The sequence below is a fragment of the Streptomyces sp. NPDC111520 genome, from assembly GCF_055635295.1.
This window is the reverse complement of record NZ_JBVKBW010000019.1, coordinates 54,751-150,582: the sequence shown is the minus strand read 5'-3', so window position 1 is coordinate 150,582 and position 95,832 is coordinate 54,751. Positions and strand designations below refer to the sequence as shown.

Annotated in this window: 92 protein-coding genes (1 of these 92 only partly in view); 25 read left to right on the top strand and 67 right to left on the bottom strand. The window is 72.6% G+C overall.

Annotated elements, in window-relative coordinates; all coding sequences use genetic code 11:
- Positions 1-115: 115 nt before the first annotated feature.
- On the bottom strand, positions 116-715 hold the full coding sequence (locus tag ACZ7MY_RS34630; RefSeq protein ID WP_499607977.1) for a sortase domain-containing protein: 600 nt from the start codon (positions 713-715) through the stop codon (positions 116-118).
- A gap of 13 nt (positions 716-728) precedes the next feature.
- Positions 729-956: a hypothetical protein gene (locus ACZ7MY_RS34625; RefSeq protein ID WP_499607976.1), complete on the bottom strand. Its 228-nt coding sequence runs from the start codon at positions 954-956 to the stop codon at positions 729-731.
- A 205-nt stretch (positions 957-1,161) separates the two neighbouring features.
- On the opposite strand from ACZ7MY_RS34625, the gene ACZ7MY_RS34620 reads away from it, so the two are divergent.
- From ACZ7MY_RS34620 to ACZ7MY_RS34610, 3 genes are all read left to right on the top strand, one after another.
- Complete coding sequence (locus ACZ7MY_RS34620) at positions 1,162-1,560, top strand: VOC family protein (RefSeq protein WP_499607975.1); 399 nt, start codon at positions 1,162-1,164, stop codon at positions 1,558-1,560.
- An 81-nt stretch (positions 1,561-1,641) separates the two neighbouring features.
- A complete protein-coding gene (locus ACZ7MY_RS34615) occupies positions 1,642-2,664 on the top strand; it encodes a class I SAM-dependent methyltransferase (protein ID WP_499607972.1) in 1,023 nt (340 codons plus the stop codon).
- Between the two features lie 33 nt (positions 2,665-2,697).
- On the top strand, positions 2,698-3,600 hold the full coding sequence (locus ACZ7MY_RS34610; protein WP_499607970.1) for a hypothetical protein: 903 nt from the start codon (positions 2,698-2,700) through the stop codon (positions 3,598-3,600).
- A 29-nt stretch (positions 3,601-3,629) separates the two neighbouring features.
- Here the strand turns inward: ACZ7MY_RS34610 and ACZ7MY_RS34605 are convergent, their stop codons facing one another.
- From ACZ7MY_RS34605 to ACZ7MY_RS34590, 4 genes are read right to left on the bottom strand one after another with little or no spacing between them, the layout of a single operon-like run.
- Complete coding sequence (locus ACZ7MY_RS34605) at positions 3,630-3,788, bottom strand: hypothetical protein (protein ID WP_499607968.1); 159 nt, start codon at positions 3,786-3,788, stop codon at positions 3,630-3,632.
- 55 nt (positions 3,789-3,843) lie between these two features.
- Complete coding sequence (locus tag ACZ7MY_RS34600) at positions 3,844-5,673, bottom strand: alkyl/aryl-sulfatase (protein ID WP_499607967.1); 1,830 nt, start codon at positions 5,671-5,673, stop codon at positions 3,844-3,846.
- Between the two features lie 38 nt (positions 5,674-5,711).
- Positions 5,712-6,776: a glycoside hydrolase family 113 gene (locus ACZ7MY_RS34595; RefSeq protein ID WP_499607965.1), complete on the bottom strand. Its 1,065-nt coding sequence runs from the start codon at positions 6,774-6,776 to the stop codon at positions 5,712-5,714.
- On the bottom strand, positions 6,773-8,644 hold the full coding sequence (locus ACZ7MY_RS34590; protein ID WP_499607963.1) for a DUF2334 domain-containing protein: 1,872 nt from the start codon (positions 8,642-8,644) through the stop codon (positions 6,773-6,775). The genes ACZ7MY_RS34595 and ACZ7MY_RS34590 overlap by 4 nt, the downstream gene beginning before the upstream one ends.
- Positions 8,645-9,171: 527 nt before the next feature.
- Between ACZ7MY_RS34590 and ACZ7MY_RS34585 the strand changes: the two genes are divergently transcribed.
- From ACZ7MY_RS34585 to ACZ7MY_RS34575, 3 genes are read left to right on the top strand one after another with little or no spacing between them, the layout of a single operon-like run.
- Positions 9,172-10,416: a glycosyltransferase family 2 protein gene (locus ACZ7MY_RS34585; RefSeq protein ID WP_499607961.1), complete on the top strand. Its 1,245-nt coding sequence runs from the start codon at positions 9,172-9,174 to the stop codon at positions 10,414-10,416.
- A gap of 55 nt (positions 10,417-10,471) precedes the next feature.
- Positions 10,472-11,674 (top strand): non-hydrolyzing UDP-N-acetylglucosamine 2-epimerase, encoded by a 1,203-nt coding sequence (wecB, locus tag ACZ7MY_RS34580; RefSeq protein WP_499607959.1) that lies wholly within the window; start codon positions 10,472-10,474, stop codon positions 11,672-11,674.
- Complete coding sequence (locus tag ACZ7MY_RS34575; RefSeq protein WP_499607956.1) at positions 11,671-12,381, top strand: calcium-binding protein; 711 nt, start codon at positions 11,671-11,673, stop codon at positions 12,379-12,381. Before wecB ends, ACZ7MY_RS34575 begins: the two co-directional genes overlap by 4 nt.
- 62 nt (positions 12,382-12,443) lie before the next feature.
- Here the strand turns inward: ACZ7MY_RS34575 and ACZ7MY_RS34570 are convergent, their stop codons facing one another.
- The 14 genes from ACZ7MY_RS34570 to hisI all read right to left on the bottom strand — a co-directional run bounded on the left by ACZ7MY_RS34570 (position 12,444) and on the right by hisI (position 28,644).
- Entirely contained in the window at positions 12,444-13,904 is a 1,461-nt protein-coding gene (locus ACZ7MY_RS34570) for a glutamate synthase subunit beta (protein ID WP_499607953.1), read from the bottom strand.
- Positions 13,897-18,489: a glutamate synthase large subunit gene (gene gltB / locus ACZ7MY_RS34565; RefSeq protein ID WP_499607999.1), complete on the bottom strand. Its 4,593-nt coding sequence runs from the start codon at positions 18,487-18,489 to the stop codon at positions 13,897-13,899. Before gltB ends, ACZ7MY_RS34570 begins: the two co-directional genes overlap by 8 nt.
- A 276-nt stretch (positions 18,490-18,765) precedes the next feature.
- Positions 18,766-19,539 (bottom strand): VIT1/CCC1 transporter family protein, encoded by a 774-nt coding sequence (locus tag ACZ7MY_RS34560; RefSeq protein WP_499607996.1) that lies wholly within the window; start codon positions 19,537-19,539, stop codon positions 18,766-18,768.
- Between the two features lie 179 nt (positions 19,540-19,718).
- Positions 19,719-20,738 (bottom strand): prolipoprotein diacylglyceryl transferase, encoded by a 1,020-nt coding sequence (gene lgt, locus ACZ7MY_RS34555; RefSeq protein ID WP_499607950.1) that lies wholly within the window; start codon positions 20,736-20,738, stop codon positions 19,719-19,721.
- Positions 20,739-20,814: 76 nt separating this feature from the next.
- Positions 20,815-21,717, bottom strand: coding sequence for a DsbA family protein (locus ACZ7MY_RS34550; RefSeq protein WP_499607947.1), 903 nt, complete (start codon positions 21,715-21,717; stop codon positions 20,815-20,817).
- A gap of 75 nt (positions 21,718-21,792) precedes the next feature.
- On the bottom strand, positions 21,793-22,602 hold the full coding sequence (gene trpA / locus ACZ7MY_RS34545) for a tryptophan synthase subunit alpha (RefSeq protein ID WP_499607945.1): 810 nt from the start codon (positions 22,600-22,602) through the stop codon (positions 21,793-21,795).
- Entirely contained in the window at positions 22,599-23,843 is a 1,245-nt protein-coding gene (gene trpB / locus ACZ7MY_RS34540; RefSeq protein ID WP_499607942.1) for a tryptophan synthase subunit beta, read from the bottom strand. Before trpB ends, trpA begins: the two co-directional genes overlap by 4 nt.
- 199 nt (positions 23,844-24,042) lie before the next feature.
- Positions 24,043-24,180: a tryptophan biosynthesis modulator TrpM gene (gene trpM, locus ACZ7MY_RS34535; protein ID WP_375818389.1), complete on the bottom strand. Its 138-nt coding sequence runs from the start codon at positions 24,178-24,180 to the stop codon at positions 24,043-24,045.
- An 8-nt stretch (positions 24,181-24,188) separates the two neighbouring features.
- Positions 24,189-24,998: an indole-3-glycerol phosphate synthase TrpC gene (gene trpC / locus ACZ7MY_RS34530; RefSeq protein ID WP_499607939.1), complete on the bottom strand. Its 810-nt coding sequence runs from the start codon at positions 24,996-24,998 to the stop codon at positions 24,189-24,191.
- Between the two features lie 148 nt (positions 24,999-25,146).
- A complete protein-coding gene (locus ACZ7MY_RS34525; RefSeq protein WP_499607937.1) occupies positions 25,147-25,563 on the bottom strand; it encodes a DUF2752 domain-containing protein in 417 nt (138 codons plus the stop codon).
- Positions 25,564-25,671: 108 nt separating this feature from the next.
- Positions 25,672-25,884 carry an HGxxPAAW family protein gene (locus ACZ7MY_RS34520; protein ID WP_499607934.1) on the bottom strand — a complete coding sequence of 71 codons (213 nt, stop codon included), beginning with the start codon at positions 25,882-25,884 and terminating at the stop codon, positions 25,672-25,674.
- Positions 25,885-26,007: 123 nt separating this feature from the next.
- The gene (locus ACZ7MY_RS34515; RefSeq protein ID WP_499607932.1) at positions 26,008-26,685 is read right to left on the bottom strand and encodes a TIGR02234 family membrane protein; all 678 of its coding nucleotides are present in this window, start codon (positions 26,683-26,685) and stop codon (positions 26,008-26,010) included.
- Positions 26,686-26,743: 58 nt separating this feature from the next.
- The gene (locus tag ACZ7MY_RS34510) at positions 26,744-28,264 is read right to left on the bottom strand and encodes an anthranilate synthase component I (RefSeq protein WP_499607930.1); all 1,521 of its coding nucleotides are present in this window, start codon (positions 28,262-28,264) and stop codon (positions 26,744-26,746) included.
- 32 nt (positions 28,265-28,296) lie between these two features.
- Positions 28,297-28,644 carry a phosphoribosyl-AMP cyclohydrolase gene (hisI, locus tag ACZ7MY_RS34505; RefSeq protein ID WP_499607927.1) on the bottom strand — a complete coding sequence of 116 codons (348 nt, stop codon included), beginning with the start codon at positions 28,642-28,644 and terminating at the stop codon, positions 28,297-28,299.
- 81 nt (positions 28,645-28,725) lie between these two features.
- Here hisI and ACZ7MY_RS34500 point away from each other — a divergent pair, with 81 nt between their 5' ends.
- Together ACZ7MY_RS34500 and ACZ7MY_RS34495 are read left to right on the top strand one after the other, a co-directional pair.
- Positions 28,726-29,490: a hypothetical protein gene (locus ACZ7MY_RS34500; RefSeq protein ID WP_499607924.1), complete on the top strand. Its 765-nt coding sequence runs from the start codon at positions 28,726-28,728 to the stop codon at positions 29,488-29,490.
- Positions 29,491-29,529: 39 nt separating this feature from the next.
- A complete protein-coding gene (locus tag ACZ7MY_RS34495) occupies positions 29,530-30,168 on the top strand; it encodes a TIGR03085 family metal-binding protein (protein ID WP_499607921.1) in 639 nt (212 codons plus the stop codon).
- Positions 30,169-30,174: 6 nt separating this feature from the next.
- Here ACZ7MY_RS34495 and ACZ7MY_RS34490 read toward each other — a convergent pair whose 3' ends face one another.
- Both ACZ7MY_RS34490 and ACZ7MY_RS34485 read right to left on the bottom strand, forming a co-directional pair.
- On the bottom strand, positions 30,175-31,440 hold the full coding sequence (locus ACZ7MY_RS34490) for an MFS transporter (protein WP_499607918.1): 1,266 nt from the start codon (positions 31,438-31,440) through the stop codon (positions 30,175-30,177).
- Between the two features lie 22 nt (positions 31,441-31,462).
- Positions 31,463-32,074: a helix-turn-helix domain-containing protein gene (locus ACZ7MY_RS34485; RefSeq protein WP_499607916.1), complete on the bottom strand. Its 612-nt coding sequence runs from the start codon at positions 32,072-32,074 to the stop codon at positions 31,463-31,465.
- 171 nt (positions 32,075-32,245) lie between these two features.
- On the opposite strand from ACZ7MY_RS34485, the gene ACZ7MY_RS34480 reads away from it, so the two are divergent.
- The gene (locus ACZ7MY_RS34480) at positions 32,246-32,413 is read left to right on the top strand and encodes a hypothetical protein (protein WP_499607913.1); all 168 of its coding nucleotides are present in this window, start codon (positions 32,246-32,248) and stop codon (positions 32,411-32,413) included.
- A 3-nt stretch (positions 32,414-32,416) separates the two neighbouring features.
- Positions 32,417-33,610, top strand: a complete 1,194-nt coding sequence (locus ACZ7MY_RS34475) for an MFS transporter (protein ID WP_499607911.1) — start codon at positions 32,417-32,419, stop codon at positions 33,608-33,610.
- An 84-nt stretch (positions 33,611-33,694) separates the two neighbouring features.
- On the opposite strand, the gene hisF is transcribed toward ACZ7MY_RS34475, so the two are convergent.
- Genes hisF through hisD form a run of 8 tightly spaced genes read right to left on the bottom strand, consistent with a single transcriptional unit; the run spans position 33,695 to position 39,429 of the window.
- Entirely contained in the window at positions 33,695-34,459 is a 765-nt protein-coding gene (gene hisF / locus ACZ7MY_RS34470; RefSeq protein WP_499607907.1) for an imidazole glycerol phosphate synthase subunit HisF, read from the bottom strand.
- 4 nt (positions 34,460-34,463) lie between these two features.
- Positions 34,464-34,862 (bottom strand): RidA family protein, encoded by a 399-nt coding sequence (locus ACZ7MY_RS34465; RefSeq protein WP_499607905.1) that lies wholly within the window; start codon positions 34,860-34,862, stop codon positions 34,464-34,466.
- Positions 34,859-35,593 (bottom strand): bifunctional 1-(5-phosphoribosyl)-5-((5-phosphoribosylamino)methylideneamino)imidazole-4-carboxamide isomerase/phosphoribosylanthranilate isomerase PriA, encoded by a 735-nt coding sequence (priA, locus tag ACZ7MY_RS34460; RefSeq protein WP_499607902.1) that lies wholly within the window; start codon positions 35,591-35,593, stop codon positions 34,859-34,861. The genes ACZ7MY_RS34465 and priA overlap by 4 nt, the downstream gene beginning before the upstream one ends.
- 13 nt (positions 35,594-35,606) lie before the next feature.
- The gene (gene hisH / locus ACZ7MY_RS34455; protein ID WP_499607899.1) at positions 35,607-36,251 is read right to left on the bottom strand and encodes an imidazole glycerol phosphate synthase subunit HisH; all 645 of its coding nucleotides are present in this window, start codon (positions 36,249-36,251) and stop codon (positions 35,607-35,609) included.
- A gap of 11 nt (positions 36,252-36,262) precedes the next feature.
- The gene (locus ACZ7MY_RS34450; RefSeq protein ID WP_406263956.1) at positions 36,263-36,415 is read right to left on the bottom strand and encodes a CG2302 family histidine operon protein; all 153 of its coding nucleotides are present in this window, start codon (positions 36,413-36,415) and stop codon (positions 36,263-36,265) included.
- The gene (hisB, locus tag ACZ7MY_RS34445) at positions 36,412-37,005 is read right to left on the bottom strand and encodes an imidazoleglycerol-phosphate dehydratase HisB (RefSeq protein ID WP_319661088.1); all 594 of its coding nucleotides are present in this window, start codon (positions 37,003-37,005) and stop codon (positions 36,412-36,414) included. Before hisB ends, ACZ7MY_RS34450 begins: the two co-directional genes overlap by 4 nt.
- A 4-nt stretch (positions 37,006-37,009) precedes the next feature.
- Positions 37,010-38,110: a histidinol-phosphate transaminase gene (locus tag ACZ7MY_RS34440; protein ID WP_499607895.1), complete on the bottom strand. Its 1,101-nt coding sequence runs from the start codon at positions 38,108-38,110 to the stop codon at positions 37,010-37,012.
- Positions 38,107-39,429: a histidinol dehydrogenase gene (hisD, locus tag ACZ7MY_RS34435; RefSeq protein ID WP_499607892.1), complete on the bottom strand. Its 1,323-nt coding sequence runs from the start codon at positions 39,427-39,429 to the stop codon at positions 38,107-38,109. The genes ACZ7MY_RS34440 and hisD overlap by 4 nt, the downstream gene beginning before the upstream one ends.
- Before the next feature lie 130 nt (positions 39,430-39,559).
- On the opposite strand from hisD, the gene ACZ7MY_RS34430 reads away from it, so the two are divergent.
- The 4 genes from ACZ7MY_RS34430 (at position 39,560) to ACZ7MY_RS34415 (ending at position 43,381) form a co-directional block, all read left to right on the top strand.
- Positions 39,560-41,131, top strand: a complete 1,572-nt coding sequence (locus tag ACZ7MY_RS34430; RefSeq protein ID WP_499607889.1) for an oxidoreductase — start codon at positions 39,560-39,562, stop codon at positions 41,129-41,131.
- Positions 41,132-42,014: 883 nt separating this feature from the next.
- On the top strand, positions 42,015-42,722 hold the full coding sequence (locus ACZ7MY_RS34425) for an LON peptidase substrate-binding domain-containing protein (protein ID WP_499607887.1): 708 nt from the start codon (positions 42,015-42,017) through the stop codon (positions 42,720-42,722).
- Positions 42,723-42,739: 17 nt separating this feature from the next.
- Positions 42,740-43,240 (top strand): Cys-tRNA(Pro) deacylase, encoded by a 501-nt coding sequence (gene ybaK, locus ACZ7MY_RS34420; protein WP_499607885.1) that lies wholly within the window; start codon positions 42,740-42,742, stop codon positions 43,238-43,240.
- A 66-nt stretch (positions 43,241-43,306) separates the two neighbouring features.
- Complete coding sequence (locus ACZ7MY_RS34415) at positions 43,307-43,381, top strand: 50S ribosomal protein bL37 (protein WP_488180945.1); 75 nt, start codon at positions 43,307-43,309, stop codon at positions 43,379-43,381.
- Between the two features lie 15 nt (positions 43,382-43,396).
- Here the strand turns inward: ACZ7MY_RS34415 and ACZ7MY_RS34410 are convergent, their stop codons facing one another.
- From ACZ7MY_RS34410 to ACZ7MY_RS34395, 4 genes are all read right to left on the bottom strand, one after another.
- Positions 43,397-44,005, bottom strand: a complete 609-nt coding sequence (locus tag ACZ7MY_RS34410; RefSeq protein ID WP_499607883.1) for an ABC transporter permease — start codon at positions 44,003-44,005, stop codon at positions 43,397-43,399.
- Positions 44,006-44,072: 67 nt separating this feature from the next.
- Entirely contained in the window at positions 44,073-44,903 is an 831-nt protein-coding gene (locus ACZ7MY_RS34405) for an ABC transporter permease (protein WP_499607880.1), read from the bottom strand.
- A gap of 91 nt (positions 44,904-44,994) precedes the next feature.
- Positions 44,995-45,966 carry an ABC transporter ATP-binding protein gene (locus tag ACZ7MY_RS34400; RefSeq protein WP_499607993.1) on the bottom strand — a complete coding sequence of 324 codons (972 nt, stop codon included), beginning with the start codon at positions 45,964-45,966 and terminating at the stop codon, positions 44,995-44,997.
- A gap of 103 nt (positions 45,967-46,069) precedes the next feature.
- Positions 46,070-47,314, bottom strand: coding sequence for an NYN domain-containing protein (locus ACZ7MY_RS34395; protein WP_499607878.1), 1,245 nt, complete (start codon positions 47,312-47,314; stop codon positions 46,070-46,072).
- Between the two features lie 204 nt (positions 47,315-47,518).
- Here ACZ7MY_RS34395 and ACZ7MY_RS34390 point away from each other — a divergent pair, with 204 nt between their 5' ends.
- On the top strand, positions 47,519-47,692 hold the full coding sequence (locus tag ACZ7MY_RS34390; protein ID WP_499607875.1) for a hypothetical protein: 174 nt from the start codon (positions 47,519-47,521) through the stop codon (positions 47,690-47,692).
- A gap of 92 nt (positions 47,693-47,784) precedes the next feature.
- Here the strand turns inward: ACZ7MY_RS34390 and dnaE are convergent, their stop codons facing one another.
- From dnaE to ACZ7MY_RS34360, 6 genes are all read right to left on the bottom strand, one after another.
- Entirely contained in the window at positions 47,785-51,363 is a 3,579-nt protein-coding gene (dnaE, locus tag ACZ7MY_RS34385) for a DNA polymerase III subunit alpha (RefSeq protein WP_499607872.1), read from the bottom strand.
- A 125-nt stretch (positions 51,364-51,488) separates the two neighbouring features.
- Positions 51,489-52,463: a zinc metalloprotease gene (locus ACZ7MY_RS34380; RefSeq protein ID WP_499607871.1), complete on the bottom strand. Its 975-nt coding sequence runs from the start codon at positions 52,461-52,463 to the stop codon at positions 51,489-51,491.
- 288 nt (positions 52,464-52,751) lie between these two features.
- On the bottom strand, positions 52,752-54,416 hold the full coding sequence (locus tag ACZ7MY_RS34375; protein ID WP_499607868.1) for an alkaline phosphatase D family protein: 1,665 nt from the start codon (positions 54,414-54,416) through the stop codon (positions 52,752-52,754).
- Positions 54,417-54,545: 129 nt separating this feature from the next.
- The gene (locus ACZ7MY_RS34370; protein WP_499607865.1) at positions 54,546-55,352 is read right to left on the bottom strand and encodes a DsbA family protein; all 807 of its coding nucleotides are present in this window, start codon (positions 55,350-55,352) and stop codon (positions 54,546-54,548) included.
- Between the two features lie 53 nt (positions 55,353-55,405).
- Entirely contained in the window at positions 55,406-56,050 is a 645-nt protein-coding gene (locus tag ACZ7MY_RS34365) for a hypothetical protein (RefSeq protein ID WP_499607862.1), read from the bottom strand.
- Positions 56,051-56,111: 61 nt separating this feature from the next.
- On the bottom strand, positions 56,112-57,428 hold the full coding sequence (locus ACZ7MY_RS34360) for a DUF2252 domain-containing protein (protein WP_499607859.1): 1,317 nt from the start codon (positions 57,426-57,428) through the stop codon (positions 56,112-56,114).
- Between the two features lie 158 nt (positions 57,429-57,586).
- On the opposite strand from ACZ7MY_RS34360, the gene ACZ7MY_RS34355 reads away from it, so the two are divergent.
- The 3 genes from ACZ7MY_RS34355 (at position 57,587) to ACZ7MY_RS34345 (ending at position 60,901) form a co-directional block, all read left to right on the top strand.
- Positions 57,587-58,123, top strand: coding sequence for a VldE C-terminal domain-containing protein (locus tag ACZ7MY_RS34355; RefSeq protein ID WP_499607856.1), 537 nt, complete (start codon positions 57,587-57,589; stop codon positions 58,121-58,123).
- 1,177 nt (positions 58,124-59,300) lie between these two features.
- A complete protein-coding gene (locus tag ACZ7MY_RS34350; RefSeq protein WP_499607853.1) occupies positions 59,301-59,969 on the top strand; it encodes a hypothetical protein in 669 nt (222 codons plus the stop codon).
- A 185-nt stretch (positions 59,970-60,154) separates the two neighbouring features.
- Positions 60,155-60,901 (top strand): hypothetical protein, encoded by a 747-nt coding sequence (locus tag ACZ7MY_RS34345; protein ID WP_499607850.1) that lies wholly within the window; start codon positions 60,155-60,157, stop codon positions 60,899-60,901.
- 367 nt (positions 60,902-61,268) lie between these two features.
- On the opposite strand, the gene ACZ7MY_RS34340 is transcribed toward ACZ7MY_RS34345, so the two are convergent.
- From ACZ7MY_RS34340 to ACZ7MY_RS34330, 3 genes are all read right to left on the bottom strand, one after another.
- Entirely contained in the window at positions 61,269-61,580 is a 312-nt protein-coding gene (locus ACZ7MY_RS34340; RefSeq protein WP_499607848.1) for a hypothetical protein, read from the bottom strand.
- 97 nt (positions 61,581-61,677) lie between these two features.
- Positions 61,678-62,124 (bottom strand): hypothetical protein, encoded by a 447-nt coding sequence (locus ACZ7MY_RS34335; RefSeq protein ID WP_499607845.1) that lies wholly within the window; start codon positions 62,122-62,124, stop codon positions 61,678-61,680.
- A 199-nt stretch (positions 62,125-62,323) separates the two neighbouring features.
- Positions 62,324-62,953: a helix-turn-helix domain-containing protein gene (locus ACZ7MY_RS34330; protein ID WP_499607843.1), complete on the bottom strand. Its 630-nt coding sequence runs from the start codon at positions 62,951-62,953 to the stop codon at positions 62,324-62,326.
- Positions 62,954-63,254: 301 nt separating this feature from the next.
- Between ACZ7MY_RS34330 and ACZ7MY_RS34325 the strand changes: the two genes are divergently transcribed.
- Together ACZ7MY_RS34325 and ACZ7MY_RS34320 are read left to right on the top strand one after the other, a co-directional pair.
- Positions 63,255-63,713, top strand: a complete 459-nt coding sequence (locus ACZ7MY_RS34325; RefSeq protein ID WP_499607840.1) for a hypothetical protein — start codon at positions 63,255-63,257, stop codon at positions 63,711-63,713.
- Between the two features lie 65 nt (positions 63,714-63,778).
- Positions 63,779-64,135 carry a hypothetical protein gene (locus ACZ7MY_RS34320; RefSeq protein ID WP_499607837.1) on the top strand — a complete coding sequence of 119 codons (357 nt, stop codon included), beginning with the start codon at positions 63,779-63,781 and terminating at the stop codon, positions 64,133-64,135.
- Here the strand turns inward: ACZ7MY_RS34320 and ACZ7MY_RS34315 are convergent.
- A complete protein-coding gene (locus ACZ7MY_RS34315) occupies positions 64,114-64,566 on the bottom strand; it encodes a hypothetical protein (RefSeq protein ID WP_499607834.1) in 453 nt (150 codons plus the stop codon). The two genes, ACZ7MY_RS34320 and ACZ7MY_RS34315, sit on opposite strands and share 22 nt — an antisense overlap.
- A 51-nt stretch (positions 64,567-64,617) precedes the next feature.
- Complete coding sequence (locus tag ACZ7MY_RS34310; protein ID WP_499607990.1) at positions 64,618-65,256, bottom strand: dienelactone hydrolase family protein; 639 nt, start codon at positions 65,254-65,256, stop codon at positions 64,618-64,620.
- An 80-nt stretch (positions 65,257-65,336) separates the two neighbouring features.
- On the opposite strand from ACZ7MY_RS34310, the gene ACZ7MY_RS34305 reads away from it, so the two are divergent.
- On the top strand, positions 65,337-66,440 hold the full coding sequence (locus ACZ7MY_RS34305) for a mechanosensitive ion channel family protein (protein WP_499607832.1): 1,104 nt from the start codon (positions 65,337-65,339) through the stop codon (positions 66,438-66,440).
- A 17-nt stretch (positions 66,441-66,457) separates the two neighbouring features.
- On the opposite strand, the gene ACZ7MY_RS34300 is transcribed toward ACZ7MY_RS34305, so the two are convergent.
- The 5 genes from ACZ7MY_RS34300 to ACZ7MY_RS34280 form a co-directional block, all read right to left on the bottom strand.
- Positions 66,458-68,053 carry a Na+/H+ antiporter gene (locus ACZ7MY_RS34300; RefSeq protein ID WP_499607829.1) on the bottom strand — a complete coding sequence of 532 codons (1,596 nt, stop codon included), beginning with the start codon at positions 68,051-68,053 and terminating at the stop codon, positions 66,458-66,460.
- Positions 68,054-68,089: 36 nt separating this feature from the next.
- Complete coding sequence (locus ACZ7MY_RS34295; protein WP_499607826.1) at positions 68,090-68,527, bottom strand: GNAT family N-acetyltransferase; 438 nt, start codon at positions 68,525-68,527, stop codon at positions 68,090-68,092.
- On the bottom strand, positions 68,520-69,455 hold the full coding sequence (locus ACZ7MY_RS34290; RefSeq protein ID WP_499607988.1) for an RluA family pseudouridine synthase: 936 nt from the start codon (positions 69,453-69,455) through the stop codon (positions 68,520-68,522). The genes ACZ7MY_RS34295 and ACZ7MY_RS34290 overlap by 8 nt, the downstream gene beginning before the upstream one ends.
- Before the next feature lie 58 nt (positions 69,456-69,513).
- Positions 69,514-70,074, bottom strand: a complete 561-nt coding sequence (lspA, locus tag ACZ7MY_RS34285; RefSeq protein WP_499607822.1) for a signal peptidase II — start codon at positions 70,072-70,074, stop codon at positions 69,514-69,516.
- A gap of 138 nt (positions 70,075-70,212) precedes the next feature.
- Positions 70,213-70,707 carry a TraR/DksA family transcriptional regulator gene (locus ACZ7MY_RS34280; protein ID WP_499607819.1) on the bottom strand — a complete coding sequence of 165 codons (495 nt, stop codon included), beginning with the start codon at positions 70,705-70,707 and terminating at the stop codon, positions 70,213-70,215.
- Positions 70,708-70,711: 4 nt separating this feature from the next.
- On the opposite strand from ACZ7MY_RS34280, the gene ACZ7MY_RS34275 reads away from it, so the two are divergent.
- The gene (locus ACZ7MY_RS34275) at positions 70,712-71,560 is read left to right on the top strand and encodes a hypothetical protein (protein WP_499607816.1); all 849 of its coding nucleotides are present in this window, start codon (positions 70,712-70,714) and stop codon (positions 71,558-71,560) included.
- A 377-nt stretch (positions 71,561-71,937) separates the two neighbouring features.
- Positions 71,938-75,066 carry an isoleucine--tRNA ligase gene (gene ileS, locus ACZ7MY_RS34270; RefSeq protein ID WP_499607814.1) on the top strand — a complete coding sequence of 1,043 codons (3,129 nt, stop codon included), beginning with the start codon at positions 71,938-71,940 and terminating at the stop codon, positions 75,064-75,066.
- A gap of 1,000 nt (positions 75,067-76,066) precedes the next feature.
- On the opposite strand, the gene ACZ7MY_RS34265 is transcribed toward ileS, so the two are convergent.
- The 17 genes from ACZ7MY_RS34265 to mraZ form a co-directional block, all read right to left on the bottom strand.
- Positions 76,067-77,293: a DivIVA domain-containing protein gene (locus tag ACZ7MY_RS34265; RefSeq protein ID WP_499607810.1), complete on the bottom strand. Its 1,227-nt coding sequence runs from the start codon at positions 77,291-77,293 to the stop codon at positions 76,067-76,069.
- 46 nt (positions 77,294-77,339) lie between these two features.
- Complete coding sequence (locus tag ACZ7MY_RS34260; RefSeq protein ID WP_018557120.1) at positions 77,340-77,630, bottom strand: YggT family protein; 291 nt, start codon at positions 77,628-77,630, stop codon at positions 77,340-77,342.
- Between the two features lie 63 nt (positions 77,631-77,693).
- Entirely contained in the window at positions 77,694-78,275 is a 582-nt protein-coding gene (locus ACZ7MY_RS34255; RefSeq protein WP_499607807.1) for a cell division protein SepF, read from the bottom strand.
- A gap of 63 nt (positions 78,276-78,338) precedes the next feature.
- Positions 78,339-79,079: a YggS family pyridoxal phosphate-dependent enzyme gene (locus tag ACZ7MY_RS34250; RefSeq protein ID WP_499607804.1), complete on the bottom strand. Its 741-nt coding sequence runs from the start codon at positions 79,077-79,079 to the stop codon at positions 78,339-78,341.
- On the bottom strand, positions 79,072-79,812 hold the full coding sequence (gene pgeF, locus ACZ7MY_RS34245) for a peptidoglycan editing factor PgeF (protein ID WP_499607985.1): 741 nt from the start codon (positions 79,810-79,812) through the stop codon (positions 79,072-79,074). Before pgeF ends, ACZ7MY_RS34250 begins: the two co-directional genes overlap by 8 nt.
- Positions 79,813-79,827: 15 nt before the next feature.
- Positions 79,828-81,054 (bottom strand): cell division protein FtsZ, encoded by a 1,227-nt coding sequence (ftsZ, locus tag ACZ7MY_RS34240; RefSeq protein WP_499607801.1) that lies wholly within the window; start codon positions 81,052-81,054, stop codon positions 79,828-79,830.
- A 246-nt stretch (positions 81,055-81,300) separates the two neighbouring features.
- Positions 81,301-82,074: a cell division protein FtsQ/DivIB gene (locus ACZ7MY_RS34235; RefSeq protein WP_499607798.1), complete on the bottom strand. Its 774-nt coding sequence runs from the start codon at positions 82,072-82,074 to the stop codon at positions 81,301-81,303.
- A 183-nt stretch (positions 82,075-82,257) separates the two neighbouring features.
- A complete protein-coding gene (gene murG, locus ACZ7MY_RS34230) occupies positions 82,258-83,349 on the bottom strand; it encodes an undecaprenyldiphospho-muramoylpentapeptide beta-N-acetylglucosaminyltransferase (protein ID WP_499607796.1) in 1,092 nt (363 codons plus the stop codon).
- 6 nt (positions 83,350-83,355) lie between these two features.
- Entirely contained in the window at positions 83,356-84,756 is a 1,401-nt protein-coding gene (gene ftsW / locus ACZ7MY_RS34225; protein WP_499607793.1) for a putative lipid II flippase FtsW, read from the bottom strand.
- Positions 84,757-84,796: 40 nt separating this feature from the next.
- The gene (gene murD / locus ACZ7MY_RS34220) at positions 84,797-86,206 is read right to left on the bottom strand and encodes a UDP-N-acetylmuramoyl-L-alanine--D-glutamate ligase (protein ID WP_499607984.1); all 1,410 of its coding nucleotides are present in this window, start codon (positions 86,204-86,206) and stop codon (positions 84,797-84,799) included.
- 80 nt (positions 86,207-86,286) lie between these two features.
- Positions 86,287-87,351 carry a phospho-N-acetylmuramoyl-pentapeptide-transferase gene (gene mraY, locus ACZ7MY_RS34215; RefSeq protein WP_018557111.1) on the bottom strand — a complete coding sequence of 355 codons (1,065 nt, stop codon included), beginning with the start codon at positions 87,349-87,351 and terminating at the stop codon, positions 86,287-86,289.
- Entirely contained in the window at positions 87,351-88,775 is a 1,425-nt protein-coding gene (locus ACZ7MY_RS34210; RefSeq protein WP_499607789.1) for a UDP-N-acetylmuramoyl-tripeptide--D-alanyl-D-alanine ligase, read from the bottom strand. The genes mraY and ACZ7MY_RS34210 overlap by 1 nt, the downstream gene beginning before the upstream one ends.
- A complete protein-coding gene (locus ACZ7MY_RS34205; protein WP_499607786.1) occupies positions 88,772-90,367 on the bottom strand; it encodes a UDP-N-acetylmuramoyl-L-alanyl-D-glutamate--2,6-diaminopimelate ligase in 1,596 nt (531 codons plus the stop codon). Before ACZ7MY_RS34205 ends, ACZ7MY_RS34210 begins: the two co-directional genes overlap by 4 nt.
- 169 nt (positions 90,368-90,536) lie before the next feature.
- Entirely contained in the window at positions 90,537-92,882 is a 2,346-nt protein-coding gene (locus tag ACZ7MY_RS34200; RefSeq protein WP_499607783.1) for a peptidoglycan D,D-transpeptidase FtsI family protein, read from the bottom strand.
- Positions 92,883-92,952: 70 nt separating this feature from the next.
- A complete protein-coding gene (ftsL, locus tag ACZ7MY_RS34195) occupies positions 92,953-93,384 on the bottom strand; it encodes a cell division protein FtsL (protein ID WP_499607780.1) in 432 nt (143 codons plus the stop codon).
- Positions 93,381-94,349, bottom strand: coding sequence for a 16S rRNA (cytosine(1402)-N(4))-methyltransferase RsmH (rsmH, locus tag ACZ7MY_RS34190; RefSeq protein WP_499607777.1), 969 nt, complete (start codon positions 94,347-94,349; stop codon positions 93,381-93,383). The genes ftsL and rsmH overlap by 4 nt, the downstream gene beginning before the upstream one ends.
- A gap of 156 nt (positions 94,350-94,505) precedes the next feature.
- Entirely contained in the window at positions 94,506-94,937 is a 432-nt protein-coding gene (gene mraZ / locus ACZ7MY_RS34185; RefSeq protein ID WP_499607774.1) for a division/cell wall cluster transcriptional repressor MraZ, read from the bottom strand.
- A 235-nt stretch (positions 94,938-95,172) separates the two neighbouring features.
- Here mraZ and ACZ7MY_RS34180 point away from each other — a divergent pair, with 235 nt between their 5' ends.
- Entirely contained in the window at positions 95,173-95,715 is a 543-nt protein-coding gene (locus ACZ7MY_RS34180; RefSeq protein WP_499607771.1) for a beta-class carbonic anhydrase, read from the top strand.
- Between the two features lie 108 nt (positions 95,716-95,823).
- Positions 95,824-95,832 carry the 5' portion of an AAA family ATPase gene (locus ACZ7MY_RS34175; protein ID WP_499607768.1) on the top strand. 969 nt of this gene lie beyond the right edge of the window, so the window shows 9 of its 978 coding nt (coding positions 1-9); its start codon is at positions 95,824-95,826; its stop codon lies beyond the right edge, outside the window.

The following is a 95,832-nucleotide window of genomic DNA, read 5'->3' as shown; positions in this document are numbered from 1 at the left end:
ACACCTACAACCACCACCGCTGCCACACCGCACTCGGAGGCAAGCCCCCGATCAGCCGCGTCAACAACGCTGCGGGTCAATACAGCTAGGGCGTGGGGTGCGGCGCGGGCGGGGTTCAGGAGGTGCGGACCGCGATCGCGTGGACGACGAGGGTTCCGGGGGGCCGGCCGCTGTCGTGCCCGTCGCTCGCGCAGGTGACCAGACGCAGCGCGGCCGTACCGTCGTCGCGGAGCAGGGCCTGCGCGGGAAGGGAGCGCCGGGGGACGTGCTCGACCCGGGTGACGGTGAAGCGGGCACGGCTGCCGTCCCCGCGGGTGACGACCACGGTGTCGGTGGGGCGCACGTCGTGGAGGTCGTGGAACACCGCGCGTCCGCGTCCGCCGTCGTCGTGGCCGACGATCACGGAGGTGCCGTGGTCGCCGGGGGCGGCGCTGCGGTCGTACCAGCCGGCGTAGCGGCCCTGCTCGGCGGCGGGGGTCTGGAGGGTGCCGTCGTCGGTCACCCCGAGGTCGACGACGCGGGCGTGCACGCCGGCGCTGGGGATGTCGATGCGTAGGGGCGTGTGCCCGCCGGGGTCGGAGGCGCGGACCGGCGTGCTGCCGTGGACCACGGCGACCGCGTCGCCCCGCCCCCCGTGGGCGACCGCCCAGCCGGTCGTGGCGGCGGCGACGGCGAGGAGGGCGAGGGCGAGGACGTTGATACGACGGTGCGTCATCCGCATCGGCCGCTCACCTGGGGCGGACGGCGTACAGGACGCCGCGGACGCCCACCGCCAGCAGCAGCACGCCGGCCAGCGCGGGTCCGGCCAGGTCCGGGACGCCGGGCACGCCCGCCGTCCTGGCCGCGCACACCGCGAGGACCGCGAGCACGGCGAACGCCGCGCGCCTGGCGACGGCGGCGGTCCGGGCCGGGACGGTCCGGACGGTGGTGGCGGAGGCGGCACAGGCGGCGGACATGGGTCGGGGTCCTTCGGTCCTTCGGGCGACGGCGGTACGGACGTCGTGGCCGGCCGCCGGGCGACGGACGGCCGGCCACGGTCCCCACCGTACGGAGTCCGGGGGTGCCGGGGCCTCCCCCGCCGGACCGGTTCCGTATCCGCCGGAAGTATGGTCCCGGGTTCGGGCCTTGCGCCCGTAGGAGGACGCCGGGCAGGCTCGGCGGATGATCGCCACCTTGCAGTGCACCGTGATCGACTGCCCGGACCCGGCCGCGCTGGGCAGCTTCTACCGGGGCGTCCTGGGCTGGTCCCTGGACACCGCGGACCCCTCGTGGGTGACCCTGACGTCCCCTGACGGTGCCCGGATCGCCTTCCAGGAGGTGCCCTTCCACCGGCCGCCGCGCTGGCCGGACCCGGAGCACCCGCAGCAGTTCCACCTGGACTTCGACGTCCCCACCCGCGCCGACGTGGAGCGCGCCCACGAGGAGGTCGTGGCGCTGGGCGCCACCTTCCTGCACGACAGCGGCGGCGAGCGCAGCGGCTTCCGGGTCTTCGCCGACCCCGCCGGGCACCCGTTCTGCCTCTGCTACGGGCAGGCCCCGGGGCCGGCCGTCACGGGATGAGCGGCGGCCGGGTGTCGGTGGCCGCTTGTACGGTGTCACCGTGACCGCCGCCAAGGGCGGACCCGGCCGAGGGGGGACGGCATGGACGCGGGGAACACGACGTACGAGCCGGTCGAGCGCGACCCGGACCCCGCGTCGGTGCGCCGGGTCACCTTCGTGCCGTTCCTGCCGGGCGGCCTGGTGGGCGCGGTACGCGGCGCGGACGGGGTGGTGCGCCTGCCGTCCGGCGAGGTGCTGCCCGGTGAGGACTGGATCCTCGACACCGCCGCACGGGTCCCGCTGGAGACCGCCGGGTACTACCGGCAGCGGGTGCACCCCTTCGCCTGGGACGCGGGGCAACAACGGCTCTACGCCTGGCTGGACGGGGACCGCTACCGGGGCCGGCGGCCGCACGCCGCCGACGCGGACCTCGTCGTGGCCGAGGCCGCCGCGATCGCGGACCTGCTGCCCGCCGGGGCCGAGCGGCATGCCGTGCTGGACGCGGCGCGTTCCTTCCGGGAGCAGGACGACATCTCGTACTTCGCCGACAACCTGCGCCTGTTGGAGCCCGCCTACCTGCGGGCGACCACGCCCGAGGGCGGATCCGGCTTCGGACGGGAGCCGGAGCAGTGGCGGGCGCGGCGCTCGATGGTGGTGGAGGCGCTCCACAAGGACGGCACGTTCCTCGACCTCGGCTGCGCCAACGGGCTGCTGATGGAGTCGGTGCGGCGGTGGGCGGCGGAGCGGGGCCGGGTGGTCGAGCCCTACGGCGTGGACCTCGCCCCGCGCCTGGTGGAGCTGGCCCGGCGCCGGCTGCCGCGGTGGGCCGGGCGGATATCGGTGGGCAACGCGCTGGACTGGCGGCCGCCCGACGGCGGGCGGTTCACCTTCGTGCACGCCCTCGCCGACTGCGTGCCCGAACGCCGGCTGGGCGACCTGGTGCGCCGGCTGACGGCGGAGCTCGTGGAACCCGGCGGGCGGCTGCTGCTCAGTGTCTACCAGGCGGAGGGCGGCACCGCACCGACCGCCGCCGAACGGCTGACCGCACTCGGCGTGCCGGTGGCCGGCTCCGCGACCGGCACGGGGCCGGAACGCACGGCGACAACGGCCTGGGTCGACGCGTAGGCTCGAAGGGTCGTACCCGCTTGGGGAGGCGCCGTGACCGAGCCGTCGTCCAGCCCTGTCGAGCACGGCTTCCCGCACCTGGAACAGGTGCGGGCCGCGCTGACCGCGCTCTACCGGCGGCTGTCGTACGACACGGTGAGCCGCTTCCCGGCTAGCGTGCGCCCGGAGGCGGTGGCGTTCCCCGCGGACGAGAACCTCCACCTCGGCGCGCAGCGGGTCGCGCGGGCCATCGTGCAGCACTTCCGGCTGCCGGAGGCCCGCATGGTGGTCGCCTTCCGGGACATGGTGCACGCGGGCAACGTGGAACTGGCCGCCGGGCCCGAGTACTTCGTGGAGCTGCACGACCGCTTCCGGGACGACCGGCGCGACGTGGGGGCGGTGCTGGCGCACGAGGTGATGCACGTCTACCTGCACCGGCTCGGACTGAGGTTCCCCGGGGCGTGGGAGAACGAGATCCTGACCGACACCGCCACGACCTACCTGGGCGCGGGCTGGCTGCTGCTGGACTCCTACCGCGAGGAGCCGGTGCTCTTCGGGGGCCGGGCGACCACGGCCGTGTCCAAACTGGGCTACCTCACCCCGGAGGAGTTCGGCTACGTCCTGGCCAAGCGGGCGCAGGCCTTCGGCGACGACGTCGAGCCGTGGCTCACCAGCCCGCGGGCCCGGGACGCCTACCGGGCCGGGCAGGAGGTCGCCGAGGCGGATCTGCGTCATCCGCCGATGGTCGCCTGCGGCTGGGTGGGCCGCCGCCGGTACGCCCGCGACCGGCGGCGCGGCGGCGCGTACCCGGCCGCCGGCTACGCCTTCGAGGGTGCCGGCCCCCAGCGGGTCTCCTTCCCCTGCCCCGTGTGCCACCAGCGGATCCGGGTGCCGGTGCGGGGCCGGGTGAAGGCGCGGTGCCGGCTGTGCCGCACCGTGCTGGAGTGCGACACCTGACGCCGCGGGCCGGCACGTGCTCACCCGGGTCAGCCGGTGGGCGGCGCGGCCTCCCGCAGGAAGGCGATGCGCAGCCGGATGCCGTTCGTTGCGACGGTGCGGTGTCGGACCATGGCGGCCGGGTCAGGGGTGCCGCGCGGTGCGAGGGGCGGGCTGCGCGGGGCCCACGCCGGACGGGGCGCGTTCACGCACGTCGGTCACGCACGTCGGTCACGCACGTCGGTCACGCACGTCCTTGGATCCTCACGGGGTGACGATCGGGAAGTCCTGGTCGGCGGCGTCCAGCAGTCCGACGAGGGTCGCGACCACCTTGAGGTCCCCCTCGTGGTCGACGCCCTCGAAGCGGCCGCCCGCGAGGAGCCGGTGCAGCTCGGGCCGGGTGAGGGTGAGCGTCAGGTCGGCGTGCCGGACGGCGGGACGCCCGTCCTGGGTGGAGAAGTAGGTGAGGGCGCCGTTGGAGAGGGTCAGGTGCCAGGTGCGGTGCTCGTCGGTGAGGCGCCAGTCGATGGTCAGGTGGACGTCCCACGCCTTGGGGCCGTTGACGCGGATGGCGAGGGAGTCGATGAGCTGGTCGACGGTGAGGGCGGCCATCACGTCCGGGTTGGCGATGACGACCGGGGTCGGGGAGATGCCCTCCCGCAGTTCCTGGGCGCCCATCAGGTAGAAGTTGCGCCAGGGGCCGTTCTCGCAGCCGTGCCCCAGGCGCTCGTAGAGCAGGGCCAGTTCCTCCGTCGCGACGGCGTGCCCGGGGTCGGCGAAGACGGCGTGGCCCAGCAGGGTGACGGCGAAGCGCAGGTCGCCCGCGTCGGCGTACTCCCTGGCCTTGGCGACGGTGGCGTCGGTTCCGCCGAGGCAGTCCACGTAGCGGCGCGCCTCCGCCGCCGGGGGATGCTGCCACAGGTGGGCCGGGTTCCCGTCGAACCAGCCCATGTAGCGCTGGTAGACGGCCTTCACGTTGTGGCTGAGGGAGCCGTAGTAGCCGCGGTTGGCGTCGAGCCGTTCCAGGGCGGGCGGCAGGGTCAGTTCCTCGGCGATCTCGCTGCCGGTCAGGCCCCGGTTGACCAGCCGCAGGGTCTGGTCGTGCAGGTAGGCGTACAGGTCGCGCTGGTGGGAGAGCAGCCGGTGGATGCCCTCGCGGCTCCAGGTCGGCCAGTGGTGGGAGGCGATGGCGACGTCGGAGGCGTTGCCGAAGAGGACGAGGGCCTCGTTCAGGTAGTGCGCCCACAGCCGTGCGTCGCGGACCTGCGCGCCGCGCAGGGTCAGGACGTTGTGCATGGTGTGGGTGGCGTTCTCCGCCATGCACAGCACCCGCTTGGCGGGGAAGTGGAAGTTCATCTCGGCGGGCGCCTCGGCCCCGGGGGTGAGCTGGAAGATGATCCGGACTCCGTCGATCGTCTCGTCCTGGCCGGTCCGGGTGACGTGCACGGTGGGCGGGATCAGGGTGACGGTGCCGGTGGAGGCGGTCTGGCCGAGGCCGCATCCGATCTGCCCGGCCGGGCCCTTGGGCAGTTCGGAGCCGTACATGTAGACGGCGCGGCGGGTCATGGCGACCCCGGCGTCGACGCTCTCGCCCGCCGCGTGCTCCAGGAAGCCGGCCGGGGCGAGGACGGGCACCGGGTCGTGGCCGTGCGGCAGGACACCGCGGGCGCCGCCGAAGTGGTCGACGTGCGAGTGGCTGTAGATGAGGGCGGTGACGGGCCGGTCGCCCCGGTGCTCGCGGTAGAGGGCGAGGGCGGCGGCCGCGCACTCGGTGGAGCGGAGGGGGTCGATGACGACGACCCCGCGGTCCCCCTCCACGAGGGTCATGTTCGACAGGTCGAGGCCGCGTACCTGGTAGATGCCCTCGACGACCTCGAACAGGCCCTGCTTGGAGGCGAGCCGGCTCTGCCGCCACAGGCCCGGGTGCGCCGTGTCGGGGCACGGGCCCTGCAGGAAGGAGTACGCGTCGCCGTCCCAGACCACCCGGCCGTCGCCGTCGGTGACGCGGCCGGGGGTCAGGGCACCGAGGAATCCCCGGTCGGCGTCGGCGAAGTCCGTCGAGTCCTCGGTTGCGCCGGGTGCGAGAGCCGTCATGACGACACAATGTCAGCGTTTCGCCCGGATTGTCACGCTCATGTGCGCCACCAGCGGCGCAGTACCTCCTCCGCGGCTTTTCCGTGCGGGCTGTACGCGAGCCGGGCCGGGGTCTCCCCGCTGTCCGGCCAGTCGTCCCACATCCACCAGCACACCCCCGCCCACCAGCGCTCGCCGTCCAGCGCCGAGAGCAGCGCCTGGTAGGCGGCGGCCTGTTCGGCCTCCCCCGGCCGCCGGCTGACGGTCCACGAGTACGGCGCCGCGGTCGTCCCGCGCTGGCTGACGTAGCCCGCCTCGGTGAACAGCACGCGGCGGTGGTGCCGGGCCGAGTAGGCGGACAGCTCGCCGATGACGGGCCGCCAGGCGGCGCGCAGCCGGCCGGCGTCGGTGGTGGGGCGGTCGGCCAGCGGCCAGTAGGCGTCGACGCCGATCAGGTCGAGGGCGCCCCAGAAGGGGACGTGTGCGTACTCGTCGTAGTTGGCGGCGTAGACCAGCGGGCCGTCGTAGCGTTCCCGTACGGCACGGATCACCGCCCGCCAGCGCGCGCCGTCCCGTGAGGTGCCGGCCAGTTCGGTGCCGACGGCGAACTGCTCGACGCCGAGTGCGCCCGCCAGTTCCGCGTAGTGGCCGATGAAGCGGGTGTAGGCGGCGAACCAGGCGTCGGGGTCGGCCGGGGTGATGCCCGCGCGGTCGCCGCCGCCGGTGAGGTCGACGTGCGGCTTGAGCAGCACCTTCAGCCCGGCGGCGTGGGCCTGCCGGACGATCCGCCGCAGGCTCGTGTCACTCGCGGTCTCCCCGGTGGTGCGCATCGCGGAGTCGTGGACCCCGGACTGGTACCAGGTGGGGGTGAAGGACACCCACCGCGCGCCGGTGTCGGCGATGCCGCGCAGGTAGCGCCCGGCGGCGGGGCTGTCGTAGTCCTCCGCCGCCCATGAGGGCAGCGCGATGCCGCGGACCCGGTCGCCCGCGCCGGTCCCGGGGCCTTGGTGCGACCGGTCGTCGGGGCGGTCCGCGGGCCGGGCGCCGACGGTGGTGCAGCCGGCGGTCAGGGCGAGGACCGCCGCCGCGACGGTCGCGGCGGCGGTCCTCCCGAGCAGGGTCATCCGGCGGTCGCGGGGCTGACGAAGGTGTAGCCCAGGGCGCGGATGCCCTCGACCGTCTCCTTGAGCGGCTGGACCGGGTAGTAGGGGTGGTAGAAGAAGCTGGCGAAGCCGTCGCGGACGGCGAGGTTCGCCTTGGCCGAGGCGATCAGGTCGGCCGGCAGGCGTGCCGGGTGGTTGTTGTAGGCCTCGGGCTCGTAGTTGCCGATGTTCTCGGGCAGCACCTTGGTGCCGTACACGTCCTTGACGACGTACGGGAAGAACTGCCCGATGAAGCGGTTGGGGTCGGCCGTGCCGCCGCCGAGGGTGCCGGCGAAGTACAGCGAACGCTCCAGGCGCGCGGTGTAGTTCTGGGCGAAGACCTTGTAGTCGGTGGCGGAGGCCGCGTAGTGCGGGGTGGTCCACAGTCTGGGCACCGGGAGGCCGGCGAGGGCGAACTGGGCCAGGCCCAGGGTGACCCGGGTCTGCGCCCACAGCGCGGAGTCGCCGGTGACGGGGCCGTCGTAGACCACGTTGTCGGAGGCGTCGACGTGGGCCCGGTAGAACTCGAAGTCGTCGCCGGTGACGCCGTTGTAGGGGTTGGCGGTGTTCCCGTGCTGGTGGGTGTAGCCGTGGTTCATCAGGACGGCGCCGTGCTGGAGCATGTACTTCAGGGTGGAGACCAGCTGCGGCCGCTGCGCCAGGGTGACGGTCTCCGGCTGCCCGTTGTTGTAGGTGCCGTTGGGGTCGGTGTAGACGGGGATGACGTTGATGCCGTACGGGATCTGCTCCGCGGCGAGGTAGTCGGCGATGGACCGCAGTTCGGCGGGGTCGGAGTTGGGGCTGATGTCCTCCAGCCGCATCATGGCCCGGTGCCGCTCGGCGGTGCCGGGGGCGAGGGAGTCGAAGAGCAGGTCCTCGAAGGCGATGACGCGGTCGCTCTCGGAGACGTAGGCGAAGGGGATCTCACCGACGTAGGTGAGGTTGCCCGACCGCACCGCCCACGGGAAGTCGGTGCCGGTGCTGGTGTCGCGGGCGGTGGCCAGCTGCGTCACCGCCGGGTAGCCGGGCCCCGACATGACGGCGGGCCGCAGCACGCCGCCGTCCTGGCCGGCCGGGATCTTCCGGGTGAGGGTCTGGTCCTTGTACGTCACCTGCGTGACGGTGCCGACGCTGCCGTTCGCCTCGAAGTACGACGCGGTGGGGTCCCAGCCGTACTTGTCCTGGAACTGGGTGACGCCCGTCGCGTTGGCCAGCGACCAGATGTTGTCGGCGAGCCAGGTCACCGGGCGCGTGGTGGTGACCACGTCCTGGTAGAAGGCGGCGGGGACGGCGTCGGGGACGCTCCCGCCGTAGTAGGTGGAGCCGATGTAGTAGGTGGCCGTGTACTGGTCGACCATGCCCGCGGTGTACTGCGCGACGGGCTTGGCGGTCACGGTCCCGAAGTGGCCGGCGAGGTTGGCGGTGGCCATGGCGTAGAGCTCGCCGAGGTGCCCGTAGGGGCCGGCGGTGTCGTACAGGACGAGCGCGGTGGTGCCCGCGTCGGCTGCCGCCGCGGTCCGCGCGGGCCTGGCGGCCAGCGGGGCGCGCGCGCCGGTCAGGTCGCGGTCGGCCCGTGGCGGCCGGATTCCGCCGCGGACCGGGCCCTTGGCGCGCCGGTCGCGGTCGGCGGCGCGCTGGGCCTTTGCCCAGCCGGTGAAGTCCACCTTCCCCAGGCCGGCGCGGCCGCCCGGGAGTCCGCCGTGGTGGCGGTGGTCCCCCTTGCCGGCCGGGCCGCGCCCCGCGGCGCCGCCCGCCGGGGCGGACAGGAATGCGGCCCCGAGCAGGGCCGCGATGAGCATGACGATGACGGAGACCCGGGACTTCCCGGACCTCCCGATGCGGGATTGCATGTTTCCCCCCATTGCACCTACGGAACAGGCCGCCGATTGTTCAGAGCGGCAATGCCCGCTGTCAACCCGATCATCGGATTCGCTTCTCGTTCGATTATCCATTCAGCCGCGGAAACCGAAGCCCCCGGAAGGGTGAATTTCTCTTTCGGCGCACGCCCGGGAGCTGGGGCGATGCACAACGCGCCCTGCCTGCCACCTCAGGCTTCACCTGGAGGCCGATGATCATCAAAAAGTATCTGCTAACTTCCTGCCCTGGAGTTCCGGGCCGCCTTTCGCACCGGAACACATTGGGGGGACTCACTCATGTACGGAAGGCCCGCACTGGGCACAATGCTGCCGCTGGCCGGTATGGCCACGGCTTCGAGGTCCGTTCCTGGCATTCCGTTCGCCAGGGGTTTACAAATAGCGGCAGGAATGGGCTTCCTGCTGTATTGCTTGATCGCATTCGGTCTGATAGCGGCGAGACTCTGGCTCCGCCGGCCCTCGGCCCGTGCGGCGGCGGCCGGCCGCCCCTCCGGGGGCGGGTCATGACCGGCCAGTTCGCGTTGTGGGCCGCGACCGCGCTGATCGTGCTGGCCGGGACCTACAACACCACGCTGTTCCTGCTCTCCCGGCGGCACATCCGCCGGGTCCGCCGGCCGGGGCGGCAGCGCTTCTACGTCTTCCTGCTCGCCTGCCTCAACGAGGAGAAGGTCCTCGCCGAGAGCCTGGCCCGGATCACCTCGCTGCCCGCGGACAGCTTCGTGGCGCTGGTCGTCGACGACGGCTCCGACGACCGTACGGCCGAGGTCGCCAGGGCCGCCGACAGCTCCCGGGTCTGGCTCTACCAGCGCCGCCTCCCCGACGCCCGGCGCGGCAAGGGCGCGGCGCTCAACGCGGGCGTGCGCCACCTGCGGGCCGCCGGGCTGCTCGGCCACCGCTCCCCCGAGGACGTCGTCATCTGCGTCGTCGACGCCGACGGCCGGCTCGACCCGCACACCCTCCAGGCCGTCGACCCGTACTTCGACGACCCGGCCACCGGCGCCGTCCAGATCGGCGTCCGCATGTACAACCGGCACCTGGGTCTGCTGGCCCGGCTGCAGGACATGGAGTTCGTCGTCTACGGCGACGTCTTCCAGAGCGCCCGGCGCTTCCTGGGCAGCGTCGGCATGGGCGGCAACGGGCAGTTCATGCGGCTGTCCGCGCTCGACACCCTCGGCGGCGAGGGTCCCTGGAGCGACAGCCTGACCGAGGACCTCGACCTCGGGGTCCGGCTGATCGCCCGCGGCTGGCGCAACCAGTACTGCACCACCGCCGCCGTCTCCCAGCAGGCCGTCCTCGACGTACGGCGGCTGGTGCGGCAGCGCTCCCGCTGGTTCCAGGGCCACCTCCAGTCCGCGAACCTGGTGCCGCTGATCCTGCGCGAGGTGGCCTCCCGCCCGGCCCTGGACCTGCTCTACCACCTGTCCAGCCCGGTGCTGATCCTGCTGACCTCGCTGCTGCCGCTCTCCTTCCTGATCGCCGTGGCCGGCACCGTCGCCGCCTCGTTCCAGGAGGGCCGGCCGCTGGTCTCGCCGATGTGGCTGCTCGGCCCGTACCTGCTCTCCTTCACCGCGGCCTACGTCTACGGCTTCGTCTACGCCAAGCGCGAGCGCACGCTCGGGCTGGTGCGCTCCGTCCTGGTGGCGCACGCCTTCATCCTCTACGGCTACATCTGGTTCGCCGCCGGCTGGTGGGGCCTGTGGCGGATGCTCACCGGCAAGCGCACCTGGCTGAAGACCGCGCGCACCTGACGGCCCGTACTCCTTCTCCAGCCGATCACCTGCACCACCGTCCCAGGGGGGAACCATGTCCGCTTACCCAGTCGAATTGCCCGAAGTGCCGGGAACCATCCGGGCGATGCTCGTCCTCGGCACCCGGCCCGAGGTGATCAAACTGGCCCCGGTGGCCCGCGCCATGGCGGCCTCGCGGCATTTCGAGCCGATCGTGGTCACCACCGGGCAGCACCGCGAGATGCTCCACCAGATGCTGGACCTGCTGCAGGTGCCGGCCAAGGCCGGCCTCGACGTGATGCGCGAGCGCCAGCAGCTCTCGGAGCTGACGGCCCGTCTGGTCGAGGGGCTCGGCGAGGTCATCAGGAACGACCGCCCGGACCTGGTGATCGTCCAGGGCGACACCACGACCGCGCTGGCCGGTGCGCTGGCCGCCTTCTACGAGCGGGTCCCGGTCGCCCACGTCGAGGCGGGGCTGCGCACCGGGGTCCTCGACAACCCCTTCCCCGAGGAGCTCAACCGCCGGCTGATCGGGCGGATGGCCCGCTGGCACTTCGCCCCTACCCCGCGGGCCGCCGCCCACCTGCTCGCCGAAGGCACCCCCGACACGCAGGTGTTCACCACCGGCAACACGGTCATCGACAACCTGCTGTGGGTACTCGGCGAGGGCGTCGGCCGCAGTGCCTTCCCCGGCACCGGCCGCCGCCGGGTGCTGCTCACCCTGCACCGCCGGGAGAACCAGGGCGAGCGGATGCGCGCCATGGGCCGCGCGCTGCGCCGGCTCGGCCAGCGCGGTGACGTGGAGATCCTGCTGCCGCTGCACAAGAGCCCGGCCGTACGGGACGCGCTGCTGCCCGAACTGACCGGCCACCACGCCGTCCACGTCGTCGAGCCGCTGGGCTACCCCGACTTCGCGGCCACCCTCGCCGACTGTGAGCTCGTCCTCACCGACTCCGGCGGCATCCAGGAGGAGGCCCCGAGCCTGGGCAAGCCCGCGTTGGTGCTGCGTACGACGACCGAGCGGCCGGAGGCCGTGGAGGCGGGCGCGGCCCGGCTGATCGGCACCGACCCCGAGGCGATCCTGACGGCCGCGGGCCGGCTGCTGGACGACCCCGCCGAGTACCACCGGATGGCGACCGCGGGCAATCCCTTCGGCGACGGACGGGCGGCCGAACGCGTCCTCGCCCAGCTGGCCGAGGACTTCGGGGAGGACGTGCCGACCGCGCTCTCCTCCGCGGTCCCGCCGCCCCGCGCCCCGGAGCCCTCCCCCGCGGCATGACCACCGCCCTGAGGTCCTCCGCCTCCGGGCCCCTCCGTCCCTCGCGACGGAGGGGCCCGCGGTCCGCCGGACTGGTGCTCGCGCTGCTGCTGGTGGTGGGTGTCGCGGTGTACGCCTGCCAGGGGCGCGGGAGCGCCGGGCCCGGCTGGACGGACGGCACGGTGCACGGGCCCTGGCGGTCGGTGTACGACGGCTACGGCGACAACCGCGGGGACGCCACGTCGCTGCTGCTCACCCCGGGCCTGGCGGACCGGCCGGACGTCACCCACGCGGGTCTGGTGGTCTCCACCGCGGAGTACGGGGACCTGGTGTACGCGGCGCGCACCCGGACGCTCCGTCAGCTGCGCACCCCGCGCCCCAACCCGTGGGAGGTGCCGTGGCTGGTCTGGGCGTACCGCGATCCGCAGCACTTCTACTACGTCGCCCTCAAGCCCAACGGCTGGGAGCTGGGCAAGCGCGACCCGGCGTACCCGGGCGGCCAGCGCTTCCTGGCCACCGGCCCGACGCCGTTCCCCACCGGGCACGGGTACCGGATCGAGGTGGAGCAGCGCGGCCCCGCGCTCACGATCACGGTCGACAAGCGCTTCCTGACCTCGTTCACGGACGCCGAACGCCCGTACACCCGCGGCGCCGTGGGCGCCTACACCGAGGACGCCCGGGTGGAGTTCCGCGACATGGCAGTGCGGCGCCTGCCCCCGGTCGGGTGAGGGCAGGCGCCGCGTTCCGTTCCGTACGCCCTTGTACGGGACGTCTCAGGGGTGACGGGGGGTCAGACCGTCAGCGGGCGATCCGTGGGACGGATCGGGGCCGGCAGGGTGCTCGCGCCGGTGAGGTAGTGGTCCACCGCGCGGGCCGCGGAACGGCCCTCGGCGATGGCCCACACGATCAGTGATTGGCCGCGGCCGCTGTCACCGGCGACGAAGACCCCGTCCACGTTGGTGGCGAAGTCCTTGTCGCGGGCGATGTTGCCGCGGGCGTCGAGCTCCAGACCGAGCTGCCCGACCAGGCCGTTGCCCTGGTCGGTACCGGTGAAGCCCATGGCGAGGGTGACCAGTTCGGCCGGGATGACCTTCTCGGTGCCGGGCTGCGGCACGAACTTCCCGTCCTGGAACTCGACCTCGACCAGGTGCAGCGCCTTGACGTTGCCGTCCTCGTCGCCCTCGAACCGCATGGTGTTGACGGCGTAGACCCGCTCGCCGCCCTCCTCGTGGGCGGAGGTGACCTTGTACGTCATCGGCATGGTCGGCCAGGGCTGGTGCGCCGGGCGGTCGTCCGTCGGCCGCGGCATGATCTCCAGCTGGGTGACCGAGCGGGCGCCCTGGCGGTGCGCGGTGCCGACGCAGTCGGCCCCGGTGTCGCCACCGCCGATGACGACGACGTGCTTGCCCTCGGCGGACACCGGCGGGGTGACGTAGTCGCCCTCCTGCACCTTGTTGGCGAGCGGCAGGTACTCCATGGCCTGGTGGACGCCGCCGAGTTCGCGTCCCTCGACGGGCAGGTCGCGCCACTGGGTGGCACCGGCGGCGATGACCACGGCGTCGTAGCGCTTGCGCAGCTTGGCGCCGTCCATGTCGCGGCCGATCTCCACACCGGTGCGGAACTTGGTGCCCTCCGCGCGCATCTGCTCGATGCGGCGGTTGATGTGCCGCTTCTCCATCTTGAACTCGGGGATGCCGTAGCGCAGCAGACCGCCGATGCGGTCGGCCCGCTCGTACACCGCGACCGTGTGGCCGGCCCGGGTCAGCTGCTGCGCGGCGGCGAGGCCCGCCGGGCCGGAGCCGATGACGGCGACGGTCTTGCCGGAGAGCCGGTCCGGGGGCTGCGGGGTGACGTCCCCGCTGTCCCAGGCCCTGTCGATGATGGTGACCTCGACGTTCTTGATGGTCACCGCCGGCTGGTTGATGCCGAGCACGCAGGCGGACTCGCAGGGGGCCGGGCAGAGGCGGCCGGTGAACTCCGGGAAGTTGTTGGTCGCGTGCAGGCGCTCGCTGGCGGCCTTCCAGTCCTCGCGGTAGGCGTAGTCGTTCCACTCGGGGATCAGGTTCCCCAGCGGACAGCCGTTGTGGCAGAAGGGGATGCCGCAGTCCATGCAGCGTCCGGCCTGCTTGGAGATGATCGGCAGCAGGCCGCCGGGAACGTAGACCTCGTTCCAGTCCTGCTTGCGCTGCTCGACCGGGCGGGTCGGAGCGGTCTCGCGGGGCGTGGTGAGGAAGCCCTTCGGGTCAGCCATTTGCCGCCTCCATCATCTTCGCGACGGTCTCGGACTCGGAGAGCCCGGCTTGCTCGGCGGCGTTCTTGGCGGCGAGCACTGCCTTGTAGTCCCGCGGCATGACCTTGCCGAAGCGGGTGAGGGTGCGGCCCCAGTCGCCGAGCAGCCGCTCGGCGACGGTGGAGCCGGTCTCCTCCTGGTGGCGGCGCACCACGTCGTGCAGCCACTTGATGTCGTCGGCGTCCAGTTCCTCGACGTCGACCATGCCGGTGTTGACGTTGTCCGGGTCGAGGTCGAGGACGTACGCGATGCCGCCGGACATGCCGGCCGCGAAGTTGCGGCCCGTCGGGCCGAGGACGAGCGCGCGGCCGCCGGTCATGTACTCGCAGCCGTGGTCGCCCACGCCCTCGGACACGACGGTGGCGCCGGAGTTGCGGACGCAGAAGCGCTCGCCGGTGGTGCCGCGCAGGAAGAGCTCGCCGCCGGTGGCGCCGTAGGCGATGGTGTTGCCGGCGATGGTCGAGTACTCGGCCAGGTGGTCGGCGCCCCGGTCCGGACGGATGATCACCCGGCCGCCGGACAGGCCCTTGCCGACGTAGTCGTTGGCGTCGCCCTCCAGGCGGAGCGTGATGCCCTTGGGGAGGAAGGCGCCGAAGGACTGGCCCGCGGAACCGGTGAGGGTGATGTCGACGGTGTCGTCGGGCAGGCCCGCGCCGCCGTACTTCTTCGTCACCTCGTGGCCGAGCATGGTGCCGACCGTGCGGTTGACGTTGCGGACGGCGATCTGGGCGCGGACCGGGTCGCCGTTGTCGAGGGCGTCCTTGGCGAGCGCGATCAGCTCGTTGTCGAGCGCCTTCGCCAGGCCGTGGTCCTGGTCGGTGGTGCGGTGCATGGCCGCGCCCTCGGGCAGCTCGGGCACGTGGAAGAGCGGGGCCAGGTCCAGGCCCTGCGCCTTCCAGTGGTCGACCGCCGCGGTGGTGTCGATCAGCTCGGCGTGCCCGACGGCCTCCTCGAGCGAGCGGAAGCCCAGCTCGGCCAGGAGCTCGCGAACCTCCTGCGCGATGAACTCGAAGAAGTTCACCACGTACTCGGCCTTGCCGGAGAAGCGGTCGCGCAGCACCGGGTTCTGGGTGGCGATGCCGACCGGACAGGTGTCCAGGTGGCACACCCGCATCATCACGCAGCCGGAGACCACCAGCGGCGCGGTGGCGAAACCGAACTCCTCGGCGCCCAGCAGGGCGGCGATGACGACGTCGCGGCCGGTCTTGAGCTGGCCGTCGGTCTGCACCACGATGCGGTCGCGCAGGCCGTTGAGCAGCAGCGTCTGCTGGGTCTCGGCCAGGCCCAGCTCCCAGGGGCCGCCCGCGTGCTTCAGCGAGGTCAGCGGGGAGGCGCCGGTGCCGCCGTCGTGGCCGGAGATCAGCACGACGTCGGCGTGGGCCTTGGAGACGCCCGCCGCGACCGTGCCGACGCCGACCTCGGAGACCAGCTTCACGTGGATGCGGGCGGCCGGGTTGGCGTTCTTCAGGTCGTGGATCAGCTGCGCCAGATCCTCGATCGAGTAGATGTCGTGGTGCGGCGGCGGGGAGATCAGGCCGACGCCGGGGGTGCTGTGCCGGGTGCCGGCGATCCACGGGTAGACCTTGTGGCCGGGCAGCTGACCGCCCTCGCCGGGCTTGGCGCCCTGGGCCATCTTGATCTGGATGTCGTCCGCGTTGACCAGGTACTCCGAGGTCACGCCGAAGCGGCCGGAGGCCACCTGCTTGATCGCGGAGCGGCGCGCCGGATCGTACAGGCGGTCCGGGTCCTCGCCGCCCTCGCCGGTGTTGGACTTGCCGCCCAGCTGGTTCATGGCGATGGCCAGCGTCTCGTGCGCCTCGCGCGAGATGGAGCCGTACGACATGGCGCCGGTGGAGAAGCGCTTGACGATCTCGGAGACCGGCTCGACCTCGTCGACCGCGATGGGCGCGCGCTCGCCGTCCCTGAGCCGGAACAGGCCGCGCAGCGTCATCAGGCGCTCGGACTGCTCGTTCACCCGGTCCGTGTACTGCTTGAAGATGTCGTAGCGGCGCGAGCGGGTGGCGTGCTGCAGCCGGAAGACCGTCTCCGGGTCGAACAGGTGCGGCTCGCCCTCGCGGCGCCACTGGTACTCGCCGCCGATCTCCAGGCGGCGGTGCGCCGGGGCGATGCCGGAGGCGGGGTAGGCCTTGGCGTGCCGGGCGGCGACCTCTTTGGCGACCACGTCGAGACCGGCGCCGCCGATCTTGGTGGTGGTGCCGTGGAAGTAGGTGTCGACGAAGTCGGTGTCCAGGCCGATCGCCTCGAAGACCTGGGCGCCGCGGTAGGAGGCGACGGTGGAGATGCCCATCTTGGACATCACCTTCAGCACGCCCTTGCCCAGCGCCTTGATCAGGTTCCTGATGGCCGCCTCGGGCTCGACGCCCGAGATGAAGGTGCCCGCGCGCAGCAGGTCCTCGACCGACTCCATCGCCAGGTACGGGTTGACCGCCGCGGCGCCGTAGCCGATGAGCAGCGCGACGTGGTGCACCTCGCGGACGTCGCCGGCCTCGACCAGCAGGCCCACCTGGGTGCGCTGCTTGGTGCGGATCAGGTGGTGGTGGACGGCCGAGGTGAGCAGCAGCGACGGGATCGGCGCGTGCTCGGCGTCCGAGTGCCGGTCGGAGAGCACGATCAGCCGGGCACCGTCCTCGATGGCGGCGTCCGCCTCGGCGCAGATCTCGGTGAGCCGCGCGGCCAGCGCCTCCCCGCCGCCGGAGACCCGGTACAGACCCGACAGGGTCGCGGCCTTGAGGCCCGGCAGGTCGCCGTCGGCGTTGATGTGGATGAGCTTGGCCAGCTCGTCGTTGTCGATCACCGGGAACGGCAGGGTGATGGTGCGGCAGGAGGCCGGGGAGGGCTCCAGCAGGTTGCCGGACGGGCCGACGGCGCTGATCAGCGAGGTGACGAGCTCCTCGCGGATGGCGTCCAGCGGCGGGTTGGTGACCTGCGCGAACAGCTGCGTGAAGTAGTCGAAGAGCAGCCGGGGCCGCTCGGAGAGCGCCGCGATCGGGGAGTCGGTGCCCATGGAGCCCAGCGGCTCGCCGCCGGTCTTGGCCATCGGCGCCAGGATGATCCGCAGCTCCTCCTCGGTGTAGCCGAAGGTCTGCTGGCGGCGGGTGACCGAGGCGTGGGTGTGCACGATGTGCTCGCGCTCGGGCAGGTCCTTGAGGTGGATCAGGCCGGCGTCCAGCCACTCCGCGTAGGGGTGCTCCGCGGCGAGCTGCGCCTTGATCTCGTCGTCCTCGATGATCCGGTGCCCGACCGTGTCGACCAGGAACATCTTCCCGGGCTGCAGCCGGCCCTTGCGGACCACCCGGTCCGGGGCGATGTCGTGCAGCACGCCGGACTCGGAGGCGAGCACGACCAGGCCGTCGTCGGTGACCCAGTAGCGGCCGGGCCGCAGGCCGTTGCGGTCCAGGACGGCGCCGACGACCGAACCGTCGGTGAAGGTGACGCAGGCCGGGCCGTCCCAGGGCTCCATCAGGGTGGAGTGGTACTGGTAGAAGGCCCGCCGGGCCGGGTCCATGGAGTCGTGGTTCTCCCACGCCTCGGGGATCATCATCAGCACGCTGTGCGGCAGCGAGCGGCCACCGAGGTGGAGCAGCTCCAGCACCTCGTCGAAGGTCGCCGTGTCGGAGGCGTCCGGGGTGCAGACCGGGAAGATCCGCTCCAGGTCCCCGTCGAAGAGGCCCGAGGCGAGCTGCGACTCGCGGGCGCGCATCCAGTTGCGGTTGCCCTTGACGGTGTTGATCTCACCGTTGTGGGCGACGAAGCGGTACGGGTGCGCCAGCGGCCAGCTGGGGAAGGTGTTGGTGGAGAAACGCGAGTGCACCAGGGCGATCGCGGTGGCGATGCGCTCGTCGGACAGGTCCGGGAAGAAGGGCTCCAGCTGGCCGGTGGTCAGCATCCCCTTGTAGACCAGCGTGCGGGCCGACAGCGACGGGAAGTAGACGTCCGCCTCGCGCTCGGCGCGCTTGCGGAGCACGAAGGCCGGGCGGTCGAGGGCGGTCCCGGCCCTCCCGGCGCCCTGGGCGTCCGCCACGAAGAGCTGGGCGAAGTGCGGCATCGTCGAGCGGGCGGTGGCGCCCAGGCTCGCGGGGTCGGTCGGCACCTCGCGCCAGCCGAGGACGGCGAGGCCCTCCTCGGCGGCCAGCCGCTCGATGGACTCGACGGCCTTGCGGCGGTCCTCGTCCTCGACGGGCAAAAAGGCCGTGCCGACCGCGTAGTGGCCGGCGGCGGGCAGCTCGAATCCGGCGACCGCCCTCAGGAACGCGTCCGGGACCTGCATCAGGATGCCGGCGCCGTCGCCGGAGTCCGGCTCGGAGCCGGTGGCCCCGCGGTGCTCCAGGTTGCGCAGCACGGTCAGGGCCTGCTCCACGAGCGCGTGGTCCGCCTCACCGGTGAGGGTGGCCACGAAGCCGACGCCACAGGCGTCGTGCTCGTTGCGGGGGTCGTACATCCCCTGGGCGGCGGGACGGCCGTCCATGTGGGACCGGCCGGAACCGGAGCCGCCGGCGGCCTGGGGGTGCGTGGACGCGGAACGCATCGGCTCTCCCGTCGTCGTCATCTGGCATATGACATGCGCACTAGGGACGACGTTGGCCCTCTGCGATTTCGTGCAGGTTACATGATGGCCGGATGGCCGAAAAGTGGATAGCCAGTTCCATCATGTGGACTGAGCAGCGCTACGAGCAGGCAGTTTTTGGGCCAGCATCGCTCACGTGAGACGCAGGCGACTCTGCCCACGGCGCCACAGACTGATGCCCTGTGTCGGTCGCGCTGAAACGAGCGGGTAACACGTGGCTTGTGGCCGTCACCCGGCTCAGCCGACGGCGGTGCCGAACAGCGCGCCCAGAACGAAGGTAACCCCGGCGGCGGCTCCGCCCAAGACGAGCTGCCGAAGTCCGCTGAACCACCAGCTGCGCGCCGTCACACGCGCCACAGCCGCCCCGCACAGGAAGAGACCGACCAGCGCGACGATCACGGCGGGCCAGACCACCGTTGCGCCGAACAGGTAGGGGAGCACCGGCAGCAGGGCGCCGATGCCGAAGGACAGGAACGAGGAACCGGCCGCGACCAGCGGCGACGGCAGGTCGGTGGGGTCGACGCCCAGCTCCTCACGGGCGTGGATCTCCAGGGCCTGCTCCGGGTCCCTGGACATCTGCCGGGCCACCTCCTCGGCCAGCTCCGGCTCGACGCCCCGGGCGACGTACAGCGCGGCCAGTTCGCGCATCTCGTCCTTGGGGTTGCGGCGCAGTTCCAGCCGCTCGACGTCCAGCTCCGCCTGGACCAGCTCCCGCTGGGAGGCGACCGAGGTGTACTCGCCCGCGGCCATCGAGAAGGCGCCCGCGGCGAGACCCGCCAATCCGGTGATCACGACGGTGGAGGGGGCCACGTTGCCGCCGGCGACACCCGTCATCAGCGCCAGGTTCGACACCAGGCCGTCCATCGCGCCGAACACGGCCGGGCGCAGCCAGCCGCCGCTCACGTCGCGGTGGGTGTGGTGCGCCACGTGGTAGGGCGTGGCCTGCTCGTCCTGCCCCGGTGCCCGCTCGGGGGCCGTGCCCGTTGCGCTGCGTTCCGCGGCTGACGGCATGGTGGTCACGGTGCTCCTTCCCCCGGGGCTCTGGTCCCCGCGTCCCTCCCTCGAACACCTCGACCGTACGCGCGAATTCCCTGCGTTTCCAGCAAGGAAAGCCTGCCCTACCTGCGAAAACGCGCCGCGGCCGCCGTCACCGGATGGTGGACGGCGGCCGCGGGCGCGCGACGTACGCGTCAGAGGTTCGTGGCGGGCTTGGCCTCGGCGTCCACGGGGACGGCGGCGCCGTCCTCCTCGTCCTCCCGGTCCGCGCCGGGCTCCGTGGCGCCGGCGTCCGCGTCCTCGGTCTCGGCCTCGGGGTCCTTGGTGTCGTCGGCCTCGGCGCCGGCGTCCTTGCCCTCGCCGGAGGTCTCGGCCACGGCGGCGGCAGCCGCCGGCTCGACGATCTCCTCACGGCCCGGCCGCAGCCTCGCCGAGACCACGAAGTAGGCCACCGCGGCGAGGAAGACCAGGATCGACGTCCAGTCGTTGAGCCGCAGGCCCAGGACGTGGTGGGCGTCGTCGACGCGCAGGTACTCGATCCAGAAGCGCCCGACGGTGTACGCCGCGACGTAGAGCGCGAAGGCGCGGCCGTGGCCGAGCTTGAAGCGCCGGTCGGCCCAGATGACCAGCAGCGCCACACCGACGCACCACAGCGACTCGTAGAGGAAGGTCGGGTGGTACGTCGCGACGTCCAGGGTGTCCGCCGGCCGGTGCGCGCTGTCGATCTTCAGCGCCCAGGGCACGTCGGTGGGCCGCCCGTACAGCTCCTGGTTGAACCAGTTGCCCCAGCGGCCGATGGCCTGGGCGAAGGCGATGCCGGGCGCCACGGCGTCGGCGTACGCGGGCAGCGAGATGCCCCGGCGCCGGCAGGCGATCCAGGCGCCGAGGGCACCCAGGGCGATCGCGCCCCAGATGCCGAGGCCGCCCTCCCAGATCTTGAACGCGTCGACCCAGTTCTTGCCCTCGCCGAAGTAGAGCTCGTAACTGGTGATCACGTGGTAGAGGCGACCGCCGACCAGGCCGAACGGCACCGCCCAGACGGCGATGTCCGCGACCGTGGTCTTCAGTCCGCCGCGGGCGGCCCATCGCCTGCCGCCGAGCCACACGGCCACGAAGACACCGATGATGATGCAGAAGGCATAGCCGCGCAGAGGAATGGGGCCGAGGTGGATGACCCCGCGCGACGGGCTGGGGATGAATGCGATGAGTTCCATGGCACTGCCGACGCTACCGTGCCGGGCGGGTGCGGCGGGCACCCGCCCGGCAACGGCTGGATAACGGGCGGCGGCCTCAGCCGCTCTGCGCGGCCGTGGGAGAGCCCTCCGCGGGCGTCGAAGCGCCCCGCGGACCTGACGCGCCCGGGGTCGCGGACGCGCCGGGCGGGGTGGCCCCCTGGGTCTCGGTGCCGGGCTTCTTGCCCTTGTTGGCCTCGGTGACCAGCTGCTTGAGCCGGTCCGCGGTCAGGTTGGGCTGCCCCTTCGCGAGCAGGTTCTCGCCGCCGTTGAGCAGGATGGTGGGCGTGGAGTTGAAGCCGGCGGTGCTGAAGGCCGCGTTGTTGGCGTTCACCCAGTCGTCGTAGGTGCCGTCCTTCACGCAGGTGGTGAAGGCGGAGTTCTTCAGCCCCGGCACCTTGCCCGCCAGCTCCAGCAGGTGGTTCTTGTCGGCGAAGCGGTCGTCGTTCTCCTGCGGCTGGTTCTGGTACAGGACGTCGTGGTAGGCGCGGAACTTGCCCTCGTCCTGGGCGCAGGCCGCGGCGTTGGCGGCGTTGAGCGAGCCGCTGCCGCCCAGGTTCCCGTCGATCAGCCGGACGAGGTGGTACTCGACCTTGAGCTGGCCCTGGTCCTGGAGGCCGTGGATGGTGTCGCGGAGCTCGTTCTCGTACGCCGCGCAGGCCGGACAGCGGAAGTCCTCGTACACGGTGAGGGTGGACGGCGCGTCGCTCGCGCCGTTGGGGAGGGCCAGCCTGTCCTTGCCCGTCGCCCCCACCGGGGTGACGGCCGGGGCGGCGGAACCACCGCCGCCGCCGCTGTTGGACACCACGACCCCGATGACCGCGCCGACGGCCAGGACCCCGATCACGGAGCCCGCGACGACCAGCGTCCTCTTGCGCTTCTGCCGGCGCTCGTCCTGTGCGCGCTGCTCCTGCATCCGGTCCCGGGCGCTGCGCTTTCCTTCACGGTTCTTCTCGCTCACACCCAGGCACAACGAACCGGGGGCACGCTCGCGCGTACCCCCGGCCCGTGTTTCGCCCTTACGAGTGAGCCGGCGTCACCTGCGGACGCCCCTGGCGAGGTCCGCCGCGAGCTCGCGGACGCCGGCGAGGCCCTGCTCCAGGTCCGGGGCGTCCAGCAGCCGCTTGACGAACGCCGAGCCGACGATCACCCCGTCCGCGAAGCCCGCCACCTCGGCCGCCTGCGTGGCGTTGGAGACGCCCAGCCCCACGCAGACCGGCAGTTCGGTGGTGGCCCGGGTGCGGCGCACCAGGTCCGCCGCCTCCGCGCCGACGCTCTCGCGGGTACCGGTGACGCCCATCAGGGAGGCCGCGTAGACGAAGCCGGAGCCCGCCGCCGTGATCTTCGCCAGCCGTTCGTCCCGGCTGCTGGGGGCGACCACGAACACGGTGGCCAGGCCGTGCTGCTCGGCGGCCTTCCGCCACACCTCGGACTCCTCCACCGGCAGGTCCGGCAGGATGCAGCCCGCGCCGCCGGCCTCGGCCAGCTCGGCCGCGAAGCGCTCGGCGCCGTAGCGGTCGACGGGGTTCCAGTAGGTCATGACCAGGATCGGCTTCCCGGTCGCGGCGTGCGCCTCGCGCACCGTGCGCAGCACGTCCTTGATGCGTACGCCGCCGCGCAGCGCGATGTCGTCCGCGGTCTGGATGACCGGGCCGTCCAGCACGGGGTCACTGTGCGGCAGGCCGATCTCGACGACGTCGGCGCCGCCCTCCAGGGCGGCCTTCGCCGCCTCGATGCCGCCCTCGACGGTGGGGAAGCCCGCCGGGAGGTAGGCGACCAGGGCCGCGCGCCCCTCGGCCCTGGCGTCGGCCAGGGTCCGGTCCAGCAGCTCGATCCGCCCGCTCACCGCTGTGCTCCTTCAGCCTCGTCGTACAGCCCGAAGTAGCGGGCGGCCGTGTCCATGTCCTTGTCGCCGCGGCCGGAGAGGTTGACCAGGACCAGGCCCTCCTCGCCGATCTCCCGGCCCACCCGCAGCGCTCCCGCGAGGGCGTGCGCGCTCTCGATGGCCGGGATGATGCCCTCGGTGCGGGACAGCAGGCGCAGCGCCTGCATCGCCTCGTCGTCGGTGACCGGACGGTACTCGGCGCGACCGGTCTCCTTGAGGTAGGCGTGCTCGGGGCCGATGCCGGGGTAGTCCAGGCCGGCCGAGATCGAGTACGGCTCGGTGATCTGGCCCTCGTCGTCCTGCAGGACGTAGCTGCGCGAGCCGTGCAGGATGCCGGGCTCGCCGACGGTCAGGGTCGCCGCGTGCTCGCCGGAGTCCACGCCGTGACCGGCCGCCTCCAGGCCCAGCAGGCGCACCCCCTCGTCCGGGATGAAGGCGTGGAACAGGCCGATCGCGTTGGACCCGCCGCCCACGCAGGCGGCGACCACGTCCGGCAGCCGGCCCGCGCGCTCCAGGACCTGGCGGCGCGCCTCGACGCCGATGACACGGTGGAAGTCGCGCACCATCGCCGGGAAGGGGTGCGGGCCCGCGACCGTGCCGAACAGGTAGTGGGTGCGGTCCACGTTGGCGACCCAGTCGCGGAACGCCTCGTTGATGGCGTCCTTCAGGGTCCGGCTGCCCGACTTCACGGGGATGACCTCGGCGCCGAGGATGCGCATGCGGGCCACGTTGAGCGCCTGGCGCTCGGTGTCGACCTCGCCCATGTAGACGGTGCACTCCAGGCCGAACATGGCGCAGGCGGTGGCCGTCGCCACGCCGTGCTGGCCGGCTCCGGTCTCGGCGATGACCCGGGTCTTGCCCATGCGCTTGGTGAGCAGCGCCTGGCCCAGCACGTTGTTGATCTTGTGCGAGCCGGTGTGGTTGAGGTCCTCCCGCTTGAGGAAGACCCGTGCCCCGCCGGCGTGTTCCGCGAAGCGCGGCACCTCGGTGAGCGGGCTGGGGCGGCCGGTGTAGTGCACCAGCAGGTCGTTCAGCTCCGCGGCGAAGGCGGGGTCGGACTTCGCCTTGTCGTACTCGACGGCGACCTCGTCCACGGCGGCGACCAGCGCCTCCGGGATGAACTTGCCGCCGAACCGGCCGAAGTAGCCCTCGGCGCTGGGCACCCGGCCCTCGGGGTCGGGGATGAAGAAGTCTTCGGACATGACGTTCTCGGCTCCTTCGGGGGCGCGTCGGCAGCCCCCAGGGGTTCGCGTACCAATGGTCACGTTACGGCGCCGGCGGCACGTGAGCCGCCCGCGGCATGGGCGCGCGTCCACGGCCGGGGAGCACGACGGGGCGCTCGCCGGCGGGACGCCGGTGGGCACACCCCGTGCCCCGGTCTTCAGGAGGACGGCGCCGCCGTCAGCGCCATCGGCGCCCGTTGATCTGACCCGGCTCGCAGCCGATGTGGTAGCGCACGCGGCGGCCGAGGACGCGCCGCGCGGGCGCGCGGCAGCCACGGGGACGGCAGCCCCGGGCCAGTCGCGCGTACGAGGTCATGGTGCCGGTCAGCCTCGTCCGTGGCGCAGCGCGGGGTGCGCGCCGGCGGCGACGAGGTCGGCGACGGCCGCCTTGGGGTCGCGGCCGGTGACCAGGGACTCGCCCACCAGGACGGCGTCGGCGCCGTCGTTGGCGTAGGCGATCAGGTCGTGCGGGCCGCGGACGCCGGACTCGGCGACCTTGACGATGTGGTCCGGGATCTCCGGGGCGACGCGGGCGAAGGTGCCGCGGTCGACCTCGAGGGTCTTGAGGTTGCGGGCGTTGACACCGATGACGCGCGCGCCCGCGTCGACGGCCCGCTCGACCTCCTCCTCGTCGTGCACCTCGACCAGCGGGGTCAGCCCGATGGACTCGGCCCGCTCGATGAGGGAGACGAGGGCGTCCTGCTCCAGCGCCGCGACGATCAGCAGCGCCAGGTCGGCGCCGTAGGCGCGGGCCTCCCAGAGCTGGTAGGCGGTGACGATGAAGTCCTTGCGGAGCACGGGGATGTCGACCTTGCCCCGGACGGCCTCGAGGTCGGCCAGCGAACCGCCGAAGCGGCGCTGCTCGGTGAGGACGGAGATGACGGCGGCGCCGCCCGCCTCGTAGTCCGCGGCGAGGCCCGCGGGGTCGGCGATGGCCGCGAGGGCCCCCTTGGAGGGGCTGGACCGCTTGACCTCGCAGATGACCTTGACGCTGTCCCCCCGCAGGGCCGCCACGCCGTCCTTGGCGTCGCGCGCCTTCGCGGCCCGCTCCTTGAGCTCGTCGAGGGAGACCCGGGCCTGCCGCTCGGCGAGGTCCTCGCGGACTCCGTCGATGATCTCGTCGAGCACACTCACGCGAGAGGACCCCTTCCGAAAGCGAAACGATCAAGCCAGTGAGATGTTCCACCGGCACTGCGATGGTAACCGCCGGGGGACGGTGGACCTGCATCCGGCGGATCGGGGGCCCGCGCCCGAGACCGGCCGGACACCCCGTCGACGCAGGTCAGGGCGCCAGGGCCGCCCCGAACGGAAGGTTCCTGACGACGGTGAAGAGCACCACCACGCCCGTGATCGCCCACCAGTGCACGGCCCGCGGCGCGAGCGTGAAGGGCCTGCCGCGCAGCGTCCGGGTGAACCAGACCGTCCAGATCACGGCGAAGGCCACGTAGCCCGCCACGGCCAGGGCGTTGAGACCCATCGCCGCGCCGAAGTCGCCGTGCACGACCGCGTACGCGCTGCGCAGACCGCCGCAGCCGGGGCAGTACTCGCCCGTGTACTGCAGCAGGGGGCAGACCGGGTAGTGGCCGGTCACGTTCGGGTCGAAGGTGCCGACGTACGCGAAGGCGGCGGCGACTCCGCCGAGGACGCCCAGCGGGGCGGCGATTGCACTCGGCTTCGGCCTGGCAGCAGTCTCGGTCACCCGGTGATTGTCCCGCGCCGGGCCCGCCCGGAACAGCCGGGGTGGCCGGAAAGCACGGAGCCGCCGCCGGCGGAGGTGCCGGCGGCGGCCCGGGGGCCGTTGCGCGCGTCAGCCGCGCTGCTTCTCCGGCATCGGCTTGCCGAGGCCCGCGGCGCGCATGCCGAGACCGACCACACCGCCCAGGGCGGCGACCGCCAGGCCGGCGAACATGCCGATCGGCTCCGCCAGGACGACGAAGGCAGCCGCGACGCAGAAGCCGATGAAGGCGATGGTCACGCCGGTCCAGGCGGCAGGGGTGTGTCCGTGGCTGTTGCCCGCCATGAGTGCTCCCAAGTCGTTCTTCGAGAAAGGGTCGTCAGTTCGTCCGCCCGCGCGACGGCGCGGGTCACGCGCCATTGTCCCCCGTTGCGCTCACGCTCCGCGCGCGGGGGGTGGCCCGGCGCGTCAGGACGCGTCGGTGGGGTCCTCGCCGCGGTCCAGCGCCTTCCACAGGTCCTCGGGGCGCTCCTCGCCGGCGGCCGGTGCGGCGGGGCGGGCGGGACGCGCCGCCTTCGGGGTGTCGCGGTCGTACCGGTTCGACATGCCGGGCCAGGTCCGCGCGCGGAGCAGGGCGACGGTGCCGGCGAGCAGCAGGAGCACGCCGCCCGCGGCGGAGACCCCGGGCCACGCGCTGGTGGAGGAGCCGGAGACGGCGGTGCGGGACAGGCCGCTGGCGGTCGCCGCGGCCGCGTCCAGGGCCGTGGTGTCGCCGAGCGCGAGCAGCGCCGCCGCGACGGCCCCGGCCCCGCACAGCGCCAGCAGCCCGGCGACGAGCAGCCGGGCCGCTCCCCGTACGGCGAAGACCGCCACGAGGGCGGCGAGGCCCACCAGCGCGAGCGCCCCCGGCACCCCGGTGACCTGGTGGCCGGAGACTCTGACCGGCACCCCGCCGTCGGCGAACGGGGCGTTGCCCTCCTGCCACGTCTTGCCCGAGGCCAGCAGCACGACGGCGGCGCCGAGCACACCGCTCGCGAGGGCCAGGACGAGGCTGCCGCGGCCCCTGGACCGGCGGGCGGCCGGTTCGGCGGCGCTCTCGGGGGCCGGTTCTGCGACGGTGCCGGGCTGCGGTACGGAGCTGCTCACCCGACCACTATCCCCCGTCGCCGCACCGCCCCGGCACGCGGGGCCCGACCGGCGGCGGTCACGCCCCGGAGCGCATCCGGTTGGCCGTGCCGACGGCGCGGAGCACCGCGGCGGCCTTGTTCCGGCACTCGGTGTCCTCGCCGACCGGGTCGGAGTCGGCGACGACGCCCGCGCCGGCCTGCACGTACGCGGTCCCGTCGCGCAGCACCGCGGTACGGATGGCGATGGCGGTGTCGGAGTCCCCGGCGAAGTCCAGGTAGCCCACGGCGCCCCCGTACAGGCCGCGCCGGGTGGGCTCCAGTTCGTCGATGATCTGCATCGCGCGCGGCTTGGGCGCCCCCGACAGGGTGCCTGCGGGGAAGCAGGCGGTGAGGACGTCGAAGGCCGTGCGGCCGGCGCCGAGGCTGCCGGTGACGGTGGAGACGATGTGCATGACGTGGCTGTACCGCTCGATCGACATGAAGTCGACGACCTCGACGCTGCCCGGCTCGCAGACCCTTCCGAGGTCGTTGCGGCCCAGGTCGACCAGCATCAGGTGCTCGGCGCGCTCCTTGGGGTCGGCGAGCAGTTCGTCGGCGAGCGCCTGGTCCTCCTGGGGCGTCGCGCCGCGCGGCCGGGTGCCGGCGATGGGGTGCACCATGGCGCGGCCGTCCTCGACCTTCACCAGCGCCTCGGGGCTGGAGCCGACGACGTCGAAGCCGTCGAAGCGCAGCAGGTACATGTAGGGCGAGGGGTTGGTCGCCCGCAGCACGCGGTAGACGTCGAGGGCGCTCGCCGGGCAGGGCGTCTCGAACCGCTGCGAGGGCACGACCTGGAAGGCGTCGCCGGCCCGGATGAACTCCTTGGCGGTCTCCACCGCGGCCTGGTAGGCGGCGCCGCCGAAGCGCGAGGTGACCTCCTCCGGGAGCCGGGAGGGCGGCAGTTCGGCGGGCGCGGAGTCCACCGGGCGGGCCAGGTCGGCGGTCATCGCGTCGATCCGCCGCACGGCCTCGGCGTACGCCTCGTCGACACCGGTGTCGAGGTCGTTGTGGTTGATCGCGTTGGCGATCAGCAGCACCGAGCCGTCCCAGTGGTCGAGCACCGCCAGGTCGGAGGTGAGCAGCATGGTGAGTTCGGGCAGCCCCAGGTCGTCGCGGGCGTGGTCGCCGATGCGCTCCAGGCGGCGTACCACGTCGTAGCCGAGGTAGCCGACCATGCCCCCGGTGAACGGCGGCAGACCGGCGTCGTCGTGCAGGTCGCGCGGGGTGTGCAGGGCCTCGATCGTGGCCCGCAGCGCCTCCAGCGGGTCGCCGCCGCCCGGCACGCCGACCGGCGGCGTGCCCACCCAGTGGGCCTGGCCGTCTCGCTCGGTCAGGGTGGCGGCGCTGCGGACGCCGACGAAGGAGTAACGGGACCACGAGCGGCCGTTCTCCGCGGACTCCAGCAGGAAGGTGCCGGGGCGCTCGGCGGCGAGCTTCCGGTACAGGCCGACCGGCGTGTCCCCGTCGGCCAGCAGCTTCCTGCTGACCGGGATGACACGGCGGTCCTGCGCCAGCTTGCGGAAGGTGTCGAGGTCGGGGGTGACGGTGCCCGTGGTCATGGTCCGCAGCCTAGTGCCCGGGCGCGGGCGGTTCAGGTCAGCGGCAGTTCACCGGCGTCGAAGCAGGTGCGGTCGCCGGTGTGGCAGGCCGCGCCGACCTGGTCGACCTTGACCAGGATCGTGTCGCCGTCGCAGTCCAGGGCCACGGACTTCACGTGCTGGACGTGCCCGGAGGTGTCGCCCTTGACCCAGTACTCCCGGCGGCTGCGGCTCCAGTAGGTGCAGCGGCCGGTGGTGAGGGTGCGGTGCAGCGCCTCGTCGTCCATCCATCCGAGCATGAGGACCTCGCCCGTGTCGTACTGCTGCGCGACGGCGGGCACGAGGCCGTCGGCGGTGCGCTTGAGACGGGCGGCGACGGCTGGGTCGAGCGGGGATTCCATACCCCCATTCTGCCCGCTCCGGGCGGTGCGACTTCGGCTCCTGGCCTCACCCCGCTCACCCGTATGGGGCATGCTTCGTCCATGAGTTTTCCTCCGCCGTCGCCGCCCGACGACCCGCGCTCAGGACAGGGCGGCGGTTTCGGGCCGCCCCCGGGGGGTTTCGGCCCGCCGCAGTACCAGCCGCAGCCGTTGCCGCCCTACCAGAACCAGCCGCAGTTCCCCGGCCCCGCGCAGCCGGGCGGCGGTTACGGCTACCCGCCCCCGCCGCAGCCCCCGCGCAGCGGTGGCGGCGCGAAGGTGGCGGCGATAGCCATCGGCGCGGTCGTCCTGGTGGCGGTCGTGATCGGCGGCCTGGCGATCGCGCTCAGCGGCGGCGAGGACGACGACAAGGGCGCCACCGGGTCCACCAGCAGCAGCCCCACGGCCTCGGCGCCCACCACCCAGGACACGGCGACCACGTCCACGGAGCCCGACCCGTCGGAGACCTTCCGCAAGTACGTCGTGCTCAGCCCCGGCCAGTGCTTCGACGACCCGGGCCTGGACAGCGGCGTCACCGAGGTCACCACGGTCTCCTGCAACGGCCCGCACGACGCCGAGGTCATCGCCAACGAGACCATCACGGGCACCTTCGCCACCGAGGCCGCGCTCAAGGCCAAGGTGCTGAAGCTGTGCGAGGCGGACGCCGCCAAGCGCCTGAAGGACGTCAAGGACAACCCCGGGTACTTCTACTACGCGCTGTACCCGAAGCTCACGGGCTACCAGTTGCAGGGCAAGGACACCATCTCCTGCTCACTGACCCTCAGCAACAAGCCGGACGGCAAGAAGCTGACCAAACCGCTGCCGTAGCTGCTGCCCACCGGCGGGGGCCGGACGTAGGCTGACGGCATGTCGACTCATGCCCAGCGTGAACGTCTGCTCCTCGCCGACCTGCTGGAGAGTGCCGGACCCGAGGCGCCAACCCTCTGCGAGGGCTGGACCACCCGCGACCTCGCCGCCCACGTCGTGGTGCGGGAGCGCCGCGGCGACGCCTCGGCCGGCCTGGTCATCCCCTTCCTCGCGGACCGGTCGAAGCGGGTGCGCAAGGAGTTCGCCGAACGGCCCTTCCAGGAACTGATCCGCCTGATCCGCACCGGGCCGCCGCGGCTGTCGCCGTTCGGCCTCAAGCAGATCGACGAGGCGGCCAACACCGTCGAGTTCTACGTCCACGCCGAGGACGTGCGCCGGGCCCAGCCGGACTGGTCGCCGCGCGAACTGGACGCCGTCTTCGCCGACCTGCTCTGGTCCCGGCTGGAGCGCTCCGCCCGTCTGCTGGGCCGCAAGTCCCCGGTCGGTGTGGTGCTGCGCCGCCCGGACGGCCAGACGGCGGTGGCGCACCGCGGCGCGCCGGTGGTCACCGTCACCGGCGAGCCCGGCGAGCTACTGCTGTTCGCCTTCGGCCGCCAGGACTCCGCCCGGGTGGAGACGGAGGGCGACAAGGACGCGGTGGCCCGGCTGTACGACGCCAGGCTCGGCATCACCGCCTGAGTCCGGCTACCCGGGGCGGCGGGCGAGTTCCGCCCGCCGCAGCGCCGGTGCGGCGAACCCCACGACGGCCCCCGCGGCCGCGACCGCCGCGCTCCCGGCGAACACCGGCTGCACGCCCCAGGCGCCGATGGCGGCACCGGTGAGCGGATAGCTCATCGGTGCGACGCCGAGCGAGAACAGGGCCGCCACCGAGCTGACCCGGCCGAGGTAGGCGGGGTCGGTCAGGGTCTGCAGCAGGGCTCCGCACAGTGCGCCGCTCAGCCCTGCCACGAGGCCGGCCACGACCGCCGCGGCCACCGCCGCCGGCAGCGCGGGGACGAAGGCGAAGGCCGCCACCGCGACCGCCGCGAGCCCCAGGCAGCAGGCCTGCGCAAGGCCGGCGCGCGGCAGCCGGCCGCGTACCGTCAGCAGCAGGGAGGCGGCGCCCGCTCCGGCGCCGAAGCCGCTGACGATCCAGCCGAGCCCGGCCGCTCCCCAGCCCCGGTCGGCGGCGACCAGCGCGAGGCCGATGTTGAACGGCCCGGCGAAGCCCAGCTCGCCCACCGCGATGACGGCCATGAGGGCGGTGAGCACGCGCCGTCCGCGTACGTAGCGCAGGCCTTCCACCAGGTCCCGCCACGCGGAGCCGTCGGCCGGGGCGGCCCGGTCGCCGGGTGGCAGCGGGTTGACGCGGACGGCCAGCAGCAGCACGAGCGAGACCGCGAACAGCACGCCCGCCGCGGCGAACGCGGCCGCGGCGCCGCCGGTCGCGACCACCGTGCCGCCCAGCGAGGCACCGGCCACGTTGCCGACGCGCATCGCGATCCCCTTCATGCCGTGCAGCCGCCCCAGTTGGTCCGTGCCGGTGATCCGGGGCGGCAGGGCGCCGACCGCGGGCAGGAACACCGCGTCCACCGCGCCGAAGAGCAGCGCGACCACGGCCAGCGCCCACAGCCCGGGGGTGGTGAGGACGAGCAGCGCGGCCGCCGCGAACATCACCGCGCACCGCGTCAGGTCGCTGCCGATGACGATGCGGCGCGGCCCGAACCGGTCGGCCAGCACTCCCCCGCCGAGCATCAGCACCGCGCGCGGCACGGCGCCGGCCGCGAGCACCAGGCCCGCCCGCCCGGGGTCCCCGGCGCGGGTGGCCGCCCAGGACAGGGCGAGGAACCACACGGCGTCACCGACGATCGAGGAGGTGAACGCGGCCAGCCAGCGCAGGACGTTGGCGTCCCGGTGGGCGGGGGCACGGGAGGGGGACAGGGGCGGTGCGGCGGTGGCGGGCGCCGTCATGGGGTCGCGCCTCCTTCGGTGTTCACGGCCGGTAGGGGAATCCGTACAGGTGCACCGCGACGTGCTCGCGGCCCTCGGTGTCGCCCGCCTCCTCGGCGGCGCGCCCGCGGTCGGTCCAGCGCTTCATCAGCTCGCCCAGCTCCTCGGCGAACCGCCGCGTCTCGTCGGCGGTGAGCCGGGGCAGGTACTCGGAGCTGAAGGAGGCGTCGGTCCACTCCTTGCCCCAGGCGAGCTGCTGGTCGAGGTAGGCGGCGTAGCGCGCGTACCGGGTGGCGAGGAGTTGCCGGGTCACCTCGCCCATGACGGCGGCGCCCTCGGGGCGGTCGGCGAAGTCCGAGGCACGGAAGGTGAATCCACGCTCGGAGCTGACCTTCCACCACCGCTCGCGGCCGTCGGAGCTCTGCCCGGGGGCCTCGGTGATGAAGCCGTGCGCGGCGAGCTTGCGCAGGTGGTAACTGACCAGCGAGACCGCCTCGTCGACCTGGTCGGCCAGCTGTGAGGCGGTCGCGGTGCGGGCGGTGAACAGGGCGCGGTAGAGCTCGATGCGCAGCGGGTGCGTGAAGACCTTGAGCGCGTCGAGGTCCGTGATCCTGCGGGGGTCCGCGCCGGTCTCTTCCGGCTCTTCCTCGGTCATACCCGGGAGGCTAGACAGGAAAGAGAATTTGCGCAATGGAAATTGCGCAACTGATCGTGCACATCGGGGCGGTGGTCCTCGACGTGGACGGCAGGGCCCTCGGCCGGCGCCGCTCCCGCCGGCCGGAGGTCGAGAGCCTGCCGGCGGCCTGCGCCTGCGAGACGGACATTCGTGGTCGACGTCGGCGGGGACCGCGTGCGTCCGCGCCTGGAGCCGGGCAAGCACACGGAGTACGGCTGGTCCGGCAGGGAAGATCTCGAACGGCTGGAGGAGAACCGGGCGTCCGGTGAGACCCTGGTGCCCGACGTGATCGCCGCAGCGCTCGACCTCCGTGGGTGACGTGTGCCGTACCTGAAGCTGCTCCGCCGGCCCCATGTGGGCCGTCTGCTGTCCGGTTCGCTCGTCGGACGGCTGCCGACCGCCATGGCGGCCCTGGCCATCGCCCTGGCGCTGCGCGCGGCCGGTGCCGACTACCGGCTGGTCGGCGCCGCCGGGGGCGTCTACGCGGTGTCCGGGGCGATCGGCGGGCCGCTCCTGGGACGGTGGGTGGACCGGCTGGGCCAGCCGCGTGTGCTCGTCGTCTCGTCGCTGGTCTCGGCCGCCGGCTTCGCCGCGCTGGCCGCCGCGCCGGGCAGCACGGCGGTGGCGGTGCTCGGCCCGGCCGTCGCCGGGGCCGCGTCGCCTCCGCTGGAGCCGTGCCTGCGGGCGCTGTGGCCCGACCTGGTGGAGCCGGACGAACTGGAGTCGGCGTACGCCGTGGACGCGGGCGCGCAGGAACTGGTCTTCATCGGCGGCCCGCTGCTGGTCGGCGGGCTCGCCGTGGCCGGACCGCCCCGGCTGGCGCTGCTGGCCGCGGCCGTCCTCGGGGTGGTGGGCGCGCTCTCCGTCGCGACCTCCGCGCCGTCCCGTGCGTGGGCCTCGGCCGCCCGTTCCGTCCACTGGCTGGGGCCGCTGCGCAGCCGGGCCCTGGTGGTGCTGCTGTGCGCGCTGACCGGCTGCGGCTGGGCGCTGGGCACGTTCAACGTCTTCGCCGTCGCCTACGCGGAACGGCACCCGCTGCCCGGCGGCGCGGGCACCCTGCTGGCGCTGAACTCCACCGGGGCCCTGCTCGGCGCCCTGCTGATCGCCGCGCTGCCCTGGCGGGCGGACGCGGCCACCAAGGCAGCCGTCACCGGCGCCGGGATGGCCCTCACGTTCTGGCCGTTCACGCTCGTCCCCGGCCCGCCGGCGATGGCGCTGGCCGCCCTGCTCAGCGGGGTGTTCTTCGCGCCCCTGCTCACCGTGGTGTTCCGGCTCACCGGCGAGCTGGCCCCGGCGGGCACCGTCACCGAGGCCTTCGCCTGGCTGGTCACCCTCGTCACCACGGGCATCGCGGGCGGCTCCGCCGTCAGCGGCCTCATCCTCGCCGACGGCTCCCTCCCCGCGGCGGCCGTCAGCGCCGCGAGCGGCGTCACCCTCTCCGCCCTCACCCTCACCGCCACGCGCCCCCTGCTCGCCCGCGACACCGCCGCCGTCCAGCCCGCGGGCGGCGCGTGAGACGGACCCACCGACAGGAAGCCCACACGGACGCGTCCCGGTACGGCGCAGCCCCGAGGACCTCGGGGGCGCGACGCCGTCGCGCTAGCGCACCGGGTGCCCGGCGTCGCGCAGGGTCTGCTTGACCTCGCCGATGCGCAGGTCGCCGAAGTGGAAGACCGAGGCCGCCAGGACGGCGTCGGCGCCGGCGGCGACGGCCGGGGGGAAGTCGGTCAGGCGGCCCGCGCCGCCGGAGGCGATGACGGGGACGGTGACGTGCTTGCGGACGGCGGCGATCATCTCGGTGTCGTAGCCGTCCTTGGTGCCGTCGGCGTCCATCGAGTTGAGCAGGATCTCACCGGCGCCCAGTTCGGCGGCGCGGTGCGCCCACTCCACCGCGTCGATGCCGGTGCCCTGGCGGCCGCCGTGCGTGGTCACCTCGTACCCCGACGGGGTCCCGGCGTCGGTACGGCGCGCGTCCACGGACAGCACGAGCACCTGCCGGCCGAACCGCTCGGCGATCTCGCGCAGCAGGTCGGGCCGGGCGATCGCGGCGGTGTTGACGCCGACCTTGTCGGCGCCGGCGCGCAGCAGCCTGTCGACGTCGTCGGCCGAGCGCACGCCGCCGCCGACGGTGAGCGGGATGAAGACCTGCTCGGCGGTGCGCCGCACCACGTCGTAGGTCGTCTCCCGGTTGCCCGATGACGCGGTGATGTCGAGGAAGGTCAGCTCGTCGGCGCCCTCGGCGTCGTAGAGCTTGGCCATCTCGACGGGGTCGCCCGCGTCCCGCAGGTTCCGGAAGTTGACGCCCTTGACGACCCGGCCGCCGTCCACGTCCAGGCAGGGGATGACTCGGACCGCCAGGGTCATGTGCTCAAGCTCCTCGGAATGCTTCCAGTTCGACTTCGACCAGGACCCGGGAGTCCACGAAGCCGGAGACGACGACCACCGTCGCGGCGGGACGCACGGCGTCGAAGAACTCCTTGTGGGCCCGGGCCACCGCGTCCACGTCGCGGGTGTGGGTGAGGTACATGCGGGTGCGGACCACCGATCCGGCACCGAGGCCGAACTCCTCCAGCACGGCCAGCGCGTTGGAGAAGGCGGTCTTCGCCTGCTCGTACGGGTCGCCCTCGCCGTACAGCGTGGTACCGACGAACGGCATCGTGCCGCCGACGAGGACCCGGTCCCCCGCCTCGACGCCACGTGCGAAACCGAACTGCTCCTCCCAGGGGCTGTCGCTCTGCACACGCCGTACGGCAGGGGTTTGGGTCATCGCGACACAGCCTCCAGAGCCTCTTCCAACGTGAACGCCTTGGCGTACAGGGCCTTACCCACGATGGCGCCTTCGACGCCCTCCGGCACCAGGCCCGCGAGGACGCGCAGGTCGTCGAGGGAGGAGACACCGCCCGAGGCGACCACCGGCCGGTCGGTGGCGGCGCAGACGTTCCTCAGGAGCTCGACGTTGGGGCCCTGGAGGGTGCCGTCCTTGTTGATGTCGGTGACGACGTAGCGGGCGCAGCCCTCGGAGTCGAGGCGGGCCAGCGTCTCGTAGAGGTCCCCGCCGTCGCGGGTCCAGCCGCGGCCGCGCAGCGTGGTGCCGCGGACGTCCAGGCCGACCGCGATCCTGTCGCCGTGCTCGGCGATGACCTTGGCGACCCACTCGGGGGTCTCCAGCGCGGCGGTGCCGAGGTTGACCCGGGTGCAGCCGGTGGCGAGGGCCGCGGCGAGGGTGTCGTCGTCGCGGATGCCGCCGGACAGCTCGACCTTGATGTCCATGGAGCGGGCGACCTCGGCGATCTGCGCGCGGTTGTCGCCGGTGCCGAAGGCGGCGTCCAGGTCGACCAGGTGCAGCCACTCGGCACCCGCCTGCTGCCAGGCCAGCGCGGCGGCCATCGGGTCGCCGTAGGACGTCTCGGAACCGGACTCGCCGTGGACGAGGCGGACGGCCTGGCCGTCGCGGACGTCGACGGCGGGGAGGAGTTCGAGGCGGTGCGTCGTGCTCATGGCGGCGTACGTCCTAGTCCTTGAAGGTGTCGAGCCAGTTGGACAGCAGCTGGGCGCCGGCGTCGCCGGACTTCTCGGGGTGGAACTGGGTGGCCCACAGCGGGCCGTTCTCCACCGCGGCGACGAAGGGCTCGCCGTGCGTGGCCCAGGTGACCTTCGGGGACCGCATCGTGGGGTTGGCGGTCTCCAGCTCCCAGGCGCGCACCGCGTACGAGTGCACGAAGTAGAACCGGGCGTCGGCGTCCAGGCCGGCGAAGAGCTGCGAGTCCTCGGGCGCCTCGACGGTGTTCCACCCCATGTGCGGCACGACCGGCGCACGCAGCGGCTCGACGGTGCCGGGCCACTCGTCGCAGCCCTCGGTGGTGACGCCGTGCTCGACGCCCTTCTCGAAGAGGATCTGCATGCCGACGCAGATGCCCATCACGGGCCTGCCGCCCGACAGCCGGCGCCCGATGATCCACTCACCGCGCACCGCCTTCAGCCCGGCCATGCACGCCGCGAAGGCGCCGACGCCGGGGACGAGCAGCCCGTCGGCGTTCATCGCCTTGTCGAAGTCCGCGGTGATCTCGACGTCCGCGCCGGCCCGCGCGAGCGCGCGCTCGGCGGAGCGGACGTTCCCGAAGCCGTAGTCCAGGACCACGACCTTCCTGTCGCTCATCTGCGGTCCCCCTACAGCCGCAGCAGACCGGCCGCCAGCGACATGGCGGAGCCGATGCCGAGCAGCACGACGACGCCCTTGGGCATCTTCTGCTTCCAGAACGAGTAGACGCCGCCGGCCAGGAAGAGGCCCAGCAGGATGAACAGGATGGCCGGCTTGCTCACAGCGCGCCCTTCGTCGACGGGAGGATGCCCGCGGCGCGCGGGTCGCGCTCGGAGGCGTAGCGCAGGGCCCGGGCCAGCGCCTTGAACTGGCACTCCACGATGTGGTGGGCGTTGCGCCCGTACGGGACGTGGACGTGCAGCGCGATCTGCGCCTGGGCGACGAAGGACTCCAGGATGTGCCGGGTCATCGTCGTGTCGTAGGAGCCGATCATCGGCGCCATGTTCTCGGGCTCGGTGTGCACCAGGTACGGGCGGCCCGAGAGGTCCACGGTGACCTGGGCGAGGGACTCGTCCAACGGCACGGTGCAGTTGCCGAAGCGGTAGATGCCCACCTTGTCGCCGAGCGCCTGCTTGAAGGCGGCGCCCAGCGCGAGGGCGGTGTCCTCGATGGTGTGGTGGGTGTCGATGTGCAGGTCGCCCTCGGTCTTGACCGTGAGGTCGAAGAGGCCGTGGCGGCCGAGCTGGTCGAGCATGTGGTCGTAGAAGCCGACTCCGGTGGAGATCTCGGTCCTGCCGGTGCCGTCGAGGTCGAGCTCGACGACGACGGACGTCTCCTTGGTCGTGCGCTCCACGCGGCCGACGCGGGTCATGTGGTTACTGCTCCTTCTTCAGCTCGCGTACCGCTTCGAGGAACGCGTCGTTCTCGGCCGGGGTGCCCGCGGTGACCCGCAGCCAGCCCGGTACGCCGTTGTCGCGGACGAGGACGCCGCGGTCGAGGATCGCCTGCCAGGCGCGGTGGCTGTCCTCGAAGCGGCCGAACTGGACGAAGTTGGCGTCGGAGTCCGTGACCTCGCAGCCGATCGCCCTCAGCTCGCCGACCAGGCGGTCCCGCTCGGCCTTCAGCTGCTCGACGTACCCCAGCAGCGTATCGGTGTGCTCCAGGGCGGCGAGCGCGGTGGCCTGGGTGACGGCCGACAGGTGGTACGGCAGGCGCACCAGCTGGACGGCGTCGACGACCGCCGGGTCGGCGGCGAGGTAGCCCAGCCGCAGGCCGGCGGCGCCGAAGGCCTTCGACATGGTGCGGCTGACCACCATGTTGGGGCGGCCCTCGATCAGCGGCAGCAGGGACGGGCCGTGGCTGAACTCGCCGTACGCCTCGTCGACCACGACCAGGGAGGGCCGGGCGGCCTGGGCCGCCTCGTACAGCGCCACGACGGTGTCGGCGGCGACGGCCGTGCCGGTGGGGTTGTTGGGCGAGGTCACGAAGACCACGTTCGGCCGGTGCTCGGCGATGGCCCGCCCTGCGGCGGCCACGTCGATGGTGAAGTCCTCGCGGCGCGGGCCGGTGATCCAGCCGGTGCCGGTGCCGCGCGCGATCAGGCTGTGCATCGAGTACGAGGGCTCGAAGCCGATCGCGGTGCGCCCGGGGCCCCCGAAGGTCTGCAGCAGCTGCTGGATGACCTCGTTGGAGCCGTTGGCGGCCCACACGTTGGCCGGGCCCACCTCGTGCCCGGCGGTCCGGGTCAGGTACCCGGCGAGTTCGGTGCGCAGCTCCACCGCGTCCCGGTCGGGGTAGCGGTTGAGGTCGCGGGCGACCTCGCGGACCCGCTCGGCGATCCGCTCGACCAGCGGCTCGGGCAGCGGGTACGGGTTCTCGTTGGTGTTCAGGCGTACGGGCACGTCGAGTTGCGGGGCGCCGTAAGGGGACTTGCCGCGCAGTTCGTCCCGGATGGGCAGGTCGTCGATGCCGGTCACGAACCCGGTACCGTCCAATCGAATCGGGCGCGGACCGCGGCGCCGTGCGCGGGCAGGTCCTCGGCGTCGGCCAGGGTCACCACGTGCGGCGCGACCTCCGCCAGCGCCTCGCGGGTGTAGTCCACGACGTGGATGCCGCGCAGGAAGGACTGCACCGACAGGCCCGAGGAGTGGCAGGCGCAGCCGCCGGTGGGCAGGACGTGGTTGGAGCCGGCGGCGTAGTCGCCGAGCGAGACCGGGGCGTACGCGCCGACGAAGACCGCGCCCGCGTTGCGCACCCGGGCGGCGACTGCGGCGGCGTCCGCGGTCTGGATCTCCAGGTGCTCCGCCGCGTAGGCGTCCACCACCTGCAGGCCCTGCTCGATCCCGTCGACCAGGACGATGCCGGACTGGCGGCCGGCCAGCGCGGGGGCGATCCGGTCCTCGACGTGCTTGGTGGCGGCGACCTGCCGCTCCAGCTCCTTCTCCACCGCCTCGGCGAGGTCCACGGAGTCGGTCACCAGGACGGCGGCGGCCAGCGGGTCGTGCTCGGCCTGGCTGATGAGGTCGGCGGCGACGTGCACCGGGTCGGCGGTGGCGTCGGCGAGGACGGCGATCTCGGTCGGGCCGGCCTCCGCGTCGATGCCGATGCGGCCCTTGAGCAGGCGCTTGGCGGCGGCGACCCAGATGTTGCCGGGGCCGGTGACCATGGTCGCCGGGCGGCACTCCTCTGTGCCATAGGCGAACATGGCGACGGCCTGGGCGCCGCCCGCCGCGTACACCTCGTCCACGCCGAGCAGCGCGCACGCGGCGAGGATCGTCGGGTGCGGGAGCCCGCCGAACTCCTTCTGCGGGGGCGAGGCGACGGCCATGGAGCCGACCTTGGCCTCCTGGGCGGGCACGACGTTCATCACCACGGAGGACGGGTAGACCGAGCGGCCGCCGGGCACGTACAGGCCCACCCGGTCGACCGGCACCCAGCGCTCGGTGACCGTGCCGCCGGGCACGACCTGCGTGGTGTGGTCGGTGCGGCGCTGCTCGCCGTGGACGAGCCGGGCGCGGCGGATCGACTCCTCCAGCGCGGCCCGCACCTTCGGGTCCAGTTCCGCCAGGGCCCGGGTCAGCGCCTCGGCGGGGACGCGCACCCGGTCGATGGTGACGCCGTCGAACCTCTGCGCGTAGTCGATCAGTGCCGCGGTGCCACGATGCTTGACGTCCTCGCAGATCGGGCGCACCTTCTCCAGTGCGGCCTCGACGTCGAGCTCGGCACGGGGCAGCAGGTCGCGGTCGATGCCGTCCGCCGGGAAGGCGTCGCCGCGCAGATCGATTCGGGAGATCACCCTCCCAAGTGTAGAGAACCGCCCTCGTCGCCTCCGTCGAGTATCAGTCCGTGATACGCGTACCGGCCCCGCCCGGTGATCTCCCCGGCTAGCGTTTCGGTCGTCGTCGCCAGCCACGGGAGGGAAACCGGTGACCGAGCCGTCGGACGTCGCGCCGCCGCACGACTGGACCGCTGTGGAGCAGGGCCTGTGGGAGGCCTTCCGCCGGGGGGAGCTGTACGACCTGCGCACCGGCATCCCGGAGCGGGACGACCCGGCCGCCGACCGCTTCTGGGGCCCGGACCGCACGGTACGGGCCGAGGTGATCGCCAAGCTGCTCCTGGACGGGCCGCAGGCCGCCTCGGGGCGCGTGTCGTGCGTGAAGCTGTCCGGGGCCCAGATCAGCGGGCAGCTCAACCTCTCGGGCGGCACGGTGGTGCCGTACGTGGAACTGCACGACTGCCGCTTCGAGCAGCAGGTGCTGCTCGCGGAGTGCAACTTCACGACCCTGCGCATGGTGCGCTGCGCCATACCCCGGCTGGAGGCGGCCCGGCTGCACACCTCCGGCGACCTGCACCTGCCGCAGTGCACGATCGAGGGCGGGATACGGCTCACCGACGCCCACATCGGCACGGACCTGCTGCTCAACCAGATCACCCTGCGCAAGGACCGGCACGGCCGGGCGCTGGCGGCCGACGGGCTCAGCGTCGCCCAGGACGTCGAGGCCGAGCTGATCGAGGCGACCGGCGAGGTCAGCCTGCGCAGCGCCCGCATCGGCGGCCGCCTCAGCCTGCGCGGCAGCCGGCTGCACAACCCGTACGGGCGCTACGCGCTCAACGCGGCCCGGGTCACCGTCGAGCACACCCTGTACCTCAGCGCGGGCTACGTCGGCACGGGCGGCTCCGGCGGCGGCACCCCTCCACTGGGCGTGCGCACCCGGCGCTTCAGCTCCGACGGCGGGGTGCGGCTGGACGACGGCCGCTTCGGCAACGCGGTGATCATCCACCAGGCGCGGTTCCGGCTCACCGGCGGGCAGCAGCTGTCGCTGCGCCGCGTCCAGACGCCCGAACTGCGGCTCACCCTCGACCAGCCGCCGACCGGGACGATCTCGCTGGCCGGGGCACGCGTGGGCAACCTCACGGACAGCCGCACCTGCTGGCCCGATGCCGGCGGCCTCGACCTGACCGGCTTCGCCTACGGCTCCCTCAGCCCCGAGGGCGCCTTCCCGCTGCGCGCCCGGATCGGCTGGCTGGCCGCGGCCACCCCGGAGTACAGCCCCGAGCCGTACGAGCACCTGGCGGCCGCCCTGCGCGCGAGCGGCGAGGACGCCGACGCCCGCGAGGTGCTGCTCGCCAAGCACCGGCGGCGCCGCGAGACCCTCCCGCTCGCGGGCAAGCTGTGGGGCTACCTCCAGGACGTGACCGTCGGCTACGGGTACCGGCCCGGTCGCGCGGCGATCTGGATGGCCCTGCTCTGGGCGTTCGGGGCCGTCTTCTTCGCCGTCCACGGCGAGCCCGAGCCGGTGGACGGCGGCGCCTTCCCGCACTGGAACGCGCCCCTCTTCGCCCTCGACCTCCTCCTCCCGGTCATCAACCTCGGCCAGGACAACGCCTGGCGCCTCAACGGCGACGCCCAGTGGGCCGCCGCGGTCCTCACCATGCTCGGCTGGATCCTCGCCACGACCGTCGCCGCCGGCGCCTCCCGCCTCCTCCGCCGCGGCTGACGCCGCACGTCCGCCCGGGCCACCCGCAACCCGGGAGGCCCGTGGCAAGCCCCGGCCGCCCCCGGCCGCGGACCACGGGGAGACGCCCGGGGGCGGTACGGGACGAGGCCGACGACGGTGCGCGACGCACCGGCGCCAAGCCGGCGGCGGCGGGCCCTCCGCGGGCCCGCCCCACCGACGCGCTCGCGGAAACGCCAACCGCGACGCCCATCCGGCATCGTCACGGCGGCCCCGCACCGGCGCCACGCCACGGGCGGCAGCCCTCACCGCCCCGAGTGCTCCAGCGATCACGACCTCGGCCCACACGCGCCCCGGCATCGTCACGACTACCCCCGCACCCCCGAATCCGGAACGCGGACCGCCTCAAGGCCGCGCCAAGCGAAGGCGAAAACGGAGCGGCACGGCACGAGCCGACGAGGGAACGCACCCGCAGCAGCCACCAAGCCAGCGGCGGCGAGCCCTCCCCGGCCCCCACCACCGACGCGCCCGCGGCAACGGCCACCGCGACGCGCACCCGGCGTCATCACGGCGGCCCCGCACGGGCGGCAGCCCTCACCGCCCCGAGCGCCGCAGCGAACACGGCCCCGGCCCACACGCGCCCCACATCGTCACGGCGGCCCCCGCACCCCGAATCCGGGACGCGGACAGCCGCAGGGCCACACCGAGCGGTGACGGGACCGGCCGGCACAGCACGAGGCCGGCGAGGAGACGCACCCGCACCGGCCGCCAAGCCACGGGCGGCGGGCCCTCCCGGGCCCCTACCGACGCGCCCGCGGCAACGCCCACCGCCACGCGCACCCGGCGTCGTCGCGGCGGCGAAAACGGGGCGGTACGGGACGAGGCCGACGAGGGGTGGGCGCCGCAGGCCCTAGGCTTGCTGACCGTGACCGCTCGTCTTCCGCTCTTCCCGCTCGGCTCCGTCCTCTTCCCGGGCCTCGTGTTGCCGCTCAACGTCTTCGAGGAGCGCTACCGCGCGCTCTTCCGCGATCTGCTGGCCCTGCCGGAGGAGGCACCGCGCCGCTTCGGTGTCGTGGCGATCCGCGACGGCCACGAGGTCGCCCCCGCGGGAGCTGAGGAGGCGGCGGCCGGGTACGCGCCGGACCTCTCCGGGGCGCTGTACGCGCTGGGCTGCACCGCGGACGCCGCGACGATCGGGGAGCGCGAGGACGGCGGCTTCGACGTCGTGGCGACCGGCACGACGCGCTTCCGGCTGCTGTCGGTGGACGCCTCGGGGCCGTACCTGGTCGGCGAGGTCGAGGAGGTCGCGGAGGTGCCCGGCACCGGCTCGGGGGCGCTGGCGGCCGGCGTGGCCCGGGCGTTCCGCACCTACCAGAAGCGGCTGGCCGGGGCCCGGGAGCGGAGCCTGGCGGGGAGCCAGGAGCTGCCGGACGACCCGACCGTGCTGTCGTACCTGGTGGCGGCCGCGACCGTCGCCGCGGTCCCGGCGAAGCAGGCGCTGCTGGAGGCCCCGGACACCGCGGCCCGGCTGGAGCAGGAGCTCGCGATGCTGCGCCGCGAGGCGGCGGTCATCGACAAACTGCGCACCCTGCCCGCCGTGGACCTGACCCGGCAGGTCCCGAGCCCCAACTGACGTATCCTCGCAGCGCCATGGCCAAGAAGAAGCAGTCATCCTCCGGCGGCACGCCCGCCACCGTCGCGCTGGAGAAGGCGGGCGCCGTCTTCACGGTGCACGCGTACGCCCACGACCCCGCCTCGGAGCTCGGCTACGGGGAGGAGGCCGCGCAGGCGCTGGGCACCTCCCCCGACCGGGTGTTCAAGACCCTCGTCGCCGACGTGGACGGGGCGCTGACCGTCGCCGTGGTCCCCGTCGCGGGGTCGCTGGACCTCAAGGCGCTGGCCTCCGCGGCCGGCGGCAAGCGCGCCGGCATGGCGGACCCGGCCGCCGCCGAGCGGACCACGGGGTACGTCCGGGGCGGGATCTCCCCGCTGGGGCAGCGCAAGCGGCTGCGCACCGTCGTGGACGCCTCCGCGCTGGAGCACCCCACCGTCTTCGTCTCGGCCGGCAAGCGCGGCCTGGAGGTCGAGTTGGCCCCGCAGGACCTGGTGCGGCTCACGGACGCGGTCGTCGCGCCGATCGGACGTGCCTGACCCCTGGACGGCGGGGCGGTACGGGCGCACGCTGCCCGGAAGCGCACCCGGCTCAGGGGAGGCCCGATGTCCAAGCGCACCCGCAAGCGCAAGTGGCGGATCAAGAAGCGCAACGCCAACCACGGCAGGCGCCCGGCGTGACCTCCGGGCCCCGGGTCAGACGCCCGGGGGCGGTTTCCAGTGCACGGCGGGGTGCTGCTGCTCGTCGCGCGGGCCGAAGCCCGTGGTGAGCACCAGATGGGTGAGGACGGCCCCTATGGGCCAGGCCAGGAACGCGCCCTTGGCCTGCAGTTCCAGGGGGCCGTCGAACACCTTCTTCGCGCCGACCGCCCGGGCGTGCGCGATCAGGTCGCTGGTGGGGCCGAGCCAGGTGCCCAGCCGCCAGGCCAGCACGGAGCCCAGGACGGCGCCCACGGCCATGCCGAGGACGACACCGACGCCACCGCGCCGGCTGCGCCAGAAGACGAGCGCCCCGGTCAGCACCCCGATGCCCAGCCCGAGCAGCACGAAGGTGCCGTCGGCGCCGATCGCCTGCTCCCCCTCGGTGTCCTTGAGGTAGACCGCCTTGCCGTCCGAGACCAGCGGGATCCGCGGCGCCAGCCACAGCCACAGCAGGCCGAGGACCACGCCGGCCACGGCCACGAGCACCGCGGTCAGCGCACCGCTCTTGAGCTCCCGGACGGGGTCCATGCGGCTCTCCTGCTCCGGGAACGGCGGCAGCGGCGCGGGCGGCCAGTGGTCGTGGGGGGTCAGGGGTGCGGTCACCCTGCCATCGTGCCAGGTCCGTCCGTGGCCCGCGTCACCGGCACCTCACCGGCACCACACCCGCGGGTCACCGGCAGGCCGCGCGGCGGTAGGCCCAGGTGGCCACCGCCAGCGACACCAGGCCCACGGCCGCGCACACCGACAGGTCGGTGGTGATCGCCACCCAGTCGGGGTGGTCGTCGAAGCCGCGGATGAGGGCCTCCACGCCGTAGGTGGAGGGCAGCAGGTCCCGTACGTAGCGGATCGGCTCGGGGAGGTTGCCGGCCGGCAGCACGCCCAGCAGCAGCGCCGCCGACATGCCGAGCTGGCCGGCCAGGGTGGCCAGCTCCTGGCGCGGCGCGAGCAGCCCGAGGGCCGCGCCCAGCCCGGACAGCGCCGCCCCCGCCAGCGGGATGACCGCGGCGAGGATCCACAGGTTGGCGAAGGGCAGCTGGAACAGCGCGCAGCCGATGCCCGCCGTCACCAGCGTCCCGGGAACGGTGAAGGAGGCGTACGCGCCCGCCGCGCCCAGCACCACGGCGGCCGGGGGCACCGGCAGGGTGGCGTAGTGGTCGAGGCCGCCGGAGGCGCGCAGCTGGCCGAAGTACTGGGCGAGCAGGTTGAGCGCCACGAAGGCGACGACCAGCACGCTCGACCCGGCGACCACCGCGCGCGCGGCCGGGCCGCCGTCGACGACGCCGCGCATCATGATCATGATGCCGACCGACTGGAAGGTCGCCACGAACAGCAGGGGGATCCGGGCGACCTTCGCCCGGGACAGCTGCGCCCGGTACACCGCGGCCATAGCGGGCAGCAGCCGGGCGCGCGGGGCGAGCGCCGCGGCCGCCACGCCGAGGGGGGCGGCGGGCGCCGCCGGTGCCGCCGTACGGGTGTCCGCTCCCGCGGAGATGATCGTCACTGCGCGCCGCCCCGCTGCGCGGTGCCGCGCGCCACGTCCAGGTTCACATTCCGGTCCACGTCCAGGCTCACGTCCCCACCGTTGCCGCCGTTCACGCCTTGACCAGTCCCTTCCGCCGGCCGCCGAGTGCCAGGTAGACATCCTCCAGGCTCGGCGCCGTCAGGGTGAAATCGTCGAGCGCGGTGAAGGCCGGTCCGCCGGTCAGCTCGGCGACCACGGCGCGGGCGCGCTGCTGCGGCAGCCGCAGGGTCCAGCGGCGTCCGGTGACGTGGGCGGTCTCCCGCAGGGCCGCGACCTCGGGCACGGCCAGCGGGGGCTGGTCCCGCCACACCAGGTCCAGCCGTACCTCGTCTGCGACGAGCGCCTTGAGCCCGGCCGGGGTGTCGCAGGCGATGACCCGGCCCTCGTCGATGACCGCGACCCGGTCGAGGACGGTCTCCGCCTCGATCACGTTGTGGGTGACCAGCAGCACCGTGGTGCCGTGCTCGGCGCGCCGGCGGTCGACCGCCGCCCACACCGCGCGCCGGGCGACCGGGTCCATGGCGGTGGTCGGCTCGTCCAGCACGAGCACCGGCCGCTCGCCCACGAGGGCGGCGGCGAAGCAGGCGAGCCGTCGCTCGCCGCCCGACAGCCGCTTCACCGGCCGCGAGGCGAGGGCGGTCAGCTCCAGTTCCTCCAGGACGGCGTCCCGCTCGGCGCGGGCGGCCCTGGCGTCGAGGCCGCGCAGCCGTCCGGTGGTCTCGGCGGCGAGGGCGACGGTCAGTTCGTCGAGCGCGCTCGACTCCTGGCCGAGGTAGCCGATCAGCCGCGCCGCGCGCTCCGGGTGCCGTACGAGGTCGTGCCCGAGCAGTTGGACGCTGCCCGCGTCGGGGCGCAGCAACCCCGTCAACTGGCGTACGAGGGTGGTCTTCCCGGCGCCGTTGGGGCCGAGCAGCCCGAAGATCTCACCGCCCCGGACGTCCAGGTCGATGCCGTCGTTGGCGCGTACCGGGGGGCTCGCGGCGCCGCGCCGACCGCGACCGGCCGGGTAGCTCTTCACCAGCCCGCGCACGGTCACCACCATCGCCGTCCGCGCGGTGGCGCCCTGTTCCGTGCCGGTACTCACGAGCACCGAGCCTACGCTGCGTCCCGGCCGCGACGTGCCGCAGGGTGGGGTCCGGGCGCGCTCACTCCCCCGCGGAGGCCCCCGCGACGACCGCGCGGGCGTCGACCTCGCGCCAGAAGCCCGCCCGGATGGCGTAGCGGTCGTGCTCGTCGATCTGGTCGTCCTTGTGGGCGAGCAGCCCGAAGCGGGCGGCGTAGCGCAGCAGCTCGCCGTCGATCCGGTGCGGGACGCGCGGGTACTCGGCGGAGAGCACCTGGAGGTGGGACGAGTCGGCGATCCGGCCGATCCAGCGGCGGGCGAAGACCTGGCCGACCTCGTACGGGTCGCCGCTGACGTCGGTGATGTCCTCCTCGCGGTCCGCCCAGCGCTGTTCGGCGCTGGTGAGCTGGGCCAGCGTGGGCAGGCCGGCGTCGGCGGCCTCGGCGCCGCCGACCAGCCCGCGGTCGGAGGACCAGCGCAGGGTGGCGCCGGCGGCGGCCGGGGAGGCCGGGTGCGGGGAGGAGTGGCCGCGGTGGACGATGCCGGCGACGTCCTTGGGGGTGGGCATCCCCTTGCCGGCCGCGGCGGCCGGCGCCCCGGTGCCGGGGCGGGTGCCGTTGCGGCCGGCGGTGACGACCTGGGGGGCGGCGGCGGCCGGCTCGGCGGGCTGCTCGGCCGCGGGCTGCGGTTCGGTCCTCCGGCCGGTCTCGGGCAGCGGCGCGGAGAGGATGGCGGCGATCTCGGGGCGCGGGGTGAGCGGTGCGCAGACCCCGGCGGGCTCGCGCACGTGGATGGCCCGGGTGATCCACTCCCGGTCCAGGACACGGCGTTCGTCGGCCTCGGCGACCAGGTCCTCGGACTGGTTGAAGTCGCCGTCCGCGGCCTGCACGGCCCACAGGTGGACGGCGACGCCGTGCTCCTTCGCCGACATCATGCCCGGCAGGAGGTCGCCGTCCCCGGTGACCAGCACGACGTCGGAGCAGGCGCGGTTGCGGGCCAGCTCGGACAGCTCGGCGTGCATGGCCGCGTCGACGCCCTTCTGCGCCCAGCGTCCGTCGGTGCGGGTCAATGCGCCGAGGCGGACCGTGACCCTGGGCATCACGCGCAGCCTCCGGTGCTCCGGCTGCGGGACGCGGTCGGGCGCGCCGTCGAACCAGTAGATCCGCAGCAGGGGCTGGCCGGTCTCCTTCTCGGCGCGCTCCCGCAGTCCCGCGACGATCTCGGAGTGGTCGACGGTGATCCGGGACCGGGAGGGCTCTCCGGCGAGGAGGCTCGCGGCGGCCCCGAGCAGGTACCCGGCATCCACGAGGACGACGCAGCGGTCCATCGGTCTCACCCTCTTCTCCGAAAGTCCTGCCGTCCGTCCCCCCGGTAACACTGTTGCCCCGAGTCTGCCCGAACACGGGGGCGTTGTGACCGGTTACGCGATCACCGGCGCGCCTCACCCTGCAACTGCCCGAAATGCGACCTTCGTACTCCCGTGCAAGCCTGAGTGCGGCCCATCATCCGAGATTTCCCCCGAGGAGGAATCGTGGGCAAGAACAAGAACCGGGGCGAACGTACCGGCCAGCAGCACGACCGCGGCGCCGCGACCACCGATGAGCACGCGAAGAGCGCAGGCGGACGCGAGCAGATGGCGATGACGGTCCCGGGCGCCGAACCGCACGTGTCGCAGAAGCGGCAGAAGAAGTTCGGCCACAACTAGCGCGCACACGCAGGACGCTCATGACCGAGGGTGGCACCCCGTCCGGAAGGGGTGCCGCCCTCGGCGCGTTCCGCCGCCCGCGCGGCGGGTGATCAGCCCGCCTGCTGCTGGGCGGTGGCGAGGCAGGAGGGGCCCAGGAGGGCCTTGAGGTCGCCGAAGAGCGCAGGGTCGGGAGTGACGCGGTGGCGGTCGAGCCTCAGCACCGTCGTCTTGCGGGCGCCCTGCAGCCGCACCCGTACCTCGGTGCTCCCCTTGTGGCTGGCGAGGACCTCGCCGAGGCGGGCGACCAACGGCGGGGTCACCTTCACCGTCGGGATGGAGATGGTCACCGGGGCGTTGGTCCCGGCGTCCGTGAGGTCGGGCACCATCAGCTCCATGGCCACCAGGCGCGGCACGTCCTCGCGCTTGTCGAGCCGGCCCTTGACGAAGACGACGGCGTCCTCGACGAGCTGGGTCGAGATCAACTGGTAGGTGGCCGGGAAGAACATGCAGTCGATGGAGCCGCCGAGGTCCTCGACGGTGGCGATGGCCCAGGCGTTGCCCTGCTTGGTCATCTTGCGCTGCAGACCGGAGATGATGCCGCCGATGGTGACGATGGAACCGTCGGCGTAGTCGCCGGCCAGCGCCGAGACGGAGGCGTCGGCCTTGTCGTTGAGCACGTGCTCGATGCCGAAGAGCGGGTGGTCGGAGACGTAGAGGCCGAGCATCTCGCGCTCCTGCGCGAGCAGGTACGTCTTGTCCCACTCGACGTCGGAGAAGGTGACGTCGAGGCCGAAGCCCGGCTCGTCGCCACCCGCGTCGTCACCCATGCCGCCGAAGAGGTCGAACTGGCCCTCGGCCTCCTTGCGCTTCACCGCGACCACGTTGTCGATCATCGGCTCGTAGTGCTCGGTGAGGCCCTTGCGGGTGTGGCCCATCTCGTCGTAGGCGCCGGCCTTGATCAGCGATTCCACCGTGCGCTTGTTGCAGACCACGGCCTCGACCTTGTCGAGGAAGTCGGGGAAGGAGGTGTACTTCCCCTTGGACTTGCGGCAGCGGATGATCGAGTCCACCACGTTCTGGCCGACGTTGCGGACGGCGGTGAGGCCGAACAGGATGACGTCGTCGCCCTGGGCGGTGAAGTTGGCGTCCGACTCGTTCACGTTCGGCGGGAGCACCTTGATGCCCATGCGGCGGCACTCGTTGAGGTAGACCGCCGACTTGTCCTTGTCGTCGCGCACCGAGGTGAGCAGCGCCGCCATGTACTCGGCCGGGTAGTTGGCCTTCAGGTAGGCCGTCCAGTAGGAGACCAGGCCGTACGCGGCGGAGTGCGCCTTGTTGAAGGCGTAGCCGGCGAACGGCACCAGGACGTCCCACAGCGCCTGGATCGACGCGTCGCTGTAGCCGTTCTTCCGGGCGCCCTCCTGGAAGATGGTGAAGTTCTTCGCCAGCTCCTCGGGCTTCTTCTTGCCCATGACGCGGCGGAGGATGTCGGCTTCGCCCAGCGAGTAGCCCGCGATGATCTGGGCGGCCTTCTGCACCTGCTCCTGGTAGACGATCAGGCCGTAGGTGACGTCGAGGACCTCCTTGAGGGGGGCCTCGAGTTCCGGGTGGATCGGGGTGATGTCCTGCTGCTTGTTCTTGCGCAGGGCGTAGTTGATGTGCGAGTTCATGCCCATCGGGCCCGGCCGGTAGAGGGCCGAGACGGCGGAGATGTCCTCGAAGTTGTCGGGCTTCATCATGCGCAGCAGGGAGCGCATGGGGCCGCCGTCGAACTGGAAGACGCCGAGGGTGTCGCCGCGGGCGAGCAGGTCGAAGGTCTTCGGGTCGTCGAAGGGCAGGGCCAGCAGCTCGATGTCGACGCCCTTGTTGCCCTTCACGAGCTTGACGGCGTCGTCCATGATCGTGAGGTTGCGCAGGCCGAGGAAGTCCATCTTCAGCAGGCCGAGCGACTCGCAGCTCGGGTAGTCCCACTGCGTGATGGTGACGCCGTCGGAGTGCCGCACCCAGACCGGGGCGTGGTCGACGATCGGCTCGCTGGACATGATCACGCCGGCGGCGTGCACGCCCATCTGCCGCACCAGGCCCTCCACGCCGCGCGCGAGGTCGATGACCTTCTTGGCGTCGGGCTCGTTCTCGTACATCGAGCGGATCTCGCCGGCCTCGCTGTAGCGCGGGTGCGAGGAGTCGGTGATGCCGGAGAGCGGGATGCCCTTGCCGAGGACGTCGGCGGGCATCGCCTTGGTGAGGCGGTCGCCGACGGCGTACGGGTAGCCCAGCACGCGGGCCGAGTCCTTGATCGCGTTCTTGGCCTTGATGGTGCCGTAGGTGCCGATCATGGCGACCTTGTCGGCGCCGTACTTCTCGGTGACGTACCGGATCACCTCGGCGCGCCTGCGCTCGTCGAAGTCGATGTCGACGTCGGGCATGGAGATGCGCTCGGGGTTGAGGAAGCGCTCGAAGATCAGGCCGTGGTCGATCGGGTCGAGGTCGGTGATGCCCATGGCGTACGCGACGATCGAGCCGGCCGCCGAGCCGCGGCCGGGGCCGACGGCGATGCCGTTGTTCTTGGCCCACATGATGAAGTCGGCGACGACGAGGAAGTAGCCCGGGAACCCCATCTGGATGATGGTGTCCATCTCGTACTCGACCTGCTTCATCCGGTCGTCCGGGATGCCTCCGGGGTAGCGGCGCTGCATGCCGCGCATGGTCTCCTCGCGGAACCAGGTGACCTCGCTGAAGCCCTCGGGGACGTCGAAGCGGGGCATCAGGTTCCGCGCCTGGAACATGCCCTCGGTGTCGACCTGCTGCGCCACGAGCAGCGTGGTGTTGCGGCAGCCCTCCTGCCAGGCGTCGGAGGAGTCGATGGCGAACATCTCGTCCGTCGTCTTCAGGTAGTAGCCCGTGCCGTCGAAGCGGAAGCGGTCCGGGTCGGAGACGTTCTTGCCGGTCTGGATGCACAGCAGGGCGTCGTGGGCGTCGGCCTCGCTGGCGTACGTGTAGTGCGAGTCGTTGGTGACGACCGGCGGGATGCCGAGCTTCTTGCCGATCTCCAGCAGCCCGTCGCGGACCCGGCGCTCGATCTCGATGCCGTGGTCCATCAGCTCCAGGAAGTACCGCTCCTTGCCGAAGATCTCCTGGTACTCGGCGGCGGCCTTCAGCGCCTCGTCGAACTGGCCGAGGCGGAGCCGGGTCTGCACCTCGCCCGAGGGGCAGCCGGTGGAGGCCATCAGGCCATCCGACCACTGGGCGATGGTCTCCTTGTCCATGCGCGGGTACTTGGTCAGCCAGCCCTCGGCGTAGGCGTCGGAGGAGAGCCGGAAGAGGTTGTGCAGTCCCGTGGCGTTCGCCGCCCAGATCGTCTTGTGCAGGTAGGAACCGGAAGCCGAGACGTCGTCGCGCTTCTGGTGCGGCTGGCCCCAGGTGACCTTGCGCTTGTTGCGCCGGGACTCCGGCGCCACGTACGCCTCGATGCCGATGATCGGCGTGATCCCGGCGCCCTTGGCCTGGTGGAAGAAGTCGTACGCCCCGTGCAGGTTGCCGTGGTCGGTCATGGCGATGTGCGTCATGCCCATCTCACCGCAGGCCTTGAACATGTCCTTGAGCCGTGCCGCTCCGTCCAGCAGCGAGTACTGGGTGTGGACATGAAGGTGGGTGAACGGCGTGGTCACGGGAAGCGACACCTCCGGCATCGGTCGTCATCTGGCGGCGTTGGAATCCTACGCCGGGGGTCCGACAGCCGGTGCCACTCCCGCCCTGCCCGCCCTCCCCGCCGCGGCCGGCCGGCCCCGTGTCCGGCCGGTCGCGGACGGTGGCGTCAGCTCGCCCGGTAGGCGGTCCACGAGCTCTTCATGCGGCTCACCTGGCCCGCGGTGAACTGGTACATGCAGGAGTCGTAGGTGTAGTCCATGAAGTTGTGGATCGGGTCGGTGCCGGCGGCCGTGCAGGTGTCGCGGCCGGTCGGGCAGGCGTTGGCGGCGGTCTTCTCGGCGGGCGTGTCGGAGACGTAGTCGCCGCTGGCGCCGCAGCCACCCTGGAAGGTGTGGTAGAGGCCCATCCAGTGGCCGACCTCGTGGGTGGCCGTGTCGCCCTGGTTGTAGTTCGTGGCGGAACCGCCCGGCACGGACGCGTCGAGGATGACGACGCCGTCGTCCTTGGGGTCGCCGGCGTACCAGCTCGGGAAGGTGGCCCAGCCGAGCAGGTCCTCCTGGAGGTTGGCCGAGTAGATGTTGAGCGCGCTCGCGCCGCCCTTGCGGAGGCTGGTCTTCATCGCCGTCTCCGCCGAGGAGCCCTCGGTCAGGTTGTACCAGGCGGCCCGGTCGGTGTAGTCCGTGGCGACCAGCGAGAACCGGAAGCCCGAGTCCACGTTGCCGGTGCCCTGGCCGGCGTAGGCGGCGTTGAGCACCGCCATCTGGCCGGCGATGGCCGAGGCGCTGAGCTTGCCGGTGCTGCCGCTGTGGACGACGTGCCAGTAGACCGGGATCGTCGTGGTCGCGGCGGCTGCGGCCCGGGAGCCCTTGGCCTCGGCCTTGACCATGGCGACGCGCTTCCTGAGGTCCGCGTCCATCGCCTGGGCGGCGGCGTCACTGAGGGCGTTGGGCTCGTGGGCAGTGGAGCCCTTCATCGTGCGGGCCGCGGCGTCGCCGCTGTCCGCGCACTGCTCGGCGGGGGTTCTCGTGTGCGCGGAGGCGCTGCTCACGGTCGCCGTGGCGCCGGTGAGGGGGAGCAAGGCCAGGGTTCCGACCACGGCGGCGAGACCGACGAGACGGCGGGAACGGGGGGTGCGTGACATGTGGGGGCACTCCTCGTGGGACGTACGGGAGGAATTTCCTCCTCGCCGCCCGGAGGTTATGTGTCCATGTCAGAACCGCGGCAGCCCTCTTCCGGCCCAATGGCGGACAGAGGGTAATCCCTAGACAACGAGCGCCCCTTGAGGGTCCGCGCCGGCCGGCGCGACGTCCCCGTGGCGCGGGGCGGGCGATGTGTCCGGATACGGACCCGGGGGGTCCCACCGCCCGCCCCGCGCCGGCCCTTTCCCGCGCGGCGCGCGGGCCTGGCCGGAAATCGACGTACGGGAGGCTCAGCGTACCGGTGAGTAGACCCGCTCGGCCTTCTGCGTGCCCGACAGGGTGCGGTACGAACGCTCCCAGGTGGAGGAGGCGTTCGGGTCGGTGCGGTCGGAGAGCGCGTAGTAGTCCATCTGCGCCCGCTCGCCGGTGATGTCCAGCACGCCGTAGCCGTGGGAGTCCATGTCCAGCCACTTCACGTGGCGGTTGGCGGCCTTCACCGCCGTCTCCGCGATCGTGGAGACGGTGTCCGGGGCGACCTTGAGGATGTCGTCCAGGTTGTCGGAGGTGACCGAGGTGACCACGAACTCGGTCGCGGCCGAGGCCGACAGCGGGTAGGTGGCCGCCTTCACGGGGACGTCGTTCGCCCACGCCATGTGGATGTCGCCGGTCAGGAAGACCGTGTTGCGGATGCCGTTGTCCCGCAGGTGGGCCAGGAGTTCGCGGCGGTCGTCGGTGTAGCCGTCCCACTGGTCGACGTTGACCGCCAGCCCCTCGGCGGGCAGGCCGAGCAGCTTCGCCAGCGGCGCCAGCAGGTAGTCGGGCAGCGCCCCGAAGGCGACCGGCGAGATCATCACCGAGTTGCCGATCAGCCGCCAGGTGGTGTCGGAGGCCTTGAGGCCGGCTTTCAGCCAGTCCAGCTGGGCCCGGCCGGTGATCGTCCGGTCCGGGTCGTCCACCGTGCCGCTGCCGATCGCGGCCTGCTGGGAGCGGAAGGAGCGCAGGTCGAGCAGGGACAGGTCGGCGAGCCTGCCGAAGCGCAGCCGCCGGTAGGTGGTGCCGGCGACCGAGGGGCGCACCGGCATCCACTCGAAGTAGGCCTGCTTCGCGGCCGCCACCCGGGCCGTCCAGGCGCCCTCGGCGCCCTCGGTGTGGTTCTCGGCGCCGCCGGACCAGGCGTCGTTGGCGAACTCGTGGTCGTCCCAGATCGCCACCACCGGGGCCGCGGCGTGCAGCGCCTGCAGGTCGGGGTCGGTCTTGTAGCGGCCGTGCCGGGTGCGGTAGTCGGCCAGGGTGACGATCTCGTGGGCGGGCGCGTGCGGACGGACGACGGTGCCGCGGGCGGCGTAGCCCCCGGTGCCGTACTCGTAGAGGTAGTCGCCCAGGTGCAGCCACGCGTCCAGGTCGCCGCGGGCGGCCAGGTGCCGGTACGCGGAGAAGTACCCGGCCTCCCAGTTGGCGCAGGAGACCACGCCGAAGCGCAGCCGGTCGGCGGTGGCGTTCTCGGCGGGCGCGGTACGAGCGCGGCCGGCCGCGGAGGTCACGCCGCCGGCGGTGAAGCGGTACCAGTAGTCCGTGCCGGGCTGCAGTCCGCGCACGTCCGCCTTGACGGTGTGGTCGGCGGCCGCGGTCGTGGTCGCCGTGCCGGTCGCCACGACGGAGGTGAACGCCTTGTCCCGGGCGACGGTCCAGGCCACGTCGGTCGCGGGGCCGAGCCCGGAGCCGGGGACGGCCTCGGGCACGGGCGTCACCCGCGTCCACAGCAGCACACCGTCGGGCAGGGGGTCACCGCAGGCCACGCCGTGCAGGAAGGCGGGCGACGCGGCGGCGGAGGCGGGGGCGGTGCCGGCCGTCAGCGGTATCAGCGCGGCACCGGTCACGACGGCGCCGGCCTTGACGACCGAACGGCGGGTGGGTGTTCTCGATGAAGTCCGTGAGGGTACAGAGGTCTCGGTCACGGCCGGTCAGATTACGCGTCAGTAACCCCTTTCCGGGACCCCGACGCACAAGAGTTCGGGAGGACTTCGCCCTCCGGTCCCCGGCACAACGCCGGGGACCGGAGGGCGGAAGCGGCCCTCGGGCCGGTGCTAGCCCTTGCCGATGATCTGGTCGACGGCGGCCGTGTACTGCTCCGGGGTCATCGCCTGCACGCTCTCAATGGGCTTGTCGTCGAGCTTGACGGTCGGCGTAGCGCTGATGCCGTCGGCGGTGAACTGCTTGTCCATGGTCAGCGCCCACTTGTCGTAGGTGCCGTTGCGGACCGCGTCCTCGAAGGTCTTGTTGCCCTTGAGCCCGTCGACCTTCTGCGCCAGCTCGATCAGCTTGTCGGCGCTGCCGAAGTCGTCCTTGGTCTCCTCGGGGTGGACGTCCTTGGAGTACAGCAGCGTGTGGTAGTCGACGAACGCCTCCTTGCTGACGTTCAGCGCGGCGCCCAGCGCGCTCAGGGCCTTCTTCGAGCCCTGGCCCTGGCCGAGGCTGTTGTCGAGGAACGCGCCCATGGTGTACGAGATCTTGTACTTGCCGTCCTTGGCGTCCTTCTGGACGGTCTCGCCCGAGGTCTGCTCGAACTGCGCGCAGACCGGGCAGCGCAGGTCCTCGTACACCTTCAGCGTGTGCTTGGCGCTCTCGTCGCCGATGACGATCGTCGTGCCGTCCTTGCCGGAGGAGTTGGCCGGCTTGACCAGCGGCTTCTCCGCGGCCTTCTCCCAGTAGTCCGGCGCGTTCATCTTGACGACGGCCACGGCTATGCCGGCGCCGAGCGCCAGCACGCCCAGCACGCCGCCGACGACGAAGAACTGCCGCCGCAGCTTCTCCCGCTTCGCCTGCCGCTCGCGCTCCACGCGCAGCCGCTCGCGGGCGGCACTCTTGGCGGCCTGGGTGTTCCGCTTGCTCATGATGGTGTGATCTCCGACTCGTACGTGGGGTGGGTGAGGGGTGTGGGCCGTGCTCAGCGGAAGCCGAGGCGGGCGGGCGGCCCTCGCCGTACGACGGAGTGCAGGAGCAGGGGCAGCGCCGGGGCGGCGGCCACGGGGCCGGCCGCGCCAAGGCGGGTGACGGCGCGCGGACCGGCCGTCCGGAAGACGGCCACCGCGACGAGCAACGGCCGGACGGCGGCGCGCAGCAGGCGGTGCAGGGCGTCCTCACCGCTGCGCAGCCACCCGGCGGCGACCAGGCCGACGCAGACGTGGGCCAGCAGCAGCAGCCACGGCGAGGTGGTGGGGCCGGACATCCCCGGCGCCGAGGCGAGCGAACCGCCGGCCTCGCCGTGGCAGACCAGCGCCTCGTTGATCGAGCGCCAGGAGCCGGTGACGGGACCGCCACCGGGGCCGTAGCAGGTGTTCTGGCCCGCCGTGAACAGGGTGTCGACGGCCAGTTCGAGCGGGACGAGCAGGCCGGCGATCGGCCAGTAGCCGCGCTCGCGGCCGCCGAGCGCGTACGCGACCGCGAAGACGGCCACGAAGGCCCCCGCCGTGGTCGTCATCGGCAGGGGCTCCCGCGAGAGCATGATGTGGGCGGTCGCGGACAGCGTCACGCACAGCGCGGCGAAGCATCCCGCGCGCAGTGCCCTCAGCCGGGGTCCGGTCCCTTCCATGGCGCCGAGTGTGCCATGCCGCTGTGTAAGCAATGCCTAAACCCCGGAACAAGGCCCCGGCTCAGAGACCCGGGATGCGGCCGTTGCGGAACAGGTCCACGAAGATCTGGTGGTCGGCACGGGCCCGGGCGCCGTAGGAGTGGGCGAACTCCACCAGCGACTCGACGAAGCCCTCCTCGTCCCGCGCTATGGCCGCGTCGATGGCGTCCTCCGTGGAGAACGGCACCAGGGAGTGCCCGCTCTCGTCGTCCGCCGCCGCGTGCATGCCGGCGGTGGCCCGGCCGAGGTCCGCGACGACGGCCTCGATCTGCTCCGGGTCGTCGATGTCCGACCAGTCCAGGTCCACCGCGTACGGCGACACCTCGGCGACCAGCTGCCCGACGCCGTCCAGCTCCGTCCAGCCCAGGTACGGATCGGCGTGCGCCTGCAGCGCGCGCTGCGAGATCACGGTGCGGTGGCCCTCGTGCCGGAAGTACTCGCGCACCGCGGCGTCGGTGATGTGCCGCGAGACCGCCGGGGTCTGCCCCTGCTTCATGTAGATGACGACGTCGTTCTCCAGGGCGTCGGTGTGGCCCTCGAGCAGGATGTTGTACGAGGGCAGGCCCGCGCTGCCGATGCCCACCCCGCGACGGCCCACGACGTCCTTGACCCGGTGGCTCTCCGGGTTGATCCGGCTGGTCTCCGGCAGCGTGTCCAGGTACGCCTCGAAGGCCCGCAGCACCTTCTCGCGGGTACCGCTGTCCAGTTCCACCGCGCCGCCGCCCGCGGTGAAGCGGCGGTCCCAGGCGCGGATCTCGGTCATGGAGTCCAGCAGCCCGAACCGGGTCTGCGAGCGGGCGTGGCGCAGCGCGTCCAGCAGCGGGCCCTCGGCGGAGTCCAGCGTCAGCGCGGGCACCCCCTCGCCATGGGCGAGGGCGCGGACGCGCTCGCGGTAGGCGGTGGCGTAGCTGCGCACCAGGCCGGAGATCACGTCGTCGGCCAGGGCCTTGCTGTAGCCGATCAGCGCTATGGAGGCGGCGAAGCGCTGCACGTCCCAGGTGAAGGGGCCGACGTAGGCCTCGTCGAAGTCGTTGACGTTGAAGATCAGCCGGCCGTTGGCGTCCAGGTACGTGCCGAAGTTCTCGGCGTGCAGGTCGCCGTGGATCCACACCCGGGAGGTGCGCTCGTCCAGGAACGGGCTGCCGTCCCCGGCGTCGGCCAGGTCGGCGTAGTAGAGGCAGGCGGTACCCCGGTAGAAGGCGAACGCGGACGCCGCCATCTTGCGGAACTTGACCCGGAACGCCGCGGGGTCGGCCGCCAGCAGCTCCCCGAACGCGGTGCCGAAGACCTCGAGGATCCGCTCGCCGCGCTCTTCGTCCGTCGTCATGCCTGTGGCCATCGGTGCGGTGCCTCCTGGGCTGGTCCGTGTCTGCCGGGTCAACGCAGCAGCGTACGCCCGCGTGCCCGGCGACGGCCCCGGGCGGGGCGTTGTTCGCGTCACGGCCGCCGGGCGTTCAACCGGGCACTTCCGGCCACGGTCGCGCGTTCTGGCTTGCGATGAACACCACCAGGGGGCGGGACACCGCGCGCCGCGGCCGGCGGCGCACCATGTTCGGGCTGCTGCTGATCGGCGGCCTCGTACTGGCCGCAGTGGCGTGGCCCACACTCTCCGCGCAGGTCCGCGCGGCCAACTGGCCGAAGGAGCAACCCCGCGGGCCCCAGCACATCACCGCCCGCATGGAGACGGTCCGCGACGCCGTCGTCAAGGAGTTCGGCTCCCGCGGCCTCGAGGGCGCCCCCGGCTGCTACCGCGAGGAGGGCGGCATCGCCGGCGGCGGCGAACACCCCCTCGGCCGCGCCTGCGACTTCATGCTCATGCCCGCCGGCGAGAAGGCCACCGGCAAACCCGACGCCCTGGGCGAGGACATCGTGGCCTGGGTCCGGGAGCACGCGGACGAGTACGGCATCTGGTACGTCATCTACGAGCAGCACATCTGGTCCAGCCGCCTCCCGCAGCAGGGCTGGAAACTGATGGAGGACCGCGGGTCCATCACCCAGAACCACTTCGACCACGTGCACATATCGGTCTACTGAGGCCGCCGCCGCCCGGCTGGGCCGGGCCTCCACAGGGAACAGCCCGGGGACGACCCCGCGGCGGTGCTCAACGAGTCGGGCGCCACCCCCGCTTGGGCGGGTCGACCGGGTCACTGATCATGGCGTGCCGGGATCGGTGTGGCACCATGCTCGCGTGAAGCGACTCAGAGAGGACGATGCCGCGTAGGCGGCCGTCTCAAGTCCGGGCTGCCGGTCGCGCTCCGCGTCGGCGGCCGGGAGAACCACCAGGGCGGGGTTTCCCCCGTGGTTCACGCAGCCTGTTCGCTGCCGCTGCCCGGCTTGAGCGCGAGCGGTTGTGGCCGGGGGCACTGACCCAAGCCCTGCTCCAGTGGTCACGTACAGCTCGCGGACTGTCCGGCGGCAGCGACTGCCCGCTGTGCGATCCCTTCTACAAAACCGATGAACGCACGGTCCTCGAGCTCGCGCTCCATGCCCTGCCTTCACGGCCGGCGCGCGAACTCCGGTCCATGGTCGAACCACTCGACGCGCTCTACCTGACGCGGACCTGGCCTGACCCCTACGCCTCCCCGGACGCGGGTTGGTGGGCCCGCCGGTGCCGGGACTGACTGCCGATCGGGGCTCGGTCGAGCAGCGAGAAGCGCACCGAGGAAGCCGTGGACCGGTCTTCGGCGGCCCGCGGGCCGATGACGGCCCCACCACGGCTCCGGACCGGGAGTGATGGGGCTCGCACCACAGGTCACAGACGTGCGGGTCTCTCCTCGGTCCACTGATCACCGGTCCGGAGAAGGCCCGCGCCCAGGGGTCGCGCGGGAAACCGCAGTGCGGCGGCACTCAGTCCTGATCTACAGTCGCCCCTGCCTGCCTCGCCGCCGATCGAAGTGGGGAGCGCTGTTCGGGGACGACCCACACCCCGGCCGATGTCCGCCGCACCATCAACCGTCGGCGACAGGCCGGTGAATGCCACGGTGGCGGGGGCTACTACGTCTGAGGCGTCCCCCGGGACGGTCGACGTCGTCGACGACCTTGTCCGGAGCGGTGACGACAGAAGTGTCCCTGCTTCGGGGCCGCTGACCCGAACGTCCGACTCCGGGAGCGTCCGTTTCCGTCCGAGGCGGCCTTGCCCCCGGCAGCCACCGCCCACCGGCGCGAGCCGACGTCCGCCCATGTCCCTCTGTGAGAGGAAGCACTTTTGTCGATGTCGATTCTCTACCGGGTTCGCGAGCCGTTTCCCGACGCGTCAAGCGCGCTGTCGCGGGCGCGCGCGATCATGCGCGAACTGGCCGACTGGACCAGCGACCCCTGGCCCCAACTGGAGCTGATCACCACAGGCGAGCAGTACGTGCACGCAGTCCACACGTTCGGCGCCGCGTTGGCCGCCTGGGACCCGGACCTGCCTGGATTCGAACCCGTCCGGGATGAACTGCGACGCCGAGGCGCCGCGTTCGACTGGGAGGATCGGAGGCTCTTGTTCCTTGCGGACATGCAGCTCCGCCCGGACCTGGCCGACCTGTGGCCGCTGCCCGAAGGCCTGTCGCTCTCCCTGGCCAAGACTCCGCCCTTCGGCGGTCCGGACAGCGAGCCCGAAGATGACTGCACCGAGGAGGAACTGGACCGGATGGTCTCCGTACTCGGGCCATTGACCATGGACGTCAGCTGGGGCTGCGGCTGGCGGGGCCTGGCCGATTCCAAAGGCTGCGGTGTCCGGCTCTGCCTGAACAGCGTCCAGGCCCAGCAGCACACCGAGGCGTCCCCCGGCAAGTTCGAGGTCTGGGTCTCCCTCGGCTCCCGCGTCGCCTGGAGCCCGGCCGCCCAGGCATGGCTGCGCGACTCGGAACTGCCATTGGGCGAGACCCAGATGGGCTAGACCCGTACCTGAGCGGCACCGCGTGCCCCGGCTTGCCGTCGGTCCGAGCTTCCGTACCCGCGTATCGCGGAGCCGGCGAAAGAAGCAATGGTCACTGCGACGCGGCCCCGGGCGGAACGGCCCGCCGAGCGGCGTTGACGCCGTCCGGCGAAAGCACGCTTGCGCAGTCTGCTTGGATACCGCGGATGACGACGAGTTCTCCCGCTCCCCGCGTAGACGACGCCGGTTCCGCCCGTCTGAGGGCCCTGCTGGAACGTGCCGCCACGGGGCGGGACGACCAGGCTTGGGGCGACCTCTGGACGGAGCTCTACCACAACGGCTCCCTGGACGTCGCCGATCCGCTGGTGCTGCACACGCTGGCCGGCTTGGCGGAAGTCGACCACGCCGACACCGCAGCTTCGGCCCTCCACCTGTCCGGCGCCCTTCTCGTCCAGGCCGACCAGCGGTACGAGACCCGAGACCTGCGGCATCGATACGCACCGGAAGTCGCACGCCTACTGCGCGCCGCAAACCGGTGGCGACAGGTCACGACCGACCGGAACGACTACTGCCACCTGGTTGAGGCGGTCCTGAACCTGGAAGGCGACATCCACTGGGCGGAGAACCTGATCGGTGGCGTCGTCGGCGAGGAATACGAGCTCGAGTGCCCCGACCCTGACGGATGCGCGTCGCTGTGGGTGGTGTTCGGAGAGTACGGCTTCTTCAGTGCGGCGGAGGACCACGCGCTCTCCGACGACATCGAGACCTTCCCTCTCCATCCGGCCGACCCCCGCACTCTGGGCGGTTTGGGCCGGCGCCTCCACGACCTCGCCCAGGCCGACGGCCATGAGGACGTCGCGCGTGCGCTGACCTATGCCTTCGGTGAGGCGACTTGCCCGGAGTGCGGGCAACGCTTCTCCGTCGTCGAACAGGTCATCGCCGGTTCTGGCTGAGAACCGCGGCGGGCAGCGGGGGTACGAAGCCACGGCCTCTTCGTCCCCCAGGCAATGGGGCGCCTGTGTGACCGACGAGCCGCCTGGTCATAACCCTCGATGAAGGCCAACACCGAGTGCACGGACTTCGGTGAAACGAACATGCCTGGCCGCTTGGCGAGATGGCCGAAGTACTCGCGCTCGCTCAGGTCTGTCAGCTTCGTCATAGGCGGATTACGGTCCGCGGATCGAAGGACCGAGGCTGCAGACGTACGCCGACCTGAGCGGCGCCGAACTGCGTCAAAGCGACCCCGTCACCACTGTTACGAGTCCCTTTTGCTGTACACGCCGAGTACGGCGTCATGGGAGACATCGGCCCACGCCCCCGTCAGGCGTCGTTGGCGTCGGTTGTGAATGCCGGTGCCCCCGATTTGGAGCCGCGGGCCGTCGGTGGGGTGGGGCGACGCGCTTCCCGCCACTGACGTCTCTTGTCCGCCGCGGCCCCTCCTCCGGCGGCACCCCTCCGCCACGCGGCCCGCTTCGCCCACTCTTGCCCGCCAAGGAAGCCCAACAGCACGAGACTCGACGCCCCGAGGAAACGGCTGATGGCGTCGTCCTCGGTCATCACGTTCATGAGCTGCGGCACAATCAACAGCAGGTACCAGGCCGGGTGGTTCTGCCATTTCGGTTTGTCCGCCACTCCTACCCCTCACAGGTCGCACACGAGTCCGCACCCCGGGCGATTGTGCCCTACGGCGGATTGCGCGCTGTACGGTCAGTGAGGTTGGTGAGGCAGATCAGTCCCAGCAGCCGTGACCGACAGCTCGACGTTCGGCTGAGGCCGGCGTCAAGGCGCCCACGGCCCCGTGGTCGGCGGTGGCGACCGCGTACGCCCGCTCGACCTCGCTCAGGTACTGCTCGAGGCGGAACCGCACCTCCTCGACGGGTCCGCCGTCGTCGCCGGGATACGTCAGGCCGGACCAGATGACCGTCCCGCCCCGCTGACGGATGCGGATGCGCAGCATGTCCGGCCCCGGGCCGGGCTGTTCCGCCGCCACCTCCACCGCGAGCGGCGTGTCCGCCGGATACAGGGGCCCGCCCGGCCGGAGCAGCCGCCTCGGGTCGAGGCCGGCCATTCTGCTGTCGCTCCGGGTGACCACGTCGAGACCGTCGACGAAGAGGTACGTGTGACCGCCGGCGCACACGGGCTCCCCGGGACACGTGCCGATCAGCAGTGAACTCACCGCGCCATCGCCTCGCCCCCGGGACGTGGCGGCCCTCACCGCGCGCGGCGACCTACGCGGCATCTCCCTGATGTGACGTCATGGGGCGATCGCAGCGTCGGCGTCTGACAGGCGGCCGCTCGCAATGGCTGACCCCCACGCTCAGGCCAGCGGCCCCCCTCCCACCCGTCCCTCCCCCGTTCCGGACGGGAAGGTGCGATCAACGCGTCCTCGCGCCGCCGTCACCGTCACCGCCACCGTCAACGCTCCTCCGGCCGGGCCTCGTGCGGAGGTGCATGCGCTCGCCCTGGCGCCCGAAGAGGCTGAGGATCTCGACGGGCCGGCCGTCGGCGCTGCCGAACCAGTGGGGCAGCCGGGTGTCGAACTCGGCCGCCTCCCCCACGCCGAGGACGGCCTCGCCGTCGCCCAGCAGGAGGCGGAGCCGTCCGGAGAGCACGTACAGCCACTCGTGGCCCTCGTGGACGCGGAGGTCGGGCTCGCACTGGGCGACGGGGATGACGACCTTCCAGGCCTGGGGGGAGCCGGGCCGGCGGGTGAGCGGCACGACGGTACGGCCGTTCACGCGGCGGGGTCTGAGGCGTACCCGGGGGTCGCCCACCTCGGGGGCGCCGACCAGTTCGTCCAGCGGCACGCGGTGCGCCTGGGCGATCGGGAGGAGGAGTTCGAGGCTGGGGCGGCGCCGGCCGGTCTCCAGGCGGGACAGGGTGCTCGTGGAGATGCCCGTGGCCTGCGAGAGCGCGGCCAGGGTGACGCCCCGCCGCGTGCGCAGGCGTTTGAGGCGGGGGCCGACCTCCGCCAGGGCGGCGGCGATCGAGGACAGGTCTTCCATCCGCCCATTCCACCCCGGCCGCCCCGGGGACGGCAACGCGCGCCGCACGCGGGACCTCACGGCGGTCGACCGAGGCAGAGCCCCCGCCGCTCCCCTCCGCACCCAGGGGATACGGTCGGGGTCGAGCCGGGAGGTGGGGGCCGTGGGTGTGACGGGCGTCTGGGTGGTGGGAGCCGTCCCCGATGACGTGGTGCGGGCACACGCGCGTACGCCCCGGCCCGCGGCCCGGGACGAGGAGCTGCCGCCGGAGCTCGCGCGGGCGCTCGCCTGGTGGGCCGAAAACGCTGACACAACGCGGCCCTTGAAAGACGATCCGGCCGCGCTGCGGTTCGCCGAACTCGTCGACTCCGCGAGCGCCGCCGAGGACGACGAGCCTACGCTGACGCTGCAGGACGAACTCATGCACCTCATGCCGCAGATCGACGGCGAGGGCCCGTTCGCCGCCGCCGCCCGCAAGGCCGGCCCCGTCGCGGCACTCGTCTACGCCCTCGGCCCCGCGGCCTCGGCCCAGTTGCCCGGCAGGTTCGGCGAGTTCCTGCTCACCCACGACGGGCTGGCGGCGGCGCTCCCCGGGGCGGAACGGGCCCTGGACCTCTCCGGGGCCCGCCGGGAGCACGTCCTCGCCCGCGCGGCCGACTGGATGTGCGCCCTGGGCGATCCGGAGTTCGACGCGGCGGAATTGCTCGACGCCCCCCTGCGCGTGCTGCGTCACGCCACCCGGTCCGGCCATGGCGCCGCCGCGTTCAGCCGCTGGTACTGAGCCGGACCGCGATCCGCTAGGTTGAACGCGTTCAAAGCGGTGTACGCCAGGGGGAAGGGGCGGCCATGGGGGCTGGGACGGGGCGGCCGGAGGTACGGACGGGGATCGGGCGCCGGCAGTGGGTGCTCGCGGTGGGGGCGGCGGCGGTGGCGGTGCCCGGGCTGCTCCACGGGCTGGACAGCTTCTACGGCGGCTTCTTCGTGTTGTCCGTGGTGCCGCTGGCGCTGCCGCCGCTCCTGGCGCGGTTCCCCAGGGTCTTCGCCCAGGCCTGCGTCGTCATCGCGCTCGCGCTGATCGTCTGGTCCGTCATCGGCGCGGCGATCGCGATATACGTGTTCCTGCCCTCGGCCGCGTTCCTCCTGCTGGCGGCGGCCGCCGGACCGCGCGGGGCCGGCGTCGCTCAGGGGCGTATCCAGCAGTAGAGGCGCCGTCCGTCCGCCGTGGCGCGGCCGGCCAGCCCGGCGAGCTCCTTGAGGAACAGCCCGAGGACGTCCGGACCGTGGACGCCGTGGAGACCCTCGGAGGTACGGGACCACCCCATGGCGACGTCGTCGAGCAGGTCCGCGTCGAAGGCGGCGAGTGCGTCGCGGAAGCTGTCGGTGAGGGAGACGGCGACCACCCTGCCCTCACCGGCCACCCCCACCAGGGCGCCGCGGCGCGGGTCGGAGCGCACGTCCTCGGGGGCGCGGCCGGTGATGAGGACCTCCGCGGGGAGCAACTCCACGACCGGGTCGATGCCCTGGGTCACGTGCTGGTCGCGGCTGCCGGCCTCGGCCCGGCGGAACTCGCGGACCACGGCGCGGGCGGCGTCCTTGTCGTCGGCGGCGGAGTAGTACCCGTAGAGAACACCCATGTATCGGATGATCTCAGCGGGCACTGACAACGGCCCCCGCCCACCGGGCCGTTACCCGTCCTCGCCCGCCTCCGTGGCGTCCGTGGCGTCCGTGCCCCCCGCCTGCGCCTCCCCCGCCTCCGCCGCGAGGTCCGCCAGGAAGTCCAGCGCCACCGCCCACGTCTGCTCGGCCGCCTCCGCGTCGTAGTCGTCGAGGTCCGGGTCGGTGAAGAGGTGGCCCGCCCCGTGGTAGCGGTGGATCTCCACGTCGGCGCCCGCCTTGCGGATGCGCAGGTACCAGGCGTTCAGCCAGTCGTCGGGCTCGAAGGGGTCGGGATCGGCGACGTGCAGTTGGACGGGGAGGTCGGTGGTGGCGTCGTCGGCGATGTCGGAGGTGCCGTGCAGCAGCAGGAGGCCGCGGGCCTTCTCGTCGGCGAGGGCGAGGTTCTGCGCGATGGAACCGCCCAGCGAGAACCCGGCGTAGACCAGGCCCCGGTCGGAGAGCGGGCCGGAGACGGTGACGGCGCGCATGAGCAGTTCGTCGCGGCCGATCTCGTCCTTGACGGCCATCCCCTCCTCGACGGTGTCCGCGGTGCGGCCCTCGTAGAGGTCGGGCACGTGCACCTCGTGCCCGGCCGCCCGCAGCCGGTCGGCGGCGGCGTGCACGGCGGGACGGAGTCCGTAGGCCGAGTGGAACAGCACGATGGTCATGCCGGAGGTCACAATCTCACGTCCCATGGGTGGTGCACGATCGGGGTACGGGCTCCATCATGCCCGTTACCGTCGAAACCATGGACTCCGTCGTACGGCCGCTGGGCGTGGTGGGCGGCTCCCTCATCGTGACTCTCGCCGTGGGCTGGGCCGTCGACCACGCGCTGCGCCGCGCGGACGCCCGGCACCCGGAGACCCCGCTGTGGAACCTGCTGCGGCGCGCACGGCTGGCGCTCCAGCTGGTGATCTGCAGCTCGCTGCTGCGCGGTTCGTACGAACAGGCGCACCTGGCCCGCGGCCACACCCGCGGGATCGGGCAGGTGCTGACGCTGGTGCTGATCGGTGCCTGCGCCTGGCTGGTGGTCAGGGTCGCGGCGGCCGTGGTGGAGGCCTCGTACTCCCGGTACGCCTCCGCCGCCCAGGACGCGGCGCGGGTGCGGCGGGTGCGGACGCAGGTGACGCTGATCCAGCGGGTGGTCACCGCGGTCGTCGGAGTGGTCGCGGTGGCGGCCATGCTGCTGACCTTCCCCGCGATGCGCGGCTTCGGCGCCTCGATGCTGGCCTCCGCGGGGCTGATCGGCATCGTCGCGGGCATCGCCGCCCAGTCGACGCTGGGCAACCTCTTCGCGGGGCTGCAGATCGCGTTCGGGGACATGGTCCGGATCGGCGACGCGGTGGTCGTGGAGGGCGAGTGGGGGACGGTGGAGGAGATCACCCTCACCTACCTGGTGGTGCGCACCTGGGACGAGCGGCGGATCACCATGCCGGTCTCGTACTTCACCAGCAAGCCCTTCGAGAACTGGTCCCGCGGCAACGCCCGGATGACCGGCACCGTCTACTTCCACCTGGACCACGCCACACCCGTCGACCTGATGCGCGAGCACCTCCACGACGTCCTCAAGGAGTGCGAGCAGTGGGACGGCCGGGCCTGGGGCCTGGTGGTGACGGACACCACCCCGTCCACCATCGAGGTGCGGGCGCTGGCCACGGCCAAGGACGCGGACGACATCTGGACGGTGCGCTGCGTGGTGCGGGAGCACATGATCGACTGGCTGCGCCGCGAGCACCCGTACGCGCTGCCGCGCATCAACACCGCCACCGCCCCCGGTCTGGCCGAGGCCCCGGACCGCGAGCAGGCCACGCCCGGGGCGGGCGACATCGGTCCCGGCCCCGGGGCCCGGTAGGGGCCGGGCGGCGGCGCCTACCGGGACACGCGCAGGCTGCGGACGTCGAGCTGGCGCAGCACCCGGTCGACGATCTCGGGGTCGTATCCGGGCTCGCTGCGGGCGGCGAGGACCTCGTGCCGGGCGGCGGAGAACATGTCGCGCTGGACGCGCTCGACGGTCCTGAGACGGCGGACACGGGCGGTGTGCCGGTCGCGCTTCTCGTCGTCGACGATGTCGGGGCAGATCCGGGCCCCGACGTCGAAGGCGCGGCGGTGCAGGAGTTCGGAGACCTCCTCGGAGAAGTCCTCGGTCGCCTCGACCTCCTTCAGCCGCTGCTTGGCGGCGGCCATGGCGCGCAGCGCGAGCAGCATCTCCATGTCGTGCTCCACCTGGGTGTCGCTGCTCACCCCGAGGCGTTTGACGACCTTCGGAAGGGTGAGCCCCTGCAGCACGAGGGTGGTGAGGACGACCGAGAAGGCGATGAAGAGGATCTCGTCGCGCGCCGGGAAGGGCGCGCCGGACTCCGTGGTGTGCGGGATGGCCAGCGCCAGGGCGATGGACGCCACTCCGCGCATCCCGGCCCACCACATGACGACGGTCTCGCGCCACGACAGGGGGATGTCCTCGTCGAGGTCGCGCCGTTTGTGCAGTTTCCTGGTGACCGCCGCGGCCGGCATCAGGTAGGCCAGCCGTACGAGGACGACCGCGCCGACGACGATCGCCGCGTGGCTCAGCATGGTGCCCCAGCGGCCGGCGCCGACGCCGAAGACGTTGTGCAGCTCCAGGCCGATCAGGCCGAAGGCGACACCTGTGACGAGCGTGTCGACGACCTCCCAGAAGGTGGCGCCGACCAGCCGCCCGGTCACGTCGTCGGCGTCGCGGGCGTGTTCGGCCAGGAACAGCGCGGTGGTGAGCACGGCGAGGACTCCGGAGCCGTGCGCTTCGTCGGCGATCGCGTAGGAGGCGAACGGGACGAGCAGCGAGAGCCCGATCTGCAGGGTCGGGTCGCCCACGACCCCCATCAGCTTGGAGGCGGTCCAGCCGAGCACGACGCCGACGGCGACCGCGACCACCGCCGACAGCAGCAGTTCGCCGAGCGCCTCCGGCCAGGAGAAGGAGCCCGTCACGGCCGCGGCGACGGCCACGTTGTAGACGACGATCGCGGTGACGTCGTTGAAGAGCCCCTCGCCCTCCAGGGTCGACACCATGCGGCGCGGCAGTCCCAGCCGCCCGGCGACGGCGGTCGCGGCCACCGGGTCGGGCGGGGCGACCAGCGCGCCGAGCGCGAGGGCGGCGGCGATGGAGATGCCGGGGACGACGGCGCTGGCGATGGCGCCCACCGCCGCGGTGGTGATCAGCACCAGCGCGACGGCCAGCAGGAAGATGGCCTTCTTGTTGGCGGCGAACTGCCGCCAGGACGTGCGCTGTACGGAGGCGTAGAGCAGCGGCGGCAGCACGAGCGGAAGGATGAGCTCGGGGTTGATCTGCACGTTCGGCACGAACGGCAGGAGGGCCAGGACGACCCCGAGCAACGTCATCAGAACGGGCGACGGCAGCCCCATCCGGTCGCCCAGCGGCACCATGACGATGGCCGCGAGCATCAGGGCGAAGAACAGCGCGAGTTGATCCACACCCCTAGCGTGGCATGCCCGCCGCCTCCGACCCGGTCAGAGCACGCGCCTCATCGACAGGTGCGGGATGCCCGCCTCCTCGTACTCGGCGCCGAAGGAGGTGTAGCCGAGGCGCTCGTAGAAGCCGACGGCGTGGGCCTGGGCGTGCAGTTCGACGGCGGCCAGGCCGTGCCGCCGGGCCTCGTCCTCGATGGCGCGCACCAGGGCGACGCCGATGCCCAGCCCCCGGGAGGCGCCGGTCACGGCGAGCCGCCCGAGGATGCCGGTGCCGTCCTCGCCGAGGAGCAGCCGGCCCGCGCCGAGCGCACCGCCGGGCCCGGTGGCCAGGACGTGCACGGCGTCGGCGTCGTGGGCGTCGTACTCCAGCTCGGCGGGGACCTTCTGCTCGACGACGAAGACCTCGTGCCGGACCGCGTAGTACGCCTTCAGGTCGTCCGGGTCGGCCGCGACGCGGACCTCGTAGGGCTCAGGCACTGTCGGCCCGCACGGTGTCGAGGGCGTGCTGCAGGTCGTCCGGGTAGGTGCTCTCGAACTCCACCCAGCGGCCGTCCTCGGGGTGGGAGAAGCCCAGGCGGACGGCGTGCAGCCACTGGCGGCCGATCCCCAGCCGCTTGGCGAGGGTGGGGTCGGCCCCGTAGGTCAGGTCGCCGACGCAGGGGTGGCGGTGGGCGGCCATGTGGACCCGGATCTGGTGGGTGCGGCCGGTCTCCAGCTTGATGTCGAGCAGGGAGGCCGCGCGGAACGCCTCGACGAGGTCGTAGTGCGTGACGCTGGGCTTGCCGTCGGCGGTCACGGCCCACTTGTAGTCGTGCTGCGGGTGGCGGCCGATCGGGGCGTCGATGGTGCCGCTCAGCGGGTCGGGGTGGCCCTGGACCAGCGCGTGGTAGCGCTTGTCGACGGTGCGCTCGCGGAACTGCTGCTTGAGGTCGCTGTAGGCGATCTCCGACTTGGCGACGACCATCAGCCCCGAGGTGCCGACGTCGAGCCGGTGGACGATGCCCTGGCGCTCGGAGGCCCCGGAGGTGGAGATCCGGTAGCCGGCGGCGGCCAGGCCGCCGATGACCGTGGTGCCGGTCCAGCCGGGGCTGGGGTGGGCGGCCACGCCGACGGGCTTGTCGATCACGACCACGTGGTCGTCGTCGTGCACGATGCGCATGCCCGGCACCGGCTCGGCGACGACCTCCACGGGGCGCGGCGGCGCGGGCATCTCGACCTCGAGCCAGGCACCGCCCGAGACGCGGTCGGACTTGCCGGCCTCGCTGCCGTCGATCGTCACCTTCCCGGCGGCGGCCAGCTCGGCCGCCTTGGTCCGCGAGAAACCGAACATACGGGCGATGGCGGCGTCGACACGCTCGCCCTCGAGACCTTCGGGGACGGGGAGGGATCGAACTTCGGCAGGCATACTCACCTGATCGAGTATGCCGGATCCCCGGGGCCTCCCCCGCCGCCCCGCTCCCCGGTCAGTCCTTGTGGACGGTTCCGTCCGGGTCCAGACCGCGGAAGGACAGCAGGACGATCAGGATGCCGCCGCAGACGATCGCCGAATCGGCGAGGTTGAACACGGCGAAGTGGATCGGCGCGATGAAGTCGACGACGTGCCCCTGCAGGAAGCCCGGCGCGCGGAACACCCGGTCGGTCAGGTTGCCGAAGGCGCCCCCCAGCAGCAGCCCGAGGGCGATCGCCCACGGCACGCTGTGCAGCTTGCGGGCGATCCTGGCGATCACCACGACCACCGTGACCGCGATCACCGTGAAGACGATGGTCATGCCCTGGCCGAAGCCGAAGGCCGCGCCGGCGTTGCGCACCGCCTCGAAGCGCAGGTAGCGGCCGAGGACCTCGATCGGCTCGTGGCCCTCGAGGCTGGTCACCACCCAGATCTTGGAGAGCAGGTCGAGGACGTACGCGAGCGCCGCGACGCCGAGGAGCACGGCGATGCGCCGCGGTCCCCTGCCGGTGACCTCGTCCGTACCGCCGGTCGGCTCCTCGGCCGTGTCCGCCGCGGTCTCCTGTGCCTTCGCCATGTGAGTCCTTCAGCCCTGATCTGCGCCAGTCCGGATCCTGACGCAGACGAGGTTACGGCACACACGTCCGAACAGCGGGGCCGCGCGGCTCCGGGCCCCGCGATTCCCCGTGTCCGTGTCGTGCCGCGCGGCCGGCCGTCAGTGTCGTTCCTGACGCTGCTTGCAGTCCACGCAGAGCGTCGCACGGGGGAAGGCCTGCATCCGTGCCTTGCCGATCGGCTTGCCACAGGACTCGCAGAGCCCGTACGTGCCCGAGTCCAGCCGCTCCAGCGCGTGCTCGGTCTGCGCGAGCATCTCGCGGGCGTTGGCGGTCAGCGCCATCTCGTGCTCGCGCGTGATGTTCTTGGTGCCGGTGTCGGCCTGGTCGTCGCCGGCCCCGTCGCCCGAGTCCCTCAGCAGCCCGGTGATGGCGTTCTCCGAGGTGGTGATCTCGGACCGCAGCCGGTCCATCTCGGCCAGCAGCTCGGCGTGGGCCGCGTCCACCTCCTCCTCGGACCACGGCTCCTCGTCCGGCCGTACGGCCAGGTCGCCCGCGGCGACGGCGCCCGCCGCCTCGGCGATGCGGGCCGTCGGGACCGCCGAGGCGGACGCCCCTGCCGCGGCCGTACCGGCCGCCGTCTTCTTCGCTGCCACCGTCTTGGCTCCCGTCTTCGTGGCCTTCGCGGCCTTCGTGGTCTTCGCCGCCCCCCGGGCGGTCGTGCCGGTCCTTGCGGTGGTGCCGGTGCTCGTGGTCCTCGCGGGTGCGGCGGAGGCGGCACCGGCCGTCTTCGCGGCCTTCCCGGCGGTCTTCCCCGCGGTCTTCGCGGTGGCCTTCTTCGCCGGCGCGGCCTTCTTCACCGGCGCCGCCTTCTTCGCCGCGGCCGGCGCCTTCGCGGGCTTCTCCGCGGCCGTCACCGTCTTCTTGGCGGGAGGCGCGGTCCTGCTCGCCGTGCGTCCCGTGGTCTTGCGCGTGGACGCCGCCTTGGTCGTCGTCTCCTCCGCCACGGCCGCCTTCTTTCCTGCGGCCTTGGCCGCGGTCTTCCCCGCGGCGGGCGCCGCGGCCTTCTTCGCGGCGGGTGCCGCCTTGCGTACGACAGCCTTCTTCGCGGGTGCCTTCTTCCCGGCCGCGGCCTTCTTCGCGGTGGTGCGCTTCGGCTCGGCCGCTCCCTCACCGGCCGTGGCGGTCCTCCTGCGAGCGGGGGACGCGGCCGGGCGCTCGGCCGCCGCCTTCCGCGCGGCGGGCGCGGCGTTCCTGCGGCTCGCGGAGGCGGCCGCAGGAGCCGTCTTCTTCGCCGTCTTCTTCGTGACGGTGGTCTTCTTCCCCACCATGGCCGAGGCCCCTTCACATATTGTGATCTTGCTCGCGAATCGTGCCGGAACGATAAATCGACTCCGGACCCGCGGCAACGGGGCACGCCGCCTGATCCGCCCGCCGCGCCGGGTCGGGCGGCAGGTCTGCATCCGTTGTGCCCAGCTCTCCGCGAGGTATTCCGGTACCAACGGGTAACAGGGTGCGGACCGGGCCATTCGGGTCACACCGGCCCCCCGCGGAAACCCGGCCGACACCGCACCCCGCGGCCCCTTACACTGGGCGGAGCGAAAGGCGTGGAAGGGGACGAGTAGCGCCGTACGCAGCCCATAGCGACCCGGGGACGGTGGAAGCCCGGGGGCGTGCGCGACGTGAAGATCACCCCGGAGCCGCCGGAAGAAAGCCCGCGAGGGCGAGTAGAGCCGGCAGCGCGACCCCAATGAGGGGGTTGCGGAACGAGCCCGCGAGGGCCCGTCCGCGGCCAAGGAGGGTGGTACCGCGGGAGCAGTCGCAGCAGGCGCTCTCGTCCCTCCGACGGAATACGCACGCGCACGTGTCCGCCGGAGGCAGAACCGATGACGCAGTACCGCCAGGTCCCCGCCCAGGTCGACCTGCCCGCGCTGGAGCACGAGGTGCTCGCGTTCTGGCAGGAGAACAAGGTCTTCGCCCGCTCCCTGGAGCAGACCGAGGGCAGGCCGGAGTGGGTCTTCTACGAGGGCCCGCCGACCGCCAACGGCATGCCCGGTGCGCACCACATCGAGGCCCGCGTCTTCAAGGACGTCTTCCCGCGCTTCAAGACGATGCAGGGCCACCACGTGACCCGCAAGGCCGGCTGGGACTGCCACGGCCTGCCGGTGGAGCTCGCCGTCGAGAAGGAGCTGGGTTTCTCCGGCAAGAAGGACATCGAGGCGTACGGCGTCGCGGAGTTCAACGCCAAGTGCCGCGAGTCCGTGACCCGCCACACCGACGCCTTCGCCGAACTGACCACCCGCATGGGGTACTGGGTGGACCTCGACGACGCCTACCGGACGATGGACCCGGGGTACATCGAGTCCGTCTGGTGGTCGCTGAAGCAGATCTTCGACAAGGGCCTGCTGGTCCAGGACCACCGCGTCGCGCCCTGGTGCCCGCGCTGCGGCACCGGCCTGTCCGACCACGAACTGGCGCAGGGCTACGAGACCGTGGTCGACCCCTCGGTCTACGTGCGCTTCCCGCTCACCTCCGGCCCGCTCGCGGGCGAGGCCGCGCTCCTGGTGTGGACGACCACCCCCTGGACGCTGGTCTCCAACACCGCGGTCGCCGCCCACCCCGACGTCACCTACGTGGTCGCCACCGACGGCACGGAGAAGCTGGTCGTCGCCGAGCCGCTGCTCGGCAAGGCCCTCGGCGAAGGCTGGGAGGCCACCGGGCAGAGCTTCACCGGCCGCGAGATGGAGCGCTGGACGTACCGGCGGCCCTTCGACCTGGTCGAGATGGAGGGCGCGCACTTCGTCGTCAACGCCGAGTACGTGACGACCGAGGACGGCACCGGCCTGGTCCACCAGGCCCCCGCCTTCGGCGAGGACGACCTCAGGACCTGCCGCGCCTACGGGCTGCCCGTGGTCAACCCGGTGCGCCCCGACGGCACCTTCGAGGAGGAGCTGGAGCTCGTCGGCGGCCAGTTCTTCAAGAAGGCCGACGAAGCCCTCGTCGACGACCTCCAGGACCGCGGGCTGCTCTTCCGGCACCTGCCGTACGAGCACAGCTACCCGCACTGCTGGCGCTGCCACACCGCGCTGCTCTACTACGCGCAGCCGTCCTGGTACATCCGCACGACCGCGGTCAAGGACGCCCTGCTCCGCGAGAACGAGCGCACCAACTGGTACCCGGAGGCGGTCAAGCACGGCCGCTTCGGCGACTGGCTCAACAACAACATCGACTGGGCGCTGTCCCGCAACCGCTACTGGGGCACGCCGCTGCCCATCTGGCGCTGCGAGGAGGGCCACCTCACCTGCGTCGGCTCGCTGGCCGAGCTGTCGGAGCTGACCGGCACCGACCAGACCGGCCTCGACCCGCACCGGCCCTTCATCGACGACGTCACCTTCGCGTGCCCGCAGTGCTCCGCCGAGGCCGTGCGCGTGCCCGAGGTCATCGACGCCTGGTACGACTCGGGTTCCATGCCGTTCGCGCAGTGGGGCTACCCGTACCGGAACAAGGAGCTCTTCGAGGGCACCTACCCGGCGCAGTTCATCTCCGAGGCGATCGACCAGACCCGCGGCTGGTTCTACACGCTGATGGCGGTCGGCACCCTGGTCTTCGACCGGAACGCCTACGAGAACGTGGTCTGCCTGGGCCACATCCTCGCCGAGGACGGCCGGAAGATGTCCAAGCACCTGGGCAACATCCTCCAGCCCATCCCGCTCATGGACCAGCACGGCGCCGACGCCGTGCGCTGGTTCATGGCGGCCGGCGGCTCGCCCTGGGCGGCCCGCCGGGTCGGCCACGGCACGATCCAGGAGGTCGTCCGCAAGACCCTCCTGACGTACTGGAACACGGTCGCCTTCCAGGCCCTGTACGCCCGCACCTCCGGCTGGGCCCCCGGCGAGGCCGACCCGGCCCCGGCCGACCGCCCGCTGCTGGACCGCTGGCTGCTGGGCGAGTTGGGCGCGCTGGTCCGGGACGTCACCGACGCGCTGGAGTCGTACGACACCCAGCGCGCGGGCAAGCTGCTCTCGTCCTTCGTCGACGACCTGTCCAACTGGTACGTGCGCCGCTCGCGGCGCCGCTTCTGGCAGGGCGACAAGGCGGCGCTGCGCACCCTGCACGACGTCGTCGAGACGGTGACCCGGCTGATGGCGCCGCTGGTGCCGTTCATCACCGAGCGCGTCTGGCAGGACCTCGTCGTCCCGGTCACCCCGGGCGCCCCCGGGTCGGTGCACCTGGCGAGCTGGCCCACGGTGGACGAGGCGCTGGTCGACCCCGTCCTGTCCGACCAGATGGCCCTCGTGCGCCGCCTGGTGGAGCTGGGCCGCGCCACGCGTGCCGAGTCCGGGGTCAAGACCCGCCAGCCGCTCTCGCGGGCCCTGGTGGCCGCCTCGGGCTTCGAGGCGCTGGGCGAGGAACTGCGCGCGCAGATCGCCGAGGAGCTCAACGTCGCCTCCCTGGCGTCCCTGAGCGAGGTCGGCGGCTCCCTGGTCGACACCACGGCCAAGGCCAACTTCCGCGCCCTCGGCAAGCGCTTCGGCAAGGGCGTCCAGGCCGTCGCCAAGGCCGTCGCCGAGTGCGACGCGGCGGCGCTGTCCCTCGCCCTGCGCGAGGGCAACGCCTCCGTGGTCGTGGACGGCGAGCCGGTCGCCCTGACCGCGGAGGAAGTGATCATCACGGAGACCCCGCGGGAGGGCTGGTCCGTCGCGTCCGACTCCGGCGCGACCGTGGCGCTCGACCTCGAGATCACCCCGGAGCTGCGGCGTGCGGGCCTCGCCCGCGACGTCATCCGCCTCGTCCAGGAGGCCCGCAAGAACAGCGGCCTCGACGTCGCCGACCGCATCGCGCTGCGCTGGGCCGCGGCCGACGCGGAACTGGCGGAGGCGCTCGCGGAGCACGCCCGGCTCGTCGCGGACGAGGTCCTCGCGACGGACTTCGCCTCCGGCGGACCCGAGGACGGGTACGGTCCCGCCTTCACGGACGAGGCCCTCGGCCTCACCTTCCACCTCCGCAAGCGGTAACCCTCCGGGGGCCCGCACATGACGGCTGCGCCGTCGTCCGCCCCAGCGGACGACGGCGCAGCCGTCCTTTCGTGTGCGGCGCCGTTGTGGCTTCTGTTGGGGGTTCCCCCACCCGCCCGCCCGATTGCCCGGCGCGATTGGTGCGGGTCTCGCACCTCGTTGTTGGGTCGGGGCCGCGCCGACGCACTCCCCCAGCCTTCGGCCGGGGGGACCCCCAGAACGCTCGCGGTTACCCCCACATCATTCGGCACCGCACTTAACCGCTCGTCGTTTCCGGGCGCACCCCGACACACCCCCTCCCGTCGTATGGGCGCACAACGGCCGGTGGGGGGTCGGAAGGCAGTCCGGGGCGCCCCGAACCGCTCGCTTGCCCCACGGCCCCAAGGTTCCAGCCCGCATCGCTCTGCACCGAGTCCGCCGCTCGCCCTCCCCCTGGCCTTCGGTCAGGGGAGCACCCCCCACGCTCCTCCCTGTTGTGCGGGCGCAGGGTGTCCAGTTCGGGGCGCCTCGGACAGGTGCGGTGCCCCGGGCTGCCTTGTGGCCCCCCACCGGCCGTTGGTCGCCATGGATACGGAGGGGGTGGGGTCGTAGGGGTGGGCGTTCTGGACGCTGACGTGTATTTGATGTGCAGCAGCGACGGCACCGACGAGTGCTGCCCGCCATGCACATAAATATGCGGTACAGAATGCCCACCCCGGAGGCCCCGCCCCCGGCCCACCCACCCACAGAGCGCACGCCCGCACCAACCGCGCCGGGCAATCGGGCGGGAGGGTGGGGGAACAGCCCGCCGCAGGCGCACACAACGTGCACGCAAACAACCAGGTGGCCCGGCGCAGCCGCCCGCAGGCGCACACAACCCGCACACAACAACCGGGCAGCCCGGCGCAACCGACCCGCACACAAGCAACCGCGCCGCGCGGACGGGAAAGGGCCGGGCCCCCGAGGGAAGCGATTCCCTGGGGGCCCGGCCCTGTCGTGCCTACCGCAGTCGCGTCGGCGACTAGTTGTCGTCCTCGTCGATGAGGAACCCACGCATCGGCGTCGGCGCCTGCTGCAACGGCGCCGGCCCCTGCGGCCGCACCGGTGCCATGGGCTGCGTCATGGCCGGAGACATCTGCTGCTGGCCGCCGTACGTCGGGTTCTGCCCGCCGACGCCGCCCATGCCCTGGCCGCCGCCGTAGCCCTGACCGCCACCCATGGTGCCGGCGCCGGCCGTGGCCATGCCGCCCATCGTGCCGCCACCCATGGTGCCGCCGCCCATCGTGCCGCCCATGCCCCCGGAACCGGAGGAGAGGGACGCGGCCGCGGGGGTGCGCGGCGGGGCGAGCGAGTCGTCGGCCTGGTTCTCCAGCTGACGCAGCTGGCTCTCCAGGTACGACTTCAGGCGGGTGCGGTACTCGCGCTCGAAGCCGCGCAGGTCCTCGACCTTGCGCTCCAGCGTGGCGCGCGCGGACTCCAGGGAGCCCATGGCCACGCGGTGCTTCTCCTGCGCGTCCCGCTCAAGGGCGTCGGCCTTGGCACGGGCGTCGCGCTCCAGACCCTCGGCGCGGCTGCGGGCCTCGCCGACGATCTTGTTCGCCTCGGCGCGCGCCTCGGCGATCGCCTGGTCGGCCGTCTGCTGGGCGAGCGAGAGCACACGGGCGGCGCTGTCGCCACCGGGGCCCTGCTGCTGCATGGGGTGACCGCCCTGCATGGGGTGCTGCTGACCCATGGGGCCGCCCTGCATCGGCTGGCCCATGGGGCCACCCTGCATGGGGTGCTGCTGACCCATGGGACCGCCCTGCATCGGCTGGCCCATGGGGCCACCCTGCATCGGGCCCTGACCCATGGGACCGCCCTGCATCGGACCCTGGCCCATCGGACCGGGGCCCTGCTGTGCGCTGGGCCCGGCGGGCAGGGCGAGGCCACTGCCGGGTCCCTGGGGACCGGGGCCGCCCATCTGCTGCGGCGGCACCGGCTGCGGTCCGGATATGGCGGCGGGCACGGGAGCCCCGGGACCGCGGCCGTCCTGCGGCTCGGGCTTGCGCATGCCCTGCTGCTGGTTCTGGGCGGCGGCACGGGTCGCCGCGGCCAGCTTGGCGCGCAGGTCCTCGTTCTCGCGGAGCAGTCGCGTCAGTTCCGACTCGACCTCGTCAAGGAAGGCGTCGACCTCGTCCTCGTCATAGCCTTCTCGGAGGCGGACGGTCGTGAACTGCTTGTTCCGCACGTCCTCGGGGGTCAGTGGCATCTCTTCACCTCAACGTGATCGTCGACATATCGGGAGCCCGCATCGGTCATCCTCGCAAGCCCCCTACGACGGTGAGCAGGATGTACACGATGATCATCAATACGAAGAAGGACAGGTCGAGCGCCACGCCCCCGAGACGCAGCGGCGGGATGAACCGCCGCAGAAGCTTGAGTGGCGGATCGGTGACAGTGTAGGTGGCCTCCAGGACGACCACCATGGGCTTCCCAGGCTGCCACGATCGGGCGAACTGGAAAACATAGTCCATCACCAACCGGAAGATCAGAACGAGCAGGAAGCACATCAGCGCGATCCACAGCACCTGGAGTGCGATGTCCATCGCGCTTCCCCTCTCCCCTGCTCGTTCATGGGCCTCACGGCCGGTTTCGTACGGTTGCGTATATCAGCTCTGATTGAAGAACCCGCCTTCGGCGATGCGGGCCTTGTCCTCCGCCGTGACATCGACGTTAGCAGGCGACAGCAGAAACACCTTCTGTGTCACCCGCTCGATGCTGCCGTGCAGGCCGAAGACCAGCCCGGCGGCAAAGTCGACAAGTCGCTTCGCGTCGGTGTCGTCCATCTCCGTGAGATTCATGATCACCGGCGTGCCCTCACGGAAGTGTTCCCCGATCGTACGGGCTTCGTTGTACGTCCGGGGGTGGAGTGTCGTGATCCGGTACGGCTCTCGTTCCGACACGACCTTAGGCATGATCACCGGTGCGTTCTTCTCCAGGCTATGGCGTTCTTGTGTGATGGATGCCACTGGGGCGATCCGGGGTTCACGGGGGACCGGGGCGTGCACGATGCGTGCCGGTTCCTCCGGTTGTGTCTGATGTGGTGGCTGGTGGGACTGGTGCGGTCGGCGGGAGCGCTCCGGCTCGGGTTCGGGTTCGAACTCGTCGTCGGGGTCGAAGCCCGGGCCGTCGTACCCGTCGTCCTCCACGAGGCCGAGGTAGACCGCCATCTTGCGCATCGCGCCGGCCATGCTCTGCGTCCTCTCAGCGGGGAAAGACCATATTTTTTGTGTGGTCCGACTTGTTTGGTGACGTTACCCGAGCCCGGACCTGACTCCGAGTACCGCGCTACCGATGCGTACGTGTGTCGCACCGGCGGCGATGGCCTCCTCGAGGTCCGCGCTCATCCCTGCCGAGACCATGTTCGCAGCCGGATGCGCCGCGCGCAGGCAGGATGCGATTTCCGCCAGCCGATCGAAGGCGGCGCGGGGTTGACCCGCGTACGGCCCCGCCAGCGGTGCGACCGTCATCAGCCCGTCGAGCCGGAGCCCGGGGGCGGCGGCCACGGCTTCGGCGATGCCTTCGACGACATCCGGTGCGATTCCGCCGCGGGCGCCCTGCGTCCCGGATTCGGCGTCCAGTGCGACCTGCACCAGGCAGCCGAGCTCGCGGTCGGCCCGCTCGGACTTCAGGACGGCGGCGGAGAGCGCGTCGACCAGCCGGAGGCGGTCGACCGAGTGCACGACGTCCGCGTAGCGCACCACCGAACGCACCTTGTTGGTCTGCAGTTGGCCTACGAAGTGCCAGGTCAGCGGCAGGTCGGCGCAGGCCTCGGCCTTGGGGGCGGCGTCCTGGTCGCGGTTCTCCGCCACCTCGCGGACGCCGAGCCCGGACAGGATCCGCACGTCGCTCGCCGGGTAGGTCTTGGTGACCACGACCAGGGTCACCTCGTCCCGGGCCCGGCCGGCCGCGGCACAGGCCGCCGCGATGCGCTCCTCGACCGCGGCCAGGTTGCCCGCCAGTTCGGCGCTTCGCTCTTGCGTACGGTCAGTCACTCGGTCCGTCCAGCCAGACGTATCCCGCGAGTCGTCCGGTGGTCCGCTCGCGGCGGTAGGAGAAGTGGTCCCCGGACTCCATCGTACAAATATGGGATTTCTCACCCATCGGCACACCCAGCCGGGCGAGTTGGGCGTGCACCCCGGTGGCGATGTCCAGGGAGGGGGTGCCCCAGCTGGTGGTGGCGCGGGCCTCGGGGACGGCGGCGGCGACCTCGTCGCGCATGGCCTCGGGCACCTCGTAGCAGGAGCCGCAGACCGAGGGGCCGGTCATCGCGGTGATCCGCTCGGCGCGGGCACCGAGGCCGACCATGGCCTCGACCGCCGCGGGGACGACCCCGGCCAGCAGTCCCGGGCGGCCGGCGTGGGCCGCGGCCACCACGCCGGCGTGCGCGTCGGCCATCAGGACCGGGACGCAGTCGGCGGTCAGCACCGCGAGGGCGAGGCCGGGCCGGGTGGTGACGACGGCGTCCACCTCCGGGACCCGGCCGCCGGCCCAGGGGGCGGCGACGACGGCGACGTCGTTGCCGTGCACCTGGTTCATCCAGACCACACGGGCGGGATCGAGGCCCAGCCCGCGTGCGGCGGCGTCGCGGTTGGCGAGGACGGCGGCCGGGTCGTCACCGACCGCGCCGCCGAGGTTGAGGCTGTCGTACGGAGCGGCGCTCACCCCTCCCCACCTGTCGGTGAAGGCGAAGTGGGCGCCGCCCGGACGTGCGTGGTTGAGCGTTATCACGTGTGGCAGTGCTTACTTGAGGAAGTCGGGTACGTCGAGTTCCTCGGCGGCGGTGTCCTGGTACGGACGCGCCGGGGGAACCTGGGGGGCGATCGGCTGGGCCGGCACCTCGGCGACCGGCTCCGGCTTGGGCTCCTCCTCACGCTGGGTGACGCTGCCCAGGCCGCTGAAGGCCGGGCGGGCCGGCTCGGCGGACTGGGCGGCCGGACGGGCCGGGGCCGGGGAGGAGTTCTCCTCGCGGGAGGAGGACGCGTACGAGCCGAGCACCTTGTCGCGGTTGCGGGTCGGCGGCTGGCCGCCGTCGAAGCCGGCCGCGATGACGGTGACGCGGACCTCGTCGCCCAGGGCGTCGTCGATGACCGCGCCGAAGATGATGTTGGCCTCGGGGTGGGCCGCCTCGCTCACCAGCTGGGCGGACTCGTTGATCTCGAAGAGGCCGAGGTCCGAGCCGCCGGAGATGGAGAGCAGCACGCCCCGGGCGCCGTCGATGGACGCCTCCAGCAGCGGCGAGGAGATCGCCATCTCCGCCGCGGCGACCGCGCGGTCGTCCCCGCGGGCCGAGCCGATGCCCATGAGGGCCGAACCCGCCTCGGACATCACCGACTTCACGTCGGCGAAGTCGAGGTTGATCAGACCCGGGGTGGTGATCAGGTCGGTGATGCCCTGGACACCGGAGAGCAGCACCTGGTCCGCGGAGCGGAAGGCGTCCAGCACGCTCACCTGGCGGTCCGAGATGGACAGCAGCCGGTCGTTGGGGATCACGATGAGGGTGTCGACCTCGTCGCGCAGTCCTGCGATGCCGTCCTCGGCCTGGTTGGCGCGGCGGCGTCCCTCGAAGGTGAACGGGCGGGTCACCACACCGATGGTCAGCGCGCCCAGCGAGCGGGCGATGTTGGCCACGACGGGCGCGCCGCCGGTGCCGGTGCCGCCGCCCTCGCCCGCGGTGACGAAGACCATGTCGGCGCCCTTGAGCACCTCTTCGATCTCCTCGCGGTGGTCCTCGGCGGCCTTGCGGCCGACGTCGGGGTTGGCGCCGGCGCCGAGTCCGCGAGTGAGCTCCCGGCCGACGTCCAGCTTGACGTCGGCGTCGCTCATGAGCAGGGCCTGCGCATCGGTGTTGATCGCGATGAACTCGACGCCCTTGAGACCGACCTCGATCATCCTGTTGATGGCGTTCACGCCACCGCCGCCGATGCCGACGACCTTGATGACTGCGAGGTAGTTCTGCGGTGCTGCCACGTCGAAGGCCTCTCGCCTCGAGTTACGTATACCTGTGGGGACGGTCGGGAAGGCCCGCCGATCCGAACCCTAACCCTGAGGTTTAGGGTTACCAGTATGTCTGTCCCGCACTGTCGTTGGGACAGGACACTAAATCGACAAGCGGTTCGCGTTCAACGAACACGCCGAACCTCCCGTTTTTCTTTTGACCCTATGTGATCACGCCAGAGCCGGACCAACCAGGGTGTCGAACAGAAGGCTGGGACGTCAACCGTCCGATGCGGCAGGGGATGTTGGGGCACTCACGTCGAAGAACTCGGCATCGTGCTCGACTTTCATCAGGGCCGCGAGAGCAACCGCTTTCTCCGCCCCTTGATCCGCGCTCCCCCACATCACCGCACGCCCCCGCGTCAGTTCGACCGTAATGTCGTCATATGAGCGCACCTCGATGAGCTGCGCGTCCCGGTATGCGACCTTCGGCAGGTCCGCCGCGACCTGAACCGCCGCCGCCAATAGCCGCTTTGTCCCGAAAAGTCGATAGCTCGCGGAGTCGCGGTCGGGCCGCAATTCGATGATCGGTACACCCTTCAGGGGAGTGTCCCGCTCGTCGAACCGGAAACCGTCCGCGTCGACTTCGATGAAGTACCCGTCACCTTTCACCAGGGCGGCGGGAGTTCGCTCCGTCACTTTCAGCGTGATCGTGTGCGGCCACGAACGCTCCACTTCCACCGCGGAGATGCGCGGCAGCCGCGCCTTCAGCCGACGGGCGATCACGTCGGTGTCCACGGAAACCAGCGGCCCGTTGAGCCGGACCTGCGCGGCGTCGCGGACCTCGTCGGGGTAGAGCACCTCGGTGCCCGTCACGCGGACGTGCGTCGCGCGCAGCCAGGCGGACCCGTACAGCAGCCAGGTGCCGGTGCCGCCCAGCACGGTGGCCGCGGCGAGCGCCGTGAGGACGATGAGGCGCCGGCTCCGCCGCGGCGGGGGCTCGGCCCCGCCGTCCTGGTCGCCGGCCGCCTCGACGGTCGTCGGTACGGCCACTTTCGCCTCCGGGGTCGTCGGATCTGCCTTCCGCTTCCGGGCAGGCTAGTCGTCGTGCTGGGTGCCGGGGCGGCCGCGCGCCGCCGGGTGGGCCGGGCCCCCTCCCCCGTGACCCCAACGGAGCACGGGGCGCCCCCGGCGCGGTCCGCGGGGGCGCCGGAGGGGCCCGGCCGGCACCGTGGTTCAGCGGCGGCGCGCGGCGATCGCCTCGTGGACCATGCCGACGAGCAGCTCGTCCGCGTGCGGGCGGCCGAACTCGGCGGCGGCGCGGGACATTTCGTACAGCCGGTGCGGATCGGTCAGGACCGGCAGCACGTTGCCGAGCACCCACTCCGCGGTGAGGTCCGCGTCGTCGACGATGACGCCGCCGCCGGCCTTGACGACCGGCTGCGCGTTCAGCCGCTGCTCGCCGTTGCCGATCGGCAGCGGGACGTACGCGGCCGGCAGGCCCACCGCGGACAGCTCGGCAACCGTCATGGCGCCGGCCCGGCAGAGCATCATGTCGGCGGCGGCGTAGGCGAGGTCCATCCGGTCCAGGTAGGGGACCGGGATGTACTGCGGCATGCCGGGCATGTTGTCGGCGTGCGGGAGCTCGTTCTTCGGGCCGACCGCGTGCAGGATCTGGACGCCGGACTGCTGCAGGCGCGGGGCGACGGAGGCGATCACCTCGTTGAGCCGCCGGGCGCCCTGGGAGCCGCCGGAGACCAGCAGGGTCGGCAGGGTCTGGTCGAGGCCGAAGGCGGCACGCGCCTCCGCGCGGACCGCGGCGCGGTCGAGGGTCGCGATGGACCGGCGCAGCGGGATGCCGACGTAGCGGGAGTGCCGGAGCTTGCTGTCCGGGGTGCTCACGGCCACGTGGGTGGTGTAGCGGGAGCCGATCTTGTTGGCGAGGCCCGGACGCGCGTTGGCCTCGTGCACCACGATCGGCACGCCGAGCCGCTTGGCGGCCAGGTAGCCGGGCAGGGCGACGTAGCCGCCGAAGCCGACGAGGGCGTCGGCCTTGGTGCGCTCCAGGATCTGCTCGGCGGCCTTGATGGTGCCGCGCAGCCGCCCCGGGACGGTGATCAGCTCGGGGGTGGGCTTGCGTGGCAGCGGGACGGCGGGGATGAGCGCCAGCTCGTAGCCGCGTTCCGGCACCAGCCGGGTCTCCAGACCCCGCTCGGTGCCGAGTGCCGTGATCCCCACGGTCGGGTCCTGCCTGCGCAGGGCGTCGGCGAGCGCGAGCGCGGGCTCGATGTGGCCGGCGGTCCCCCCACCGGCGAGTACGACATGCACCGAAATTCACCGCTCTCCGGACGGCCGCCGTCTGACGAACCGCCTCATCGTCCGTGTCATTGCCCCCGGCCAGTAGCCGGGCCCCCGCGCGTTGAGCGCCGCTCGCGCGCCGGGCTCGCTCCTCGCGAACGAGATGAGCAGTCCGATCGCGAACATGGTCGGCAGGAGGGCCGAGCCCCCGTAGGAGAACAGCGGGAGCGGGACACCGGCGATCGGCAGCAGGCCGAGCACCGCACCGATGTTGACCACGAACTGGGCCGTGATCCACGTCGTCACGCCTCCCGCGGCAAACCTGACGAAGGAGTCCTCCGTTCGACCGGCCACGCGGATACCCGCATAGCCTAGAGCCGCGAAGAGGGCGAGCACCGACAGCGTGCCCGTCAGCCCCAGTTCCTCCCCGGTCACGGCGAAGATGAAGTCGGTGTGCGGTTCGGGCAGTTGGCCCCATTTCTCCACGCTCGCACCGAGCCCGGAACCGAACCATCCACCCGAGGCGAGGGCGTAGATCCCGTGCACGGCCTGCCAGCAGCCGCCACCGGGAGTGACGTCGGTGGCGCCGATGCAGGCCAGCCGCTCCATGCGGTTGCCGCTGGTCTTGATCAGCAGGAAGCCGATCACCCCCGCGACGCCCAGCACCCCCGCGAACAGCCGGGTGGGGGCGCCGGCGATCCACAGCAGCCCGAACAGGATCGCGGTGAGGATGATCGCGGTGCCCATGTCACCGCCGAGCATGATCAGGCCGAGCAGCAGGAAGGCCACCGGCACCAGCGGGATCAGCAGGTGCTTCCACTGGACGAGGAGCTTCAGGTCCTCCTTGCGGGCCAGCAGGTCCGCGCCCCACAGGACGAGCGCGAGCTTGCCGAACTCACTGGGCTGCAGCTGGAACGGGCCGCCGAGGTAGAGCCAGTTCTGGTTGCCGTTGACGGACTGCCCTATCCCCGGTACCTGGACCAGGGCCATGAGGAACACCGAGCCGACGAGCAGCGGGTACGACAGCGTGCGGTGCAGCCGTACCGGCACCCGGGAGGCCGCGACGAGCAGGCCGGTGCCGAGCACGGCCGCGAACAGCTGCTTGCGGAAGTAGTACGTCGACGGCAGCCCGTACTCCAGCGCCTTGATCTGCGAGGCCGAGAAGACCATCACCAGACCGAGCACGGTGATCAGCAGGCTGCTGCCGAGGATGACGTAGTACGCGGTGAGCGGGCGGTCCCAGGCGCGCATGGCGCGGTCCAGGACGACCCTGGCACCGCGCAGCGCGCTGCCCCGCGGCGTCTTCCCGCCGGGCGTACGCGCCCCGGGGGCGGCCGCCCCGGGGCGCGGCGGCGCCGACCGCGCGGGGCGGGCGGGCGCCTTGAGGGCGTTGCGGGAACGAGAACCGGAGGCGTCGCCGTGGTCGGCTGCCGTCATGTCCCCTCCTAGGTCGCGGTACGGGCCGGAGCGGCTCCGGCTACTGCCCGGCGCCGGGCGCCCGCAGATCCCGTACGGCCTCCGCGAAGGCGTTTCCGCGAGCCTTGTAGTTCGCGAACATGTCCATCGAGGCGCAGGCCGGTGCCAGGAGCACCGTGTCCCCCGGCTGGGCGAGGTCCCGCGCGGCGTGGACGGCCGCCGCCATCGCCCCAGTGTCGGTGCGGTCGAGGTCGACGACCGGGACCTCGGGGGCGTGTCGCGCGAGCGCTTCACGGATGAGGGCACGGTCCGCCCCCATCAGCACGGCGCCGCGCAGCCGCTTGGCCGCGGTCGTGACCAGTTCGTCGAACGTCGCCCCCTTGGCGAGGCCGCCGCCGATCCAGACGATGTGCTCGTACGCGGCGAGGGAGGCCTCGGCGGCGTGGGTGTTGGTGGCCTTGGAGTCGTCGACGTAGTCCACGTCGTCGATCCGGTCCACGTGGGCGATGCGGTGGGCGTCCGGCCGGAAGGCGCGCAGGCCGTCCCGGACGGCGGCCGGTGCGACGCCGAACGCGCGGGCGAGGGCGGCCGCCGCCAGGGCGTTGGCGATGTTGTGCGGCGCCGGCGGGTGCACGTCGGAGACCTCGGCGAGCTCCTGCGCGTTCTTGTGCCGCTCGGGCGCGAAGGCCCGGTCGACCAGGATGCCGTCGACGACCCCGAGCTCCGAGGGCCGCGGGCTGCCGAGGCCGAAGCCGATCGCGCGGCAGCCCTCCTCGACGTCGGCCTCGCGCACCAGTGCCTCGGTGGCCGGGTCCGCGAGGTTGTAGACGCAGGCGACGAGGTTGCCCTCGTAGATGCGGCCCTTGTCGGCGGCGTAGGCGGCCATGGAGCCGTGCCAGTCGAGGTGGTCCGGGGCGAGGTTGAGCACCGCGGCCGAGTGCGGGCGGACCGAGGGGGCCCAGTGCAGCTGGTAGCTGGACAGCTCCACGGCGAGGACGTCGTACTCCTCGCCGGACAGCACGACGTCCAGCACGGGCGTGCCGATGTTGCCGACCGCCGCGGTGCGCAGGCCCGCGGCGGTCAGGATCGAGGCGAGCATCTGCACGGTCGTGGTCTTGCCGTTGGTGCCGGTGACCGCCAGCCAGGGCGCCGCCGAGGGGCCGCGCAGCCGCCACGCCAGCTCCACGTCGCCCCACACGGGCACGCCCGCGGCCTCGGCGGCCGCGAAGAGCGGGGCGGCGGGCGGCCAGCCGGGCGAGGTGACGATCAGTTCGGTGCCCTCGGGCAGGGTGCGGCCGTCCCCGAGCCGGACGGTGACGCCCAGCGCCTCCAGTTCGGCGGCCTGCGCCCGGGCCGGCTCGTCGTCGCCGTCGTTGACGACGGTCACGAGGGCGCCGAGGGCGTGCAGGGCCTTGGCGGCGGGCACCCCCGAGACGCCCAGGCCGGCGACGGTGACCCGGCGGCCCGGCAGGCCGAGCCGCCCGGCCGCCGCGACGGCGGCCGGCGGGGGGCCGTCCTTGAGGGGGCCGGGTTCCTGCCCGGGGGCCGACGTCACTGCGCGGCCACCCAGCCCGCGTAGAAGAGGCCGAGGCCGACGGCCATGCACATGCCCTGGATGATCCAGAAGCGGACCACGACCAGGACCTCGCTCCAGCCCTTGAGCTCGAAGTGGTGCTGCAGTGGCGCCATGCGGAAGACGCGCTTGCCGGTCAGGCGGAAGGAGCCGACCTGGATGACCACGGAGAGGGTGATCAGGACGAAGAGGCCGCCCAGGATCGCCAGCAGCATCTCGGTGCGGGAGCAGATGGCCAGACCGGCCAGGGCGCCGCCGAGCGCGAGCGATCCGGTGTCGCCCATGAAGATCTTGGCCGGCGAGGTGTTCCACCACAGGAAGCCGAAGCAGGCGCCCATGAGCGCGGCGGCCACGACCGCGAGGTCGAGCGGATGCGGTACGTCGTAACAGCCGGGCCCCGCGGTGATGACGTTGGAGCAGGACTGGCCGTACTGCCACACGCCGATGACGGTATACGAGGCGAAGACCATCACCGAGGCGCCGGTGGCCAGGCCGTCGAGGCCGTCGGTGAGGTTCACGCCGTTCGACATCGCGAGGATCATGAACAGCGCCCAGATCACGAAGATCACCGGGCCGAGGGACCACCCGAAGTCCTGCGTGAAGGACAGCCGGGTGGAGGCCGGGGTGACGCCCCGGGAGTCGGCGAACTGCAGCGACAGCACCGCGAAGGTGATGCCGACGATCAGCTGGCCCGCCATCTTGGCCTTGGCCCGAAGACCGAGGCTGCGCTGCTTCACGATCTTGATGTAGTCGTCGAGGAAGCCGACCACGCCCAGACCGGTGAAGAGGAAGAGCACCAGCACGCCGGAGATCGTCGGGCGCTCCGAGGTGATGACCTTGGTGAGCGCGTACGCGACGAGCGTGGCCAGGATGAACGCGATGCCGCCCATGGTGGGCGTACCGCGCTTGCTGTGGTGCTCCTTCGGGCCGTCGTCCCGGATGAACTGCCCGTAGCCCTTGCGGGCCAGCAGCTTGATCAGCATCGGGGTGCCGATGAGGGACAGGAACAGCCCGAGCACGCCCGAGACCAGGATCTGGTTCATTACTGAGCGCCCCCGCCCTCGACGCCGTCGAGCAGCGCGAGTGCGACCCGCTCCAGGCCGACCGCCCTCGATGCCTTCACCAGCACGACGTCCCCCGGACGCAGTTCACTGCGCAGCAGGTCGATCGCCGCCTCAGCGTCGGACACGTGCACCGACTCCTCACCCCACGAACCCTCGTTGTAGGCGCCCATTTGCACCCAGGCGGCCGCCTGGCCGCCGACTGCCACGAGCTTGCTGACGTTGAGCCGGACGGCGAGCCGTCCGACAGCGTCGTGCTCCGCGAGGGCCTCCCCGCCGAGCTCCGCCATCTCGCCCAGCACCGCCCACGTGCGTCCCCCGCGTGCCTCTGCGGCACGCCCCATGGCCGCGAGCGCGCGCAGGGCGGCTCGCATGGATTCGGGGTTCGCGTTGTAGGCGTCGTTCACGACCGTCACGCCGTCCGGCCGTTCGACGACCTCCATGCGCCAGCGGGACAGCGTGCCCGCCTCGGAGAGCGCGGTGGCGATCTCGTCGACGGGCATGCCGAGTTCACGGGCTACGGCGGCCGCGGCAAGCGCGTTCGACACGTGGTGCTCACCGTACAGGCGCAAGGTCACTTCGCTGCACCCGGTAGGTGTTGTGAGCGTGAAGACGGCCTGACCTCGGTCGTTGAGGCGGACGTTCTCGGCACGGACGTCGGCGTCGGCGGACTCGCCGAACAGCACGATGCGCGCCTTGGTGCGGGATGACATGGCGCGTACGAGGGGATCGTCCGCATTCAGCACCGCGACACCGCCGTCGGCGGCGTCCGGCAGCGCCTCGACCAGTTCGCCCTTGGCCCGGGCGATCTGCTCGCGGCCGCCGAACTCGCCGATGTGGGCGGTTCCGACGTTGAGGACGACGCCGATGCGCGGCGGGGTCAGTTCGGTGAGGTAGGCGATGTGGCCGATGCCGCGGGCGCCCATCTCCAGCACCAGGTGCCGGGTGGAGGCGTCGGCGCGCAGTGCGGTCAGCGGCAGGCCGATCTCGTTGTTGAGGGAGCCGGGTGTCCAGACGGTCGGGGCGAGCCGCTTGAGCACCTGTGCGGTGAGGTCCTTGGTGCTGGTCTTGCCCGCCGAACCGGTCAGCGCCACAAGGGTGGCGCCGAGCCGGTCGATGACGTGCGCGGCCAGGGCGCCGAGGGCGAGCTGGACGTCGTCCACGACGATCGCGGGCACGCCGACCGGCCGGGCGGCCAGCACGGCCGCCGCTCCGGCCGCGACGGCCTGCTCCGCGTAGTCGTGGCCGTCCACGCGCTCGCCCTGGAAGGCGACGAAGAGGCCGCCCGGCGTCACCTTGCGGGAGTCGATCTCCACGGACCCGGTGACGGGCACCGTCGGGTCCGGTATGTCGTGCGTGCTCCCGCCGACCGCGTGTGCGACCTCGGCGAGGGTGAGTGGGATCACAGCTGGTCCTGGTCCTTCTCCTGTGCTGGTGTGGCGGCGGCCCGTTCGATGGCCGCGCGCAGCACTTCTCGGTCGTCGAAGGGGCGTACCACTCCGGCGATGTCCTGGCCCTGCTCATGGCCCTTGCCGGCCACCAGTACGGTGTCGTCCGGCCGGGCCAGGGCGACGGCGGTCGCGATGGCCGCCGCCCGGTCGGGTTCGACGACGACATGGCCCCGCTCGTGCGCGGGCACCCCGGCCGCTCCGGACAGCATCGCGGTGAGGATCGCGAGCGGGTCCTCGGAGCGGGGGTTGTCGGAGGTCAGCACGGCCGTGTCGGCCAGCCGTGCCGCGGCGGCGCCCATGGGGCCGCGTTTGGTCTCGTCGCGGTCCCCGCCGCAGCCGAGGACGATGTGCAGGCTGCCCTTGGTGACCTTGCGCAGGGCCCGCAGCACCGATTCCACGGCGTCGGTCTTGTGGGCGTAGTCGACGACCGCGAGGTACGGCTGCCCGGCGTCGACGCGCTCCAGCCGGCCCGGGACGCCCGGGACGGCGGCGACGCCCTGGGCGGCCGCCTGCGGGTCGATCCCGGCCACCGCGAGGGCGGTGATCGCGGCGAGCGCGTTGGCGACGTTGAAGGGCCCGGGAAGGGGCGAGGCGGCCTCGATCCGCACGCCGCCCGGGCCCACCACGGTGAAGGTGGAGCGCAGCGGCCCGGTCACCACGTGCTCGGCGCGCCAGTCGGCGTCCGGGTGGCCCTCGGCGGAGAAGGTGGTCACCGGGACCTGGGACTCGCGCACCAGGCGGCGGCCGTACTCGTCGTCGACGTTGACCACCCCGGCCCTGCTGCGGCGCGGCGTGAACAGCTGCGCCTTGGCCTGGAAGTAGTCCTCCATGCCCGAGTGGAACTCCATGTGCTCGGGGCTGAGGTTGTTGAAGACGGCGACGTCGAAGACCGCGCCGTCGACCCGGCCCAGCACCAGGGCGTGGCTGGAGACCTCCATGACCAGGGCCTCGATGGCGCGCTCGCGCATCACCGCGAAGAGCGCCTGCAGGTCCGTGGCCTCGGGGGTGGTGCGCTCGCTCTTGAGCCGCTCGTCGCCGATCCGCGACTCGACGGTGCCGATCAGCCCCGTCCGGTCGCCGTGGACGGCCCGCAGGCCGCCCTCGATGAGGTAGGCCGTGGTGGTCTTGCCGGAGGTGCCGGTGATGCCGATCTGCAGCAGGGCGCCACCCGGGCGGCCGTAGATCTCGGCAGCCAGGTCCCCCATCCGGGACCGGGGGTCCTCGACAATCAGCACCGGCAGGCCGGTCGCACGGGCGCGGTCGGCGCCCGCCGGGTCGGTGAGGATCGCGGCGGCCCCCAGTTCGGCCGCCTGCGGGGCGAAGTCCGCGCCGTGGAAGCGGGCGCCGGGCAGGGCGGCGTAGAGGTCTCCGGGGCGGACGGCGCGCGAGTCGTGCGTGATCCCGGTGACCGGGGCGGCACCGGGCCCGGGCGGCTCCACGCCCAGCCGCGCGGCCAGTTCCGCGGGGGGTACGGGCCGGACCTGGGTGGGGCGGGGTGCGCCCGGCTGCTTGTGTTCGGGGCCGGGGGGCTGATCAGCTTGTGACACGGCCGTGAGAGTACCCGCCGGGCCGGGCTCCGGGCCAAAAGCCCCTCGCCGGGCTTCCGGCCTGCCGCTTCCTCCGGTACGGTCCGCGTGCGCGGGGCTACCGCCCGTGCCCGGGGCTGTGGGGTCGTGTCCGTTCACGGCCGCCGTTCCTTCCTCCCCTGCTCGCCGGTCACGGCTTCGAGGGGTCCCACTCGACCGGCAGGTTCGGGGTCTTGGCTCCGCTCGGCGCCACCTGCAGGGACTTCAGGGCGAACTCCATGACCCGCTTGAACACCGGGCCGCAGATCTGACCACCGAAATAACTGCCGCGGGTCGGGTTCTGGATCACGCACGACACGGTCAGCCGGGGGTCGTCGGCCGGGGCGAACCCCATGAAGGAGGCCGTGTAGCCACTGTAGGTGCCCGTTTCCGGGTCCACCCGGTTGGCCGTGCCGGTCTTGCCCGCGACGCGGTACCCCGCGATCCGGGCCTTGATGCCGGTGCCCTGCTCGTCGCCGACCACCGACTCCAGCATGGTGGACAGCGTCCTGGCGGTCTTCGTGCTGACCACCCGGTTCTTCGCCGGCACCGGGGACGGGACGAAGCGGCCGTCCGGGCCGGTCGTGCCGCGCACCAGGCTGGGCTCGACCCGTACCCCGCCGTTGGCGATCGTCGAGTAGACCGAGGTGGCCTGCAGCGCGTTGAGCGACAGGCCCTGCCCGAAGGGGATGGTGTACTGCTGGGACGCGTTCCACTTGTCCGGCCTCGCCAGGATGCCGGGCGTCTCCCCGGGGAACCCGACCCCCGTGGGCCGCCCGATGCCGAATTTCCTCAGATATGAGTAGAGGACGCGGTTCGCCTGCTTCTGGTTCTTGCCGAGTTGTTCGGCCGCCAGGATCGTGCCGATGTTGCTGGACTTGGCGAGCACGCCGTTCAGCGTCAGGTGCCAGGTGCCGTGGTCCACGTCGTCGTGGAAGACCCGGTCGGCGCGCGGCAGGGTGCCGGGCACCGTGACGTGGGTTTCGGGGGCGGCCACGCCCTCGTCGAGGACCGCCGCCATGGACATCAGCTTGCTGACACTGCCCGGCTCGTACGCGTCCTGCAGGGCGGCGTTGCCGAGGGCGGTGGGGTCGGCCCGGGTCAGGTCGTTGGGGTCAAAACCGGGTGCGTTGGCCATGGCCAGCACCTGCCCGGTGCGGGTGTCCTGGACGATGACGTAACCGCGGTCGGCGTCGGACGCGCGCACCTGCTGGGTGATCGCCCGCTGGGCGGCCCACTGGATGTCCCGGTCCAGCGTCAGCTCCACGTCGGTGCCGGGCTCGGCGGCGCGCTCCTGCACGCTGGCCGTCGGCACGCGGCGGCCGCCGGACTGGGCGTAGGTGACGGTGCCGTCCTTGCCCGCGAGCGCCTTGTCCAGGCGGCTCTCCAGGCCGCCGCCGCCCGTGCCGGAGGCGCTCACCCAGCCGATCACGCCCGCCGCGAGGTCGTTCGCCGGGTAGACGCGCTTGGCGTGCCGGAGCCGGAAGACCCCGGCGAGGTAGTTGACGCCGTCGCCCTTCTCGGCCCGGTCGGCGAGCGCGCTCTGCAGGTCCTTGATCTGGTTCCAGACCTGCGGCGACTGCTGCCGGGCGATGATCTCGTTGCGCGACCCCGGGTAGTTGGCGAGCTGCTGCGCGATCTTCTTCTCGTCCCCGTCGACGATCGGCGCCAGCAGTGCGGCGGCGCGCGCCGGGGCGTCGTCGGCCTTCGCGTACTCGGGGGCGAAGAGCATCGGGTCGGCCGTGATGTCGTACGCGTCGACGGTGGTGGCCAGGTCGACGCCGTTGCGGTCGGTGATCGTCCCGCGCTCGGCGGCGAGGGTCACCTTCACGTTGCGGTTGACCTCGGCCTTGGCGGCGTACGTCGCGGCGTCCACGGCCTGCACCTGGAAGAGCCGGATGACGAAGGTCAGCATCACCAGGGTCAGCGCGATGCTGACCAGCCGCAGGCGGGGGCGGGGCCGGCCCAGCCGCAGCAGCGGGGCACCGGCCGGGGTGACCGGGCGCGGCGGCCTGCGCCGCGGCGGTACGGTCGCGCGGCCGGAGCGGGCGCGGGCGGTCCCGGCGTCGCGTTCGCGTGCGCCGGCCGGACTGCGGGCGCCGGGGGTGCGGCCGTGCGCCACGGCGGAGGTGCCGGGTTTCTCCTGGCCGGGGGCGGGCCTGCGGGCGCGCGGGTCGCGGCCCGTGCCGCGGGCGGCCCGGGCGGCCTCCTCGCGCGGCCTGGCGCCGCGTGCCCCGGCGGTCCTGCGCGCCCCGGCCTGTTGCCCCGGGGGCGTCCTGCGGCGGGGCTCCCCGCCCTCGCCGTCGCGTGCGGGGGCTCCGGCGTCGCCCTCGCGTCCGCGCGGCACCTGGCGGCGCCGAGGGGTGGCCCCACCGCCGTCACCGCGGCCCTGGGCGCCTGGCCCCGGACGGCCCGCGCCCTTGTCGCGGTCGGCGCGTTCACGCCGCTCGCCCCGCTCCCCCCGGTCGCGCGGTGGCTCCCCGTCACGGGTCACCACGCCCCGGCACCTTCCCGGCCGGCCGGGCGGGCGGATCGGGGCGGGAGGGCACGGGGCCCCGGAGCTGCGGTCACGGGGTCTCCTTCGGGCTCGTGCTGGGCTTGGCGGAGGGCGTCGGGCCCAGGGAGGCGGCCGCGGAGCCGCTGGGCGCGACGGTGGCCGGCGCCGTGCTCGGGGTGGGCGCCGGCACGTAGGGCGCGGCACCGGGCTTGCCGAGGACGGTGCCGTCGGGGGCGAGGAAGGCCGGGTTGCCGCCGGGGACCATGCCCAGTTCGCGGGCCTGCCCGTCCAGCGCGTCCGGCGCCGAGTACCGGTCGACCTCCTGCTGCAGCGCCTGCTCCTCGTCGGTGTACTGGGTGGTCTTCTTCTGCAGCTCGCTGAGCTTGAAGGAGTCCCGGTTCACCGCCGAGTTGAGCAGCAGCAGGGTGATCAGGCCGCCGCCGAGCAGCAGCACGATCAGCAGCACGAAGGGCGAGCGCGCCGCCGAGCTGCGCCGCCTCACGCCAGGGCCTCCCGGATCCGCTGGGCGCCGCGCAGCCGGGCCGGTGCGGCCCGGCGGTTGGCGGCGATCTCGTCCTCCGTGGGCAGTTCGGCGCCGCGGGTGAGCAGCTTGAGCCGCGGCTGGTACTGCTCGGGCACCACGGGCAGCCCGGGCGGCGCCGTGGTGGCCGCGCCGGCCGCGAGGACGCCCTTGACGAGGCGGTCCTCGAGGGAGTGGTACGAGAGCACGGCGATCCGGCCGCCCACGGCGAGCGCGGCGACGGCCGCCGGGATGGCCCGCTCCAGCACTGTCAGCTCCCCGTTGACCTCGATGCGCAGCGCCTGGAAGGTGCGCTTGGCCGGGTTGCCGCCGGTCCGCTTGGCGGCCTGGGGCAGCGCCTCGCGGATCAGCTCGACCAGCCGGGCGCTGGTGGTGAAGGGCTCGCGTGCGCGCTCGCGGACGACCGCCTCCACGATCTTGCGGGCGAACTTCTCCTCGCCGTATTCGCGCAGCACCCGCACCAGCTCGCCCGGGGGGTAGGTGTTGAGGACCTCGGCGGCGCTGATGCCCGCGGTCTGGTTCATGCGCATGTCCAGCGGCGCGTCCTGGGCGTAGGCGAAGCCGCGGTCCGCCTCGTCCAGCTGCATGGAGGAGACGCCGAGGTCGAACAGGACGCCCTGCACCTTGGGGACGCCGAGCCCCGCCAGCACCTCGGGGATCTCGTCGTAGACCGCGTGCACCAGTGTGGCCCGGTCCCCGTACGGCGCGAGGCGCTCGCCGGCGAGCTTGAGCGCGGCCGGGTCGCGGTCGACGGCGACCAGCCGGACCTCGGGGAACCGCCGCAGCAGCGCCTCGCTGTGCCCGCCGAGGCCGAGGGTGGCGTCCACGACCACGGCGCCCGGCGTGCCGAGGGCGGGGGCCAGCATGTCCAGGCAGCGGTCCAGCATGACCGGGACGTGGCGTGGCTCGGACGGGGTGGTGCTCATGAAGCCCTTCTCATCTGCTCTCGGGGACGTACCACTGGGTCCCCGCCCGCTCGTGGGCGGCCATCTGGCACCGGGGAAGGAGTGCCAGCGGACCGGGGAGCGGGAGGAGGCCGAGCGTCACGTACTCGTACGTGAGTCATCAGGCTACGGGCGAGGTCACGGTAAGCCGGGAGGCACCTCCTGGGACAACGCCGAAAAGGCGTCCTCCTGACCCGCCAGATAGTCCTCCCAGGCCGCCGCGTCCCACACCTCGACCCGGGTGTTGGCGCCGATCACCGCGCAGTCGCGGCGCAGTCCGGCGTAGTCGCGCAGGGGCTGCGGGAGGGTGACCCGGCCCTGTTTGTCGGGGACCTCGTCGTGGGCGCCGGCGAAGAGCACGCGCATGTAGTCGCGTGCCGCCTTGGAGGTGAGGGGGGCCCGGCGGAGCTCCTCGGTGAGGGCGCGGAAGCCCTCGACCGGCCATACGTACAGGCAGCGCTCCTGGCCCTTGGTGATGACCAGGCCGTCCGCGAGCTGTTCGCGGAACTTCGCGGGGAGGACCAGCCGGCTCTTGTCGTCCAGCCGTGGCGCGTACGTCCCGAGGAACATCCGCACCTCCCGCACTAGGCTGGCGACCCACTTCGCGCCACTTTACTCCACCGGTCCCCACGGTCAACGAGAAGCCTGCCCTGGCGCGGGCGCCCGCGTGGGCCCCGCCGCCCGAATCACCCGCACGGGCGAGCGCGCGCGACGCCTGTGGGTTACCTCACAGTGGACCGGTTTGACCGAGATTTGCCGGACGCCACAGCAGGTCGGAACGGACCGCGCCCTCTACGGTCGTGTCATGTCGATAAACGCGCATCAGTCCGCGGTTCCCGCAGGCACCGGCACGGCCTCCGTCACCGACCGGCTGGTCGAGGCGAACCGGCGCTACGCCGAGCAGTTCCGCGACCCCGGCATGGACGCCCGCCCCGTCCTGAAGGTGGCCGTGGTCGCCTGCATGGACGCCCGGCTCGACCTGCACAAGGCGCTGGGCCTGGAACTCGGCGACTGCCACACGATCCGCAACGCCGGCGGCGTGGTCACCGACGACACCATCCGCTCGCTGACCATCAGCCAGCGCGCCCTCGGCACCAGCTCGGTCGTGCTGATCCACCACACCGGCTGCGGCCTGGAGTCGCTGACCGAGGAGTTCCGCACGGAGCTGGAGGAGGAGGTGGGCCAGCGTCCGACCTGGGCGGTGGAGTCCTTCCGCGACGTCGACCAGGACGTGCGGCAGTCCATCCAGCGGGTCCGGACCTCGCCCTTCCTGACCCACACGGACGATGTGCGGGGGTTCGTGTTCGACGTGCACACCGGCCTGCTGCGCGAAATCACAAACGAGTAACGGAAGCGGAGTGACGCGGAGCATAGTTGAAGGAGAGAATGCTTCGTGTAACGGGGAGGGCCGGTCCAGGGATGACCGCGTCCCTAGGAACGGGCCGAGGAGAACCGGGTGACGACC

What these genes read in the sequence shown, in the direction of transcription:
- ileS (WP_499607814.1), top strand. Translation starts at nt 71,938, where the DNA reads ATGACGCAGTACCGCCAGGTCCCCGCCCAGGTCGACCTGCCCGCGCTG.
- hisH (WP_499607899.1), bottom strand. Translation starts at nt 36,251, where the DNA reads ATGAGCGACAGGAAGGTCGTGGTCCTGGACTACGGCTTCGGGAACGTC.
- trpB (WP_499607942.1), bottom strand. Translation starts at nt 23,843, where the DNA reads ATGTCCGAAGACTTCTTCATCCCCGACCCCGAGGGCCGGGTGCCCAGC.
- ACZ7MY_RS34255 (WP_499607807.1), bottom strand. Translation starts at nt 78,275, where the DNA reads ATGGCCGGCGCGATGCGCAAGATGGCGGTCTACCTCGGCCTCGTGGAG.
- ACZ7MY_RS34595 (WP_499607965.1), bottom strand. Translation starts at nt 6,776, where the DNA reads ATGACCCTGCTCGGGAGGACCGCCGCCGCGACCGTCGCGGCGGCGGTC.
- ACZ7MY_RS34625 (WP_499607976.1), bottom strand. Translation starts at nt 956, where the DNA reads ATGTCCGCCGCCTGTGCCGCCTCCGCCACCACCGTCCGGACCGTCCCG.
- ACZ7MY_RS34360 (WP_499607859.1), bottom strand. Translation starts at nt 57,428, where the DNA reads ATGGCCACAGGCATGACGACGGACGAAGAGCGCGGCGAGCGGATCCTC.
- dnaE (WP_499607872.1), bottom strand. Translation starts at nt 51,363, where the DNA reads ATGCCGGAGGTGTCGCTTCCCGTGACCACGCCGTTCACCCACCTTCAT.
- ACZ7MY_RS34500 (WP_499607924.1), top strand. Translation starts at nt 28,726, where the DNA reads ATGAGTTTTCCTCCGCCGTCGCCGCCCGACGACCCGCGCTCAGGACAG.
- ACZ7MY_RS34395 (WP_499607878.1), bottom strand. Translation starts at nt 47,314, where the DNA reads ATGGACCGCTGCGTCGTCCTCGTGGATGCCGGGTACCTGCTCGGGGCC.
- ACZ7MY_RS34590 (WP_499607963.1), bottom strand. Translation starts at nt 8,644, where the DNA reads ATGCAATCCCGCATCGGGAGGTCCGGGAAGTCCCGGGTCTCCGTCATC.
- ACZ7MY_RS34495 (WP_499607921.1), top strand. Translation starts at nt 29,530, where the DNA reads ATGTCGACTCATGCCCAGCGTGAACGTCTGCTCCTCGCCGACCTGCTG.
- hisI (WP_499607927.1), bottom strand. Translation starts at nt 28,644, where the DNA reads ATGGAATCCCCGCTCGACCCAGCCGTCGCCGCCCGTCTCAAGCGCACC.
- ACZ7MY_RS34305 (WP_499607832.1), top strand. Translation starts at nt 65,337, where the DNA reads ATGGACTCCGTCGTACGGCCGCTGGGCGTGGTGGGCGGCTCCCTCATC.
- ACZ7MY_RS34355 (WP_499607856.1), top strand. Translation starts at nt 57,587, where the DNA reads ATGAACACCACCAGGGGGCGGGACACCGCGCGCCGCGGCCGGCGGCGC.
- ACZ7MY_RS34620 (WP_499607975.1), top strand. Translation starts at nt 1,162, where the DNA reads ATGATCGCCACCTTGCAGTGCACCGTGATCGACTGCCCGGACCCGGCC.
- ACZ7MY_RS34350 (WP_499607853.1), top strand. Translation starts at nt 59,301, where the DNA reads ATGTCGATTCTCTACCGGGTTCGCGAGCCGTTTCCCGACGCGTCAAGC.
- ACZ7MY_RS34560 (WP_499607996.1), bottom strand. Translation starts at nt 19,539, where the DNA reads ATGCCGTCAGCCGCGGAACGCAGCGCAACGGGCACGGCCCCCGAGCGG.
- ACZ7MY_RS34265 (WP_499607810.1), bottom strand. Translation starts at nt 77,293, where the DNA reads ATGCCACTGACCCCCGAGGACGTGCGGAACAAGCAGTTCACGACCGTC.
- priA (WP_499607902.1), bottom strand. Translation starts at nt 35,593, where the DNA reads ATGAGCACGACGCACCGCCTCGAACTCCTCCCCGCCGTCGACGTCCGC.
- trpM (WP_375818389.1), bottom strand. Translation starts at nt 24,180, where the DNA reads ATGACCTCGTACGCGCGACTGGCCCGGGGCTGCCGTCCCCGTGGCTGC.
- ACZ7MY_RS34600 (WP_499607967.1), bottom strand. Translation starts at nt 5,673, where the DNA reads ATGACGGCTCTCGCACCCGGCGCAACCGAGGACTCGACGGACTTCGCC.
- lgt (WP_499607950.1), bottom strand. Translation starts at nt 20,738, where the DNA reads ATGGAACTCATCGCATTCATCCCCAGCCCGTCGCGCGGGGTCATCCAC.
- ACZ7MY_RS34330 (WP_499607843.1), bottom strand. Translation starts at nt 62,953, where the DNA reads ATGGAAGACCTGTCCTCGATCGCCGCCGCCCTGGCGGAGGTCGGCCCC.
- mraY (WP_018557111.1), bottom strand. Translation starts at nt 87,351, where the DNA reads ATGAACCAGATCCTGGTCTCGGGCGTGCTCGGGCTGTTCCTGTCCCTC.
- rsmH (WP_499607777.1), bottom strand. Translation starts at nt 94,349, where the DNA reads ATGAGCACCACCCCGTCCGAGCCACGCCACGTCCCGGTCATGCTGGAC.
- ACZ7MY_RS34570 (WP_499607953.1), bottom strand. Translation starts at nt 13,904, where the DNA reads ATGGCTGACCCGAAGGGCTTCCTCACCACGCCCCGCGAGACCGCTCCG.
- ACZ7MY_RS34310 (WP_499607990.1), bottom strand. Translation starts at nt 65,256, where the DNA reads ATGACCATCGTGCTGTTCCACTCGGCCTACGGACTCCGTCCCGCCGTG.
- ACZ7MY_RS34345 (WP_499607850.1), top strand. Translation starts at nt 60,155, where the DNA reads ATGACGACGAGTTCTCCCGCTCCCCGCGTAGACGACGCCGGTTCCGCC.
- ACZ7MY_RS34370 (WP_499607865.1), bottom strand. Translation starts at nt 55,352, where the DNA reads ATGAGCAAGCGGAACACCCAGGCCGCCAAGAGTGCCGCCCGCGAGCGG.
- wecB (WP_499607959.1), top strand. Translation starts at nt 10,472, where the DNA reads ATGTCCGCTTACCCAGTCGAATTGCCCGAAGTGCCGGGAACCATCCGG.
- ACZ7MY_RS34365 (WP_499607862.1), bottom strand. Translation starts at nt 56,050, where the DNA reads ATGGAAGGGACCGGACCCCGGCTGAGGGCACTGCGCGCGGGATGCTTC.
- ACZ7MY_RS34260 (WP_018557120.1), bottom strand. Translation starts at nt 77,630, where the DNA reads ATGGACATCGCACTCCAGGTGCTGTGGATCGCGCTGATGTGCTTCCTG.
- hisF (WP_499607907.1), bottom strand. Translation starts at nt 34,459, where the DNA reads ATGACCCTGGCGGTCCGAGTCATCCCCTGCCTGGACGTGGACGGCGGC.
- lspA (WP_499607822.1), bottom strand. Translation starts at nt 70,074, where the DNA reads ATGGCGAAGGCACAGGAGACCGCGGCGGACACGGCCGAGGAGCCGACC.
- ACZ7MY_RS34520 (WP_499607934.1), bottom strand. Translation starts at nt 25,884, where the DNA reads ATGGCGGGCAACAGCCACGGACACACCCCTGCCGCCTGGACCGGCGTG.
- ACZ7MY_RS34575 (WP_499607956.1), top strand. Translation starts at nt 11,671, where the DNA reads ATGACCACCGCCCTGAGGTCCTCCGCCTCCGGGCCCCTCCGTCCCTCG.
- ACZ7MY_RS34615 (WP_499607972.1), top strand. Translation starts at nt 1,642, where the DNA reads ATGGACGCGGGGAACACGACGTACGAGCCGGTCGAGCGCGACCCGGAC.
- gltB (WP_499607999.1), bottom strand. Translation starts at nt 18,489, where the DNA reads ATGCGTTCCGCGTCCACGCACCCCCAGGCCGCCGGCGGCTCCGGTTCC.
- ftsW (WP_499607793.1), bottom strand. Translation starts at nt 84,756, where the DNA reads ATGACGGCAGCCGACCACGGCGACGCCTCCGGTTCTCGTTCCCGCAAC.
- ACZ7MY_RS34315 (WP_499607834.1), bottom strand. Translation starts at nt 64,566, where the DNA reads ATGGGTGTTCTCTACGGGTACTACTCCGCCGCCGACGACAAGGACGCC.
- ACZ7MY_RS34290 (WP_499607988.1), bottom strand. Translation starts at nt 69,455, where the DNA reads ATGCCTGCCGAAGTTCGATCCCTCCCCGTCCCCGAAGGTCTCGAGGGC.
- ACZ7MY_RS34485 (WP_499607916.1), bottom strand. Translation starts at nt 32,074, where the DNA reads ATGACCGAGGAAGAGCCGGAAGAGACCGGCGCGGACCCCCGCAGGATC.
- ACZ7MY_RS34180 (WP_499607771.1), top strand. Translation starts at nt 95,173, where the DNA reads ATGTCGATAAACGCGCATCAGTCCGCGGTTCCCGCAGGCACCGGCACG.
- ACZ7MY_RS34510 (WP_499607930.1), bottom strand. Translation starts at nt 28,264, where the DNA reads ATGACCACGGGCACCGTCACCCCCGACCTCGACACCTTCCGCAAGCTG.
- ACZ7MY_RS34490 (WP_499607918.1), bottom strand. Translation starts at nt 31,440, where the DNA reads ATGACGGCGCCCGCCACCGCCGCACCGCCCCTGTCCCCCTCCCGTGCC.
- ACZ7MY_RS34630 (WP_499607977.1), bottom strand. Translation starts at nt 715, where the DNA reads ATGACGCACCGTCGTATCAACGTCCTCGCCCTCGCCCTCCTCGCCGTC.
- mraZ (WP_499607774.1), bottom strand. Translation starts at nt 94,937, where the DNA reads ATGTTCCTCGGGACGTACGCGCCACGGCTGGACGACAAGAGCCGGCTG.
- ACZ7MY_RS34320 (WP_499607837.1), top strand. Translation starts at nt 63,779, where the DNA reads ATGGGGGCTGGGACGGGGCGGCCGGAGGTACGGACGGGGATCGGGCGC.
- ACZ7MY_RS34465 (WP_499607905.1), bottom strand. Translation starts at nt 34,862, where the DNA reads ATGACCCAAACCCCTGCCGTACGGCGTGTGCAGAGCGACAGCCCCTGG.
- ACZ7MY_RS34380 (WP_499607871.1), bottom strand. Translation starts at nt 52,463, where the DNA reads ATGTCACGCACCCCCCGTTCCCGCCGTCTCGTCGGTCTCGCCGCCGTG.
- ACZ7MY_RS34400 (WP_499607993.1), bottom strand. Translation starts at nt 45,966, where the DNA reads ATGGTGGTGACCGTGCGCGGGCTGGTGAAGAGCTACCCGGCCGGTCGC.
- ACZ7MY_RS34585 (WP_499607961.1), top strand. Translation starts at nt 9,172, where the DNA reads ATGACCGGCCAGTTCGCGTTGTGGGCCGCGACCGCGCTGATCGTGCTG.
- ybaK (WP_499607885.1), top strand. Translation starts at nt 42,740, where the DNA reads ATGGCCAAGAAGAAGCAGTCATCCTCCGGCGGCACGCCCGCCACCGTC.
- hisB (WP_319661088.1), bottom strand. Translation starts at nt 37,005, where the DNA reads ATGACCCGCGTCGGCCGCGTGGAGCGCACGACCAAGGAGACGTCCGTC.